Raw genomic sequence first — 115,343 nt, 5'->3', positions numbered from 1 at the left:
CGTCTGCTGCAGTTCACGCCGCGAAATCGTGTCCTGTGCAAGCGTGATCGGGCGGGGAGGTTGGAAATTCTTCATGCCTGTGCCCCCCGCACAGCCTGCATCGCTTTCAGTTCGACATAGTAGTGGCGCACCTCATTGTAGGCAGCGGCGATATTGGCTGCTTTTTGTTTGTCAGTCAGGGCGTCGATCGTGATCGACCCTTCGTGGGCGCGAAAACTTGCGAGAGGTTCTTTGACAAATCCCACCTTGGGATAGCGCAGCATGGACAACAGCGAGGCAAAGATGTCCGGACCCACACCATGGTATTCACTGTTCTGCAACGGAAGGCGCCCCTGATAGAGCGCATCAATCAGCACTTGACGCCGGAACAGCGCCGCGCCCGGCGAGATGAGAGAGCCGACAATGTTCTCCTCCGCTAGCCGGTTGTCGAAGATACCTGTCTCCGGCAGCCATTCCAAAAACTGCACCATCATCTGTTTGCCGGTTTTGTCGTCAATGACTTCCGCGCCGGTAAAGGCGAACCCAACATCATCCTTGAGGACAGACGCGCATTTTTCGATGAAGGTAGGCGCAATCCAATCATCATCATACTGCAGATGGACAAACTCTCCGGTCGCATGCAGTACGCCTTCCAGCCAGCAAAAATGCGGGCCAAAGTCTTTCTCCCGGCGGATGTAAGTGATTTTGGCACCATACTCTGCAGCGATCTGGGCAGTATGATCCGTCGACCCGTGGTCAGACACAATCACCTCGCATGGCATTGTCTGGTTAAGTGCGCTCTCGATAGCTTTGGGAAGCATATCCGCACGGTTAAATGTCGGGATGACGATAGAAATTGTCTTAGTCATAGCGTTCTCCAAGGATCGCACGTAGGCGTGTCACATCAGCCTCAAGCGTATCGTTTTGGCCCACGGGCCGAATATTCAGCGGAAAGGGAGCGATTGATTGTGCAAAGTCGGCCACAGTCATGGCGTGCCCAGAAGCGACATTGACCGGACCTTCGGCATTTGAGAGCGCAAGTTTAGTGATCAATCGTGCTGCATCGGATGCAGAAAGAAAATCACGACGGCTGCGAGCTCCGTACAACTCAAAAGGGGTCTCTGGCGCATGGGTAGCAAAGCGCTGCTCGAGAGTCGGTCGCAAGTAGCTTCCGGTTTGATCTGGATCGTGGATCGAAAACAATCGTGCGATGCAAAGTGAGCGACCGGTCACCGCGCAAATTTGCTGCGCAGCCTGCTCTGACATGAGCTTTGTTTGACCATAAAGTGACACCGGCTCTGTTGCGTCGGTCTCTCGAAGCGGAGTCTCCTTGCTTGCGTAGACGTGACTGGACGAACACAAAAGCATCCGTGCCGCGCTGCCATCAAGCGCCGCGAGAAGGTTAATCGTCCCTCCGGCATTCACTGCAAAAGCAGCACCCGGGTTGGCTTGAACAGACTTGACTGGCACCATTGCGGCGAGATGAACCACCAGATCGATTGGGCCAGCTTCCTCAATAGCCTGCGAAATTTCACCCGGATTGGTAAGATCGGCGGTATTGCGCAACACCTCGGCGTCAGGCGCAAGCGCCTCCAGTGCCCTCAGAGCGTGGCGGCCCACAATGCCCCCGCTTCCGGTTAAAAATACACGTCTTAACATGTTACTGCATTGACGCCATTTGTGGCGCGCACTGTGCCCCAAGACCCATGGCGCGGAATTGGGCGGCCAGCTTGTCACTGGCTTGTTCAATCCTGTTACGTGGTCCGGCTTCTGGAGCAACAGCTTCCGGATTCAGCCCCGGCCATTTTGAATAGTCTCCCGAGAGAACAAAATTCGCGAAGGAAATCAAACTGATACCATGCGCGCGCAGGTGATCGTTATCCTTATGAGGCCGAAATTCAGCTTGCGATCCCTCTTCTGAGTAGTACCGCCCAATGATCATAGGGATGCGAGTGAACTTGCAGTTTTTGTCGGCCAGCATTTGCCAAAAGATCGAGTCTCCGATCGATTTGATCGGTGATTGATTGCCGAAATAGCTTGGATACCACTGCCCCACCTGCTCCAAGTTCCAAAGTGTCGCCGGCCCATATGTTCCCCGCTCCGCCGTGCCGCTGCCGAGCCGTAGATTTGCCTGCTTTCTTGGTGGCCAGTCGGCGGAGAAACCCGTCTCCCAGAGATCCTCCACACCGAATTTCTGCTCCAAGTGACTCTCATCGAAATTGACCAGCCACTCACCACCAACCAGTGTTGAGTTGGTGGCGTCAGCCGTTGCAACCAAAGTTTGGACAGCATTGGTCGCCAGGCGATCATCCATATTGAGATTCATGATGTATCTTGTGTGCGAAAGCGCGGTTGCCGCCGACCAAGCCTCGTAGATCGTTAGAGGTTCATCGAAGCTATACCATGGGGCTTCCAGCCAGTCCGGTGCCTGGTCTCCATTGTCGAAAATATAGCATGGTTCTACCGGTATCGACTGAGCCTTTAGGTTGGCCCAATGGGAGCGCAATAGCTCCAATTTGTTCGGCTGCTTATGCCAGACAGCACAAAAAACCGTCACCAGGGGGCGATTAGGCGCATTTGGGTCAGGTGCATTAAATGAATGAAATTTCATGTGACCGGTTCTCCAGCAAGATACGCACGGTGTTGTGCACGTACATCTGCAAGAATAGGTCTAGAAGATATAAATTTGAGTTAAGTTGCCATCTCACTGGCAACTTTTTGTATGCTCAGTCGGGGGCCCGACCATAGGAACTGTCCACTGCTTGTTCAGATGCATCGAATGAGCTCCGCCGCAATGAAAGCAGATATGGATGCAATGCAGGCCAACCGCAGACGGAATCCAACGGCGAAGGCGTCATTTTGCCCTGACCAGCGCTCTGGACACCGGACATGCGACGAGTTCCAACCACTGCTCCAAGTAGGAAAGTTCGGCCGTTTGGCCTTCTGGAACGGCTGCGGTAAAAATTCTAAGAAACCAAACTCGCTTCGCCGCGTTATCCAATTATGATACTCATGTTTATCGGCTTAATCAGTCTCTTCTTGGTTTTTTCAGACTTTTTGCTGACTACGGTTGCAATTACGGATCGCAAGCTACCGTCCCGTTGGGTTGCCCAAGCGGCTTGGAACCTGATGAAACGCCTTCTGCCTATCAACGCTTTCAGTCGTATCGCGGTGGGGCCTATAGTTATGGCCTCTATTGCCGTGTTCTGGGTTATCGGTACTGCTCTGGCTTGGTTTCTCATATTTCAAGGTTCTGAGAGGTCGGTGGTCCTCTCAGATACCAGACAACCTGCGGGCCTATTACTGGATCTAGGATATGTCGGCGAAGCACTGTCCACACTTGGGGGAGGGAATACCAAGCCGGGATCAGCAGGTTGGGAACTGGTAACCGTTCTCGTGGGTGTAAATGGCATGATTGTGCTCACACTCTCTGTAAGTTTTGTCTTGAACACCACGCAAACAGTCGCAGCAGGGCGTGCATTTTTGACACATTTGGCCGCACGACAGGAGCTTGGGGGCGAGCTCACCACCGAGCTGAAACACCTCGCAGATCTAGTATCCAGCCTGAACAGTGTGCCACACGCATTATACTACTCCACCCCGGCCCCTCACCTACGCCTGCCCGAAGGGCTGTTGCGGTTCACCGCGGACTGGCTTGAGCACAAGAGAAATTTGAAGGGGGTACGTACCGTACTCAGGGATCTTCCGAACTTCACTGACCAGCCAACATCCAGTGATGACGTGTTCTTGAAAAGGCTTGCGGAATGGTCCTCTGGTTTTGAGTTCAAGCGGCCCAATTGACATCGATCCAATAGGTCACATGTGATAGCTGCCAGCGAGACATCCTAGGTAGATTCGACTTAGTCTGCCGCCATGGCCTAGTAGGTTTCCACACAGACCAAGGGCCAATAAGACGGCAGCCTACCTGCCGTGCGTGCAGCCATCCTGTCTAAGGCTTCTCCCATTCTGATAGGCAAAATCCGGCGATTGAAGCCGCGCTAGCCGCATCGATGCTTCCCGAAGCCTTCGACCTGAGCCGGAAAACATCTATCAAAACCACTCAAACAGCCTTCCTTATCCTGCACATTTTCAACCCAAGGCATATTTTTTTGGAACAAAAGCAGTCCTGAGATTGTTCGGTCATTGAAGCAAACAGAAAGGGAATGTCATATGCCTCGCCTCACCTCTTTTGCTCTTATTGCCGGTATGGTTGCAGCGCCTGCTGTTGCGGAAACAATGATGGATACTGATAATCTGATCCGCACACGCGATATCACTGGCGGAGATATCTACACTCTGAATGGCCCCATGGACGAAGATACTTGGGGTAATTGGGAGGCCGAAGGTGTCGGCCCAGACTGGAATGATATCGGTGAAATCGAAGATATTGTCTTGGACCGCGGTGGAAAGATGATTGGTGTCGTGGCTGAAGTTGGCGGCTTCCTAGATATCGGCGACAAACATGTGCTGATCCCTGTCGAAGACATTCGCCTGACACCAGTGGATGACAAGAACTATGCCATCGTGACGCGCAAGACCGAAGAGCAGCTCGAAGAGATGGAATCGGTTGATGAGGGCTGGTGGGATTAACCAGCTTCAGCAAACGTAAGCGTAGCGAAGGGGCTGTTGTAGCCCCTTCCATGCAGCAGGAAGAGCCAAGCTCCTCGATGGTTGCTACCCGGCGTGATCAGACGGCGAATCGATATGAACAACCAGACCAAATCATCAACATTCGAAGCCGAACCTACGCTGGTGATTGTGCTTGGGTGGTACTCCATAGTCGGCTGCCTAGTATTCGCTCTCTCCATCCTCGTGGCGGACTTTGTTGTCCCCAACCATGACTGGATTGCTGACACGATCAGCGATCTGGGTGCCGGCGAATTTGAGTACATCGTCGATATCGGCATCTATGCATTCTCAGGTTCGCTCATTTCCATAGCATTGTTGGCTGCACATATTCACATGGGTGGACAGGGCTGGAGCTTCGGAACAATCGGCCTAGCCCTTCTAGGACTGATCGTCTTTCTGGTTGGGGCTCGTAATGAATACGGCGACAGCGACAGTGATGGCGTGGTGATCCATATTTATCTCGTCTACGCGCTGGGATTGCTCATGGCGATCATTCCTTGGCTGATGTCCGACGGGGCAGCCTGTGCGGGTCGTCATTATGGTAAAGTTTTAGTCGGCATTTCGGTAGTGTGGGCGTTTTCTGCACCGGTCTTCTTTTTCCTCCCCGATGGAATTGATGGCGTTTACGAACGCTATCTCGGACTTATTGCCTTCGCTTTTGTGTTCGTGCTCGCGAGCTTATTCATCCGGTGCGGTGAAAGGCTCAATACCTAGGCTGAGAGCTGTCTGCCTGATGGGCTTCTAAATTTTCAGACCACGAGACAAGCGGCGGGCGGTCTTCTGCAAGCCAATATTGTAGCATCGGCTGATTGGAACAATTCAGTAGATTGAACGTTATTGGCGTAAATGGAGGTCAGGCCATTCTGGCGCTTCATCCTTAACCCTAAAAAGGTCATTTGTTATGCGCCCTATGTCTGTTGTACTTCGGCCGCTTGTGGAGATTAGACCGCATGAATTCGTGAACGCGGATCACTCTGCCAGTATTGCGCGGTCCATTCGAACTGACCAAGCGATCTGGCGACCCTTAATCATCGCGCGGCGCTGTCGGACATTGCTGGATGGCCATCACCGGTACACCGCACTGAATGCTCTGGGCGCTGACCTAGCCCCATGTGTCGAGGTCGACTACGACGATCCGGCAGAAGTCGAAGTGACGGCTTGGCGGCCGGATGAATTGGTTACACCTGAAATGGTGCGCTCGGCTGCGGCCCGAGGCGAGATGATGCCACCAAAAACTTCGAGACACCTACTCAAGTTCTCAATCCCCTCCATCCGTGTCCCGCTCAGTGATCTCCTGCGCGGCGCCTCCACCAGACCGGGCAGCACCGGTCGTCTTTGCGTATAGGTGATATCGTGAACATTGAGACAAATATTGCCCCTGCACACACTTCAGTCCCTCGTGTCGCCGACAATCTTCTGGATCTTATTGGCCAGACTCCATTGGTGCGTCTACATCATTATCTAGACAAGGCATCGGTCAACTTGTTTGCCAAGTTGGAGGCGTTGAACCCAGGTGGAAGTGCGAAGGACCGACCCGCCCGTCACATGATTGAGCGCGCCCTCGCCGATGGACGCCTCTCACCAGGTGATACGGTTGTGGAATCTTCTTCCGGGAATATGGGCATCGGCCTAGCGCAAGCCTGCGCTCTACACCACCTGAAGTTCATCTGCGTGGTAGACCCAAATGCACAGGCACAAAATATCGACATAATTCGCGCTTTGGGAGGACAGATCGAGCTGGTCGACCAAGCGCTAGACGGTGATTTTCTTGCTGCTCGCTTGGAGCGGGTGAGCGTGCTGCTCGAAGAGTCCGCTGACCGGTTCTGGCCAAATCAATATGCAAACCTCGACAACCCCGCTTCGCACGAAACCGGGACCGTAGCGGAAATTGATGCCGCATTTTCTGGGCAGGTCGATTACCTTTTTGTCGCCTGCTCCAGCACAGGCACAGCGCGGGGCTGCCGGGACTTTCTGCGCGCAAAGGGGCGCAGGACCAAAGTTGTCGCCGTTGACGCCGAAGGCAGCACATTGTTTGACGGCACGGCTGGACCGAGAAAAATATCCGGCATGGGCGCGGGGCGCCTGCCCGAGCTGGCACAAGGACAAAGTTTCGATGGCCTAGTTCGCGTATCCGACCTCACGTGCGTGGCTGGCTGCCGTCGAGCCGTTAAGCACGAGGGCATCCTGGTCGGCGGATCAGGGGGGGGCGTACTCGAAGCTGTGCGCAGCATGCAGGACGAACTATCCGGCAAGACCGCTGTGGCAATCCTTCATGATTCAGGCTCGCGGTACTTGAGTACTGTTTTCGACGACGATTGGGTCGCACGGGAGCTGGGCGCATCCGGGGACGAGGTTCGCGCCTTGGCTGGTCTGCAATGAACTTCCACATAGGTCAGGCGCATCGAGAAATCGCCATCGTCGGTTGCGGCCCCAAAGGGCTTTATGCATTGGACTCATTGTCCGAAGCAGCCCGTAAAACGCCATCGCACAGTTTCGATGTCCATGTTTTCGAAGAGTCTCCCCACCCGGGCGCGGGTCCAATTTACGATCCGGGGCAGCCGAATGTACTGCTGATGAATTTTCCGGCCGGTAAGATCGACGCCTGGACCGGCGGACGGGGGCCGGACTTGCAGGTATGGCTAATGAGCCAGGGCAAGAAGGTGGCTGCGGAGGAATACGTTCCGCGCGCGGTGGTTGGCCAATACCTCACATGGTGCTTTGGCCAAGTGGTCGCGAACGCACCGCCTAACCTCCAGATCTCGATACACCCCGTCAGGGTCCACGACGTACGACAGTTCCAGGCCCGGTGGATGATCTCACCCGGTAGCATCGTCGTTGACGAGCTGCTAATTTGCACTGGCCACCAGGATTGGTCCCGGACGCGTCGGCCCCATCTTAGCGAGGAGATTCCCTCTCCGTTTCCCGTAGATCTGGCGTTGACCAAGGCGCGCATACCGCCAGGCACCTCCGTAGCCTGTAAGGGGTTCGCCCTAACGTTCCTCGACACGATGCTGGCACTCACCGAAGGGCGCGGCGGTTCCTTCGCGCCCTCGGAGCAGGGCTACGTCTATCACTCGTCTGGCCTTGAGCCGCAGTTGATCGCACCGTTCAGCCGCACCGGACGCCCGATGCGGGCCAAGGTCGATGTTGATCGGTTCGCACGCCCCCAAGATGAGGCCTATTGGGAGACACAGCTAGACGCGTTCGAAGCACTTCTTTCGGAAAAACCTAGCGCTACTTTCACTAGTGATATTTGGCCCTCGATACGGCAGATGGCTGAGCGAACGATCAGTAGCGCGCCTGGCACTGCGGCGGCTGTCTTCACCCACTGGCAGGGGTCCGTATTCGACCCGGAACGGTGCCGAGATGAATTGCGCACGGGCTTCGAGATTGCGCTCGGTATCCGCCCACCGGACGTCTTGTGGGCCTTAGGCGAGACTTGGCGGCGATGCTATCCCCACCTCGTTGCGTGGATAAACCACCATGATCTACCGGAGACGGACGCAGCCCTATTCCGTACTGTCGCGACCGAGATGGAACGGCTGGCCTTCGGTCCGCCTGCCCAGAATATCGGCAAACTGATCTGCCTCGAACGAACCGGGTTGGTGAGCTTAAACCACCTCGATGGCGGTATGGCTGCGGATGTCACAGTTGACGCGACGATCCCGCCCGCTGGAAGTGCAGCCTTGTCGCAGCCCCTGAACGGCCTGATGCGCGACGGTCATTTGAGCGTGGGGGCATTGCAGGGCATTGTCGTAAATGGCCGAGCGCAGGCGCTGGTGAACGGTGCCGCAACACCGGGATTGTCGATCATCGGGCGCGCGACTGAAGGCAGTGTATTGGGCAACGACACCTTATCGCGCGCGCTGCACGATTTGCCGGAGCGGTGGGCAGCCAATGTCGTTCATGCAGCCCGTGCGGGCCGAGCGACAAGTCTGGAGCAAACGGCATGAACCCGCGGCAGTCCCTATTTGATCATTGCCGAGGTGTTGTCCCCCTCCGCCCGCGGCTGGAGGACTGGATGGTCGATTTGATTGCTGATCCACCCCGCTTGCACGCGCTAATTGAGGAATTTGGCGCACCGTTGAATATCCAGTCGGTTGAGCCTTTCAGTCGGCACATCGCAGCGCTGACCGGCTGTGTCGCTGATTTTGATCTGCCTTTCATGCCGATGTTCGCTCGTAAGGCCAACAAGTGCCTGACCTATGTCCAATCGGCTCGGGGTCAGGGCATCGGCATCGACACGGCAAGCCATGCAGAGGTTGAACAATGTCTTGCGCAAGGGGTTCCCGGTCACAGGATCGTTTGCACGGCGGCGGTAAAGGACCGGGCACTGATGGCGCTTTGTGTTGCTGGCGGCGTGACCATCGTGCTCGACAATTATGACGAGTTAGCATTGCTGGAAGAGGTTTCTCAGGGCGGCGACCGGACGATTTCGGTCGGGTTGCGGCTGAACGGATTTTCATGCGGTGGTAGGGCGATCTACTCGCGTTTCGGCTTCACGTTGAGCGAGATTCCTGGGATTGTGGCGCGGCTGGAACGGTCCGTCGCGCTCAGACTGGACGGGCTGCATTTCCACCTCAACGGATACAGTGCTGAGGAGCGTATCGCAGCAATATCACAGACACTGCCCATGGTGGCGGATATTCGGGGCGACTGTAGTCGCGATTTCTTCCTCGACATCGGGGGCGGCATCCCGATGAACTACCTCGCCGATCCCCGCCAATGGGACGTTTGGCTGGCTGAGCTGGACAAGGCACTAGCCGGAGAACGTGACCCGATTACGCAACACAATGACAACCTTGGGCGAAAACGGGGACCCGATGGCGCTCCCGGCACAGTGGACAGTTATCCGGTGGCTCAGTCTCTGGTTCAAACCGACTGGATGCGACAGATCCTGCAAGCCCCCGATGGGGACCGCACAATCGCTAGGCGGCTGCGCGATGCCCACGTAACCTTGCGGTGCGAGCCCGGCCGGTCTCTGCTGGACGGGTGCGGCATGACCGTGGCGCGAGTAGCCTTCCGAAAGACAGACAGTGCAGGTGAATCGGTTATTGGGGTGCAGATGAACCGCACCCAGTCGCGATCGGGCTTTTCCGAATTTGCACTCGACCCCTTGATGGTTCCCGGAAAGGGGCCGCGTGGCGATGCGGTCGCGGGCTATCTGGCTGGGACCTACTGCACGGAAAGCGAATGGCTGACCCGGCGCAAGATGGCATTCCCCCATGGTGTTGGGGTCGGTGACCTGATGGTTTTCCCTAACACCGCAGGCTACCTCATGCATTTTCTGGAAAGTCGTTCACACCAGTTTCCACTGGCCCGAAACATCTTCTTGCGATCGGACCCCGACGCGTCGGCCAGGCTCGACGGGATAGACTATGGCGGACACGATCACCCAACAGGCTGATAGCTGTGTCATTATAGGGAAGGAGACCAAGCATGAAAAAACTCAATTTGGATAAAGGTGGCGCACCGCATCAGGAAGCGGATGCACGCGAGGGAACCATCACGACGGCACAAGGCGCACCCGTCTCCGACGATCAGAATTCCCTAACAGCCGGACCGCGTGGACCGGTACTGCTGGAAGATCAGATCATGCGCGAAAAAATCTTCCACTTCGACCATGAACGGATTCCCGAACGTGTCGTCCATGCGCGCGGGTATGGCGTACACGGCCACTTCGAACTGACGAGGGCGATCCCGGAGTTCTCCTGTGCAGATATTTTTCAGCGCGAAGGAGAGAAGACACCTGTTTTCACCCGTTTTTCCACCGTTGCTGGCAGCAAGGGATCGCCGGACGTCGCACGCGATGTGCGCGGTTTTGCGGTGAAGTTCTACACCAACGAGGGCAACTGGGACTTGGTGGGCAACAACATGCCGGTCTTCTTCATCCAAGACGCGATGAAATTTCCGGACCTGGTTCATTCGGTTAAACCGGCGCCCGATCGCGCCTTCCCCCAAGCTCAAAGCGCGCATGACAATTTCTGGGACTTCATCTCACTATCGCCCGAGGCCGTCCATATGACCCTGTGGACGATGTCGGACCGCGCCATTCCTCGCTCCCTGCGGTTCATGGAAGGGTTCGGTGTACACACCTTCCGGCTGGTCAATAGCGAGGGCAAATCCCATTTCGTGAAATTTCACTGGAAACCAAAGCAAGGCCTGCAATCCGTGGTTTGGAACGAAGCATTGAAGATCAACGGCGCCGACCCGGATTTTCACCGCCGCGATATGTGGAATGCCATCGACGCAGGGGATTACCCGCAATGGGACTTGGGCATCCAGGTCTTCGATGATGAATTCGCGGATGAGTTCGAGTTCGATATTCTCGACGCCACCAAGCTCATACCTGAGGAGCAGGTGCCGGTGCAGATTATCGGCACCATGACGCTGGATAACAACGTCGATAATTTCTTTGCTGAAACCGAGCAGGTAGCATTCTGTACCCAAAACATCGTCCGCGGCATCGACTTCACCGATGATCCACTTCTTCAGGGGCGCAACTTCTCCTACCTTGATACGCAAACCAAGCGTCTGGGCGGGCCGAATTTCACCCATATACCGATCAACGCACCGAAATGTCCCGTTCACCATTTCCAGCAGGACGGCCACATGGCGATGCGCAATCCCAAGGGCCGGGCGAATTATGAGCCGAACAGCTGGGATGAGGATGGCGGGCCTCGCGAAAATCCCGAAATCGGGTTCGCCAGTTATTCTGAGCGGGTGCAGGGCGGCAAGCAACGCACGCGCTCCGAGACATTTGCCGACCACTACAGCCAAGCTCGGCAGTTCTGGATCAGCCAGACAGCCACTGAACAGAACCACATTGCTGCGGCCTATACCTTCGAGTTGTCGAAGTGCCAGCATGAAAGGATCAGGCTTCGAATGCTAAGCCATCTGATGAACGTGCACGATGATCTGGCAGAATCCGTGGCCAAGGGTCTGGGCGTCTCTGACCTGCCCGACGCGGCAAAACCAGCGCGCAAGCCTATCACCGATCTGCCCGCTTCGGACGCTCTGAGCATTCTCAAAAACGGCCCCGAGAGCTTCGCCGGCCGCAAACTGGGCCTATTTATCACGGACGGCGCCGATGCCGGTTTGGTCAATGAGATCGAGGCCGAATTCACCCGCGCGGGCGCGATGGTGGCCATCGTCGCACCGCAGATTTTCGGTGCAAAACTGTCCGACGGCACGACAAAGCCCGCAGACGAGAAAATCGATGGAGGCCCTTCAGTTCTGTTCGATGCGGTTGCGCTGGTGTTTTCAGAGGGAGCCGGCAGCGAAATGGCAAACAACAAACCATCACAGGATTTTCTCAGCGATGCGTTTGCACATGCAAAGTTCATCGCGTGGACCGATGCAGCCATGCCGTTGATCGAAACTGTGGGTCTCTCTGACAAGATCGATGACGGCATGATGAAGATCGATGGCGAAAATGTTGGTGATTTTCTGAGAGCCTGCGAAAAGCTGCGTTTCTGGGAAAGGAAGATGTTCTGACCGCAACATCATGATGCACTACTGGCTGAAGGGTGGCCGCATCCATGGGCGCGCGAGAGTGTATCGCGTGCCCATACTCTGAGCGCCACGGGCAGAACCCGTTGAACTCCAGTACCCTTCAGCACAATCGGCACCTTCACCGATTTCATCAGGCGGAGAACTTCGGCGGCCCGAGCAAGCCACCGTGGAAGACATAAAGCAGAAGCTGCACACCGGCCATGGTCTGTCCAGCTGCAAGTGCAGAGACTGGATCCTGTCTCGATAGGCTGCTGCTGAAACACATTCACAAAAACCATGGCGGCGTGTCGGATGGATACACTTGCGCTGCCGCAAAACGCTTGCAGATCCAAAAGCGGCCCTTCCGTTATGCTGGACCCAAGTTGCACACAGACTTATCCGCAATCAGGCAGCAATGAAGCGCTATCTTTGACATCCAGTGTTGAGCTGTCATAGCAAAGCCCCTGATCGGAAGAGATGAAAACTCCGGCCAACGGCATATCATCCGACATTGAATGCCGCGAAACCTATCCCGTCCCGTCGCACGCCCGCCGGATAGCCCGCTATCGCGGAGCAATTTGCTGCACGATATCCAGGCACTAGAGGCTTCGTGGGGATATGGCGTCCACGTCCCAGAGTTGCGAGAGAGTTCCCTCACTCAAAAGAGTGATTTTTGACCGTTTTGCTGACTAAAGCCAGAATGGCAGTCAGATCGTTTTTTTTGACACCACCAAAGGCCAAGCGCAACGCTTGCGGTACTGCCACCGTAGTTGCAAAGGGCTCCGCGCCCGACACCGATATGCCAGCATTCCTCAATCGACTAACTATCGGTTCGGCCCGCATGTTTTTCGCCAAGGGCAGCCATGCAAACCCTGCATTAGGATGCGCGATAATTGGCAAGTCTGTTAGAGCGGCGCGGCAAAGCTGCTGTCGTTCTGCGCCATCCTGTCTGCGGGTTTCTTCGGATGCTCCTAGGGTCCCGTCTTCAATCCAACCTGTGACTAACCCAGAGATGAGCGCCGGAGCGTTCCATGTGGTCGCTCGAATGGCTTCAACGAGGCGGCAGATTTTACCCGCTGGTGCGATCACATATCCCAAACGCAGCCCTGTTGCGATGCTTTTCGAAAAACCGCCGATGTAAACTGTTCGCTCAGGGGCTAGAGCCAGAAAGGTGGGCGGCGGGTCGTTCTCCAGAAACGCATATGCGGCGTCTTCTATGATAATGAGATCATGCTTTCTGGCGATCTGGATCAGAGCAAGGCGGGTGGCCTCTCCCATTACCGCCCCCAGTGGGTTGTGAACGGTTGGCATCAAATAGACTGCCCGAATTTGACCGCTACGGCACTTCCGATCGAGATCGTCCGGAACCATGGCACCCTCCACACCATCAACTGAAACAAGGTCCAGCCCCTGCAAAGCAGCGACAGATTTGAAGCCAGGATAAGTCAAAGTGTCCGTCGCAACAGCATCGCCGTGCCGCAACAATCCAAGTGCGGTAATCGCCAGCCCATGTTGACCACCGGAAGTGACCAATAGGCGTTCTGGATCAACAGAACCAAGTGATTGGTTTAGGTTGTTCGCGATAATTCGTCGCTCATGGCTGCGACCCCCATGGGGCTGATATCGCAACATCGCCTCAAGGTCGCCCGCCGTTGCCAATTTGCGAAGCCCGGCGCGCAGCACATCTGCATCCCCGGCATCACCTGGCATGTTGAACACGAGGTCGATCAAGCCATCGGTCGCGGTCTGGTGAACCCCCAACGCCATTGGCAACCCGTCATCCCGCACAAATGTCCCACGCCCTGCCTCACCGACGACAAGGCCCCGTCGCTCAAGCTCCCCATAAACACGAGTAGCCGTCGCAAGTGCAATCTCAAACTGATCGGCAAATGCACGGTGCGTCGGCAGCCTGGACCCAGGTGTTAATTTCCCGGACTGGATCGCGCGCGCAATTGTGTCAGCGAGTTGGATATATCGAGCTTTGGGCATCAGATTACCGCATCTATGACAATTTAAAAATTGTCATAATAATCACGTTTCTTCGTCAAGGGTTCAAGCTCATTTTTCAGGCGCCCTGATCACAGCCTAAGTCCCTGCTTCATTTTTTGCGTTTGGTCGTTTTTACTGTGGCCTTTGCTGTAAACTTGCAAGCTCCTCTCTACGGCGTCTACGCCACTGAAAGTGGCTTTGGAGCAGTGGCTGCGACAATCGCATTTTCGGCCTATGTTGGAGGACTTACGCCAACGCTTTGCTGTTGGGAGGTCTGTTTGACAGAAGCGGACGGCGGATCCCGATTGGGTTGGCGTTAGTGCACACTACGACGACGACAATTGTCTTTGTTTCGTGGAAACGAAAGACAGCGATCCCTGCAAGAATTTCCAACGTAAACGAGGGCCGACGGAGATATGACAGCAGGTGATGCTGGCCTCATCAAGAGGGCCACATTTGGCTGCCGAAACTATCGCAGTAAGCGGTTTCCCAGGGCGCAGCTGGATCTAAATAGGCGGTCTTGTCGTCGGCGGCTTTGATCCTCCGGACGGCTCGGCGATGCGCTCATGATCATTGTCAGACCGACTGTATGCTGGCACGCCGCGTAGAGTGGATCTGTCCATGGTCCTTTTGTCCAGTGCCGTGCAACCTCGCTTGCGGCAGTCAAAAAGAGAGACAGAGCGATGGAGAACGTCGCATTCTACACTTGGTGCAAAAGACCCGCCGATCCGCATGCCCATGTCCACACCATTGCAACCAGCCATCGCATCTCGTCGTCTAGCTTCTCAAGTTGTTGCTGAAAGAAGCAGATGTTTCAGCAGGAAGTGAAAACCTCTCTGAAACTCCGGCATTTCGGTCGTAGCAGACGTTGGCAATGGGCGAACTGATCTCAAGACCTTCTTTGGCCTCTGCAGAGTTAAAAACAGCCCAGACAGTACCGAAGATTCGGATGATGCTGAATTCAGTCAAACCAGGCTTGATAAGCGCATCACAAAAGGCGTTGGCGTCTGCTTTTGTGTAGTCAGATAACCGTTTGCCGCCGCATAGGCCGATCACATAGACCAAGGAACGATGCGCTGCCCTCTCAAACGTCTTTGGACGTCCGCGCCCCTTGAGGCGGACATATGTCAACACTCCCTCGGAAAGCGTTAGAACGTCAGGTGTGACTAATTTAAGAATCGGTGGAACCTAGACGCGATAGAACGTGGCATAGCCAATGCTCCCCAGGCAACTCAGCATCTTAAGATCTGAGGTGGTACCAATACACATCCAACTTCACAGATGCGCCGCTAGCCCTAACCAGTGCAACGGCACGTGATCGGGTTCTCAGAGAGCAGGAATAATGTGACCTGAGATCCTTAGGAACGCGCCGATTGAAATAAAAAGATACCCTCTTTGAGGGAGAGGTACTTAGCGGATATGTTCTCCAAAATGCTCTACGCTTCGCCTTGCCATATGCAAAAGCGGATATAAAATAAAAGGTTAGACCGGATAAATGGTGCCCGGGGGCGGAATCGAACCACCGACACGAGGATTTTCAATCCACTGCTCTACCCCTGAGCTACCCGGGCACGGGAAGGCTGTTCGCCTTGGGTGTGGGCCTTCTATGACGTGTGCATGACCGTGTCCAGAGGCTTTTTCAAAGAAATTCGCTAATGTTTCATTTCGCGGGAATTTGCGGCTTCTTCCAGAGCGTTTTCAATGTCTTCCGGGTCTGTGCTCGGGGTTGCGTAAGCGCCGTTCAGCCACTTCGCAAGATCAATGTCAGCACAGCGGCGCGAACAGAACGGGCGGTAGTCCTTTTGGGTTTCCTCAGCGCAAATCGGGCAGCTCACGCCAAGACCTCCTTCAGCGGGATGCGGCCACGTTTCCGCTGCAACTCAAAGTGGCCAAGCGTGGTCCACCCCACCAATACCGTGTCTTCGCTATCGCTGCGGAAGCTGGCCCGCAGAGCCGTTTCAAAGGCGCGGCGATCCTTCTTGGGCATGGGAGCGGGATCGATCACAATCTGCCCCCCTAGCCCGCGCAGGCGCAGGGCCCGGGCGAGGGATTTGGCGCAGGCCATGTTCGCCTTCACCCCAGCGGCCAGCGAGGTGTCCGCGCCAGTGTTCACATCCACTGCAACCAGGGCGCGGGTCTGTTCGATAAACAAAAACGCGCCGCCGCTGAGAGGTTCGCGAATACCCCGCACTGTCTCAAGAGCATCTAGCACGCCCAGACGTTCAAATCCGCCAGCCTCGCGCTCAATATCTGCCGGATCGGTCCAGTCACGCCACGCCAACAGGTGTGGTGTATCGCCCTCTGCCAGGACCTCTGGCCCGCTACCAGCATCCTCAAGCACTTGGGACGCCAGCGACACCATGGCGAGAATGTCTTCTTCGATATCGGTGCTGTCAGCGCCATCGCAAGCCGACCGCAGGATCAGGCCATAACCGCTGCCGCCTATCGCGTCATGAGCAATTTCCAACAAGCGATCGCGCTCCTCCTCGTCACGGATCGAGCGGGAGATATTGAGCCCGGGTGCCTCGGGTGTGACGATGGCGTAACGGCTTTTGAACAGCAACTTTTGAGAAACAGGCAGTGCTTTGCCCGCCTCTGCATAGCCCGTCAGCTGGACCAGCAACTCCTGTCCGGGCGCCAGACCTTTGACTTGGCGTAAAAAGGCAGGACCATCCGGCGTTGTCAGGAACATGCCTCCCTGCCCCTTGACGGGTCGATCAGCCCGGGCACGGTAGATCGTGCCGGGGGTCGGCGCATCGCTGTCGATCAGCAAATCCTCAAGCTGGCCATCCACCATGAGTGCGGCGGCTTCGCGGCCGTCGATGTGGTCGAGAATGATTGTACGGCCCTTCATGCGGCGGCCTCCTTGTTTGATGTCCAGCCCGCCCCGCGCAACAGGGCAGCAGTTTCGGCCAATGGCAAGCCGACAATTCCCGTAAAAGATCCATTGATCCAAGGGATAAGCGCCCCCGCAGGTCCCTGAATGGCATAGGCACCCGCCTTGCCCTGCCAGTCCCCGGTCGCGAGGTAGCCGTTCAGCTCTTCATCCGAGAGCCGCTTCATCTTCACAGCACTCACCACATCGCGGGACCAGATCCGATCCCCCCGTCGTACGGCGACAGATGTGATCACCTGATGACGGCGGCCGGACAGGGCCAACAGAAATTGGGCGGCCTCTGCAGCATCTTCCGGCTTTCCGAGGATCCGACGCCCAAGGGCGACAGTTGTGTCGGCACAAAGGATCACATCCTCTGCAGCGGCAGAAATAGCCTCAGCTTTCTGGCGGGCAATGCGAGCGCAATAAAGACGCGGCAATTCCCTCGGCTTTGGCGTTTCGTCGATGTCCGGCGGGCAGACCGCATCCGGGGTGATTCCCAATTGGGCCAGTAGCTCCAGCCTGCGCGGACTGCCCGATCCAAGAATGAATGCCATGTCTGGCCCTTTTGTCCTATGGCGCAGCGGGGCTGCACTTAATGTTGGCTTTGGCCCAGTCATATCCGGTTCATCAAGGCTGAAAAACCCCAACTGGTGATCGCAGTGGGTGCGTTCAAATGACACTTGGTCGATTGCAGGCGCCCCAAAACAAAAGCCCGGCTAAGGCCGGGCTTGTGTTACTTGATGGATACCAGCGCTTATTTGAAGCGATAGTTGATCCGTCCTTTGGTCAGATCGTATGGTGTCATCTCGACCTGTACCTTGTCGCCAGCCAGAACGCGGATGCGGTTTTTGCGCATCTTGCCTGCCGTATGTGCGATGATCTCATGGCCGTTTTCCAGCTCGACCCGAAACGTCGCATTGGGCAGGAGTTCCTTCACGACACCGGGAAATTCGAGCGTATCTTCCTTGGCCATGTTATCTCCATAATGATGGTTTCCCGCGAGTCTGCGGGACGTGCGCTTAAATGAGCGCTTTTTCCCTGATTTTCAAGGGCGCAATCACCGCAGCGGACATATTGTGACTGTTTTCCCCGGTTCGGACCTTTCATCCCAATGGGTTCGGTTGCGTACGACACCGTTGCGGCGCACCTCGGCGATTGCTTTGAGGTCGACATCAGCATAGGTCCAGCCCGGTTTGTTCAGCACCCCTTCGGCCAACACGCCGGTGGCCGGGAATCCTGTGTCAGGGGGGCCGAATATGCCGCCCATGCCAGTGTTCTGGTCCACTGCTTCGGACCAGTCAGCGGGGCCGACGATAGATGACATGACTGAAACACACTGGTTTTCAAGCGCGCGGGCCATGGCGCCAATGCGCACCCGCCAGTAGCCCGCCAGCGCCTCCGTGCAGGACGGCACCAGCAACAGATCCACATCTGCTAGCGCGCGGCCCAGCAGAGGAAACTCACTGTCGTAGCAAATCAGGATACCAATCTTTCCCAGTTCGGTGTCAAACACCCTGAGTGCATCTCCACCGGTCACATCCCAGGGGGCGCGTTCGAACATGGTCATGATCTGTTTGTCCTGAACTCCCTTGTGTCCATTCGGCGCATAAAGGGTCGCGCGGTTGACAGGACGTATGCCGCCATCAAAAACCGGCGCAGATGCACCAAGGATATGCACATTGAATTCAGCCGCGAGACGCAAGTGCAGTGCATCAACATCCGGTATGCGCCGGGAGACCGCATGTAAGGATCGCTCCAGATCGCCCGCCACCGCGGCGCCGTCCAAGGTAGCCAGTTCCATCGCGCCATACTCGGGAAATACCAGAAGATCTGCGCCCTCCTCTGCGGCCTCCTGCACCCATCGGGCGATCTTTGCCTCATAAGCGGACCAGTCATCAAACCAATCAAGGGGATAGGCAGCGGCAGAAATTTTCATCAAAGGGTCCTATTCATTGGTGTCAGGTCAAACGGCGAGACCAAAACTGAAGCGGTTTTCGGGTCTCGTCCACCTCTCCCACATCCAGCCAGGAGAAACCGGCGACCACGCCGGGCATGGGTTCATAACCGCGCTTGCGCCAGAAATCATCCAGAGCGCGATAGTTCTGCGGTTTGGCCGGATGGTCAGCCGGTCGCTGCACGCTGCAAAATGCCGAAACTGCATAGCCAAGCTCCCTGGCATGCGCCTCCCGCAGGTCAAAGAAACGGTGCCCTAAGCCCATTCCGCGATACTCCTGCAAAAGAACAGATTCGGCGCAATAAAAGACGTCCTTCAGCGCCAGACCGGTCCCTTCGAAAGCGGCTGCAAAATCCTCGGCATGATCAATGAGAGGCGCGCCGGTCGAGGCACCAATCAACCGCTCCCCGTCCCAAGCGCCGACCACCACAGACTGGTCACTGTCCAGATAGCTTTGAAGATAGCTGCGTTCATAAGCCAGATCCCCATCGTAGAGATAGGGCCAATCCCGGAATACAGCGATCCGCAGGCGGGCGACGTCGTCCATCGCCTGCGCCAGCGCTGCGCCGCGCAGGCTCTGCAGACGCAACCCCATCAGGCTGAGACCTGTGCCATCCAATCCGCAAGGTTATAGTAGGTCGTCACACGCGTGATCTTGCCATCTTCCAGATCAAAGAACGACCCGGCAGGCAGGCGATAGGTTTGCTGATGCGCCTCCGGTAGCCCTGCGTCTGTTTCAAGATAGGTGCCGTTCACGACATACTCAGCGGCCGCGCGTGTGCCATCTTCGTTGGCGAACACCACCATGTCGGTGAGGGATTCATCATAGCAGCGGCTCATGTGGTTGCAGAACTCCGCAAACAGCGCCTTGCCGATGCGGATCTTGCCCTCATTCACATGGTGGGCCACGTCGTCCGACAGGCACTCAAGCATGGCATCGGTGTCTTTTGCGTTGAAGGCCTCGAAATAGCGGGTGACGGTGCTGTTCATTTTATCTCCAACGGGTTGCCCCAGCGCTCTGTCAGGCGCTGGATAATCTGGGATCGGGTTTGCCTGTAACTGTCTAGCTTGGCATCCCGGGTTTCCCCCAGTCCAGTTGGGTCCATAATTGGCCAATATTCGACATCAAGGTGGAAAAACCGCGTCAGTTCCAGCGCCCGGCGCTGACTGGCGGGGGACAGCGCCACCACCAGGTCGAAGGAGGACAGGTCGTCCCCCCACTGTTCCATCTCGTCGAAGGACCGTGACCGATGGCGCGAAAGTTCCACACCAATCTCCTGACAGACCGCGATGCAGAAGCCGTCAATCTCCATGTCGTTCTTGACGCCGACTGACTGCACATAGGTGCCGGAGCCATAAAACTGTTTCATAATCCCCTCTGCCATCGGGGATCTGACCGCGTTGTGGTCACAGCAGAACAGGATCGACTGCGGCAACTCGCTCACGCTTCAGCCTCCAAAATGCAATACGCAAATCAGGGTGAAGAGACGGCGCGCCGTGTCGGTATCAATTTCCGCCTTGCCCTCCAGCCGCTCCTGCAAGACACGGCTGCCTTCGTTGTGAATACCCCGACGGGCCATGTCGATGGTTTCGATCTGACTGGGCGGCAAAGTTTTGACAGCCGTAAAGTAGCTCTCGCAGATCTGGTAGTAGTCTTTGACCACCTGACGGAACGGCGACAGGGACAGGTGGAATTCCGCCGCCTTTTCGCCAGCCTCGGAGGCAACATCAAAGACCAGCCGTTTGTCGCGGATGGCAAGCCCCAGATGGTAGGGCCCCTCAGGCGCTGCTCGCTCACCGCGCGCCGGTAGCGCAAAACTGTTGTCCTCGATCAGGTCGAAAATCGCGACCCGACGCTCCTGCTCAATTTCAGGCGTCGGCGGCGGCAGGTTGCGGTCATCAAGGTCGATTTGGCTGATGCGGCTCATGGGTCAGGTCTCTGTGCGCAGATTATGTAGATAACTGACTAGCCGATGGTCGGTGCCACGGCAATCCGCAGGGCACAGTTGTGCCGTAACGATGTGCCAGCGCCACCATCCATACGCACGGGCAGCCAGCAGCCTGCCTCCCCTCACTCCTGCTCCCTGTGCTCAGCGGTTCAGTCGATCCAGGCGCGCCCGGATTGACAGGCCATGCGCTTCCAGGCTTTCGCTTTTGGCCAGCGTTTCGGCTGCCGGGCCGATTGCGCGCAACGCTTCCGGCGTCATTTCGCTCAACGTGGTGCGCTTCAGGAAATCCATCACCGACAGGCCGGACGAGAACCGCGCCGATCGGGCAGTTGGAAGCACATGGTTCGGCCCGCCGATATAATCCCCGATCGCTTCGGGTGTGTACTGACCAAGGAAAATCGCGCCGGCGTGAATGGTTTTCTCACTGAGCGTACGAGCGTCCGCAACGCAGAGCTCCAGGTGTTCCGGGGCGATGCGATTGGACAGCTGTGCTGCCACATCCAGATCAGGCACAACGATCACCGCGCCGTAGTCCCGCCAGCTGGGGCCGGCGATGGCGGAGCGGTCCAGTGTCTGCAGACGCGCCTCTACCGCATCAGCCACAGACCGGCCAAATGCCTCGTCATCTGTAATCAGGATCGATTGCGCACTTTCATCGTGCTCTGCCTGGCTGAGAAGGTCGAGCGCAATCCAGTCGGGATCGTTGTCCTTGTCCGCAATGACCAGAATTTCCGACGGGCCAGCAATCATATCAATGCCGACCTTGCCAAAAACCCGCCGTTTCGCTGCCGCGACAAATGCATTGCCGGGGCCGGTGATCTTGTCGACTGGAGCGATAGTCTCAGTTCCATAGGCGAGGGCCGCTACTGCCTGCGCGCCGCCGACACGGTAGATTTCATCGACACCGGACAGGCGGGCCGCCAGCAATACCAGCGGGTTTATCTGTCCATCCGGCGTGGGAACCACCACTGCCAGTCGTTCGACACCCGCCACTTTCGCCGGAACTGCATTCATCAGGACCGACGACGGATAGCTTGCCAGACCACCCGGCACATAGAGACCAGCCGCCGACACTGCCGACCAGCGCCACCCGAGTGAAGCCCCGGCGTCGTCCTGCCATTCGGCGTTCTGAGGCATCTGCCGCACATGATAGGCGCGGATACGCTCCACCGCCAGCTCCAGCGCGGCGCGTTCCTCAACCGATACGTCCTCAATCGCGGCATCAATCTCAGCGTCCGAAATGCGCAGTTGATCCGCAGTCAACGGCAAACGGTCGAATTTCGCGGTCAGCTCAATCAGCGCCGCATCGCCACGGGTTCGCACATCCGCGATGATGTCGGCGACCACCGCATCCACATCGGGGCTGTCTTCGCGTTTTGCCCCCAGAAGGGTTGCAAACGCCTGATCAAAATCAGCATTGGACGCGTTCAGAAAAACGGGCATTATGGCTCTCCTTTGAGCCTGCAATATAGTCCCCTGCCCGCAGTCTCAAGATGGTTGCACATATTGACGTCAGTCAAGCGCTTGCCGCGCAAGCGACGGGATTGCATCTGCCGCCAGAGCATTATCCAACGGGCATAGCATCAGCACATCGTTTCTCGGCTGGCCCTCCACGACAACAGAGCGCGGGCGCAGGCCAAACGGACGGAACCCTGCGTCTTCATAAAGCCTCCGCGCCGCATGGTTTTCCTGATCCACGCATAACTCCACCTGCTTCAGCCCCCGCGCGCGGGCCTGATCCAGGACCCGTGTCAAAAGGGCTTTGGCCACCCCCCGACGCTGATAGGCCGCTGAGATGTAGAAGGGGCCAAGATCCGCTGTATGCGACAGGCGCGACAGTCCGCCCTGACGCAAAACCGCAAAGCCCACCAATTGATCGCCAAGGAACGCGCCCCAGTAAGCACCGCTCTCAAACCCGTTGATCAGGCTCGCATCCGGGGTGCCATCCGCCTCTTCTGCAGTCATCAAGAAAGAGGCCGGAAAGGCGGTCAGACCTTCGCGCCACAAGACACGAAGATCGGCAAGATCAGCGCCCACCAACTGGCGCAGCATCATGCCTCGTGCCGAGGAGCCTGCCCGGACGGCGCCTGATAGGGACGTGTTACATCGCGCAGGGTGACCTCAACCGCCTCCACGGCAAGCCGGATGGCCCCATCACCGGCAAGGGTCAGAACAATATGCCCGTCGCCATCAGATCCCGGCTCAAAACTCAGCGACAGCAACGACAGAATAAGGTCGCGCTCCTTCCGATCAACGCCCTGCGAGGCCACCGACAACACCTGATCGACGACCAGCACACTTTGCACCCGTTCATAAGGGCGACCACGCTTTTCGGCAGAATCTTTGTCTTCCCAGCGGAACCGGTTCAACAGCAACGCAAAGCGCCGCTCCGCAGGTCGCCAGCTGATCTCCGTCACCGGAAACACAGCATCCTGCGCGAGCGCGGCAATAATCTCCAAATCCTCAGCGCCAAGCGCGCCAAGGTTCAGCGGCGCCTCGCGCCCGTCATCGAAGGTTGCATCTGACATTACTGCTCCTGGATCCGTTCAATCTTGGCACCGACCGAGGACAGCTTGCGCACCACATGTTCGTACCCACGATCCAGATGATAGACACGGCTAACGGTTGTCTCACCTTCAGCCGCAAGACCTGCAAGAATCAAGGAGACCGAGGCCCGCAGATCGGTCGCCATCACCGGAGCACCTTTCAGTTTTTCGACGCCCGTTACCGTGGCATGACCACCCTGAACGTCAATCTGTGCGCCCATACGTATCAGTTCCGGTGCATGCATGAACCGGTTTTCAAAGATCTTTTCTTCCAGGACACTGGTCCCTTCAGCGGTACACATCAGCGCCATCATCTGTGCCTGCAAATCGGTCGGAAAACCGGGGAAGGGTTCAGTCACGACATCTACCGCTTTTACCCGGTTGTCACCGCGGCGTACCGTCAGGCTGTTCTCATCCTCGGTAATTTCAACCCCAGCCGCCTCCAGCTTGTCGCAGAAGGCTTCGATCAGGGATCGTTTGCCGCCCAGCAGCTCCACCTCGCCACCGCAAATGGCAGGCGCCAGCATATAGGTCCCCAATTCGATCCGGTCGGTGACAACCGGATGCGTGGCACCATGCAGGCGATCTACACCTTGGATCGTAATGGTGGATGTCCCCTCACCTTCGATCTGCGCGCCCATTTTACGCAGGCACTGTGCCAGGTCGACAATCTCCGGCTCACGCGCCGCGTTGTTGATAACAGTCGTTCCCTTGGCCAATGTCGCGGCCATCAGCGCATTCTCAGTGGCGCCGACGGAGACCAGCGGGAAGTCAATGACCCCGCCCTTCAATCCGCCCAGAGGCGCCTTGGCATGAACATAGCCATCCTTCAGATCCAACTGCGCCCCAAGCGCCTCAAGCGCCTTCAGATGCAGATCCACCGGTCGCGCACCGATGGCGCAGCCGCCGGGCAACGAGACAACAGCGTGACCATCACGCGCCAGCATCGGGCCCAGCACGAGGATCGACGCCCGCATCTTCCGCACGATATCGTAGTCGGCGGTGTGATTGTTGATGTCATGGCTCGACATGGCCAGCACTTGGCCATCCTGCAGTGTTGAAACCTCGGCCCCCAGTGACTGCAACAGCGTTGTCATGGTGCGAATGTCAGAAAGCCGCGGTGCGTTTGTCAGTGTCAGCGGCTCCTCGCTCAGCATTGTTGCCGGCATAAGCGTCAGGCAGGCGTTTTTTGCACCCGCGATAGGGATCTGCCCTTTCAGGGGGCCATTCCCCGTCACCAAAATCGAATCCATCTGCCTTTACTCCTTAGAACTGCCTGTTGTGGGGTCGTCTGCCGGACCGCCGGTTCCGTCATCTTTGACCGCACGCGCCTTTGCCTGGGCCTTGCGACGGCCCATATTCGCCTTCAATGCGGCCTTCAATCGATCTTCACGCGTGGGCGCCAACCCGCCATTTTTTGCTGTTTTCTTCTCTGCCATAGATCTTCTGTACCGGAGTGTGAAAAAACCGTCCAGAATGCTCTTGCGCCCCAGTTCGTTTATGCCTAAAAGCCCCCTCACCGGCGCTGCTGTAGCTCAGAGGTAGAGCACTCCCTTGGTAAGGGAGAGGTCGAGAGTTCAATTCTCTCCAGCAGCACCAGTCTCCCAATCAAAGATATTTCAGATACTTAGATGATGATGCATCTATTCTGAGTGCTGTTCGCCATGCGTGGTCATCTACTTGCGCCCGGCGTTTTCGACCTTGCCCATGAGGCGCAGTTGAGACCCTCGGGGCAAAGCGAAACCAACCTCTCACGCATAGATCCGAATCGAACTGACACTGCAGCGGCGCTTGATTCGGGCAGACTGTTGTTCACTCGGAAACAACGTCACAGCTTACTCACGACTGTCAGCGGTTAACCGCCATTGAATCAATTTGTCTGCAGTTTCTAGCGCGCGAATCGCATCGGTTAAGGCGGATTTTAATTTTCAACCTCCAGTCTGCCCCTGAAGGCTCACCCCATTGCAAGCTCGGGGCGGGTAAGCGGCCGCAATAGTCATTGGTGCAGGAGGGTTGAATGACAGATACAAAACAACATTGCCCGGCTGCGCCAAGACTGTGGTTATCGACAGTTTCGCTCGGTACCAAACGCCAAACTGACAAACTAGGTCATTCGAGTCACGCAAAAAAATGGGGGCCGCTGCAACGGTTTTCCAAGCACTATGCCACACGGCAGATCATACAGGCACATACTCGATGGCTCTGGCCACTCACTCATTTTGACACGGACAAAGGCGTCTGGCTGTCGAAGATTTGCGGCTCCGGCGACGCGGCGGAACTGGTCAGATCGCCGAGGTTCTCTCGGTTCAAATCATGCTGGAAACGACGATGGTGTTTCAGCGTGATTGCCGAGCGACAAAAAGATCAAGTGGCCTCCTGAAGCTGCTCCGCCTGAAATCCGCTTATTCATTGGAAGGATCCCGCCAATTCCAGTGGGCTCCCTTTGAGCGCGATGCAGCAGTTGATGTATTCGCATTGCTTCAGTCGTAAGGCGCTGAAGACCCGCCCCACCACAAGGGGCAGATCAACGCCTCGCGATCGAGATTCTGAAGGTTCGGTCCGCAAACCACCAAAAGACGCACATTCCCGCTGACAGGGCACAACCAAACCCGATCGCCACCAATGCGTGCCGACAACCAGTCGGTACGTCTGGCGATCACAAGAGACACTAGCGAGCAGCCTCATCCGGGCAGCCGCGAGAACCCGAGGCTGCCCTCGATAAGGAACATGTCATGTCGACGATGTGGAACTCCATTTTCAGAAAAACCGCCGTAGTCGCTGCTGCTCTGACCGTGATGAGCGTTTGCGCCGGTATGCTGCCCGCTCAAAGCATCAATAACAATATCAAGAGCCAACTGGACCAGTTTGTCCGCCGTGGTACCGAAGTCAGATTCGAGGGCTATCTGACGGGTTATAGTTATTGGGATAACACTCCCCCTGGCAGTGCTGCCATCGCGCGCCCGGTCCTGCGGCGTCAGGCCGGGGGAACCGGGACATATAATGACCCAGTCACCATCGCCGTGGGTCATGCCATCCGACGGGGACGCCAGACGTTGGATTTTCCGGCAGGCACGCGATTCTACATAGAACGCCTGCGCAAATACGCCATCGTGGAAGACGTCTGCGGTGACGGTCACCAACCCCAAAATGGCCCTTGCCATACCGGCAAGAATGGTCGCCCGTGGCTTGATATCTATATCGGGGGTAAGCGCAATTCCGTACGTGATACAGAAAGATGCATGAACCGGTTGACCGGGATGCAGCCGATCCGCCTCAACCCCCGACGCGGTTACCCGGTGGCACGTGGTGAGATTTCAGCCAGCGGATGTCAGGTTTTTGGCCCGGTGAGCTGACACTGCTCTAGCGGGTGCGGCGCTTCAGATGCGCCAGCGCCTGCAAGACGATCCCATTTGTGTTAAGATCGGCATGGTTTTTCATTTGGGTATATCCATCAAGGAACAATCCACTGCTCATGCCAAAACCATCAATCCGGGCTTGCTCTCGTGCCATATCCAGCATTTTACGGGTGTGCCTACAGGGTCTTACCGCGTACCAAAGATAAGCTGCCTTGGTCGAGAAAATTCCATAGGGGCTGCTGGCTACCGGCTCAAACACAACCTCGCGCCCCTTACGATAGCTGACGTTCCAACGCGTTTCATGACCCAAATCGAAGCCTTGGTAGACAAACCAGGGTGACGTGTCGATTGGCGTCTCAGATGGCGCGAGCAGCTGCCCGGTCTGGTCAAAGTGGTGCTTCATCGCACCCAGAAAGACATCCGTTAGAACGGCGCATTCCGCAGATGGCCCCAGCTCCACGTATTCGAGCAACAGCGGCTCAGTTGGCAAGATGCCAATTTGGTCGACTGCATAGAGCAGGCTAACCGTTCTGTCGGCAACGGTTTCACCAACAAACGCCTCCCGGTAGGGAGAGCGGGTGTCCGACTGGCCCAGAGCTGGCAAAACCCGGGTCTGATAGTGCGCACAATGTGACTGATAAGATGATTGGATACGTGTCTTAAGGATATTGTTAAGGACACCACCCTGCATCAAACCCGCAATCCGCCACTTGCTCATCAGCTGCGCACAAGCGTCCGCAAGCGCGGCATGCTGCGCCGCCCGGGTAACTGCGCTGGTAAGCCGTGCGAAATCACAAGCATCGAACCCTCGCCTCTCAATTGAAGCATCCCGGACATTGATCAACGTTGGCGGGTAGGCCACATCGGCATCCTGAATAACCGGCAGCGATGCCATGATTTTTCTGATCCGGCGATAAATCCTCTCAGCTGGCGCCAGCTTCAACTCCACTGCTGCCAACAAGCCGAGGATCAGGCTCCCGACATCCCACATTGTGATTTCGGAGTTGTTGAAGGACTTGCCGTTGATCTGCTTTCTAACTGTCAACGCCAATCCGGTGGCATTCATTTCTGCCTGCTCAATATAGCTATAGGCAAGCTCGGCATCAGCCATCATAGCGGCATCGAAAACAGGTGACTCCGGCGCCAGGCTGCTCTCACGTAGCGTGCTTCGCGCTTCGAGCAGCAACTCATGTGCGGGATCAACTATCCCTGTGGGATAGTTCAGGCAGATACCGTTTGCTGCTGGCACTTTGGCAGAGAGCCGACTGATCGTTTGCACCTTATGGACAAAGACCGTATCCGGGTGGCGCACATCGCCACGTTGTGGGGCGACATCATCTGCAAGAAAAATCGGACCTTCGATCGGCTCTCCATCAGGTCCCAGCCCTGGAGCCCCGAGCCGATGCTCCGCTCCATCACGGGTTTCGACCAGAAATGTACCATCGGCACGGCGTTCGCCACCGCGCACAAAGGTCACACAGTCGGTGCCTAGCCGCGTCCGCGCCTGATCCAGCAACCCGTTGTGTCCCTCCGCATCGCCCGGAAACTCCGGCAAAATAACATAGTGCCTGGAGTGGTTCGGCAAGAAGGCACAGCACCGTTTGTAAATTTCGCGCGGCAAAACAGACAGAAGATATCCTGATAGCCGCGCACGGTTAACGCTTGCGGCAATGCGCTGACCAACCTCATAGGCACGAGCCGGGTCAATCGGCAACTCGGCAACATCCACGGCAAGAACAGTGCCATCCCCCAACTGGGAAAACAGCTTTGATGTCATCCTCTCTTGCGCAGACCTCAGATCCAGGCGCGCCTTCAATGGCAGCATCAACACGGCAGCAGGGCCAAGCAGCGCCTCGCGTTCAGCTGCCTCGACCGCATCATAGATCACGGTCGTGCACCCCCCGGTCCGCAGGCCGTCCTGCCGCAACTCGCCCGCAAGCTCATTGGTCGACACCGTCGAAAAATGCGCTGGCTGAGCGGCGGCCGCCATGGCACCGGGCAGCTGCTGATCGATTTGCGAGCGCAGCCCCCAAAGGCTCCGCGCCTTAAAATATCCCGTCTTGCGCATCAGATTCCGCGATACAGGAACGATCTCGACAAATGTCCGATTTTGGGAGGCGGTGTCACTCAGCATCGCCAGAAGAGGATGGGTGCTATCCGGTGTGTGCTTGGCAAAGTCTTCGAATGCGACCTCAACGGATAGGGCGACCCCCTGTGACAGAAACGCAAAGATCAGAGAGCCAAGCGCATTCTCCGGCAGCGACGGATGTACACCCGTCAGCAAAATGGAAAATGCACGTATCCCCTCAGCCCTGTCAGTCTGTGCCAGGGCTGGCAAAGACGTGCTCAGCAGGCCACTTGTGGCCAAACCCAGAAAATCGCGGCGTTTCCACGGCATTACGTTGTCCAATTTTCTGGTTCCGGCGGTGTTTACCATAACGTGCAGGATACAGGATGCCCATCTTGAATTATAATTAGGACTTTGTTAAAAACTTAATTAGCGGACGCGGAATCAAAATGGTTCGCGCGAAAGTGATTCTGGCGAAAATCGCCTGCCCCCCAAACGAACGAATGGAAAAGTAACACGTTATTTGAACGGGTTGGCAAGCGATGCATACGACGACCAAAAATCGGACGGCACCAAGGGTAGGGAAACGCAGAGCAATGCCTTCTGAGTCTGCAGCTCGTGTGCACAAAACATTTCCGACCGAAATTCTACCGGCCGAGATGACCGTCTCGACCGACGCCCAGAGACAGATATTCAAAGCTGGTAATGCAACACGTCCGTTCCTGGCTGCCTTGTTTATTGCACTGGGGTTGGCACTGGCCGCGGCAATGATCATCGCGGTCACGCAGAGCGTCATCACTGAATTCAAACTCGCGCGTCCCTTGTTTCAGTCCAACCGACCGGCAGATACAATCGACCCAGACTGGCGCCGGTTCCTGCCGCAAAACGACAGTCTTGAAGGTGATGGTGGTTATGACCAGCTGGACAGCGATGATCCGAGCGTTGCAACGGCGACAAGAAACAGCTGCCAGACGCCCCCTCCCAAGGCCCGCAGCGCCAGTAATAACCCCTCAACACTATATGCTTTTGTGACGGCCGATCTGGAAGACGTATCCAATTCCGTTCAACGGACCTGCGACACAATCAATGTGTTTGTTCCGGAGTGGTTGATCATCAGTGACGAAGGGATCGACTGGCTGCAATCCGGCAATCAGGAATTTGGTACACCTTACGTCGTACGAACCAATCCGTTTGGCGATCATCCCATCCAGCCGTTGATGCATGTTCAGGCCAGCGCGCTTGAGGAAGACAGTAGCCGACACTGGTCAAAAACCGCTGAACTCGCAACTCGGCACGGTTGGTCCGGTCTATGTTTCGATATGCGCCGGTTGGAGGTGCAGAACCTACGAGAGGCGCTGACCCAATTGAATGGCGTGCAGGATGATTTCTCGGCCAGAAACCTTGAGTCCTGCGCCGTCATTGCTCCTGATCAGATTGAGGCCCTTTCCTACGGGGTCGCCTTACCTGACCGGGTCATTTTACCGGCGGTTCAGAACAGCTATCGGCTTGGAATATATGAAGAGTCACCCGCACCTTTGGACTGGTTCCAGACTGTGCTGGAACGCGCGCGCAGTACCATTCCCAAAGACAAGCTGGTGATCGGCATGGCGGCCGGCGGCGTCCATTGGACAACTGGCGCGCCCGCACCTGAATTCATCAGCTACGCAGATGCCATGTCTCAGGCGGATCAATACGGAGCCTTTGCAGGCTACGCGCCTGAAAAAGGCCATGGATTGATTTCCTACATGGATACACACGGCGAGCGGAACATGATCTGGTATCTCGATGCCGTCAGCCATTACAGCCAGCTTTTGAGCATTGCGGAGGCTGGCATCGACGGCGTCGCCATTTGGGGTTTGGGGCAGGAAGATCCCTCCATCTGGCCCCTGCTCGCCAAAGAAGACATTCTTTCGGACAGTGCTTTTAACACGCTACGCCACATTGATCTGAACAGCTTTGTCTCATATCGCGGCGTGGGGCCTTTTTTGCGATTCACTCAAAAAGAGGTCTTCGGACGTCGCCATGTGACACGGGATCCCGAAACCCTGATGGTGACCGATGCGGTCACTGATCCATTGCCGCTGCCAGTCATTGCTAACCGCTACGGTACCCTTCCAGACAAATCCATCCTTCTTACATTCGATGATGGACCCGCTCAGGACCACACGCAGGATATCCTCAATATCCTCAGCGATGCCAAGGTGCCCGCAACCTTCTTCATGGTGGGTAACCAGATGTTCGAGCAAAAGAACGTCGTTGATGCGTTGGCTCGGTCCGAGTTTGATTTTGGCCTCCATACCTTTTCTCATCCTCGGATTGACCGATCTTCTCCGGCGCGAGTTCAGGTGGAACTGGCGTTGCAGTCTCGGATTTTCTCCTGGTTGACAGGCCGCACACCCGTGGTGTTTCGCGCGCCCTACATGCGCGGTCCCGGACCGCTTGAGGGCGATCTAGCGCGCCGGCTGAAGACCATCATTGACCAGCGCTATCACCTTCTGGGTGCCGATATCGTGCCGCCCGATTGGCGCAGCCTCAGCCCCAAGCAACTGGTTGACTACACGCTGGACGCATTGGATGGCAGCGGTCAGGTCCTGCTGCTGCATGACGGCGGCGGCGCCCGCAGCAACACGATCAGCGCACTGCGCCTGCTGATCCCTGAGCTGAAGGCGCGCGGCTATCAGTTTCTGACACTGAAACAAGCCATGGCAGGGGTCGGCAGCCCCTATGAAACCCGTCAGGCTGCCAGTCTCGAACCGTTTGAGGCGCTTGCCTTCACCGGTTTTGGAAATAGCGCAACATGGGTGGCCTTCCTGGTGCCCTTCGCGGTGCTGCTCGGGGTCATTCGTGCACTTGTTTTGTTTGTAATGGCGATCCGGTCCCGCCGAGCCGACCGTGCCGACCTGCGCCATCGTACGGGTGATTTCTCCGCCCCGGTCACGGTTGTGATCCCCGCTTACAACGAAGAGAAGAGCATTCTGAAGACAATCTACAGTGTGCTTCAATCAGACTATCCAAATCTGTCGGTGCTGGTGGTGGATGACGGATCAACCGACGACACACATGGGCTGGTGAGCAAGACCTACAAAGACAATCCAAACGTCCAGATCCTGCGCCAACCCAATGGCGGCAAGTGGAAGGCCGCCAATCTTGCCTTCTCGCATGTGACAACGGACTATGTCGTCGCGATCGACGCCGATACTATCGTCGCACCGGATGCAATCCGCCGTCTGATGCAGCCCCTGCGCAACCCCAAGGTCGGCGCTGTCGCCGGCAAGATCATGGTGGGCAATTCGAACAACCTGCTGACCAAACTGGAAAAGCTGGAATACACCGTTGCTCAGAACATTGACCGTCGTGCCTATGAGACGATCAATGCGATCATGGTGGTCCCCGGCGCCTTTGGTGCCTGGCGCACTGAAGCAGTGCGCAAATGCGGCTATTACTCCAGCCAGACTTTGGCGGAAGACACCGATCTGACGATATCGCTTCTGGAGCAGGGCTATGAGGTCCGCGCGGCCGAGCGTGCCTATGCCTACACCGAAGCGCCAGCCTCTGTTGGCACCCTGATGAAACAGCGGATGCGCTGGTCCATTGGTATTCTGCAATCCGCCTGGAAGCATCGCAGCACCATCCGCAAGGGGCACGCCGTCGGCTTGGTCGGCCTCACCGATCTTGTGATCTTTGGGGTGATCATGCCCCTGCTTGGCCCGATCATCGACCTGTTGCTGGTGCTCATGCTGGTGCGGTTTGTTTCCAGTTTTGATGGAACCACCTTTGATGCCTTCACAATGCGCGATTGCGCCGTGCTTTCTATCTTCCTGGCATTGCCGCTGCTGGAAATGATCATGGCCGACTATGCCGTGCGGTCAGAGCCGACCATGCCGCGGTCCATGGTGTTGCTGCTGTTGCTGAACAGATTCATTTACCGCCAGCTTCTGATTATAAATGTCTACCGTTCGCTGTGGCGGATCCTAACAGGGCGGCTGACAGGTTGGCACAAGCTGCGCCGATTCGGGTCTGTCCAGGCGCCTGTCCGACCCACGGTTGCCGCCCGGGCGCGCCTCGGCTGACCCAGGCCCGCTGTTCCAGCAAGTAACCAAGGCATTGCACAAAGAAAAACCTGCCCAAGCATGAGGCCTGGGCAGGTTTGTTGTTGGCAATGACGACGTATCAGTTGTCGTCTGACGTGTTACTACCGGAGAGCGCATTTGGATCGAAGGCCCCTCCGAAGGCGGAGCTGCCGCCTGTCGCGGGCGCTGGAGCGCTGCTTTCGTCTTCGCCGTCGGATGTAGCTGCATCACCGCCCCCGAGCGCGTTGGGATCAAAGACCCCGCCGAAGCCAGAGTTGTTCCCACCGCTGGGCGCGGGCTCAGATGTTGTTGCCCCACCAGCATCAGACGCACCGTTTTCGGCCTCTTCCGCAGCCCGGCGGGCCGCTTCATCGGCGCGACGCTGGCGCAGTTCCTGAATACGCAACTCCGTTTCCAGGCGCTTCTGCTCTTTGACCTCCGCGATACATTGGGCCGGGCTATAAACAGTCGCAGTTCCGACAATCACGATGGTGAAACAGGCAACCCCAACCAACCCGAGAGCTGCCCAGTTGGAACTGAGAAACCCCGGAAGCCGCAGACGACCGCTCTCAAGCTCTTCTACCGTCGCATCCTTACGCGCAGCCGCCACGAGTTCCCGTCGACGAATTGTCGCCTCGTTGAACAGCGCGGCAAAAACTGTCAGCACAACAATAATGAATGCCAGGGCAGAGATTGCCGGTGTGATGCCATAGCGCACCTTCTGCGCGAGCTCGATGGTGAGCGTTGGATATTCTCCGAAGGTGAAGGTGGTGGTGTTGTAGTTCTCGAAGCTGGCGAGAAAGGCCAGGACCGCTGCTGATGCAATTGCAGGCTTCATGAACGGCAGCAGCACCTTGCGGAACGCCTGCGCATGGGTGGCCCCCAAATCAAGCGCTGCCTCGGTCAGCGCGATATCATAGCGCTGCAGACGGGCCACCAGCACCAGCATGCAGTAGCTGGCAATAAAGGTGGACTGACCAATGATGGTCAGAAACAGACCGTTCGACAGGAAACTATCTGCCCCCAGCCCGACCATGCGATTGATGCGATCCCAGAACACCAGTGTTGAGATACCAATCACCACACCGGGGATCAGGATTGGCGCGATGATTACCGTGTAATAGGTGGCACGCAGCTTTGGCCAGATCTGGGTCAGCATCAGCGCCCCCGCTAGGCCCATCGCAACCGACAACACGACGGTACCCGCCCCGACCAGGATCGAATTCTTGATCCCGTTCAGAATACGTTCGTCCTGGAACAGCGCCGAAAACCATTCGAATGTCAGACATTCCCATGGCGTCGCCTGCGGAAATCCAGGTGAGTTGAACGCCGTGACCGACATGATCACCAGCGGCCCCAGCAGGTAGGCGAAGAAAATCGCCAGATAGAACCAGACGCTCAGACGCAGAAAGGAGAGGTTTTTCATTTGCCGATATCTCCCATGTTCACCTTGAACAGGCGCATGACGGCCAGAACCAACAGGATACAGGTCACCAGAAGAACAACTGCATAGGCAGCACCCTGTGGCCAGTCGCTGTTGTCATTGAACTGCTGATAGATCAGCTGTGTGAACCACAGGGACGACGGCCCGCCAAGGATCTGCGGCGCAGCCAATGCGCCCGCCGACAACATGAAGACCATAGTGCAACCCGAGCTGATACCGGGCTTGGCATAGGGGATGACAACGCGCTGATGGATCTTGGTCCAACTGGCCCCCATATCGCGGGCAGCCTCAATCTGGTTGCGGTCCAGACTCTCGATCACATTGTAGATCGGGAAAATCATCAGCAGGATGTAGGCATACCCAAGCCCTGCATAAAGCGCGATATCGTTCCGGATGAAATCAAACGGGGTGTCAAACACTCCCATCCCGACCAGTGCGGTGTTCAAGACCCCGCTTTCGCCAAAGATGATACGCAGCGCAAAGGCCCGCAGGATTTCGTTGATCCAGTAGGGAATGATCAGCATCAACGCGAAGATGCGGATGTGATTGCCCTTGGTCTGCGCCAGATAATAGGCAATCGGATAGCACAGGATCAGATTGAACAGTGTTACACAGACTGCCGCGACCAGCGTGCGAAAGAACACGCGCAGATCCACCGCATTATAATCCTGACCGCCGCCCTCGGGGCCAAAAACCAGATATTTGTAGTTCTCCAGCGTATAGACATCTTTCGGCCCGCCGATTTCTGGCGGCGGCAGGTTTGGCCGGAATGAAAAGTCGAGCATCGACAGCTGTGGCAGGATGATAAGACCAATCGTCCAGAACAGGACGAGCCCCAACATCACAGAGCCCAGCCCATAGCCGTTGCGATTGAAAAATTCCCTCAGGAATCTTGGCATGGTCCGGGCCTCCTTATTCTGCGGCCAATTCACCCGCGGGTACGATGACAGCGTTCTGCGTCTCGTATTCCAGGGTGATTGTCTGGCCTGTGTGATCTTCAAAGGATTGGCCAAGGTTGGGGATTGAAACCTTCAACTCCTTGCCCCCGTCGCCCTCCATGAAGATATTGAAGGCATTGCCCTCAAATTCCTCGTGGTTGACCTTGGCGCTGACCACATGGTCGCCAGTGGCGCCCTGCGGTGCCAGGGCAAAGGCCTCCGGGCGAATGAACATCATCGCGTCATCCCCCTCTTTCATCTTGCCCTGATTGGCAGAGGAAATTCGTGCAACCAGATCACCCGACCGGTTGGTCGCGATGAGTGCCTCATTGCCCATCACCCGCTTGACCTTCCCCCGGAATACGTTGTTTTCGCCCACAAAAGACGCGGCAAAGGCTGTTGCGGGGTCGTTGTAGACCGCCTTGCCATTGCCGATCTGGTCGATCACCCCGGCGCGCATCACGGCGATATTGTCTGACATGGTCAGCGCCTCACCCTGGTCGTGGGTGATGTAGATGAACGTGATGCCGACACGTTGCTGAATCTCGCGCAGCTCCGTCCGCATGTGCTGACGCAGTTTCAGATCCAGCGCTGACAGCGGTTCGTCCAGCAACAGAACATCCGGTTCGGCGCATAGCGCGCGCGCGATAGCAACCCGTTGACGTTGGCCACCAGAAAGCTCCGAAGGCAGTTTGTCGCCCTGCCCCGGCAGCGCGATCATATCCAGCAGCTCATCTGCGCGCTTGCGACGCTCCTTGGCCGAAGCCCCCCTGATTTCCATCGAAAACGTGATGTTTTCCCAGACTTTCATCAGCGGAAACAACGCAAGATTTTGGAAAATCAGGGCGGTTGGACGCTTGTTCGGACCAATCCCGCGCATATTGTTACCACCGATCAGAACATTGCCTTCGCTTGGCTCCAGAAACCCGGACACCGCGCGCAAGATGGTCGTCTTGCCACAGCCAGACGGGCCCAGGAACGAAAAGAAATCGCCCCCATTGATTTTGACATTCGCGTCGCGCACAGCAACGAAATCTCCAAAGCGGATCCAGAGCTTCTCAAGATCTACGCCTACCCCAGCACTCATGTGGCCTCTCCCTCGGTGCAACCGTCCGTTCGGAGGCGAACCCCCGGCCGATGCAGATAGCATCCGGTTGATAATATGTTGAATTTACGCCCTCAGGCGTGTGGCTGGCCCCCGCATGAAACGGGAGCCAGATAGGGTCGCGCGATCAGGTAATCAGGCGCTCTTGAACTTGTTGACGAATTCGGTACGCACATCCGCATACCAGGGAGCCTCAGCAGGCCAAGGGTTCAGATTGGCCAGGCTGTTGCCCGGATAGGCCTCCGCGAAGTTTTTCTTATAGACATCGCCGGAGTAATCATCGGCCTTCAGCACCGGTGAGTTGTAGCCGTGGCTGTCGATGGCCTTGCCCGCAGGTTCCTGCTCGTAAGCATAATCGATGAACGCATAGACCTGCTCTTCGTTCTTGGCACCAACCGGCATCGACATCCCGTCGACCCAGGCCATCGCCCCTTCAACCGGCGCCTGATAGTGCACAGGTTCGCCTGCGGATTTCAGCGCCAGCGGCGGACCATCCCAAGTCTGGCCAACAACGACACCTTCGTTCAGCAGACCATTCTTCTGCGAATCCGCGTCGTTCCAGATCAGCTTGATGCGGTTTTTACGCGCCACGCACCAATCAGTGACCTGGCCCCAGACCTTGCGCATGGTCTCTTCGTCATCATAGGCCGCCCAGATTGAGCCCGGCTCCATTTCACCGGAGGCTTCCATATAGAGACCTGCGCCCAGCATCATCGAATGCGCGCGACCCATGGTTTTGCCTGCGTTTTCTTCGCTCCAGACATCGCCGTAAGACGGCGCATCCCCGGAAGGCAGCCATTTGTCTGTACGGTAGGCGATGCCCTCAGTGCCCCAGATATGCGGCAACCAATGCGCGCCATCATCGTCGAAGTTCCAGGCGTCGGTACCGATCTTGGCCATTGCCGGGTTCACCGCATCCATATTGACCTTGTTGAGATCGAATGGCTTCAGCAGCTCCAGCGGCCCCCACTGCAGGGACCGGTTGTTGGTCGGCGAAACGATATCGAACCCCTGACCCTTCGTCGCCTTCATCTTGTTGATGATTTCTTCGTTCGACCCGATACCGGTGTAATTCACCTTGATCCCGGTCTTGCCCTCAAACCCGGCGATGAACTCGGGCGGCAGGTAATCGGACCACATCAGAATGTTGATCTCACCGGAGGATGCCAGGGCGCTCTTGGAATAGAGTGGTGCTGCCAGCGCTGCCGCGCCTGCCCCTTTCAAAATGGAACGGCGGGTTACTTTGGACTTTGCAGTCATCTTGTTTTTCTCCCTATGGAACTGTTGGTCGTTTGTTTTTGCTTTTGGTGGTGAAACTCTGCGGAACGCACTCCTGTTGCTACAGTGACAGATTCAGAATTCGATAAGGCCAGACGATGTCGGGCAAAGACACTTATGGGGCCAGTTTTAGCGCTCCACCGTCAACGATCAGACCAAAGCGGTTACCCGCTTTTCGATGATGATGCCGACTCTCATATTGTTTCACACCGATCAGTCTGCGCCTCGAAGGCCCCTCACGTCAACGCTGCAACACTGTGGAAGCGTTCACAAAATCGCCGGACTGCTCAAACCGCCATGCCGATAAGCGCAACCCCGACCGCCATCAGGACAGCCGCCCCGAGGCGGCGCTTCCAATTGCCCTCTTTCAGGATCAGGAAACCAATCAGCGCGGCGAAGATGACCGATGTTTCGCGCAAGGCCGAGACCGCGCCCAGCGGCGCAAAGTTTTTAGCAAACAAGACCAACCCATACGCGCACATCGACACCAGACCGCCCGCAATTCCCAATGCCCAAACTTTAAGCGGCAATCCCGGCAAGGTCTCTCGCTTTCGCAGGATGACAAACACCGCGACAAAGATGTGCAAAAAGGCACCCCAAGCCCAGTAGCTGACGGTATTCTGTGACAGTCGCACCCCGACACCATCAACCAACGAATATACCGAAATGCAGAATCCGGTGCCCAGCGCGTACCATAGCGCACCCCGCCCAACACCGGATCGCAGCGCTTTCCAACTGCTGAGTTGGATTCCCACCGCAATAAGCGCAATCCCGAACCAAGCCTGTAAGGGCAGCATTTCTCCCACGAAAATCATCGCCCAGAGCGAAACCAATGCAGGCACAATTCCGCGCGCGATCGGGTAGACCACGCTCAGGTCGCCATGCTGATAGGCACGCCCCAGCATGTAGAAATACCCGAAATGCACGACGGTCGAGAGGCCGATATAGGGCAGGCTCGCCACCGCAGGTAATGGCAGCGACACCACCATGACCGCCCCGGGAAGAACATGACCCAGCGCGACCAACCCCAATGTCGTGGTCCGATCTGTTGCGGTTTTGACAATGGCATTCCAGATCGCATGCAGCAACGCAGCCGACAGGATAATGGCGATCACAAATGGAGTCATGTCAGGCTTTCAGATCTGGCAGGTCGCTGCGGGGAGGCATCAGTCCATTTCCTCGGCAGGCATGTCTTGTATCAAACGCGTTTCCAGCAACTGCCCGTTCCGATAGAGAATCGGATAGGCGATGGCAGCGATATGGCTGTTGAATTCCCGCAGTGCGCGCAGGGTCTCAAGATGGATATCAGAACTCTCGAAACTCTCCGCGGCCCCTCTCTGGAGTCTGCGCAGATGGCGTTTGCGGCTGTCGCGTTCCATACGCTTCACCTCGGTCTTCTCAAGGCTCAGCAGACGCGCGCTTTCCAGATCGTCCGAGATCAGCACGTTGGAGGCCAGCTGCATATTGGCGACAATGACCTCGTGCATACGGGTGATCTCCGCCCAGCCTTCTTTCGAAAACCGCACGCCCTTCTTGTGCATTGACGTGGCAAGGGTGGCGAGACGTTCATCCACTACATCCCCGGCGGTCTCGAGCCGGATGGCATATTCCACCAAGTCGCGGGCCACTTTGGCGTTTTCCTTGCCGAACCCCTCGCTCGGCATGCCCGCCACATAACTCCGGATACCTGACAGGCAATTGTTCACCTCCCGGTCCAACGCCTGCACCGCCCTGATCTGAGTGCGGTCACCATGCTGGTAGAGGTCTGGAACGGGTCGGAACATGGCGCTGACCAGATCCGACATTCGCAACAACTCCCGCTTGAGACTGCTGATCGCCTGATTGGGCTGCCGATAATCGTCGGTATTCAGCACACTCACAGGCATCCCATGCGCGGTATCCTGCGGCGTCGCCGGGTCTGGCACCAGACCTGTCAGCACACCGTGCAACATACCGCAGAAGGGCAGCGCCAAAATCAGTAGCGATGTGTTGAACAGCAAATGCGCATAGACCAGCGTCTGCCCGCCCTCAGGCGCGCCCAGAACACCGGCTCGCAACGCCATATTGACACCAAACAGACACAGCACGGCCCAAGTCCCGCGCAGCCCCAGATTGGCCAGCGGTATTCGTCGCCCTGGCGCTGGCATCCCGCGGCTCAGCCAGACGGGAATGAACGCAGAGCCGAAATTCGCACCCAACACCAAAGACAGGCCAGCCGCAAAGGGGATCGCATCAATCTGCACCAAGGTGACACACATCAAAATAGCCGCCACCGAGGAGTGCATGACAAAGGCGAGTGCAGCCCCGACAAGGAACGCGGTGATGTAGTCCCGCGCCAGGTATTCTGCAATCGCGGGCAAAAACGCGCTTTCCCGGATCGGGTCCATCGCCTCACGCAGGAAACGCAAAGAAATCAAGATGAACGCAATCCCCATCAGGATGCGCCCCATCTGACGGGCTTTTTTCGCCTCAACCTTGACGAACAGATAGCCACCAACCGCCAGCAGCACCGGCACCAACCAGTCCAGACGGAACGACAGAAGCTGAATGATCAACGCGGAGCCCAGATCCCCGCCCAGCACAATCGCCAACCCGGAGGCAAAGGACAGCAGCCCCCCAGCCGCGAACCCGGACGTCAGCAACGCAACCGCGGCCGAGCTTTGAAGAACGATGGCCATGCCAATACCCACGAAGCTGGCCTGCACAAGACTGCGCTGTTCAGTCAGGAGTCGCTGAAACGTGGCACCATAGCTGCGTTCAATGCCCGTGCGCACCATACGCACCGCAAAAAGCAGCAGCATGACAGCACCGGCGAGGCTGGTAAGAAAGCTCAATATGGCCATAGGCTCGTGTCTTTTCCTTCTGTCGGGCAGTCTCTAACGGCTGCCGATCTTTATTTTGGCGCTCAACGGAACTCCGTCTGCGCAACTGTTCGCGCGGCTCACTCCATTGAGGGGGCCCGTTTCTTTGCCTTCACCTCGCTCGCCGCGTCAGCGTCCCGCGTTGGCGCCAGTTCAAGGTCAATTCCCCAGGTCTCCAACGCACGGCGGTACTTTCGGCCCGGTAAGGCATCAGTCATCAGCAGGTCCAGCATCTCCGGTTGCGGCCCCCGGTGCGGCGCCATGTCATCGAATTTCGGATGGGCCAGTAACAACAGCGTCCGTTCGGCGGCCTGCGCAACCACCGCCGCAAGCTGGGCCTCTGTCGCACTGTGGTAGAGGGCGCCGTGTTTGGCAGAAAACGCATCAGCCGACAACACCGCCAGGTCCAATGCAAATGCGCGTACTTGCTGTTCGGCAACATAGCCAAACGTGCCACGTTCATTGCTTTGGATTTCTCCGCCGAGGAAATGAACTCTGTTGCCGTTGTGATTGGCCAGTGTCTGCGCGACGCCAATAGAATTGGTCACCACTGTCAGATTGGCGCGGCGACGCAGTTCCTTTGCGACAAACGCTGTGGTGGATCCCACATCGAGAAAGATCGCCATCCCGTCTGTGATCTGCGGCAGAACTCCGGCGGCGATACTCTGCTTTTCTTCGGTATATTTCGAGATCCGCCGATAAAAACTATCCGCCGTATCCGGCCCACTCAGATAGGCGCCACCATGGACGCGCTGTACCAACCCTTGCTTGGCCAGTGCCTTGATCGTGCGCCGCACGGTTTCTTCCGAAACGCCCAGCACCTTAGCCAGTTCGCCACTGCGCGCCGAACCGCCCAGACGGCGCAAGGCCTCTAGCAGTTCAAGCTCGCGATGGGACATTTTCTGGTCTGCTGGCACCCGGAAACCTCTGTACAGGACTGGTGAATCTGCCGGGCAGTGAACCACAGCTCAATCGAAAAAATCAAACAGGAAAACACAAAAACCCACATTATCGGTCAATTTCGACGGTGTTGAGCCCGGAAACCCTTTGCCACGAAGACACTTTCGGGCTTATCTGGCGTCAATTGCCGCGAGGAAGATCTCTATGAGCCGATGTTCAGACCAGCGCAGGAATGTCCTGTTCATCCTGATTGATCAGATGCGGGCCGACTGCCTGTTTGGTGCCTTAGCGGAGCATGTGGCGCTGCCCAATCTTCGCGCGCTAATGGGGGATGCCGTTACCTTTCAGAAGAACTACACAGTTGTGAACCCCTGCGGTCCGTCGCGTGCCTCTATCCTGACCGGCCAGTATGCGATGAACCACCGCTCCGTCCGCAATGGCACCCCCTTGCGGCATGACACACCGAACCTCGCCTCGGAGATGCGCAAGGCAGGCTATCTGCCAATGCTGTTTGGGTATACCGACACCTCGCACGATCCCCGCGTCCACCACCCAAGCGACCCGGCGATGCAAACATACGAATACCCGATGAGCGGGTTTCATGAGATGTTGGAGATGCGGATGGAAATGTCGCATCCATGGCGCGCGCATCTTCTGAACAAAGGTTACACATTCGACCGCTACTGGGACATCTACAAACCGGTATCGCCAACCGGGGATGCCCCGCGTCTTAACGATCCGGCTCCGTATCGGGCTGAGGACAGTGACACCGCATTTCTGACCGACCGATTTCTGGCAACGCTGCCCGGCTACCGCGACCAGAATTGGTTCGCGCATCTGACCTATATACGCCCGCATCCACCGCTTGTTGCGCCTGCCCCCTACAACCGGATGTATGATCCCGCGTCCCTGCCGCTCCCGCACCGTCTTGCCACTGTTGAGGACGAGCGCGCGGTTCATCCATTTTTTGATCCAGCCACCCGCGCCGCCTCCCCGGCGTCCTTTGTTGAAGGGTTCCCCGATCTGGAGCCCAGCGACGAAGTAATCCAGACGCTTCGCTCGATCTATCTGGGTCTTGCCAGCGAGGTCGACGCCCATATCGGTCGGGTTATGGAGTACCTCCGCGACAGCGGCCAGCTGGAGAACACGCTTGTGGTGCTCAGCGCAGATCATGGGGAAATGCTGGGCGATCGGCACAGCTGGGGGAAATTCTCGGTTTATGAGGCGGCCTATCACACGCCTCTGATCATTCGCCAACCGGGCAACGCAGCGCGCGCCGGCGCTGTGGTGCATGATATCACCGAATCCATCGACCTCGCACCGACCATTCTGGACTGCGTGGGCCAGCCTATTCCTAACGCAATGGACGGGCGCTCCCTGCTGCCGCTGCTTGCCGGAAACACTCCAGACAACTGGCGCAGTTACAGCTATTCGGAGTTGGATTTCGCAGAGCCTGAGCGCCCTAGCATCTGGCAGCAACATCTGGGCACGGATGCGAGCTGTTCCTGCCTTGCGATTCTGCGCGATGCGCGCTTCACACTGGTCGAGTTTGCAGCCGACCTGCCGCCCCTGCTGTTTGATCACGATGACCTGGGCGAAGCCGTTAACGTGGCGGAGCACCCCGACTATCAACGCGATCTGGCCCGGCTGACGCGACAGATGTTGCGCCATCGTATGCGTAACATGGATCATACGTTGTCGCTGGACACCATCACCCCACAGGGGCCGCGCAGGCAGCTGCGCCATAGGCCGACGTTCGCTGCAGGCCACCAGGATGGCTGATCTGCGCAGGACTGCCCGCGCCCTCTTTGCAGTGGCTGTTGCCCGTGCCAACCCCGCCATGGCACTGGCCGAGAGCCTGCGAAAACACCCACCGGCCCTACCGCAACCGGGGGGACGCCTGATCCTTGTCGCCCTTGGGAAAGCCGCGATTCCCATGATGCGTCAGGCGATAGAGATGCTGCCGCCCCCGGATCGTGCAATCGCTGTGACCAATCCAGAGAATGTTGCGGACCTACCTGATGTCGAGGTGTTGGCAGGCAGTCACCCTGTTCCGAACCACATGAGCCTGGCTGCGGGGGCCGCCCTACGCGCGGCACTCAGCAATCTGAACGCCAAGGACAGGGTCGTCGCGCTGATATCGGGCGGCGGCTCCGCTCTGGCGGTCGCGCCAGCGGGAGGTCTCACGCTGGCTGACAAAACCGCTGTGACGGATCTGCTGCTCGGGGCCGGTGTCGACATCACCCAGATGAATCTGATCCGCCAGCAACTGTCGGAGCTGAAGGGCGGCGGCCTGTTGCGCGCGGCGCAGCCCGCACAGGTGTTCAGCTATATTCTCTCGGATGTCATCGGCGATGATCTGAGAGCCATCGCCTCGGGCCCCACGGTGGCACCACTGGGCGCGCGGGCAATGGCGCGCGATTTTCTTCTGTCCCAGAACCTGTGGGAGGCGCTGCCTCACGCGGTTCAAACCCATCTGGCAACACCAGAAGACCCGCAGCAATCGCCCGCGAACTCCAGCGTGGCGTCAGCCCATCTAATCGGGTCGAACCGCCATAGCCTGATTGCCGTGCGCGATCAGGCAAAGCGCGATGGCTGGGCCGCACATATCATCAACGATGCGCTTACGGGAGATGTTGAAGCGGCGGCCACGACCATTCTCTCAGCAACCAAAGCACACGAATCCGGTCACCCTGCTGCGCTGATTTTTGGCGGAGAAACCACAGTGCAGCTGACTGGCAGCGGTCGTGGCGGGCGGAACCAAGAGCTGGCACTGCACGTTGCCCGCCTGGGGCCTCGTGCCCTCAAAGAGCATTGGACCTTCCTCTCCGCAGGCACCGATGGTCGTGACGGTCCGACAGATGCGGCGGGCGGTATTGTCGACAGCGGTACCTGGCAACGGATCAGTGACAACGGCGGCAATCCCGAGGCCCTCCTCAGAAACAACGACAGCAACGCTGCGTTGAAGCTGGCGGGCGATCTCCTGATAACAGGCGGAACCGGCACCAATGTAGCCGATGTCCAAATTATGCTGCTGTCACCGCAGTAGAATAGGCCCCTATTCGTCCAATTGATGCAGCTCGTTCAGCAAATCCAGCAACGCCTCATAGCGATCCTCCCCCATTTGGGCACGGGTACGCTGAATGACGGCAAGGCTTGCATCCAGATTATCGTCAATGACCTGTGTCCCCGCCGGTGTGATGCTCACAACCTGGCGGCGGCGATCTATCTGATCCTTCGTACGCTGGATCAGCCCCTTATCCTCAAGCTTCTGCAAGATGCGTGTCAGGCTTGGCAGAAGAAGACAGGCCCGTTCAGAAATCTGCGTAGGGTCGATCCCTCCGGTTTCCTGAACAACACGCAGCACGCGCCACTGCTGTTCCGTCAAACCGGCATCGCTCAGCAGCGCGCGGATAGGGCCCATCACACGCTCGCGGGCGCGCAGCAGGGCGATGGGCAAAGATCGGTCAGTGCTTGGTAACTGCTTGGTCATGGCCAATTATCGCCGCCCCGGCGCACAAAGGCAAATCTTCAATGCTGGCGCCAGCAAGAGAGTGCTTCTGAAAACGGAACGATCAGGGAGCCGTCCGCAAAGGCGAGCGAAATGACGCTCAAGCAATCGCATCTATTGATATAATTCCCCAAAGTAGACAGATTTTAATACACATGTTAATCATATGGTGTCTCATGGGTTTCCCCTCTCAGCGCAAAGGACGGCACAATGAACTGGTCTGATTTTTCCCATTGGGGTCGCAAGATTGCCGACTGGACCCAACACTACCATCAGACGGTTGGTGACAGGCCGGTGCGCGCCAGAACCGAACCCGGTGACGTTCTGAATGCGCTTCCCGCCACGCCGCCCGAAGCTGGCGAAGGCATGGAGACCATCTTTGCCGATTTTGAAACCGTTGTGATGCCCGGAATCACCCATTGGCAGCATCCACGGTTCTTTGCCTATTTCACCTCCAATGCCGCTGCCCCATCGGTGCTTGCGGAATTCCTCACCTCTGCCATCGCGCCGCAATGCATGCTCTGGCAGACCTCTCCTGCGGCGACGGAAATGGAAACCCGCATGATGGACTGGCTGCGCCAGGCGCTTGACCTGCCAGAAGAGTTTCAGGGCGTCATTCAGGACAGTGCCTCTTCCGCCACCCTGGCAGCCGTCCTCACGATGCGGGAAAAGGCGCTGAACTGGCAGGGCAATGAGCAGGGGCTATTTTCCCAGAAGACTTTGCGCATCTACTGCTCTTCGGAGGTGCACACCTCCGTCGATCGTGCCATCTGGGTTGCCGGTATCGGCCAGCAAAATCTTGTCCGTGTTCCGATCAAAGGGGACTGGCGCGGCATGGACCCGGACGCGCTGACCGCAGCAATTGAGGCCGACATCGCGGCCGGCCACCAGCCCGCCGGCGTCATCCTCTGTGTCGGAGGCACCGGAGTTGGCGCCACCGACCCGGTCGATCAGATACTCGATGTGGCTGAAAATTATGGTCTCTATACCCATGTGGATGCCGCCTGGGCCGGCTCCGCCATGATTTGCCCCGAATACCGCCATTACTGGCCCGGAATTGAGCGCGCAGACAGCATCGTTTTCAACCCGCACAAATGGCTGGGGGTGCAATTTGATTGTTCCGCCCATTTCCTGAAAAATCCCGACGATCTGGTCCGAACGCTGGCCATAAGCCCCGAATATCTCAAAACCCATGGCAAAGACGGCATCATCAACTACTCTGAATGGTCGGTGCCCCTGGGCCGCCGTTTCCGTGCGCTCAAAATCTGGTTCCTGATCCGGACCTACGGTCTGGAAGGGCTGCGCCAACGGTTGCGCAACCATGTGACATGGTCACAGCAATTGCATGATCGGCTCCAGTTAGAGCCTGATTTCGAGATCGTGACGCCGCCAATGTGGTCTCTCTGGTCCTTTCGGTATCAGCCCGATGGAGCCAAGGATCTGGACGATCTGAATCTGCGGTTGGTGAATGCGATCAACGACGATGGCCGCATTTACCTGACCCAGACCCGCGTCGATGGCGCTCTGGTGATCCGTTTTCAGGCAGGGCAATTTGAAACAACCGAAGCCGATGTCATGATGGCACATGATGTCATCACTGAAATCGCCCGAACGCTATAGCACCGACCAACCCGCTCCGCCGAGGCTGATGCGTGGCCGCTGGACAAGCCGCAGCGCGGGGCGATACCTTTTTCCTCAGTCGTGACCGCCCCGAACAAACACAAGCGATCGCGCCCAATCCAAACCGGAGAGTTCCCATGCCCGCACCCAAAAACACCTTCAAACAGGCGCTGGCCAACGGGGATCGTCAAATCGGCTGCTGGATGAGTTTTGGCGAAGCGGCCGTCGCCGAAATCATGGGGACCTGTGGCTTTGACTGGCTGGTGATCGACGGCGAACATGCCCCCAATGACATCCGCTCCATTCGGGATCAGTTGATGGCACTGGCAGCATCGGCCAGCCATCCGGTGGTGCGCGTGCCGGTGGGGGAGACATGGATCATCAAACAGGTGCTGGACGCCGGTGCGCAAACCGTTCTGGTCCCCATCGTGGAGGACGCAGATCAGGCCCGCGAACTCGTGCGCGCCTGCCAGTACCCGCCACATGGCACCCGTGGGGTCGGCGCGACAGCCGCACGGGCGACGCTGTTCGGAACGACCAGCGACTATCTTCAGACCGCCGATCAGCAGATCTGCCTACTGTTACAGGTCGAAAACCGTAAAGGCATCGAAAATCTCGACGAAATTCTGGCGGTGCCGGGTATTGATGGTATCTTCATCGGGCCCGCCGACCTCTCCACGGATATGGGACATCAGGGCAATTCCGCTCACCCGGAGGTGCGCGCCGTGATTGCCGACGCGCTGGCGCGGATCAAAGCCGCAGGCAAGGCGCCGGGCATATTGGGCACCTCACCCGAGGCCACACAGGCCTATTTCGACATGGGAGCGCAGTTTCTCGCCGTCGGGATTGACGTTATGCTGCTGGCGCAGAGCGCGCGCGCCCTCGCCACGAACTGGACATCGAAGTAGCCACCGGCACCCCAAGAGACAAAACCGCGTGAGAAAATACGTATTTTCGCGCAATTGACCGGTTTGACACCCCGCCGCTAGCCTGCCACGACAGGAGCGAGACCGCGCCAGATAACTTGGCGCGCCACGAGGGAGTTACAGGATGAAACGCACATTTGCTGCGGGGATGGTCTCCGCACTGACGCTGACGTCAGCTATAGCCACCGCCGCCTTTGCTGATATTAAAATCGCCCATGTCTATGGCAAAACCGGCCCGTTTGAAGCCTACGCCAAACAGTCACACGACGGTCTGATGCTGGGGCTGGAATACGCCACCGGCGGCACCATGGAGGTGAACGGCGAGAAGATCGTGGTGATCGAAAAAGACACGCAGCTGAAGCCCGAGAATGGCAAAGCCCTGCTCGAGGAAGCTTATGGCGATGATGAGGTCGATCTGGCCATTGGGCCAGTCAGCTCCGGCGTTGCGCTGGCGATGCTACCGGTCGCCGAGGAATACGAAAAATTGCTGATCGTAGAGCCCGCGGTTGCTGACTCCATTACCGGGTCGAACTGGAACCGCTATATTTTCCGGACCTCGCGCAACTCCTCTCAGGATGCCGTAGCCAGCGCCATCGCTCTGGCCGGGGACAACGTGCATATCGCAACGCTGGCACAGGACTACGCCTTTGGCCGCGACGGCATCGCCGCCTTCCGCGAAGCCCTTGCCGCGCAGGGTCACGAGATCGTCCACGAAGAATTCGCACCGACCGACACCACCGATTTTACGGCGGCCGGGGAACGGATCTTCAACGCGATGAAGGATCTCGAAGGCGAAAAGAAGCTCTTCATCATCTGGGCCGGTGGCGGCAACCCCTGGGCCAAAATCAACGCCATGGATCCCAGCCGTTTCGGGATTGAGTTTGCCGGCGTCGGCAACATCCTTGCCGCTCTGAAAGGGTTCAAGGATTTCGCTGGCATGGAAGGCGGCACCTACTACTACTATGAGCTGCCCGACAATCCTGTGAACGACTGGCTCGTCAAAACCCATTTTGAGCGGTTTGACAGCCCCCCGGATTTCTTCACCGCAGGCGGCATGGCCGCAGGTATCGCGGCTGTGGAAGCCATCAAGAAAGCCGGGTCTACCGACACCGAAGCCCTGATCACCGCAATGGAAGGCATGGAGTGGGAAACCCCGAAGGGCACCATGCAATTCCGGGCTGAAGATCATCAGGCGCTACAGCCGATGTATCACTTCAAACTACGCGTCGAAGATGATGTCGAATGGGCGATCCCCGAGCTGGTTCGCGAGTTGAGCATCGATGATCTGCCGATCCCGGTGCGCAACTGATCGTATCCTTCTCTCAGGTCCGGCGCATGTGGTGCCGGGCCTGATGCGAAGCGGATAACCGCGATTCAATCCCACTCCACACGGATCCGTTCATGACTGCCCCCCTTCTGACCACCGATGATCTGACTGTACGCTTTGGTGGGCACGTGGCTGTCGATGCCGTTACATGTGCCTTTCACGCCGGTGAACTGACCGCCATCGTCGGTCCCAACGGCGCTGGGAAGACCACCTATTTCAATCTGATTTCCGGGCAGATCCCGGCCAGCGCCGGACGCGTCGCGCTAAACGGTCAGGACATCAGCACCGCCTCCGTTTCAACCCGCACGAAGGCCGGTATCGGACGCGCTTTTCAGATGACCAACTTGTTTCCCGATCTGACCGTTCTGGAGAATGTCCGCCTGGTGGTTCAGGCCAAAGCCGGGCGCGGATTCAACCTTTGGTCCATGGTAACAGGCCACGCCGACCTGATAGATCAGGCCGAAGATATCCTAGCCCGTGTGCGCCTTCTGGAGGAGCGTAACCAGATCGTCTCAGAACTGTCCCACGGCAATCAGCGCAAGCTGGAAGTCGCTCTGCTGATTGCCCTCGACCCGCTGATCTACATGTTTGACGAACCAACCGCCGGGATGAGTGTCGATGAGGCCCCGGTTGTGCTGGACCTCATCGCGGACCTGAAAGCGCAGAGCGACCGCACTGTCCTATTGGTGGAGCACAAGATGGATGTGATCCGAACGCTCGCCGACCGCATTATCGTTCTGCACAATGGCGCGCTGGCGGCAGATGGTGCCCCGGCCGAGGTGATGGCCTCGGACATCGTGCAAGAGGCCTATATGGGGCGCGGACTTGAGGGGGTTTTGGATCATGTCTGATCTTGCTCAGACTGGGACCACCGGCGATCCGATCCTTCGGATTGAAGGGATCTACACGAATATTGCGCAGTACCATATTCTTCAGGGTGTCGATCTCCACGTGCCGCGCGGCGGCGTTACCATGCTGCTGGGGCGCAACGGCGTCGGTAAGACCACGACCCTGCGCAGTGTGATCGGGCACTGGCGGGCTCATCGCGGGCGTATCCTCTTTGACGGCGATGACATCACCCGGATACCCACCGCCAATATAGCGCGATCAGGCCTGGGATTCGTGCCCGAGGACATGGGGATCTTCGCCGATCTGACCGTGGAGGAGAACATGGTGCTGGCCGCTGTTTCCGGCCCCATTGATCCCGCGCGTCTGGACTGGATCTTTCAAGCATTTCCGCCGCTAAAGACATTCTGGACCTCCGAAGCCGGCAATCTCTCCGGTGGGCAGAAACAGATGCTATCGATTGCCCGCGCCATGATCGAAGAGCGCAAGCTCTACCTGATTGACGAACCAACCAAGGGGTTGGCCCCTGCGATCATTTCCACGATGGCCCGCGCGCTCAAGGATCTAAAGGATCAGGGGGCCTCAATCCTGATGGTCGAACAGAATTTCGCCGTCGCAAAGGCACTTGGCGATACCGCCAACGTGATGGACGACGGTCGCGTGATCTGGTCCGGGGAGATGGCCGAACTGGCCGGCGATCCCACCCTACAGGAACGGCTGATGGGCCTCAGCATGGAAGCGAAGTGAATGATGTCTGACGGTCGATACATATCCCGCAATGGCTGCATCGGACAGGAGATAGCCCGATGAGCACAGCCCCTGAACACAGCCCAACAATGGCTCGATCTTCGGTGGCCGACAGGCTGGCGCCTTATGCGCCGCTTATGCTGGTTCCGGTCTTGGCAATCGCCGGCCTGATCGCAGTGCAGAACCCGGCCAGCTGGCTGACCCTCACAGTGTCCGGTCTGGCCATGGGGATGATGATCTTCCTGATGGCGTCAGGGCTCACCTTGGTGTTCGGCCTGATGGACGTCATTAACTTCGGTCACGGCGCCTTTGTCTCGGTTGGAGCCTTCATCGGGATTTCCGTCCTGCTGACACTGGGTCACCTGACAAATGCCCCCTCGCTGGGGCTGAATCTGCTGGCAATCCTGGCTGCGGTTCTTGCCGCTATGGCCGCAACCGCCGTCATGGGCTGGGCTTTCGAACGGGTGATTGTCAAACCTGTCTACGGCAACCACCTCAGTCAGATCCTTGTTACCATGGGGGGGCTGATCATTGCAGAGCAGCTGATCATTGTCCTATGGGGGCCAGAGGAAATCTACTTCACACGCCCCGAAGCACTAAAAGGCGCGCTCACCTTCGGCGATGCCGCGATTGAGAAATACCGGTTGGTCACAGTCGGCGTTGGGTTGGCAGTCTTTGCCGCCATGCGGTTTGTCCTGCGCCGCACCAAGATCGGCCTGATCGTCCGGGCCGGTGTTCAAAACGGGGAGATGGTCGCGGCGCTGGGATACCGGTTGAGGCTGGTTTTTATCGGTGTTTTCATCGCCGGATCGGCATTGGCCGGCCTCGGGGGCGTTATGTGGGGCCTCTATCAGGAGGTGATCACCGCCCATATGGGCAATCAGGCGATGATCCTGATCTTCATTGTGGTGATCATCGGCGGGCTTGGGTCGGTTGAGGGCTGCTTCATCGGCGCGCTGCTGGTTGGGCTGCTACAGAATTACATCGCCTTCGTTGAGCCGAAACTGGCCCTAGTTTCCAATATCGCCTTGATGGTGGCCATCCTGATGTGGCGGCCGATGGGCATGATCCCGGTGGTAAAGGCAAAATGATCCGTACCCTTCTCTCTGGCGATCTGCCGCGCTCCCGCGTTCTGGCCCTGCTGCTTGCGGTTATCCTGACCTGTCTGGCCTTCGCACCCTTTTTGTTCCCAGGTGTTCGCACCGTCGATACAGCCGCGCGCATCTGCATTTTTATCGTGCTGGTGGCGAGCTACGATCTCTTGCTGGGGTACGGCGGTATCGTCAGCTTTGCGCATACGATGTTCTTCGGCATGGGCGCCTATGGGGTCGCTCTCACCTCAACCCATATGGGGCGTGGCTTTGACGCGCTGGCAATCGGGTCTATCACGGGGGCGGCGCTCGCTGCGGTTCTGGCGTTGCTGATCGGGTTGTTTTCCCTGCGGGTCCGAGCGATCTTCTTTGCCATGATCACGCTGGCTGTTGCCTCTGCCGTGGCGGTTCTGGTCAGCCAGCTCTCCGGGCTCACTGGCGGCGAAGATGGGCTGACCTTCAAGATCCCACGCGAATTGGGGCCTGCGTTCAAATTCGGCAAAGAGACGTTTGACGGCGCATTGTTCGGGGTCAAACTGAACGGAAAATTGCTGACCTACTACCTGATTTTCGGCGGCAGCGCGCTGCTGTTCCTGGCCTTGCTGCGGGTCGTTAATTCGCCGTTTGGCCGCGTACTGCAGGCGATCCGGGAGAATGACTTCAGAGCGGAGGCGATTGGCTACAAAGTGGTCTACTACCGCGTCACCGCCACCTGCCTCTCAGCTGCGATCGCCGCGTTGTCGGGATCTCTCTACGCGATCTGGCTGCGCTATGTGGGGCCGGATACCACCCTGTCGATGACAATTATGATCGACATTCTGCTGATGGTCGTCATTGGCGGCATGGGCACCATCTACGGCGCGGTCATCGGCGCAACTCTGTTCGTGCTGGCACAGAACTATCTGCAAAACCTGATGGGCGTTCTCTCCAGCATGACCGAAGGATTGCCTCTGCTGCCCGAATTGCTCAGCCCGGACAGGTGGCTCTTGTGGCTTGGGGTGCTGTTCATTCTCAGCGTCTATTTCTTCCCCAGTGGCGTGGTCGGCCGCCTGCGCGGCCAACGTTAGCGCGCAGATCAGCGCAGGATCTGGCCTTCGGGCCAGCTCAGCTCCGTCTCGATCTCGATCACTTCGGCCGCACCCGCCGCAATCTCCATATCCCAGGCCAGGATACCACGCTGTTTCTCGACGTTTTCCTCAGTCGGTGCAGGGCGAGCGTCCCAGGTAATCTCCAGCGCGTCTTGCTGGGAATAGGGGACACGGTCCAGCAGGCGCAGCGGCCAGGCACGGTTCGTGAGGTTCTCCACCTCAATCTCGACCCGGCGGACTTGTTCAGTGTTGCGCGAAATCAGCCCCTGCTCCCCCTCGCTCTGGTCAAGAATATCGCGACTTAGGGTCAGACCTTTGATTGCGCCAAAACCCAAATCCGCCTCCGCTCCCGGTGCCAGACCGGCAAAATCTGCGACAGCGATCAACTTTCCGTCGACGAAATGGGCGGCCTGCGTCGCAGCCAGAAGCTGTTCACCAAACTCATTGGTGAAGCGTACCATCCGATAAGCGGTCTCATTGCGCAGCGGCACTGCCTGGGCGGTGAGCGTCGCGGCGGTCTTCAGGCTATCCATCTCCAACCGCAGCGCCTCTGCCCCTGATGCGATGGAGACCGGCGTATCAAACCCATAGACCGCGGCGACGCCACTGCGGTCGACAGACCATTGCCGAAATATCTCCTCAACCACCACAGCCGCTTCGATAATAGGCTCGTTCGCAAGATCCAATTCCATATCAGATGACAGCCGCTGTTTCGAAGTTGGCTCGGGCATTGGCTTCTCGATCCGCCGCAGCTGTGGGAAAAGCCGTAAGGGCGCTGATTGCCCCAAAGGTTCCGCCGTCGACAGCGTCAGCGCAACGTCCTGCCAGTTTTCCCCCGTGTCCTGGGACAAGATCACGCTGCGGTTCAACGTCAGCTCAGGATCACCACCGGTTGCGAGATGCAACTCATAGCTCGGAGACCAGCCGATATTGCCAGCCCCTTCAGTCAGATACTGCATGCGGATTGAGGCCTCACCCGCAGTCGCTGCCTCAACCGTTACCTCAATATAGAGGCGGTCCTCGTCCTCTAGCGACAGAGCCGCAAGCGCGGTGCGCGCCTCGGTCAAACTTTCCTGCAAGGTGACGAGCGCTTGCTCCTTATTGCGGGCCTCAGCCTCGGCATCAACGATCTGGCGGTGATTTTCGGCTGCACGACGGCTGATCATCAGGGCGATATCGGCAAGCGCAGCGGCATCTGTACCCACAAGCCCGTCATTGCTGCCAAGCTGCTCCAAGAAATGAATAGAACTGCGCGCCGCTTGGGCCGCGGCCCGTGCGCGCGCCGCCTCATCTTCCACCGCAGCGATCTGTGCTTCGATCTCATCTATGCGCGCTTCGGCGGCCTCAATCTCCGGTGTCGACGCGTCACGCGGCGGAACGAACTCATCTCGCACCCGGGTACTGATCCTGCGGGCGCCGTCTATTTGAACCTGCAGGCTCGCGGTCTCCGCACTTTGCGGCACGCCTTGCAGGATCAGCTCGTGCTGCCCCGCAGGCAACACCACATCGGCGGTCCGGGTAATCTGCGCCAGCCCCGGATACAGCGTGACCGCTGAAATCTGGCTGTCGACTTGTATAACGTCCGAAACCGCAGCTGTGGCAACACATGTGGTCACGGCAAACGTCGCGCCAAAGGTCATATTTGAAAAAGCAGATCGCATAATTTCTCTCGACTGATGAACACTGCGGGGCAATGCCTCGCCTGTCACCGAACCTAGAGACGCATCGGCGCTGTGACCAGTTGCATCCGCGACTGCCTGCCTACCACCCCTTTGTATCTGGGGCCTCTCAGAGCTATTCAGGCAAAGGTTCGCCGAAACGCGTTTCCAGTTCTCCCCCTGGGAAGCCCAGAAACCGGCAGGTGCAGATTTCAACATGGCTATGGGCGTCCCGCAGGCGCATGCGCCCGTCTTTCCGCTCCAAGTAGAACCCCTTGATGCGCAGCGCGCGGATCAACTCTAGCCAGGTCTTTGCGGTGCGGAAACTCTCGCTCAGGACCATTCTCAGCTGTGCCGCCATCTCAGCGTCCAGCCGCGAACTATTGCGTGCGGTGGCCCAGGCGCTTTCCCCCGCGCTGATGTGCTCACCCTCTGCGATCTCTTGCGCTGATTGTTTTTCCACCATGGTCTAACCCCCTTTACCGTTGTCTAACCCCCATCAGACTAGTGGCATCAAGGCTGGCAAGAACAGCTGTACAAACGGTAAAGGGGCCGCCTCTTTCGAAGCAGCCCCACTATCTGAATGGATAGGTTTTTAGCCTTTTTTCAGAACTTCACGTCCAAGAAGCTCGGCGATCTGAACCGCATTCAGAGCAGCACCCTTGCGCAGGTTATCGCTGACACACCACAGGTTCAGACCGTTATCCAGGGTCGAATCCTGACGGATGCGGCTGATGAAGGTTGCGAAATCACCGACACATTCGACGGGCGTCACGTAGCCGCCGTCTTCGCGCTTATCGATCACCATGATACCTGGTGCTTCACGCAGGATGTCACGGGCCTCGTCTTCATCGAGGAAGTCTTCGAATTCGATGTTGATCGCTTCGGAGTGACCGACAAAAACCGGCACCCGCACGCAGGTCGCGGTGACCTTGATTGAGGGATCAACGATCTTCTTGGTCTCAGCGACCATCTTCCACTCTTCCTTGGTCGAGCCGTCGTCCAGGAAAACATCGATGTGCGGGATCACGTTGAAGGCAATCTGCTTGGTGTAGACGCTCGGCGGTACATCCTGTGTCGGGTTGTAGACCGCCTTGGTCTGATCCCACAGTTCGTCAATCGCATCTTTGCCGGAGCCGGACACAGACTGATAAGTCGACACCACGACGCGTTTGATCTTGGCACGATCATGCAGCGGCTTCAGCGCCACAACCATCTGCGCGGTGGAGCAGTTGGGGTTGGCGATGATGTTCTTCTTGGCATAGCCGTGCACCGCCTGCGGGTTCACCTCAGGCACGATCAGCGGCACGTCATGATCATAGCGGTACAGCGATGAGTTATCGATAACGACACAGCCAGCCGCAGCCGCTTTCGGCGCGTATTTCTTGGTGGCGTCGGAGCCAACGGCAAACAGCGCCATATCCCAACCGGCGAAGTCGAACGTGTCCAAGTCCTGGGTCGTCAGTGTCTTGTCGCCGAATGTAACTTCGGTGCCGAGGGATTTGCGGCTCGCCAGAACTGCAATCTCATCCACAGGAAACTGGCGTTCCGCCAGAATATTCAGCATTTCGCGACCCACGTTGCCCGTGGCGCCCGCGATAACGACGCGATAACCCATTTTGTTTCTCCAATTGTATCCGGCCTCGTGACCGGCTGCGGTGTCTTATCGGGAAAGCCCGCGCGAGGGAAGGCTAGATCAATCCAAGCTGTCGCGGCTGAGCAGATATATTGCGCACCCGGCCGCCAGAAACGCGAGGAGGAAACCAAAAATGACAAAATACGGTAAGGAAAGCTCCGCTCCGGTTGTTTCCGCATGCAGACGCCCACTGGCGAACTGCATGATTCCCACGCCGCCAATGCCAAAGAAGTTGAGCATGGTCACCCCCCGCCCCACCAGATGCGGCGGCACAAAGGCGCGTCCCTGCGCCAGAATGACCGGGAAGGCCGCACCAAAAAAACCAACAGCCGCCATCAGAGCCACCACCAATGGCACCGGCCCGTCGATGAATAGCATCAAGCCACCCAACGCCGCACAGGCCAGAAGATTGCCGCCAAGCACCACACCTTTGCGTGTTCCCAAAAGCCGATCCAGCGGCCCATAGGCAAAGGTGCCGAGAATCATCGCAACCCCCATCACCAGACTGGCGACCCCGATCGCCTCAGATCCAAGGCCAAAGACATCACTCATATACGGGCCGATCCACAAGCCACGGAGCGCAGCCGACGGAGCATAGGCCACAAACATCATGATGAATATCGGCCAAAGCACCGGCATGCGCAGAATATCCAGCACCGAGCCCTTCGGGCCATCGCTCATCTCAACCCGCGCCGGGTCCTTCACTGTCAGCGCAATACCAAGCGCTACCGCAGTCGAGATCCCCGCAAGCCCAAACAATGTGCCGCGCCATCCCAGGACCTCAACCGCAAGCGCGGTCGGATAGGACGCCACCAGGTTCCCAAGGGAACCAACACCCAGCATCAAGGCCGCCAGTGTCGCAAAGCGGCGCGGCGGATATTCGCGCGCGAATATGTAATAGGATGCCATGAGGACAGGCGAACATCCCACCCCGATCAGGACCATCGCAAGGCTGATGTGAACCGGCTGGCTGGCCAGCGCAAACACCAACGTACCGCCGCCCCCGCCAAGCAGCAACAACGCTGCGGCAGTACGGTTTGGCCCGATACGATCCAGCGCCCACCCCACCGGCAGCTGCATGACGGCGAAGGTCAGGAACCAAAGCCCGGAGGCAAAGGCAAGATCCTCCGGCGAAGCGCCCAGATCGGTTTGAAGGGCAGAACTGAGCACCGCCAGAAATGCGCGAAAGAACTGGCTGAGCACATAGCCCAGACATAAGATAATCAGCCCCACCTGCATGAAATCCCCCGACTAAGCTGCGCGACCCCGGCACATGACCCGGGCCGGAAATCTGATCGGTCCACAGTGGCGATTTCGCACCAATTCACAAGAGCGCGAAACCACTTAGCCGTGATTGGTCGTGCGTCACAGTCGCGCTAGGCTATGGTGTCTGCAGGATGAACGGATCGCATATGACACAGGATGGTTTCTACCAAAGCCTCTCGCCCAGCCGCGATTTCGCCGGCCTGACACGGGCGGGCGCTTTTACACCGCTGCCCAGAGACTGGATGGTGGGATGCTGCGATATCGTCAATTCCACCGATCTGATCGCATCCGGGCGCTACAAGACGGTGAATACCATCGGAGCCTCGGTGATCGCAGCCATGATAAACGCCTTGCAGGGTGTGCCTTTTCCCTATGTGTTTGGCGGTGACGGGGCCTCCTTTGCAGTTGGCCCTGAACATGCCGACACTGCCCGTGACACCTTGGCTCGGTTGCGCAGCTGGGCCAGCGCGGAGTTTGACATCGACTTGCGGGCGGCTCTGCTGCCGGTGTCCTGGATCCGGGCCGAGGGGCTGGATGTTGCTGTGGCCCGCTACGCTGTATCCGAAGCCGCTGACTATGCGATGTTCGCGGGTGGTGGCCTGAACTGGGCCGAACGGCAAATGAAGCTCGGCGGCTTTGAAGTGCCGCCCGCCCCCCTGCCCGATCCACCGGATCTGACCGGCCTGTCCTGCCGCTGGAACACAATACCGGCCCGCAACGGCCTGATCCTTTCGGTGGTGGTGCAACCCGAACCGACCGCCTCTGCCAAGGATTTTGCAAAAATTGCCGGTGATATTCTGGCCGTGGGGGACCAGCTACAGCGCAATGGCCATCCGGTACCGGAAGGGGGGCCAAGCTTTAGCTTCCCGCCGCCGGGCCTTACCCTTGAGGCCAAGATCTCACGCGGGAAGACTGCTCTGATCCTGCGCAAGGCTCAGCTGTTTATTCAGACAACATTGGCCGCGTATGCCCTTAGCCGAAAGCGCCCGCTAGGCAGTTTTGATGCGCAGCATTATCGCAGGATGCTGGTGGCCAATGCCGATTTTCGCAAATTCGACGATGGCCTTAAGCTGACGCTCGACTGCCCACCACAAGTGCGCGACGACATTACGCGGATCCTGGAGAAAGCCGCGACCGCCGGTCATGCCCGATACGGGCTCCACGAACAGGATGAGGCGCTGGTGACCTGCATTGTTCCATCGGTGATGCGCGACGATCATGTCCACTTCATCGATGGCGCCTCTGGCGGCTATACCCAGGCCGCACTGCGGATGGCGGCCTCAGACAGGACGACAGCCTGAGAGCCACCCCGACCCGCCGTCCAGCTGCGCGACTCAGACTTGCTGGAAATTTCCGCTTCGCGGTTCATAGCACTCCAGCCCGCCTTCGCCGATATCAGTCCACAGACCATGCAGGCTCAATGTGCCATCACGTACGGCGCTGTCGATGAACGGGAAGGTCATCAGGTTTTCAAGCGATGCCACAACCGCCTGACGCTCAAACTGACGCGCCTGGGTATCGGTATCCTCAATATCCTCAACCAGCGAAAATTTCGGTTTCAGGATATCCATCCAACGCCCGACGAAGCTCTCCTGGGCATCCAGGGCAGGCGCGTGGCCTTTGCACATATCGATACAGCCCTGCACGCCGCCGCATTGTGAATGACCCAATACGATCAGATGCGCCACTTTCAGAACGGTGACGGCGTATTCGACGGTCGCACTGGTCCCGTGATGGTCACCGTCCGGCTGATAGGGCGGCACCAGATTCGCGATATTGCGGTGGATGAAGAACTCGCCTTGATCGGCGCCGAAAATCGAGGTGACATGCACCCGGCTGTCACAGCAGGAGATAACCATCGCGCGCGGGCGCTGGCCCTCACTGGCAAGCCGCCGGTACCAGCCCTGATTGTCGCTATAGGTCGTGGCTTTCCACCCGTGATAGCGCGTCACCAGATAGCTCGGCAGGGGTTTGGCAAATTGCATCTGTTGTTCCTCGATTGACCTCTGGCAGGTCTGTTATCAAGGATTGTTAGCAAATTCGAGAGATTTGACCACCTGCTTGGAAACCTTTTGACAACTTCTGAGGCGCAAGTTTGGCCCGTGCCGTGGGGGCATGAATAAATGGGGTTTAATGTGGTGGCTCAAATACTCACTGTAATACACAAAGAAAACGTGCGCCTGGACTCCGACAAATTGTCGGATCTCTATGCGCAACTTGGCGAAGCAGGGGCCGAAGATGTGGTCTGTCGCGCGATTGAGGAACTGGCCGTACGCCTGTCTCATTGTGAACGGCTGTGGCGGCAAAACGATATGGCCAACCTGCGCAAAAGCGCGCGATCGCTGATCGCCATCGCTGATCAGATCGGGATGACAGCAATGGCCCAGGTCGCGCGTGATGTGACCGGGGCGATTGATATCGACGATTTCGCAGCGGTGTCTGCGACCCTGTTCCGATTGATGCGGATTGGAGAACGATCCCTAACCGCCGTCTGGGAGCAACAAGACCTTTCAGTCTGACGCGTGATCCTGGGGGGACACGTGCTCAGATACGTCTGACAGCGGATCTGCCGCCGACGGAGCCTGTCTCCACCTGTCAGACCCAGGGTAGACTGCGCACCACATATTGGTTTCGATGTGACGTAAGTTATGCGTCCGGGCTCTTTCCAGGGCCTTTGTCGGCGTTCTATCAACAAAAATTCACCAGCGGCACCCGCTGGAAACAGCGGGTCGCCCCGCCAACTGCAGGGCTTGCAGACAGCGCTGTGGCAGATACTGTGACGATCAAATCGCCCCCCCCGAGCCGGAGTATCCTGCTATGCCCTCTGCCAAGCATCCTGCCTTTGCCAAACCGGACACCGCAAGCATCGCTTTGCATGTGCTGGATCAGAACACCTGCGAGGGTTGGCTGGCCAAAGCACCGGCCGAGACTACGACCTGGGCGCACGCCAACGGGTTTAAGGGTGCCATTGGGCAGGTCCTTACCCTCCCGGACAAAGATGGTCAGCCAAAGCAAGCCTTGGTCGGATATGGTACGGAGAAAGACCGCGCGCGGCGCCGCTTTGTCCTGGCCGGTGCACTGTCCAAACTGCCCAAGGGCACATACCATCTCGCCGAAGGCATTGCCCAAGAGGACCGCCCGGCAGAGTGCCTGGGTTGGCTGCTCGCCCAGTACAGGTTTGACCGCTACAAACGAGGGCGAGACGCCGAGACACATCTGATTGCGCCCGAGGGTGTGGATAGCGCCCGGCTCGAAGCCCTCGCTGCGGGGGAATTCCTGACACGGGATCTGATCAACACACCTGCGGCAGACATGGGGCCGGCAGAGCTGCAGGAGGCAGCCCAGACACTTGCCGACCAACATGGCGCAAGCATCAATGTGATCGCAGATCAGGACCTTCTGGCGCAGAATTTCCCGATGATCCATACCGTCGGCCGCGCCTCTGACCGCCGCCCACGCTTGCTGGAGATGCGCTGGGGCAGCACCGGCCCCAAGCTGACACTTGTGGGCAAAGGCGTCTGTTTTGACACTGGCGGACTGAACCTCAAACCCGGCAGCAGTATGGGGTTGATGAAGAAAGATATGGGCGGCGCGGCCAATGTATTGGGACTGGCCCATATGATCATGGCGCTGCAGCTGCCCGTCGCGTTACGTGTGCTTATCCCGGCGGTCGAGAACAGTGTTTCTGCCAACGCGTTCCGCCCCGGCGATGTGCTGACCGCCCGCAACGGGTTGACCGTAGAGATCAACAATACCGATGCCGAAGGTCGGCTGGTACTGGCCGATGCGCTGGCCTATGCGGCGGAGGAGACGCCCGATCTATTGATTTCCATGGCAACACTGACCGGTGCGGCCCGCGTTGCCGTCGGTCCGGATCTCGCGCCGTTTTATACGGATGTTGACGCTGATGCGGATGCCATCAACGCGGCAGCAGCCAAGGTCGCCGACCCGGTCTGGCGCATGCCCTTCCACGCCCCTTATGAGGCAATGATCGAGCCGCAGATTGCCGATCTGGACAATGCGCCCAGCGGCGGTTTCGCCGGTTCAATCACCGCAGCCCTGTTCCTGCGCCGTTTTGCCGAAGAACACCGCTACATGCATTTCGATATCTATGGCTGGACCCCCAGCGCAGCCCCGGCGCGCCCCAAAGGTGGTGCATTGCAAGGCGCGCGCGCTGTGTTCGAGGCGCTCCCTCAGATGCTGAAACTCTGAAGGATAGGACGATGGATCCCCGCCGCACACCCGCAAACGACCGCGTAGTCGCCGCACATCTGGCTCTGGATCCCGATGGTAGGCAGATCGTTGAGGGCCAGCCTGCACAGGTTTGTCTACCGGTCGTAAATCTCCTGCGGCGCCCGGACGGACCAAGGGATCGGCAACTGCTCTTGGGGGCTGAGGTCACTATCTACGATGACCATGACGGCTGGGCCTTCGTGCAGGCCGTTGCGGATCGCTATGTCGGCTATATCCCGACCTCGGCGCTGGAACAGTCCCCCGAGCCCGTCACGCATCGGATCTGCACCCCGGCGACCCATGCCTATAGCACTGCAGATATGAAATCCGCAGATCTCTGCAGCCTCAGCCACGGCAGCAGGCTGCGCGTCTCCAGCCTCGGCGAGAAATTTGCTGAAACAAATCAGGGCTACGTCCCCCGGCATCATCTGCAGCCAATTTCGCAGACCGACAAGGATCCGGTCGCTGTCGCGCAGCTGTTCCTTGGGACCCCTTATCTTTGGGGCGGCAACAGCCGCTGGGGCATCGACTGTTCCGGTCTGGTTCAGGCGGCGATGCTGGCCTGCGGGGTGGCTTGCCCCGGTGACAGTGACCAGCAAGAGCATGAGTTGGGCGACGATATCCCGCTTGGCAACGCAGCTGTGCCCACCGATCTGCAATCGGGTGACCTGCTGTTCTGGAAGGGGCACGTGGCACTGGTGCAGGATCCCGAAACCATGATCCATGCAAACGCCTATCACATGGCCGTCGCCTTGGAGCCTGTCGCTGCAGCCGTGGAACGGATCATGTCAGAGGGTGATGGACCGGTCACCGGCCATCGGCGCGTCATCCTCTGAGGCGAAACCCGCTGCCGTGCAAACGCGTGTCAGGCCGTCAGGTCACCGATCTGATCAGCTTACGCTCAAGCACCCGCAGCACCATTCGCAGATCATGTCCACGTTTCAGGATCTGACCATCCATGCCGACAACCGCATATTGTCCTTGCCGGTTGCGCAGCTTGGGTCGCTTTTCGATCCGGTACAATGGGTGCTCAGCCGTGCGGCGAAACACCGAAAATACAGCCAGATCCCGCAGGGTGGAAATGCCGTAGTCCCGCCATTCCCCGGCGGCAACCATACGACCATAGAGCGACAGGATCACCGAAAGTTCGGTCCGATGAAAGGCAACCTGCTGCGGGTCAGAAAACGATGCGAAGGGCTGCACTTGGTCAAAGCTCATATCAACAGCGTCGCGCCAAACAGCCCGCAAATCAAGCATTATTGCTGATCGACCGTGCTGCGCCGCCCTCAGGACGGCGAAAGTTCGGGCACAACAGACCGCGTATCCAGGCCAATGATCTGCTCAAATGCCGCCCGACCGGGCGTCGTCAGCAACAAGCCCCGTTTAACGGACTGGCGCTTCACCCACCCCGCATCCAGCGCGTGGGACAGCAACTGACGCCCTAAAGCGCCTGAAATATGCAGACGCCGTTCGGTCCAGTCCATACAAGGGCGGGCAAATGGCTGCCGTCCCGGCTGGTCAGGCAGCACCACGCCAAACCTGTCCCATTCTGTCGCCGGGATCACCTCAAACCCTCCGTTGCGCTCAACCAGAAGGCCCAGCTCAATGAAACGCGCAGTCATCGCCACAGCCAGCGGGCCTGCAAAATGGTCGTAACAGCTACGGAGCGGTGCCAACTGACCCGCCTTGCGCTGCTGTGCGCGATGCAGATGATCCGACGGCGCAATCGCCGCCAACTGTTCGAGGGTATGGGCCACCTCCGCACTGGCCAATCGGTGAAACACACAGCGCCCGCGCTTTTCGGCCACCACCAGACCTGCGGACTGCAACATCTGCAAATGCGCGGTGGCAGTGGGCGGGGTGACACCTGCGGCTGAGGCCAGCTCCTTGTTGGTGTAGGACCGCCCATCCAGCAATTCGCACAACATACGGGTGCGGCTGGCATCGGCCAGGGCCTGGCCCAGAATATCAAATCGTGGCGTACTCATGCACAGAGACTAACCCAGCGCCCGGGATCAGGCCCAGTACAAACATTTCGCCCGCCGTCGAACAGTTCGCTGTTGGAAGTCCGTTTGCGCATTAACCGCGATCTAACCTGATCCGCATAATCTGGCGGCCTTGCGACACATCTGGTTAGGGAAACAGCAGGCGATGACACTCCACCTGACAAAGGACAGCACCCACCCGGCGCGGGTCGTCGCAGTGTCTCCGAACACCCGCCAACTTCTGATCCCTCTCTTTGCGGTGTTGAGTAGTCTGTTGCTGATGGCGGCATTGCTGTTGCTCGCGGGCAAGGTTGAGGCAGAAAGCCCCGCACCGAACAAATATGTTGCCGAGCGCATCGCCCTGATGAGCAGCCAGAAAAAGGCGCTTCAGGATCTCACCGCAATGACGCGGGATTATATCGCGTTTGATCGATCCGGTGCCCGTGCGGCGCGCCGCGCCCTGGTCCGGTCGACACGCCGCATTCCACGCCATTTCCGCCGCGACGTGACAGATCTCTCGTCACACGCGCGCGGTGGCATTTGGACGAACTGGGCTGATTTCAAACGCCATGCCGATGATGCTGAAAAAGCAGCGCGCGCGCTGAATACCCGCTCAGCCTCAGGACTAAGACGCAGTTTGCCAAGGCTGATCTCTGCCTGTCACAACTGCCACCAGATCTATCGCAACACGCCCAGGGAATTTACCACCCACTAAGGCCCCTCCGGTCCGTCGTCTAAAATTTAGGCAGACGCGCCATAACGAGCGAGGAATGTGGTGATCGCCGCATCGACCACCCGCTCCCGCTCCTGCAGTCCGATCTCAGCTTCGATATTGAACAGCAAGCGCAAGAACATATCCGCGCGGCACAATTCGGCAAACTGATCCGCAGCCAGATCCAGATCGTCGATCTTCAGTTCGCCACGTGATGTTGCCTCCGCCAGATACTCTCGCAGCTGGGTCCGAACGGTCGCAGGCCCGCTTTCATAGAACCGCCGCCCCAGGTCGGGAAACCTGTCCGCCTCGGCAACGCAGATGCGAAACATCTTCACACCAAATTCCGACAGGATCACTGAGAGGATATGATGACCCGCCTCGCGCAGCGCCATCTCTGGCTCGCAACAGCCCGACGCGATCGTTACCGCCCTATCCGCCTGACGGGCACACCCGTGGCGGGCAACCTCCATGAACAGCAGGCGCTTGTCCGGAAAATAGCTGTAGAGCGTCGCCTTAGAAACACCGGCTTTGCGGGCGATATCATCAACGCTGGCGCCTTCAAACCCATGGGCCATGAATACATCCCGCGCGCCCTGAAGCACCTGGTCATATTTTCGGCCCTTACGGGGAATGGCGGCTGGCTGGTTCATCCATACTCTCTGCTGTGGCGTCGGGTGCGACCGGATATGTCGCAGATCTCGGGTCCAATCTACACATTCGCAAATGAGGTCAAGCATTGCCTCACGCCCATTTGTAACACCTTGACACCCTGTGAGTTAGCGCGCCGCGCACGCAAGGGAAATAAACCTGCTCTCAGAACGTTGCGACACAGGCAACAGCTCTGCCACCAGCACGGCTGCGCGCCAGACCCATCGGCATTGCAGTGCCGATGGATAGGGCAGTCCGTGGAAACCCAAGTGCCGGGTTCGATACGGGACCAAATACTCGTTCCCGACGGAGACAGAACCCTCTTTCCGCGTTGGTCAATTCAGGTTACCAATTGCGGCGATGCTCGATATATTTCTGAGAACACTTCCGTTTTTTGCAATTATTGGCCTTGGATACTGGGCCGGGCGCAGCCGTTTCTTCTCCGAGGAGGCGACTGCGAGCCTGACTAAATTTGTCTTCTACTTTCCATTGTCGGCGATGATTTTTCGGTTTGCCGCCAATCTGTCCTTCTCCGAAATCTTCGACCCACGGCTGATCCTCGGTTACCTGCTGGGCACGATGGCGGTCTATGTCCTGACCACGCTGGTAGCGCTTCTGCGGCGTCTCGATATGCAGACCGCCGCGGTTGAGGCGCAATGTGCAGCCATCGGCAATGTTGGTTTTCTTGGCTTGCCGATGATGGTTCTGCTGTTCGGTCCTGCCTCAGTAGGACCAATGATGCTGATCCTCAGCGTCGATCTGGTGGTGTTTTCCTCCCTGATCGTGGTCCTGATAAACGTCGGGCGTGGCAGCGGGTTCGGCGGTGATACGCTTCGGCTGGTTGGACGGGGGCTGCTGCAGAACCCGATGATCCTGTCCATTTGCGCCGGGCTGATATGGTCGGCTCTGGCCCTGCCGATTCCGACGCCTGCCAATGCGTTTCTGGCGCTGCTTGGCGATGCGGCGACGCCGGGCGCGCTCTTTGCCATTGGGGCCTCTCTGGCGTCGAAATCCGCAGAACGGGTCCAGATCGCCAGCTGGCTCAGCTTTGCCAAACTGGTGTTGCATCCGGCCGCTGTGGCCCTCTGTCTACTGCTGCTTATCCCGGTCGATCCTTATGCCGCGGCGGTTGCAATTGCCGCCTCTGCGCTACCGGTTGCTGGCAATGTCTACATGCTGGCCCAGCACTATGGCGTCGCACCGCATCGGGCCTCCGCCGCAATTCTGCTCTCAACGACCCTCTCCATCCTGACATTGCCGATGGTGATCGCCTGGGTTTCAGTCCTGACGCTGCCCTAACACGTGCCAAGCGCCCTGATGGGCGGATCAGGCCAGCACTTCAGACCGCCAGAGACCGCAGTCTTCAGGTTTTTGCAATCATATGTCGCAAAAACAAGAGCCGCAGACGCGCAGTCACTGGACGCTATGGCTGACCACAGGTAGCGATAGACCAACAAGGAACAAAGGAGTCGCCCCATGGAAACCGTCTCGGAAAATGCCGCCTTCGGAGGCGTGCAAGGCGTCTATCGCCATGCCAGCAGCAGCACCAATTGCGACATGACCTTTGGGCTGTTCCTGCCGGAGGAAGTCGCCGACGGCCCGGTTCCGCTGCTGTGGTATCTCTCCGGGCTGACCTGCACCCATGAAAACGCGATGACCAAGGCCGGGGCGCAAGCCTGGTGCGCCGAACAGGGCATCGCCATGGTTTTCCCCGATACCTCCCCCCGTGGCGAAGGGGTCGCCGATGATGAGGCCTACGATCTGGGTCAGGGCGCTGGTTTCTACGTGAATGCCACACAGGCCCCCTGGGCTCCGCATTTCCAGATGTGGGACTATATCACCGAAGAACTGCCCGCTCTGCTCGGCGAACAGTTTGCGCTGGATATGGACCGCCAGTCGATCACCGGTCATTCCATGGGCGGACATGGCGCGCTGACCATGGCGATGAACCTGCCGGGCCGGTTCCGGTCGGTGTCGGCCTTCGCACCAATCTGCAACCCCTCCGCCAGTGACTGGGGTCGCAAACAGCTGTCTGCATACCTTGGCGCGGACGAGGCGGCCTGGGCTCGTCACGATGCCACCTTGATGATGCAGGATAGCGGCTTTGACGGGCCTATGCTGATCGACACCGGAACATCAGACCAGTTTCTCGATCTGCTGCAGCCCGAGGCACTGGCGCAGGCAGCCGCGGCGCGCCGCCAGCAGGCGGTTTTGCGGATGCAGCCCGGCTATGACCACAGCTATTTCTTTGTCTCCACCTTCATGGAGGATCATGTCTCCTTCCATGCCGAAGCGCTCTACCGGGGCTGAACCATGACAGACTACAACTATGATCTCATCATTATCGGCTCTGGCCCCTCTGGCCGGACCGCAGCCATTCAGGCCGGGAAGCTGCACCGCCGCGTGTTGGTGATCGACCGCAAGGATCGGCTCGGCGGTGTCTCGGTCCACACCGGCACCGTCCCGTCCAAAACCCTGCGTGAAACCGTACTGAACCTCTCCGGCTGGCGCGAGCGCAGTTTCTACGGACGTGCCTACCGGGTCAAAGATCAGATTCAGGCCGAGGATCTGAAGGCCCGCCTGCATATGACGCTCGATCATGAGGTCGACGTACTGGAACACCAGTTCAACCGCAACCATGTTGAGGTTCTGCCCGGCCTGGCCCGTTTTGTCGGCCCGAACGAGGTTGAAGTTGCAACCGAGGCAGGTGATACCACCCGTGTGACTGGCGAGAAATTCCTGATCGCCACCGGCACGCGGACCTATCGCCCGGACTACGTGCCCTTCAACGGAAAAACCGTGGTCGATGGCGATGAATTCCTTGAGATGGAGGAAATCCCCCGCTCGCTGGTCGTTGTTGGTGCGGGCGTAATCGGCGTTGAATATGCCACCATGTTCTCCGCCCTTGATGTGCGCGTGACCTTGATTGAGCCGCGCGACACCTTCCTTGACTTCATCGACAGCACGCTGATTCAGGATTTCACCCATCAGATCCGCGAAAACGGTGTCGATCTGCGGCTTGGCTCGGCCATCACCAAGATTGAGGATGAGGGCAGCCATATCGAGGTCAGCCTAGAGAACGGGCGCCATGTGCGCGGCGACATGCTGCTGTTTGCGGCGGGCCGCATGGGCAATACCGAGGCGCTGAACCTTGAAGCCGTCGGGCTGGAGACGGATCATCGCGGTCGCCTCAGCGTGGACCGCAAATCCTACCAAACCGCCGTGCCGCATATCTATGCCACCGGTGACGTGATCGGCCACCCCTCGCTGGCCTCGACCTCGCTGCAACAGGGCCGGGTCGCGGCCTGTCATGCGCTGGAGACCCCAACCCTGCCGGAAAGCCCCTGGTTCCCCTACGGGATCTATTCGGTGCCCGAAATGTCCACCTGCGGCATGTCGGAGGAGGAATTGCAGGAACGGGGCATCCCCTATGAAATCGGCATCGCCCGCTTCCGCGAAACCTCACGCGGGCACATCATGGGGCTTGAGCACGGCATGCTGAAAATGCTGTTCTCCCTCAAAACCCGCCGGGTTTTGGGCGTCCAGATCGTCGGCGAAGGCGCGACTGAGCTGATCCACATTGCGCAGGCGGTTCTGAACCTCAAGGGCACGGTGGACTATTTCGTTCAGAACACCTTCAACTATCCAACCCTGGCGGAGGCATACAAGATCGCCGGCCTTGATGCCTTCAACCGGATGCCCATCCCTGATGAATTCAAGGTGAAGAAATCAGACGCGGAGACATCCAAGCCCGCCGCCAAGGGTAAATCGACAGCCAAGGCGAAGTCGACCAAGGCTGCGGAGTAATGGCGCTCTATATCGACGCCGATGCCTGTCCGGTCAAAGCCGAGGCCGAGCGCGTGGCAACCCGCCATAAGGTCACCATGTACGTGGTTTCCAATGGCGGGCTGCGCCCGTCGCAGAACCCGCTGGTGGAAACGGTGATCGTATCAGAAGGCGCCGATGTGGCAGACATGTGGATCGCGGAACGCTGTGGCGCGGGCGATGTGGTGGTTACCGGAGACATCCCGCTGGCCGCCAAATGTATCGAGGCTGGCGCACGTGTGCTGCGCCATAATGGCGAGCGGTTCACGGAGGCCAACATCGGCCAGCAACTGGCGATGCGCGATCTGATGGCAGACCTCCGCGCCGCCAATCCACTGGGTGCGGGCGGCAGCGGCAAGGGGTTTACCAAGGCGGATCGCTCCCGATTTCTGGATGCGCTGGAGCGCGAAATCCGCGCCGCAGCCGCCAACTGACCCACGCCGGTTGCGCAGCCCTTGCCTCTGGCCTCTCTTTGCGCCACTGATCGCAGGGCAGACGACCAGAGGGGGCAGACGTGACGCAGCAACAGGCCAGCCTCTCGGTTCTTGGCGTCTTTGCCGCTATTGGCGCCGCGGTCTGCTTCTCCATCATTGATGTGATCTTCAAATTCCTGTCCGGGGACTATCCGCTCTATCAGGTGGTGATGCTGCGCTCCGTGGTGGCAATGGTTGTGTTGCTGGTGCTGATTATCCCGCTCGAAGGCGGCTACGGTATCCTGCGGACGCGTCAACCTCGCCTGCATTTGCTGCGCAGCCTTGCTGTGCTGTTTGCCAACCTCTGTTTCTTCACCGGTCTTGCAATCATGCCAATGGCTGAGGCGGTGGCCATCGCCTTTGCCACGCCACTGGTGGTGACCAGCCTGTCAGTTCTCTTCCTGAAGGAACGGGTCGGCCCCTGGCGCTGGACGGCAGTTGCGATTGGTTTTGCCGGGATCCTGATCATCATGCGCCCCGGTCCCGGCACCTTTCAACCGGCTGCGATCCTGCCGTTTCTGGGGGCCTGCGGCTACGCCACGCTGCATGTCCTGACCCGACGTGCGGGCGGCGCGGACAAGGCGGCAACGCTCTCCTTTTATCCCACGCTGGGCTTCTTGCTGGTGAGCACCCTCGTGGGGCTGACAACCGGCGATGGGCGCTTTGCCAGTTCTGACAACGCCGGGGTACAGTTCATTCTGCGAGCCTGGGTCTGGCCCGAGCCACAAGACTGGATCCTGTTCCTCATCGTCGGGCTGGCGGGCTCCATCGGGGGCTACCTTGTCAGCCAGGCCTACCGCCAATGCGAGGCCGGTCTGGTCGCCCCATTCGAATATATCGCCATGCCGATGGCTGTAATCTGGGGGGTTCTGGTGTTTGATGAATGGCCTGACGGGCCTGTTTGGATCGGATCCACCTTGATCATTGGCGCCGGGCTTGTTTCAGTCTGGCGCGAAACCCGCCGCAGTCGCCCGGTGCCACGCCCGCGACCGCGTTCGACCGGATAGGAGAGCTGAAGATGACCATCCAAGCCGTCGTTTTTGATATCGGCCGCGTGCTGATCGAATGGGAGCCCGAGCGCTTTTATGATGCCAAGATCGGCAAGACCCGGCGCGAAGCCCTGTTTCGCGAGGTCGATCTGCATGGCATGAACCTTGGCATAGACCGGGGGGATGACTTCAAAGACGCGGTTTACGCGCTTGCCGATCAGCACCCCGAATGGGCTGAGGAAATTCGCCATTGGCACGACAGCTGGCTCCAGATGGCCAGCCCTGAAATCCCACACTCCGTCCGCCTGATGCGCGCGCTGCGGGAGCGCGGCGTGCCAGTGTTTGCGCTGACCAATTTTGGCGTCGGCACCTTCGATCTGGCCAAGACCACCTACCCGTTCTTCAACGAATTCGATCAGGCCTTTGTGTCTGGCCATCTGCAGACCCTGAAACCGGAAGCGGAGATTTACGCCCATCTGGAGCGCGACACGGGCGTGGCACCAGAACGGCTGCTCTTCACGGATGACCGCCCCGAAAACATCGAAGCCGCCGCCGCACGTGGCTGGCAGACCCATCTCTTTACCCACCCTCAGGGTTGGGCCGATCGACTGATCTCCGAGGGCTTGCTAACAGCGGAGGGCGCCCGATGACCACGATCCTGCAGATCCCCTTTGATCAGGGGGAAGCCAATCTTGACTGGCTATCATTCTGCGACGCGCTTGCCGCCGGTCACCAGTTGCAGAAGGCCGAGGTCACCGACAGTTTCCTCTACCGGGGCAACGACACGCTGCTCAATCGCGCGGCCTGGATCGATGGTCTGGGTCTGGCGGTCAAAAGTGCCACAATTTTTCCCGGCAACCCGGATCAGGGCCAGCCAATGGTCAACGGCGCTGTCTGTCTATATGCGGATCAGTCCGGCATGCTGGAGGCTTTGGTCGATTTCCATCTGGTGACCAAATGGAAAACCGCAGGGGACAGTCTTTTAGGCGCTCTGCGATTGGCCAACCCTGACAGCCGAGAGATCCTGATTGTTGGGGCCGGGACCGTTGGCGCATCGCTGATCGAGGCCTTTGGCACCGCCTACCCCAAGGCACAGCTCCGCATCTGGAACCGCACCGCTGAGAAAGCCGAAGCGCTGGCCGACCGTTATCCAAACGCCAAAGTTGCAACCGATCTGGAAGCTGCCGTGCGGGCGGCTGATATCGTCGTGACCTGCACCATGTCCTCCAGCCCTGTCATCAAGGGCGCGTGGTTGCGACCTGGTCAGCACCTGAACCTGATCGGCGCCTACCGTCCAGATATGCGCGAAGCCGATGATGAGGCGTTGCAACGCGCGGACATCTATTGCGACAGCTTTGACACCACCTTAGATCACATCGGTGAATTCAAGATCCCTCTCGCACAGGGAGTGATCAGCCGCGATGACGTGCGGGCAGATTTCTACGATCTGACAGCCTTCCCCCGCTTCGATCCTGCCAAGATCACCCTGTTCAAAAACGGGGGCGGCGCCCATATGGACCTGATGACCAGCCGACACATTCTGGACCGCTGGCAAGGGGGAACATAGCCCCCCGCCGCACCACCGTCAGGCGGCGGCCAGCACAGTGCGCGGATGCTCACGGATCGGCAGGTGGACAATGGCGCTGAAAGCTCCGATCCCAACGCCGATCCACCAGACCAGCGTGTAGTCACCATAGATGTCATACATCCGTCCCCCCAGCCAGACGCCAAGGAAACTGCCCAGCTGGTGGCTGAAGAACACAATCCCATAAAGCGTGCCCATATAGCGCAGCCCGTAAAGATGCGCGACCAGACCGGAGGTCAGCGGCACCGTGGCCAGCCACAGGGACCCCATAACGATGGAAAACACGATCACAGTGACCGGCGTGATCGGCACAAGGATGAAGGCCGCCGCCGCAATCGTACGGCCGGTATAGATTGCCGCCAGCAGGTATTTCTTGGAGTACCGGTTGCCAAGCCAGCCCGCCAGCAATGTCCCGCCCACATTTGCCGCCCCTATCAGCGAAATCGCCACCGCCCCAAGCGCCGAGGTGGAGGTGATCCCGATGGAATACAGCGCACCGCCCGGCAGGATCGGTCCGCACATCTCTGTCACGAAGGCTGGGAAATGCGCGGTGACAAATGCCAGCTGATAGCCGCAGCTGAAGAAGCCAAGGAAAATCAGCGTGTAAGAAGGATCCTTGAACGCCTTCTTCAGGATCGCCCCCATGCTCTCTTCCAGCTCAGCCTTAGAGGCCGCCTCAGGTGCCCGCATCAGCGGCAATGTTGCAATCAGCGCCAGAACTACGCCCGCGAACACCAGAAATACGCTCTGCCAGCTGAGGAATGTCAGCAGCCACTCCGCGGTTGGAGCGCCAAAGATCTGCCCGGCAGACCCCGCCGCCGTCACAATGGCCAGTGACATCGACCGGTTCTCATCCGAGCTGGCACGACCAACCACGGCCAGCACAACACCAAACCCTGTACCCGCAATGCCGAACCCCACCAGCCATTCATAGGCCTGCATCTCAAACGGTGTGGTGGCCCAGGCGCTGAACACCAATCCGGCAGCATAGATAAGTGCTCCGATGATGATCGCCTTCCGGTCACCGATTTTCTCGGCAATCGCGCCAAAAATCGGCTGGCCGATCCCCCAGGCCAGGTTCTGAATGGCAATCGCCAGCGAGAATTCGGACCGGAGCCAGCCGAACTCCTCGGCAATGGGGATCTGAAATACCCCAAAAGAGGCCCGCACAGCAAAGCTGACCATGATGACGACACAGCCAACGATCAGAACGGGGGTGAACAGCGGGGCAGGTCGGGTCATGAGGAGGCTCCTTCGCCGGGATATGTCCGGCCAGACGACGGTACGGAAAAACCACATCCGGTCAAATCAGGATTTTTGCGAGAATGGGCAAGAATAATTGATGTATGAGCCACTCCGCTTTCCAAATGGCTCGCCCCCCGGTCACAGCGCTTGCCAAGCAAGCCCGTAGAGACCTGTCGGGACATCTCTTCCCATCCGCATCCCTGCGCGCTATCCCTTGCGGCATGACCCATCTGACCGCGCTCTATCAGCAGAAAATCGACGCAGGCCTGTTGAAACCGGATCCGGCACAGGAAGCTGTGCTCCCCCATTTCGACCGCATAGCCGAAGGTCTCAAAGCCCCCCCTGTCAAGCGGGGCCTGTTTCGCAAGGCCACCTACGAGACGGTGAAGGGGCTGTATCTCTGGGGCGGGGTCGGGCGGGGCAAATCGATGCTGATGGATCTGTTTGTCGACAGCCTCCAGGATGTTCCATCGCGCCGCGTGCATTTCCACGCCTTCATGCAGGAAATCCACGGCAAAATGCACGAGGCCCGCCAGCAGGGGGTCGAGGATGCCCTCGCACCGGTCGCGGCAGAGGTGGCCGGATCGGTCCGGCTCTTGGCCTTTGACGAGATGCAGATCACCGATATCACCGACGCAATGATTGTTGGGCGGTTGTTTGAGGCCCTGTTTGCCGCCGGTGTCACCGTGATCACCACCTCAAACCGGGTGCCGGATGACCTTTACAAGAATGGGCTGAACCGGCAGCTGTTCCTGCCATTCATTGATCTCATCAAGCAGCAGATGCAGGTCCATGAGATGGTCAGTCCGGTCGACTACCGTCAGGATCGGCTCACTGGGGCGCAGGTCTATTTCTCGCCGGTAAATGCCGAGGCAAACGCAAAGATCCGCGCGATCTGGGAAGATTTGTCGGGAGGCCCGGCAATGCCCCTGACGCTGGAGGTCAAAGGGCGCGAGGTCACTCTGCCCGCCTTTCGCAACGGGGTGGCACGAGCCGGGTTCTACGATCTGTGCGGCAAGATGCTGGGGCCTGGCGACTATCTGGCCATTGCGGAGGTTGTCAAAGTTTTGGTTCTGGAGGACATCCCCCGCCTGTCGCGCAACAACTTCAACGAGGCCAAGCGGTTCGTGACGCTGATTGATGCGCTGTATGAGGCAGGGGTGCGCCTGATCTGTTCCGCAGCGGCAGAGCCAGAAATGCTCTATGTCGAAGGCGAAGGCACGTTTGAATTTGAACGCACCGCCTCGCGTCTGCGGGAGATGCAGGACAAGGATTGGGGTCAGCAGAGCTGAACAAAGTGGTGGAAACGGGCGACGTTGCCGGGGGCGCTGCCCCCTCGAAAGCAGGGCTTTCTCACCCCCGGAGTATTTGGGGAAAGGTGACAGGTCGGCTGCGCTGCAAGCACCCCGGCTCTCAGCGTCAGCCGTTGTCGCGCAGGATGTGACCCGCCAGATAGAGCGAGCCGCAGATCAGCACCCGCGCCTGCGGGTCCTTGGCGGTGATCACCTGTAGCGCTGCCAGTGTGCTTTCTGCCGTGTCGGCCTTGATGCCGACAGACTTGGCTGCGGCTTCGGTCTCTTCGGCGCTGAGCGTATTCACCTCATCCGGGATTGAAATCGCCGTGAGGCTTTCAACATGCGGGGCCAGCGGAGCCATATAACCGCTCACGTCCTTGGAGTTCAGCATGCCGCAGATCAGATGCGTGGGCCGCGCGGGCAATGCCGCCAACACCTCCGCCAGCGCAAGGCCTGCCGCCGCGTTGTGGCCGCCGTCCAGCCACAGCTCAGCCGCGGGCGCCGCATCTACCAGTGGACCCGTTTTCAGCTTCTGCATGCGCGCAGGCCATTCGGCATTGGCCATGGCCGCCTCGCAGGCGGCCTCATCCGCGCCCAGGTGGCGCAGAACAGCCAGCGCTGCACCGGCGTTCTGAATCTGATGCGCCCCCAGCAGGGTCGGCAGCGGCAGATCCAGCAAGCCGTATTCGTCCTGAAACACCAGCCGCCCGCGTTCCTCCCAGACATGCCAGTGTTGGCCATAAGCGATCAATGGCGCACCGAGGCGGGTGGCAGTGGCCTCAATGACGTCCATCACTTCCTCTGGCTGGGGCCCAACCACAACCGGCACGCCGCGCTTGATGATGCCGGCCTTTTCGCCCGCGATCTTGGTCAGGGTGTTGCCCAGAAACTGTTCGTGATCGATGGAAACCGGAGTGATCACCGAGATCTCAGGCGTGATGACGTTGGTTGCATCCAGACGCCCACCAAGACCGACCTCCAACAGGGTGTAATCCGCAGGCGTGCGCGAAAACGCCAGGAGGCCCGCCACCGTGGTGATTTCGAAATAGGTGATGTTCTCGCCGCCATTCTTGGCGTAGCACTCATCCAGCACCTCACTTAGGTGCGGCTCCGAAATCAGCTCCCCCGCCAGCCGGATGCGTTCGTGAAACCGTGCCAGATGCGGCGAAGTATAGGCGTGGACGCTCTTGCCCATCCCCTCAAGCCCGGCGCGGATCATCGCCTGTGTGGAGCCCTTGCCGTTGGTGCCCGCCAAATGGACCACCGGCGGCAGCTTCTCCTGCGGATTATCCAGCGCCGCAAGCAACCGCCAGACCCGGTCCAGCGTCAGATCGATGATCTTGGGGTGCAGCGCCATCATGCGGGCAAGGATCGCGTCGGAGGTCTGGGTCATTTTGCGGCTCACTGATGTAGGCGATTTTACGAGGGCAATATAGAAACGGCCCGCGCGCAGGACGAGCGGGCCGTAATATCACAATTCTAGCAGGATCAGGTTCCTGATACCGGTGCGTCTGCGGCACCGTTGGCATCATTCGCGGCCTGCTCGCTTTCATCCGGTGCAGGCAGGTCGCCAACAATCTGCGGTGGCAGACCCAGAAGCATCCGGGTGATCTTGATCAACTCTTCCCGCATTTCGGTGCGCGGTGTCACGCGATCCAACATGCCGTGATCCAGCAGGTATTCGGCGCGCTGGAACCCTTCGGGCAGTTTTTCGCGAATGGTCTGCTCAATCACGCGCGGACCGGCAAAGCAGATCAATGCGTTGGGCTCAGAAATATGCACATCCCCCAGCATCGCATAGGAGGCGGTCACACCCCCGGTGGTCGGATGGGTCAGCACCACAATATAAGGCAGACCTGCCTCTTTCAGCATCTGCACCGCAACCGTGGTCCGGGGCATCTGCATCAGCGACAGGATCCCCTCCTGCATGCGCGCGCCACCGGCAGCGGAAAACAGCACCAGCGGGCGTTTCAGTTTCACCGCCTCTTCAGCAGCGGCAATGATCGCGTTGCCAACATACATGCCCATGGATCCCGCCATAAAGGAGAAGTCCTGCGCAGCGGCTATGATCGGGGTCCGGCCAATTTCACCGGCGGCCACCAGCATCGCCTCTTTCTCGGAGGTCGTCTTCTGCGCTGCTTTCATCCGGTCGGGGTAGCGTTTCTGATCCCGGAACTTCAGCGGATCCGCCAGTGGCTCAGGCACGGCAACCTCGGTGAAGATGCCACCATCAAACAACGCCAGAAAACGGTCGCGGGGCGTGATGTGCATGTGATGCCCGCAGTTGTTGCAGACATTTAGATTGTCGCTCAGCTCGCGGTGAAACAGCATGGTGCCGCATTCATCGCATTTGCGCCAAAGGTTCTCGGGAACTTCGCGGCGCGAGAAGATCGAATTGATCCGCGGCCGGACGTAGTTGGTGATCCAGTTCATAAGCCATGCCTTTGTAGGGGCGGTTTGGACCTTCAAATAAGGCCCCGCGCGTCTAAATGCAATCAGCGCCGGATGGCAAGCCGCGCAACCAGCCAGCAAAGCCCCACAACCGCGAAGTCGAGCCACAGCATCTGCCGCAATATGACAGGGTCAGACAGCTCAAACGGCACCAGAAAAAGGGCCAGACCAGACAGGCTGGTTGGAGAGCCAAACAGCAGGATCGCAATGATGTTATTGACAAAATGGACGGCCATTGCTGGCCCCAGCGTGCCCGCACGTGCGGTCAGATCGGCCATCAGCAGACCAAATCCGCCAGCCCAAAGCGCAATGAGAGGCGCATTCGCTCCTGCGTCCTCCGGCACATAGTGACCCACCGCAAAAATCGCAGATGGCACCAAAAGCCAGATCAGCGGGTGCAGACCCCGCGCAGCAAGTGTCTGCTGAAGGTAGCCGCGAAACAGGATCTCCTCCGCACTGATCTGTATAAAGATCGCAATCAACGCCAACGGCAGCAGGCGCAGCCACTGATGCAGCGCAAGATTCGGTGTCAGATCTGACATCACGCCAGCGTCAAGACCACCCGGCAGGATCAGCCAGAGCAGCGCCAGCGCTGCCATCAGAATGGCGAGGCGCAGACTGGTGCGACCAAACTGTTGCAGAGCCAGCGGCATGGGGCCGATCACACTGCGCAAACTGCGCCGATGCAACAGCCGCAGTGTACAGGCGACAGCGATGGTCACACAGAGAAAGCTACTCAGAAGCACCAGCATCGCGACCGGCGATCCACCGGCTGGCAAATCGCGGACCCACGTGCCCGGAAACGCTGCGATCAGCGTCTGTACCGCGACAGCGGTCAGCGCATAACTCAGCACGCCAATGAGAAGCAGACCCAGCAACAGGCGCCAGAATTGCGGCGCAGACCGCGCCGGATCGACCACCAGGTCATGGGCGGCATAGGCGGGTGTCGCGGGCTTAGTGGACATTGCCGGGCCGCTCCTCCGCGACGATCGCGGCAGCTGCCACCGCTGGTGTGTCACCGCCGGTGACATTCTGATCCGCGGCCCGTGCCACGCCTGCCACCTGCACCAGATGCCGCGAGACAGTCTCCAGCAGTTGCACGGCAACACCGGCATCAGCCTCGATCACAGCGCGATATTCTTCGGCACCAATCCTGAGAAAACGGCAATCCTCCACCGCGATCAGATCAAGTTGCCGTGTGTCGCGCAGGATCACGGCCAGATCCCCGATCAACCGCCCCGGTTCAATCTGCGAAATCGGTGTGCTCTCCGCAGTGCGGTCCGGCCAGAACAAGTCCGCCTTGCCGGACAGGCAGAGGAACACCGCGTCGCCGGCGTCTCCATATTGGAAGACGTAGTCGCCCTTGGCCACATCATGCCAGCGCGCCGAGAAGGCCAGCAGACGCTGGTTACGTGCATCCAGTTTCGCAAACAGCTCTGTGCTCTGGATCAGTTCCAGCCGTTTGCCCAGATCGTTCCGTGCAGCACTCTCCGCTGGGTCTGACAGGGTGCCCTCCACCCCGTCGATCCGGCCATTCTGGATTTTCACAAAAATATCATAGCGTTCCGGATGGTTGAACTGGTCCTCCAGAAACAACATCGTGGCATTTGGCATCAGCTTGGAGAGCCGCTCGCGGGATTTCAGCCTGCTGGCGCTGTCATGGCTGGCCAAGGCGCGGTCCAGAATCAGGATATCAGGCCGCTTGATCGCCGCCCGGGTAAAAGCCGCGCGCTCCTGAAACACAGGTTCCAACGCAGTTCCGCCCAGACCGGCCGGCAAATCATAGAGGATCAGCGCCAGACGCTTGCGCAGACCGTGTTCTTCCAACACTTCAGCGACCAGATCCTCGACCTGCTTGGCCTTGGCCCCCGCGCTGAGCGACAGCCGCCCGTAGAGCACGTTTTCCAACACGGTCAGCCGTGGCAAATAGGCGTCGGGCGTAATGGAGACGAAGAGATCGCCCAATTGTGCCTGCAGAGCCGGTGCCACATCACGTCGCATATCCAGGATGCGCTGCTTGAACCGCTCCGGAAACGCCGTGCCGATCTGCTCCTCCGAGATCAGAAACGGCACCGAGGCCAGCAGCACCCGCTCATCCTCGCGCAGCCCGGTCACCCCAAGCGTCGCCTGGCGGTCGGCAACCTCGGCGATGCGTTGATACAACCCCTCGTCCAGCCCCAGCCGTTTGAACAACGGGTGATTTGTGTCCTCCCGACCAAAGGTCTGCCGCAGGGTGTCCATCACCCCAAGCCCGAAGGTGATCACGTCTTGCTGCAGGCCATGATCCCGCAACGCGCTGATAATCGGCCCATCCTCCGCAATCAGCTCCTCCGGCGCGAGCGGGCGGGTGGGTGCCGCAAAAAGGATATTACCGCCGAGCGGAACCGCTGGATTGAACACCTCCGGCTCAAACCGATGCACCACATCGGCAAGACCCGCCCGCGCCAACCGCTCCGCGACAAGAGGGCGCAAGGCAATGATCTGCTGCACAAGGCCAAGATGCGGACCAATCTGAAACCGGGTGTGGAGGGTGCGGCGGAACAGCTGCTCGTCGATGCCCATCGCCTCGACCAGCTGAAACCACCAGTCACGCAGCTCGCTTTCGGATCCAAGCCCTGCCAGCGCCGGGTTGATCCAGTCGGCAGCCAGCGGATCCGGGCTGTTTCCGGCGCGGCAAGCTTCGGTCATCACACGGCTTTTGCCACGGGATTCGCTGCCTGCAGGCATATGCGGATGATCGCGCAGTGGCATCAGCACATTGTCGCCAAGTGAGCCATTGAACAGGTAGGGCCGCGAATAGGCATAGCCGACGCGCGCCGCGATCACCCCCTGATGTAGCTGATCCAGCCGATGCCCTGCAATCGTCACCGACCCGCGAAATGGCACAACCTCCCGCGTCAGCAGTGCTGCAAAGGCCGCGCGCTCGGCCTCGCTGCTGCTCTGGATCGCGACACGCCCACCGGCAGGGATGGTCAGCGACAGGTCCTCCAGCACCATATTTCCGTCGGCATCTTTCACCGACACATTGCGCAGTTCAATGGTGCCGCGCAGATGCGGGATATCCGTCGGCGTGCCCTCGATCAGCTCCTCCGGGATCATGCCCTTGGGCGCGAAACGGTCGGTCATGATCGACCAGCGCAGGCTCATATCCTGCACCTGATTGTAGTAGGTCAGCAGCTCCCGCCACGGGGCTGACAAATCCTTGTAAGCGGCTAAGGCGGCCACCAATGCGCCCACCGTGATGTCACCGCGGATCGCCAGCACACCGCCGGCGGAATAAAACACAAACGGCGTCAGGTGACCGATCATGTTGTTGAGAAACTTCATGAAGTATTTTTTGGTATAGATACGTCGGCGAATATCGAACAGCCGGCCCAGACGTGCCGATATCTGCGCCAGCCGATACCGGCGACCACCATTGATCCGCAGATCCCCGATCCCAGCGGCGGTTTCGCCAATCTCAGCTGAAAAAGCCCGCACCTCCTGGATACGATCCTTGTTCAGCAAGTTGATCTGACGTTGCAGCATCGGGATCAGCCAGGCCTGCAACGGGATCAGCGCCACCGAGGCCAGTCCGAACCACACGCTTTGCATGAAGAGAAACGCGACAATCGTCAGCATCTGCCCGGCCTGAAATACAGGCTGCGCCACGGCGTCACCCATCAGACCGCCCATCGGTTCTGATTCCGAGGTGATCATGGAGACCAGCTCACCCTGGCTTGTGGTCCTGAAATACGGCGCTGGAAAGCGCATCATCCGGTTGATCAGCGTGTACCGCAGGCGCCGCAGCAGACGTTCGGCGACAATGCCCTTCATGGTATTAAGACGCATCTTCAGCAGGCCACTGATCAGAACCGCCGCTAAAAACCCGACACAAAGCAAGAGCAGATAGTCGACCTGCCCGATCTGCTGCCCCAGAACCTCAACCTGATCCATCGGCGCACCGATAGCGTCGTTGATAATCCGCTTGGGCAATTCCAACGCCGCATAGAGGAAGGGGAACGTGACCATGGTCAACGCCAACAGACCTATCTGCTGGCGCCGCGAATAGGTCCAGATGAATGAAAACAGGGTGGATTGCATCCCCTGCTCCTTTTGCGTGTCGGAAGATCTTAGCGAGAAATCGCCTGCTGGCTGTGCAGCGGTCAGACCGTAATCATTGCCCCCTGACATTACAAGGCAACACCCGGTCGACTTTTGCGTGAGATGCTTGCTCCGACACGCCCCTCAGACTATGCCAAGGGTGAGCAGGACAACGACAGGCAGAGACCACTGTGACCATCGTAAGCAACGGAAAAAGCATACCTATTCAAGATGGAAAGCAGGCCGCGCAACAAGCGGAAAACGAGTGCACCTCTATCCCGACGGGCAAATCTAACTGTGGCTTTTCTACCGCCGTTGCACAGTGGTTTTGCGGTAGCGCACAGCGGATGTCATCAGCGATCAGGCGACGCCGGCTGGCACGAATGGCGCTGATGGTGGTCGCCCCTCTTGCGCTGGCGGGATGCACTGCTGGAACCGGCGCATCACTGGTCGCGGATACAGCTGATCCTCAACCCGGCGATATCACCCGTATGAGCTTTGCCAGCGACACCATTCACCTGGTTCCGCCAACCGGATTTTGCATCGATCCCCGCATGACCGGCCACCGGGCCGAAGGGGGCTTTGCCATCGTGGTCCCCTGCTCCAGCCTGCGCCCTGGCCCGTCAGGCCGCAACCGCGCCTTGATTACGGTCGCTGTTGGCCCCGCCGGGCCCGCGGATGGAGCCCTGACCAGCGCGGATCTGTTGAGAAATGCGCCCGGCGCGCGACTGCTGACAGAGCGGAACGACATGATGCTGCCATTGGTCAAACTGAACATGCCGGATCACCGCGCCCGAGGCGCCAGCCCGGTCCATTGGCGCGGTGCCTTCGTGCTGAACGATCAACTGGTGGCGGTTGCGCTTTATGCCCCCGGCGGCAGCCGCAACCTCGGTGGGCCCGGCGCCCGACTGCTGAATGAGTTGACCGCAAAAACGCTTGAAGCCTCCGTAACCGCAGATCTGCCCCCCAGCCCCGATGTCCCCGCGCAATAGTGACCAGTATACGGGCTGGAAACAGGTCGGCGCCCCCGCCAATACCATCGCCCGGCAAGATTACCGGCCCGGAGGTTTGTCAGCGCCCATCGCTTTGGCTAGGGTCAGAAAAAACAATGCGCATGTCGCCACGTGTCGCATCGCGCCAAAAATGACAGGGCGCAGGACAGGATATTGAGCCTATGGGCAGGACGATTGAAAAGCTGCTATTCAAACGCGTGCTGAAGCGATGGCGACGCCTTGCGCAACAGGCCCCCCAAGCCTCACTCAGCCGGTTGAGGGAGCAGCGCAATCGTGCCAGAACACTGCGCCTGCATCTGGATCGACTGATTCATGTTGCCGAAAGTCGGCTGGCGCTGCCGCAAATCGGATCCAATGCCTTTCCGCGCGCCCATGGCACCGACTGGGGATGGCGCCCGGAACTCTGGCGCGGCCCGCTGTCTGCTCCCGGTGCCTCCGCGGTCCCCAGCAAAACCCGGCTCGGCGATGAGGTGCAGCTTTTTCACGACTGTGCCGTCTCGGAACTCACCCTGCGCCAGCTGCGCAACAACCGTGAGGAAGACCTCGCCCCCTATGGCGTCCGCCTCGATGTGTTCCGCTTTGACGGCTCATTCCTGTCGCTGGTCATTGAGCTGCCGCAAGAGGTGACCCACGGGCTAAGCCGCGATCATCTGTTACGGGTGGATTGCACGGTGGAAACCGAAAACCCAATTGAAATTTTTGCCCGACTCAACATCAAGCATGGTCCGAACACCGAACAAATGGTTCGTGAAATGCCTATGGGCGACAAGCGAACCCATGTCGAATATGACCTCGCCTATGCCGACCTGAACGAAAAACGCGTCGAGCGGCTGTGGCTGGAGCTGATCTTTGAAGCTCCGGAAATGAACCAGGTGACCCTGCGCGATCTCACCCTATCCCGCAGCCGGCGCGCCAGTCTCTAATCCACCTTCGAAAGGCCCGATATGAGCCAGCTGACATTGACCAAAATTCGTTTTCGCGACGGCCTCTGGGAGGGACGGATCGCAGGCTCAGGAGCTGCAGGCGCCATGCCTGCGATTGAGGTGCGGCACCTGGACCGTCTGGTGCCAAATGTCACCCTTGAGGAAAGTGAAACCGCCAACGAATGGTCCCTCACCATTCCAATTCCAACCGAAGCGATTGCCGATGGTGTCCAGAGTTTTGTGATTTATGATCTGACGAGCGATGCAAAGCTCGGCGATTTCACCCTCATCTGCGGCGAGTTGACCGGTGATGATCTGCGGGTTGAGGTGGAACTGCTGCGCGCCGAGCTCGACATGCTGAAACGTGCCTTCCGCCGTCACTGCGTCGAAACACAATGACGGCTCGCACGAGAAGAATTAGGCTCTAACAAGGGCAGAATGCTGACGCGCCACCACGCCATCAGCTCCGCGATTTTGTCAGCGCCAGGAACACATCTTCCAGATCGGCCTCTTCGGTTTTTACGTCCCGGATCGAAATCCCGGCCTCACGTACCGCCGACAAAACCTCTTCTGCGCTCGTCTGATTGCCGTGGTAGCGCAGGATCACCGCACCATCGCTGCGCAGCTCCGATGCGATCCCATCGCCCACTGGCAGTGTCGTCACCGGATGCGCCGGGTGGACCACCATCGCCTTTGCATCCAGCCGTCCCAGCAGATTTGCCGTGGTGTCGCGCGCCACCAGCTCACCCTGATTGATGATCGCGATTTCATCACACATTTCCTCGGCCTCTTCGAGATAATGTGTGGTCAAAATGATGGTCATACCTTGCGCGTTCAGCTTGCGGATATTCTCCCAAAGCATTTGGCGCAATTCGATATCCACACCTGCCGTTGGCTCATCCAGCACCAGGATATTGGGGTGATGAACCAGCGCCTTGCCCAGCAGCAACCGCCGCTGCATTCCACCCGACAGGGTCCGGGCATAAGCATGCGCTTTGTCCTCCAACCCGACCATGCGCAGAATATCATCACTGCGGCGTTCGGATTTCGGCACCCCGTATAAGCCCGCCTGCACCTCCAGCGCTCCACGCGGGCTGAAGAACGGATCTAGGTTCAACTCCTGCGGCATCACCCCGATGGAGGCACGGGACTGGCGCGGGTTTTCGTCCTGATCGAAGCCCCAGATCGTCACCTTCCCTGCGGTTTTCAAAACCAGCCCGGCCAAGATGTTGATCATGGTGGATTTGCCGGCGCCATTGGGGCCGAGAAGACCAAAGACCGATCCGCGCGGAATGCTCAGATCCACGCCTTTCAGCGCCTGTTTGGCAGGTTGCCCCCTGCGGCCCTTGTAGGTTTTCTGCAAACCTTCGATACGGATTGCGTCCTCAGTCATTGCGGCCCTTGCCCCCGGTTTTCCCTTGGCTCATAAAAGCCACTAACTGATAACCAAGAGGACCGCCAGAGATGACCATCGAAGCGCCGGAAACCAAGATCGTGGACAGCTACCGCGTCGCCTGCGACGGCAGCGAAGGTGCGCTGGGACATCCGCGGGTCTACCTGCAAATCCCCGAAGCCGAAGGCTTCGTGGAATGCCCCTATTGCGATTGCAAGTTTGTCCACAAGGACACGAGGAGCAAGCTGCCTTAACGAGTTGGCAGATATAACTTATCACAAACGCCGCCCTCCGAGGCGGCGTTTTTTTGTTTGTGCGAATACACTTCGCCCCCGCCAAAAAAGAATCCGATTGTAACGAATTTGAGGAAACAAACCGACAAGGATCAGGACGTGGTAGCTGTTTCTTTACGATGATGATGCACTGGATGAAGAGTGTATCTACTACTACCGGAGATCGAGATGTACAGCGTCGTTCAATGCATTACGCAGGAACACAGCCTGGGCCTTGTGGCCGTGGCTGCGCTTGTCTGCGTCATCGGTTCCTGGCTATCGGTTCTGATGACCCAGCGTCTTGGTCGGACGGCTGCCACGGGCAGGCTCGTCCAACTAGGCCTCACCAGCCTGATTAGCGGTGGCACTGTCTGGACGACCCATTTCATCGCCATGCTCGCCTTTGATCCCGGCTACGCGCATGGGTATGATCCTCTGCTGACCGGTGTGTCGCTTGCGGCTGCGGTTGTGGGCATGCTCATGACGAACGGCGTCTATGCATTTGCACATTCGACTAACTACCGGATTGCGGCCAGCGGCGCGATGTTTGGTCTCAGCGTTTCAACTATGCACTACCTCGGCATGAGTGGTTATCTGCTACCCGGAGAAATCGTTTGGCAAACCACGCCATTGATTTCATCAATCCTGATTGCCGCTGCGCTGGGTGTGGCAACCTATGAATATCTGACACGCTTTGCGACTGGTCGACGATGGATTGTGGCCGTTGTTCTGATGACGCTGACGATTTGCACGATGCATTTTACCGGCATGTCGGCCATCACCGTGCAACTCAGCCCGCTGTATTCTGTCCCCCCAGAAGTGATTTCTGATGCCACTCTTGGACTGTTCGTACTGGGTACCATGGCGATCATTCTGATGATTGGGTTTGCTGCGCTCAGCATTGAAACCAATATGGAGAGTGAGGCACGCAACCAGCTGCAACATGCCGCAATGCATGACCCTTTGACGGGCCTGCCTAACCGGATGGCCCTGACCCGCAAGATTGCAAGCCTGACTGAACTCCTGGACCGCGATGAAACGGAACGCGTTGCGGTGCTGACACTGGATCTCAATCTCTTCAAAGAAATTAACGACCTTTATGGCCATGCCGCCGGGGACACCGTTCTGACCACCGTTGCGAACCGGCTCAACTCCGTGCTGGAAAAAGATGAATTTGTCGCCCGCATTGGGGGGGATGAGTTCGTTGCTCTGAAACAGGGATTCCGCCGGGTCGATCAAGTCTTGGCATTTGCTGAGCGCCTGCATGCTCTGATCGTAGAGCCGGTGGATTTTGATAATACATCCGCCATCATCGGTGTTGCGATCGGCGTCGCTACAAGCCTCGAAGACGGCCGGTCCATCCGTGATCTGCTGCACAAATCGGACGTGGCGATGTATCGCGCCAAAGCCGACGCCGATAGGCATATCTGCCTGTTCAATGCGCAGATGGAAAAGCACAACCGCGAGCGTCTGGAGCTGGTCAACGACCTTCGACAGGCCTGTGTCAGGGGCGATCAATTTGAGTTGGTGTATCAGCTCCAGAACGACCTCAGCTCCCTGGCGCCTGTCGGTTTCGAGGTCCTGCTCCGCTGGAACCACCCCAGCAAAGGCCGGGTATCACCTGATACCTTCATCCCCATTGCTGAAGAAACAGGCCTGATCCGTGAGGTCGGTCTCTGGGTTCTGCGCACCGCCTGTCATGAGGCAAAATGCTGGCCGGGGCATTTCAATATCGCTGTCAACGTGGCACCGCAGCAGTTGATACAGCCGTCCTTTGTCGAACATGTGTCAGACATTCTGCTCGAAACCGGACTGCCTGCCGAGCGGCTCGAACTGGAAATCACCGAGGCCAGCATCATCGATGATCAGGTCCATACGCTGAAGGTCATGCAGCAGCTCAAGACCATGGGGCTGCGCATTGCGATGGATGATTTTGGCACGGGTTATTCCTCGCTGGCGATGCTCCAGACGTTCCCCTTTGACAAAATCAAGATCGATCAGAGTTTCGTTCAGAACGTGCATATAGACGCGCAGCGGGCAGCAATCGTTCGCTCAACCCTGCTGCTCGGCGCGGCATTGAACATCCCCGTTCTGGCCGAGGGTGTCGAAGTCGAAGATGAACTGCAGTTTTTGCGGGTGGAAAAATGCGCCTCGGTTCAGGGGTTCTATTTCGGCAAGCCGATGACGCGCGACGAAGTGCGCGAAGTTGTGAAGGCAAATCAGCCCGGTAAAAAAACCGCCTAAGCCACAGTCCCGGGGTCGCGCCCCAAAATCCTCGTTTCGGCACAAATTGGCCTGCTGGACTTGGTCATGGGTTACACCGCTGCGGATCGAGCAGCAGGGGTGAGATCTCTAACAGCCCAAATCAGGCGGCTTCTTCTATGCGGCCTGCAAAGGGCGCGAAACGGCAATTGCTCTCACTCGCGCGATCACCGATAACGGGGACAACGCGAAACACCGGAGCATCAGCCATGACAACAACTCCCTTTGGCACCGGCTGCCACCTGCATCTGATCGACGGATCGGCCTTCATCTTTCGCGCCTATCACGCGTTGCCGCCTCTCACCCGCAAATCCGACGGGCTGCCCATCGGCGCTGTGGCGGGATTCTGCAACATGTTGCACCGCTATGTTGAGGGCAACACCGGCCCAGATGCCCCAACCCATGTTGCGGTTATTTTCGACAAGGGATCGCACACCTTCCGCAATGATCTTTATGATCAATACAAGGCCAACCGCGAAGCCATGCCCGAAGATCTGCGCCCGCAGATTCCCCTGACCCGCACCGCCACCGAGGCGTTCAATATCGCCTGCAAGGAACAGGAAGGATTCGAGGCCGACGATATTATCGCCACGCTTGCCTGCCAGGCCCGCGATGCAGGCGGCCGGGTGACGATTATCTCCTCTGACAAGGATCTGATGCAGCTGGTCGGCGGTGGGGTCGAAATGCTGGACGCGATGAAGAACAAACGCATCGACAGCGATGGTGTCTTCGAGAAATTTGGTGTCGGACCGGACCGTGTGGTGGATGTCCAGGCGCTTGCTGGCGATTCGGTCGACAACGTACCCGGCGCGCCGGGGATCGGGATTAAGACAGCCGCGCTGCTGATCAACGAATACGGTTCGCTAGAAAATCTGCTAGACCGCGCCGAAGAGATCAAACAACCCAAGCGTCGCCAGACCCTGATCGAGAACCGCGCGCAGATCGAACTGTCGAAGCAGCTCGTCCAGCTGGACAACAATATGGAGCTGGGTTTCACGCTGGATGATCTGGGCGTGCGCGACCCCAATGCAGACCAGCTGCTCAGCTTTCTTGCTGAGATGGAATTTCGCACTCTGTCCAAGCGTGTCGCCGATCAATTGGGTAAAGAGGCGCCAGCCATCGTCGACGCCCCCGCGCAAAGCGCTGACGCAGCCGAGGCGCCGACCGTGGCGGATATCCCCTTCGACAGCGGCAGTTATGAATGCGTCCGTGACGCCGAGGCGCTGAAAAAATGGGTGACCCAGATCCGCGAACGTGGCTGGGTGGCGGTGGACACGGAAACCACTGGTTTTGACGAGATGGTGGTGGATCTTGTGGGCATCTCGCTCTGCGTGGAACCGGGCCGCGCCTGTTACATTCCGCTCACCCATAAATCCGGCGGCAGTGATGATCTCTTCGGTTCGGACGATCTGGCGGACGGGCAGATGCCGCTGCAGGACGCACTTGATCTGCTGAAGCCCGTGCTTGAGGACGACAGTATCCTCAAGATTGGCCAGAATATGAAATATGACGCCAAGATTTTTGCCCGCCGGGGCATCGATGTGGCGCCAATCGATGACACGATGCTGATGTCCTATGCGATGCACGCAGGCCAGCACGGGCACGGCATGGACACGCTGTCGGAACGCTATCTGAACCACACGCCGATCCCGATCAAACCGCTGCTGGGCACCGGCAAATCCGCAATCACCTTTGACCGCGTGCCGATCGACGATGCCGTCGCCTATGCCGCTGAGGACGCCGATATCACCCTGCGTTTGTGGCAGCTGTTCAAACCACAGTTGCATCAGGCGGGCGTCACCACGGTCTACGAGACGCTGGAACGCCCGCTGGTGCCCGTGCTGGCCCGGATGGAGCGCGAGGGTATCAAGGTAGATCGCGATACGCTGTCGCGCATGTCCAACGCTTTTGCCCAGAAAATGGCTGGGCTGGAGGCCGAAATACATGAGCTGGCCGGCCAAAGCTTCAACGTCGGGTCCCCCAAACAGCTGGGCGAGATTCTGTTTGATAAGCTTGGCATGGAAGGGGGCAAGAAGGGCAAGACAGGGGCCTATGCCACCGGGGCGGATATTCTTGAGGATCTCGCCACCGAACACGCCCTGCCGGGTCTGGTCTTGGACTGGCGCCAGCTGAGCAAGCTGAAATCGACCTATACCGATGCGCTTCAGGATCATATCAACGCCGAAACTGGGCGCGTTCACACCTCCTATGTGCAGACCGGGGCCAACACCGGGCGTCTGGCCTCGACCGATCCCAACCTGCAGAATATCCCCATCCGCTCCGAGGAAGGGCGCCGCATCCGCGAGGCCTTTGTTCCGGAGGAGGGCAATGTGCTGCTGGCGCTGGACTACAGCCAGATTGAATTGCGTATCCTGGCCCATGTCGCCGGGATTGACACCCTCAAACAGGCCTTTGCCGAGGGGCAGGACATCCATGCGCTGACCGCATCAGAGATGTTCAACGTCCCGCTGGAGGAGATGACACCGGACATCCGCCGACAGGCCAAGGCGATCAACTTTGGCGTTATTTATGGCATCTCCGGCTTTGGTCTGGCGCGCAACCTGCGCATTCCACGGGCCGAGGCGCAGGGCTTCATCGACCGCTATTTCGAGCGGTTCCCCGGCATTCGCCGCTATATGGATGAGACGGTTGCCTTCGCCAAGGAGCACGGCCATGTGCAAACCCTGTTCGGGCGCAAGATCCACACGCCGGAGATCTCCGCCAAGGGACCGCGCGCCGGCTTTGCCAAACGCGCCGCAATCAATGCGCCAATCCAGGGCACCGCAGCCGATGTGATCCGCCGCGCGATGATCCGGATGCCTGCCGCCATCGCTCACTTGCCTGCACGGATGCTGCTGCAGGTGCACGACGAACTGCTGTTCGAGGTGCCAGAAGCCGCCGTGGAAGACACCATCGAAACCGCCCGTCGCGTGATGGAAACCGCGGCAGACCCGGCGGTTCATCTGGACGTGAAACTGGTGGTGGATGCCGGCAGGGGACAGAACTGGGCAGAGGCCCACTAGGCGGCCAGCCCCCTCGCACCGACATGGCTGGCTTCCGCTCTGTTTGATCGGGGCGGCAGCAGCGTGATCCAGGCCTGACCGGGCAAGGTCAGCCATCGGCCGGGGCCACAACGCGCCATGCCCCGGCATGGCGCTTGGCCCAACGGGAAGACCGGCATCTTTGATGCTGAGATGACAGGCGGGAGGAGCGCGCCCCTTGGCCTGCGGTGCTAGTCTTTTACGCTGGGAGGTCCTGCGGGGCTGGCTGTTTCCGCAGGCGGCTTCACCATCCAGGCCACCAATCGGCGCACCGCAGGTGCCACCCCCAGCACAACGACGAAGGCCACCGGCCAGCCGAAACTCCAGGCTGACATCCAGAGCCCCGGCGCCTCTACGCTCAGGCCAACGGCCTTCAGCGTGGCGACACCTGTGACAATGCAGGACATAACGCCAGACAGGATCAGTCCAAACAGGACAGGGGCGAATCGCGCAGGGACCATGGCGGCCTCCAAGAATGGGCAGATTGCAGCCTTATGCCCTGTGTTTATTCACATTTCAATTCGCGAATATGTTTTGATATGGCAGCCGGACCTTTGGCTGCAGCCATTCCATCCTGACAGTGACTGGCGTACCCCGATGCGACCTCTGTCAGCCCATCCAGGCCAGACTGTCTTCTGTCCGTTTGGTACTTGGGGTGTATTCGGCACTGACCCAGCCTTCATAGCCGCTTTCGTCTATCGCCGCGAAGAGCTGTTCGAAATCCACCGGTCCGGTTCCTGGCTCACATCGCCCGGGCGCGGCGCCGATCTGGACATGTGTCACGCGGTCGCCAAAGGCTTCCCAGACCTTGGCCGCATCCCCATGGATGAGCTGCGCGTGATAGGCATCATACTGCAGGCCAACGTTCTTGCGATCCACCGCCTCCAGCACCTCAACCGCGAGATTGTAGTCATCCAGAAAATACCCCGGCTGATCACCGCTGTTCAGCGGTTCAATGGTGAATTGCTGTCCCGGCGCGTAGTCGGCGGCCCATTGCAGATTGCGGATCAGCGTGTCTTTGGCCACATCGCCTTTGGCATAACCGGCCATGATGTGGATCATACCGGGTCGCAGCACCTCCGCATAGCGCAGCACCCGCCGGATATCGCGTTGAAACCGATCCGCTCCCATCGGCAACGCCGCATAGCCCGGCATCCCACCAGTATAGTTCGGGGGCGGTGCGTTGATCAGCAGCAGCTCCAGCCCATTGGCCAACAAGGCCCGCTGAGTTTCTTTCGCAGCCAACTCATAGGGAAACAGGATTTCCACCGCTTCAAACCCGGCCCGCGCGGCTGCAGGAAAACGGTCCAGATAGGGCAGTTCCGCAAACAGCAACGAAATATTGGCCGCAAATTTCGGCATTGGAAAACCTCCTTTGGAGCCACCCCCGATTGGCGGCCAAATTGACATGTGCCGGGCTATGCCACCGCAATAGACCAACCCAGCCCCCGCCGGGTTCACCATTGATCCGTCCAGGATCACACCGCCTCAATCTGCCTCAGATCTCCACCGATTTTGAGCAGGTTTTCACAAGAATTTTCGCTAATTTTACAATACACTCAACTGAATCAGCGGCTTCCCGCCGCATCACCTTACGACCGGCAGCGCTCTGCCGACGACGCCACGATGTAGGTCAGGGTCAGTCGTCCGGCAGCTCATCCGAAGGGATGATGCCGAAGAACGCACCACCCGACCACAGACCAAACCATCCGTCCCGGTGACACCCCAGCTCCACAAGCCGATAAAAGCTCTTGCGATCAATCAGCGCCTCAAGACCAGCCCGCACCATCACATAAGGTGCTGGCTCACCTGTCTCTTCGTCCCGCACCACGCGGATTTTATGCGCAGGCCCGGCCTCAACCCTGTCGCCAACATGGGTTTCAAACCGCAACACCTGCGCCTCATCGGTGCCGTCCACCTCGAAATCCACCGCGACAAAGGGGGCATCCTCCACCGTGATGCCAACCTTTTCGACGGGCGTAACAAGGAAATACTTGCCGTCTTCCAGCTTCAGAATGGAGGAAAACAGCTTCACCAGTTCAAACCGCCCGATTGGTGTGCCGAGGTAGAACCAGGTGCCATCACGGGCAATCCGCATGTCCAGATCCCCGCAGAACGGCGGATTCCACAGATGCACAGGCGGCAGACCGCCTTTGCTCGCCGTCTTGGCCGCAGCCGCCAGCCCCTCGGCGCTGGGGGGTTCTGATCCTGTTTCGGGGGTGTTGCTGCCGGAAGTCACGGGATTTTGTCCGCTCATTGCTTTTGCCATTTTCTGTCAACGCGATACAGTATCACTATATATTCGCCGTGAAGGGAAAGTCATGTCCGAACCCGACGATCTGCTGGCCGAGATTGAAGCGCTTGAAGACAAGCTGACACAGGCCAGGTCCTCTATCACCCGGCGCTTTATCGGTCAGGAGCGTGTGGTCGATCTGACACTGAGCACGCTGCTGTGCGGTGGCCACGGGCTGCTGATCGGTCTGCCCGGACTGGGCAAGACCCGGCTGGTGGAAACCCTGTCTACGGTCATGGGGCTTGCAGGAAACCGGGTGCAGTTCACCCCGGATCTGATGCCCGCCGATATTCTGGGCTCCGAGGTGCTGGACACCGCCAAGGACGGCAGCCGCGCCTTTCGCTTTGTGCCGGGGCCGGTCTTTTGCCAATTGCTGATGGCGGATGAAATCAACCGCGCCAGCCCCCGCACACAATCTGCGCTGCTGCAGGCAATGCAGGAACGGATGGTGACCGTGGCTGGTGCCGACCGTCCCCTTGGCACCCCCTTTCACGTGCTGGCCACGCAGAACCCGATTGAGCAGGAAGGCACCTATCCTCTGCCAGAGGCGCAGCTGGACCGCTTTCTGTTCCAGATTGATGTCCCCTATCCGACCCGCCAGACCGAACGCGACATTCTTCTGGCCACCACCGGGGTTGAAGAGGGCAGCGCGCATCAGGTCTTCACGGCCGATGATCTGATGGCGGCACAGACCCTGCTGCGCCGGATGCCCGTGGGGGACAGCGTTGTGGAGATGATTCTGGATCTCGTCCGCGCCTTCCGCCCGGAGGATCCCGCCGCCTCTGAACGGGTGCAGCAGACCGTCGCCTGGGGCCCGGGGCCGAGGGCGGCACAGGCGCTGATGCTGGCGGTGCGGGCCCGCGCGCTGCTGCAGGGGCGCCTCGCCCCTAATGCGGATGATGTGCTGGATATGGCGCAGCCCGTGCTCAGCCACCGGATGGCGCTGAACTTCGCCGCCCGCGCCCGCGGCGAAAGCCTGACTGATCTGATCGCCACCACAGCCGAGAGCATGGCACAACCCGGCGTCGCCGCGTGACACAGGCGCGCGCCCCTCAGTCAGACGGACCCGCTGGCAGCGGCCAAGGCCCCGCAGCGGATCTGCGCCACCGCGCAGAAAGCGCGGCCAGTCGCTTCCCGCCGCTTCTGATTCGGGCGCAGCAATTGGCCGGGTCCGTGCTTCTGGGCGAACATGGCCGCCGTCGTGCCGGCATGGGCGATGATTTCTGGCAATACCGCCCGGTGCAGGCCGGGGACAGCCGCCGCATGATTGATCACCGACGGTCCGCCAAGGGAGATCAGCAGTTCGTACGTGAACGGGAATGGCAGATCGCCCAGACGGTGCACCTCTGGGTCGATCAGGGCGCGTCCATGCGCTTTGCCTCCACCCCGGCGCTGCCGCAGAAAATTGACCGCGCCCGACTGCTCGGACTGGCCGCCTCCGTGATGATGCTAAGAGCGGGGGAACGTGTCGGTCTCACCGGTGGCCGCCTGCCGCCCCGACGCGGCAATGCCCAGATCCTGCGGCTGGCCGACGCACTCAGCCTAGATGACGACGGCGACTATACCCCACCCGAAGATCGCGCCATGCTGCCACATGCGCGGGTGCTGTTTCTCTCCAATTTTCTGGGCCCCTTCGCACCGCTGGAACAGGCGCTGGCCAAGGCCGCAGACCGTGGGGTTCACGGCGTGCTGATGCAGGTGCTTGACCCGGCGGAGGAGGAATTTCCCTTCGACGGGCGCACCATTTTCGAAAGCGTCGGCGGCGGGGTGCGCCATGAAACGCTGAAGGCTGGTGCCCTCAAACAGCGCTACCTTGATCGGCTTGCCGAACGACGCGACGCGCTGGATCACCTGTGCCGCGCGGCAGGCTGGCGTCTGGGCACGCATCACACAGGCGATAGCGCGCAAGCGGCCCTGATGTGGCTGTTTCACGCCATGGAAAGAAGCGGCTCATGACGACCATTGCCGGCATCGGCTTTACGGCCCCCTGGCTGATGCTGGCGCTTCTGGCGCTGCCGCTGTTGTGGCTGCTGTTGCGGGCGGTGCCCCCTGCCCCGCGCAAACGCCTGTTTCCGGCGGTCACCCTGCTTTTGGGGTTGCGCGATGACGACAGCCTGTCGGATCGCACCCCATGGTGGCTGTTGTTGCTGCGACTGCTGGCGGTGGCGGCCGCCATTGTCGGACTGGCCGGGCCGGTTCTCAACCCCACCACAACCCCGACCGGGCGCGGCCCGTTGCTGGCGGTGTTGGATGGCAGCTGGGCCGGTGCCCCGGACTGGGACCGCACCCGAGAGGAAATCGACCATCTTCTGGCTGAGGCCGGACGCGCGGATCGCCCCGTCGCCGTGCTGCGCCTGACCGCACCTCAGACGCCTCAGTTCCAAAGCGCGGCAAGCTGGCGTCGTCAGATCATCGGTGAGCCGCCGCAAGCCTGGCAGCCCACGCCAGAGCAACTGGCGCGCGCCCGGACCCAGATAGATGCCATTGAGGGTGGGTTTGACAGCCTCTGGTTCAGCGACGGACTGGAGTATGCCGGTCGCGACGATTTGCTGGCGGCGCTGCGCCAACGCGGCAGGCTGACCGTTTATGAACATGCCACCCCCCGGCTGGCGCTGCGCCCGGTTGTCTATGTGGATGGCGCAATGGAAATCACCGTCGCTCGCCGCGGCCCGCAGGCCACCTCAGGTGACGGGGCTGTAACAACATCCCTTGGCGCAGGTGCGGATCAAACCGTGACTGTTCTTGCCAAGGGGCCAGACCCGGGCGGCACCATGCGCACCCTCGGCTCGGTGACCGTGGATTTTGCCGACCCGGACAGCACCTCCGCCGACGGCAGCGAAGCCACCGCCCGCCTGTCTCTGCCCGCGGAGCTGCGCGCGCGCATCCGCCTGTTTGAGCTGCAGGGCCAAAGCAGCGCCGGGGCCGTATCGCTCGCCGATGATGGGCTGCGCCGCCGCGAAGTGGCACTGATCTCAGCTCAAAGCGGCAACGAAGGGCTCGCCCTCCTCTCGCCACTGCACTATCTGCGCCAGGCGCTGGCACCGACCGCTGACCTGCTGGAGGGCGGGCTAAGCGATCTTCTGCCCGCCAATCCCGACGTGATTGTCCTTGCCGACACCGCCCGTCTGCCCCCCGATCAGGAGGCGGCAGTGCTGGATTGGGCCTCTGACGGAGGGCTGCTGCTGCGGTTTGCCGGTCCGCGCCTGGCTGCAAGCGATACCGCCCGCACCGATGAGGAACCGCTGCTGCCCGTGCGCCTGCGGATTGGGGGCCGCAGCATCGGCGGCGCCATGAGTTGGGGAGAGCCAAAAACCCTCGCCCCCTTTGCCGAAGACTCTCCCTTTTTTGGACTGAACATTCCCCCTGACGTCACCGTCAGCTCGCAAGTGGTCGCCCAACCCGACCCCTCACTGGCAGAGCGGGTGATTGCGGAACTTTCCGACGGCACACCGCTGGTCACCCGCAAGCCGCTGGGCAATGGCCAGATCGTATTGTTTCACGTGACCGCCAATGCGGAATGGAGCAGCCTGCCGCTCTCCGGCCTGTTTGTGCAAATGATGGAGCGGCTGGCGATTTCCTCAGGCTCCAAACCGGCGGAGGCCGTCGATCTGGACGGCACCACATGGGCGCCGCTTCAGGTGCTGGACGGTTTCGGCGCGCTCTCCGATGCTGATGCGCTCCCCGGTGTGGCCGGGCCGGACCTGATCGCCGCCCCTGCCGGACCTGAGCTGCAACCGGGGCTCTATCAAAACGGCGATCGGCGGATCGCCCGCAACGTGATGCGCACTGAGGATCAGCTGACCCCGGCACAGTGGCCGCTCAGCGTCCCTGTCAACGGCTATGGCGCCTCCCCTGAACGCCCGCTGGGCGGCCTGCTGATCAGCCTCGCCCTCATCCTGCTGGCCCTTGATGTGATTGCGGCGCTGTTGCTCTCCGGGCTTCTGTCGCGCCAGACCCGAGCCTCAGCGAACACCATCCGCAACCTGACCTCGCTGCTGCTGTTTGCCACCTCTGTCTGGGTCATCACCCCTGGTCACGACATGCGCAGCCACGCCCAGGGCAACGCCACTGCGATTGAGGAGGTAACCCCCTCCCCCCCATCTGATCCCGCAGCCGATGCCGTGGCGGCAGAGCGGGCAGCCGAGCTGACATTGGCCCATGTACTGACCGGCAATCCGCAGGTCGATCAGCTGGCCCGCGACGGTCTGCAGGGGCTGTCAAACACGCTGCGCTTCCGCACCTCGGTCGAGCCCGCACCCCCCGCCGCTGTTGATCTGGAGCGCGACGAGCTGGCCTTCTACCCGTTGCTCTACTGGCCGGTGACCGCCAATCAGGCGATGCCCTCGGGTGCGGCCTATGACCGGCTCAACACCTATCTGCGCACCGGTGGGATGATCCTCTTTGACACCCGCGATGCCGATCTGACCCGCGCCGGCGCCAGCAGCCCCGCCGGGCGCCGCCTGCAACAGCTCGCCCTGCGGCTGGATGTACCACCGCTGGAGCCACTGCCCGCCGACCATGTGCTAACGCGCGCATTCTATCTGCTGCAGGATTTCCCCGGACGTCACAGCCGCGGCGCCGTCTGGGTCGAAGCCGCGCCCGCTGACGCCCAACAGGTCGAGGGCATCCCATTTCGCAACCTCAATGACGGTGTGACACCGGTTGTGATCGGCGGCAACGATTGGGCCGCCGCCTGGGCCGTGGACGACAATGGCCGCCCCTTGCTGCCGGTTGGGCGCGGCTACGCGGGCGAGCGTCAGCGCGAACTGGCCTACCGTTTTGGTGTCAATCTGGTGATGCATGTTCTGACCGGGAATTACAAATCCGACCAGGTGCATGTCCCGGCTCTGCTTGATCGGTTGGGGCAATGATATGAGGCTGGATATATGACGCAGACCATCCTCTTCGACCCGCTGGTCCCCTGGCCGGTGATCTGGCTGCTGGCAGCCCTTTCCACGGCAGTACTCAGTCTCGCGGTCTGGAAACGCTTGGCCGGATGGCCACTGCGTGCCCTTGCAGCCCTTGTCCTGATCGGCGCCCTCAGCGGTCCGGTTTATCAGATTGAGGACCGCGCCCCGCTCAATGATATCGTGCTGGTGCTGGAGGACAAAACCGCCAGCCAGTCCCTTTCTGACCGCCGCGAGCAGACTAGCACCGCCGTGACCGCGCTGGAAGCCGCCCTGGCCCAGCGGGCCAATACCGAGGTCCGTCGGATTCCGATCGACAACGTGCCCGCCCGCGAAGGGCGCAGCGACAACAGCGGCACCCTCGTGATGAGCGCGCTGGCAGAGGCGCTGGCCAATGTGCCACGTGGACGGGTCGCCGGGATCATTGCGCTCAGCGATGGTCAGATCCATGACCTTGCACAAACCCCGGCCCTGCCGGCCCCGTTGCATCTGCTGCTGACCGGCCGCCCCGGTGATTGGGACCGGCGGCTGATCGTGAAGAACGCCCCGAGTTTTGCCATCATCGGCGAACCGGTGACCCTGACCCTCAGGATCGAGGATCAGGGCGACGCCCCGCCAGCGGGCGAACTGGCCGAGCTGGCAATTTCCATAGGTGGTGCCGAGCCGCAGCGCTTCAACCTGCCTGTTGGTGTCGATTTCGACCTGCCGCTGACGCTGCCCCATGGGGGGCGCAACGTGATCCAATTCACCGTCCCCACCGCCGAGGGCGAGCTAACGGATCGCAACAATGCCGCGCTGGTCCAGATCAACGGCGTCCGCGACCGCCTGCGTGTGTTGCTGGTCTCGGGTGAGCCGCATCCCGGCGGGCGCACCTGGCGCAATCTGCTGAAATCCGACAGCGCCGTGGATCTTGTGCATTTCACCATTCTGCGCCCGCCGGAAAAACAGGATGGCGTGCCGGTGGATGAGCTGTCGCTGATCGCCTTCCCCACGCGGGAGCTGTTTCTGGAGAAAATCAACGACTTCGATCTGATTATCTTTGACCGTTACAAACGCCGTGGCATTCTGCCCGCGATCTATCTCGACAATGTGGCCGACTACGTGCAGCGCGGTGGCGCTGTTCTTGTCGCCGCCGGGCCGGATTTCGCCAGCGCCGACAGTATCTATCGCTCACCGCTCTCCAGTATTCTGCCCGCCAGCCCTTCGGCGCGCGTCTTGGAACGGGCCTACCGGCCCGAGATCACAGATCTCGGCCAGCGCCATCCTGTCACCGCTGATCTGACCGGCGCCGCTGATTGGGGCCGCTGGCTGCGCCAGATCGAAGTCGACGTGCCCGAAGGCCATGTTTTGATGAGCGGCGTCGACGCCCGCCCCCTGCTTGTGCTGAACCGTGTTGAGGAAGGGCGTGTGGCGCTCTTGGCCTCCGATCATGCCTGGCTCTGGAGCCGGGGATATGAGGGCGGCGGCCCGCAGCTGGAACTGCTGCGCCGTCTGGCCCATTGGATGATGAAAGAGCCAGAGCTGGAGGAGGATGTCCTCTCCGCCGAGGCCACCGGCCAGCGCATGCGTATCCAGCGCCGCAGTCTTGACGGGGATGTCGGCGAGGTCACCATCACCACTCCGGATGGCAGCACCGCCACGGTCGCGCTGGCACAGACCGCCCCCGGTCGGTGGGAAGGCCGCTATGAGGGGCCGGAACCCGGCCTCTACCGGCTGGAAGAGGGGGAGCAATCCACCGTGATCGGCCTCGGCCCTGCGGCCCCGCGCGAATTCGAACAAACCATCGCCACCGGAGAGGTCATGGCCGCCGCCGTAGCGCAGACACGCGGCGGTGTGCGGGCGTTGCACGACGGTATACCCAGCCTGCGCAATATACGTGCCGGACGTGTTGCAGCAGGGCGCGGCTGGATCGGCCTGACGCCACGTGACGCCTATCGCACCATTTCGGTCAGGCAGACGCCGCTGCTGCCCGCCTGGTTGGTTCTGCTGATGGCCAGCGCCGCGATCATCGCAGGATGGCTGCGCGAGGGGCGGCGCTGATCCCACATTCCGGAACCGGACAGCTCCCTGAAAATTACTCGTCGGGGCGGGTGATGCGCACCCGCACCTGATCCGACCGGCCGTTACGATCGACCACCACCAGCGTTGAAAACCCGCGGTCCAGTCCCGGCAAATCGATGCTGCGACGGCGGGCACCGGTCACCACAGGCGTCTGATTGGCCAGCACCAGAAACGGCGCCTCGCCGCCCTTGATCCGCAGGGTCATCTGCCCGCCCTCCGCCAGCAGCAGAGCCGCCCCATCCGGAGGAAAGGCCAGCTGCAGCCGCGCGCCGGGCGGGCCACCAACACCCCCCCTGTCAAAGCGCTGCAATGGCAGCGGCAACTCCGCCGTCGCAACGCGCAGGGTCGAGGCAGGTGCAGCTGGAAAAGGTGTAAACCCACGACCAATCCGCCCAAAGGCCTCAAATAGCAGGGGCGCCGCCAGTTCCGCACCAAAGGCTCCTGGCACCGGTGTGCCATCCGCCCGCCCCAGCCAGACACCCACCACGTAGCGTCCATCCCATCCGATCGCCCAGGTATCGCGGTGCCCGTAGGATGTGCCTGTTTTATAGGCCACCATACCCGCAGGCGCCCCGGCGGGAGGTGGCACGCCGCGCAGAATATCGCCGATCTGCCAGGCGGAGACCTTGCTCATCAGACGCGGCATCCGCTCGTAAGGGGCATCCAGACGCGCCCTTAGCCGGGGGCTTTGCCCACCAGCCGCCAGCCCCGCGTAAACCTGCACCAGATCCCGCAGCGACACGCCGACCCCACCGAGCGCCACCGCCAGCCCTGGCTTGCCACCGGGCAACCGGGGGTGCGCGCCGCCTCGCCGCAACGCCGCCATCAGCCGCGCCGGGCCCAATGCCTGCATCAGCTGTATCACCGGTGTGTTCAGCGACAGCTGCAGCGCCCGCCGGATTCGCAGATCCCCCCGAAAGCGGCCATCGAAATTCTGCGGTGCATAGCCATCAATATCAATCGGACCATCGTGGATCAGTGTCTCGGGATGGGCCAGCCCCTGATCGAAGGCAAGACCGTAGACCAGCGGTTTCAGCGTCGATCCGGGGGACCGTGGGGCGCGTGTCATATCAACAAACCCCTGCCGCAGATCATCGCGGTACCCGGACGATCCGACAGAAGCGAGGATCTCGCCGCTCCGGTGGTCCGCCACCAGCACCGCCGCCGAGAGCCTCGCATCCTGCAGCGCCACACTCTGCGTCAGCAGCTGCGCCAGACGCTGCTGCAGTCCCGCCTCAAGGGTCAGATCAATCCGCGCCTGCTCCGGTGTCTTTGCCACCAGATCATCCGCCAGATGTGGCGCCAGCTGTGGAAAACCCCGCATGCGCCGTGGCATCGCCGCCCGCGCTGCGGCCTCTGCTGCGTCAGCCGTTAGCACCCCGGCATCACGCATCCGCTGCAACACCCGGTCGCGGGCCAGCCGTGCCTTTTCCGGCGCGCGATCCGGGCGACGCGCCTCAGGTGCCTGCGGCAACGCCACCAGCAGCGCAGCCTCTGCCGGGGTCAACCGCGACGGCTCCTTGCCGAACCAGGCATAGCTCGCCGCCCGCACCCCTTCGAGATTGCCTCCAAACGGCGCGTGGATCAGATACAGCGCTAAAATCTGCGCCTTGCTGAGGCGGCGTTCCAACGCCAGCGCCAGCCGGATCTGCCGCAGCTTGCCCGCCCAGCGCCCGGTACTGCCATCCTCCAACAGCCGCGCCACCTGCATGCTCAGCGTTGACCCGCCGGAGACCACCCGCCGCCGCCACAGGGCCTGTGCCGCCGCCCGCAACAACGCCAGCGCATCGACACCGCTGTGGTCATAGAATCGCTTGTCCTCATATCGCAGCAACATCGCGCGATAGCCCGCATCGACCTGATCCACCGTCACAGCCATGCGCCAGATCCCATCCGCCACCGGATAGGCCCGCAGCAATTGCCCGTTGCGGTCGCGAACCTCTGTCGCGATCTCCGCCAGCGTCGCGGGCATCGGCGTCTTCTTGACCCAATCATCAAAGGCCACACCGCCGATCACCGCGACCGCACATAGGCCAATCAACGCTGCAGTGATCCAACGCCATCGCCGGAAACGACGCCAGGCCGGAGCCAACGGGCGGATCACCGGACCTGGACGCGGCCCGTCGCGGTGCGAGCGCGATAGGCAGGCCGATACATATCCTCAACCGAGGCCGCCGGATGATGGAACAGACCCGGCGTGACTGCGCGCGCCACATAGGCCAGCGTCACAGGCGAGCCCGCCTCTCCATCGCGCCCACGCCGCAGGTCGATCGCCGCCAGAAACCGATCCGCACGAAACTCGGCATGGCGGGCCTCGCTCAGCGTGAGCCAGTCGAGACCGCGCACATCACCGGAGCGCAGCAGGCTCGGGTTATCGATCTCCAGCCCCGCAGGCAGCGGATCATTGACCATCAATCTTGCGCCAACCGGCTCAAACGGAACCACCCGCAGCACCGTGACAAACCGGTCGCCAACGGTGAACTGATCCGGCGCCAGCGCCTCACCTTCCATCGAATAATATCTGCGTTCGATGCTGTAGCCGGTTCCGCCCGCAGGGGCCGCAACCAGCGGCACACCCAGCGTGGTCAGCGTGATGTCCACATCCCTACCGGAGGCAGCGGTCAACGCCAGCGGGTCCTGATCTTGGCTACCGTCCAGCACCTCAACCATGGGGCCATCTGCGGCTTGCCCATTGACCAGCAACCCGGATCCGCCATCCCCACCAATCAGCGCATGGGCCGCCATCAGCGTCCAGGCGCTTTCCTGTGTGGAGAGCCCCCGACCCTCCGCGACCAACCCCGCACTCAGGGCGCGACGATCCACCGCGTCGGACCCGGCCTCACTGGCCAGGGCCAGAACCCCGGCCTGATCGCGGCGCAGGCTGCCATAGTCGGTGCGCCACAGGGTTGGATCGGGATCAGCGCCTTGCAGCATCGCAGCGGCACGGGCGAACATCTGATCTGCGCGACGCTGATCGCCATAGGTCGCCAGAGCCGCCCCCACCTGCGCCACCGCCAGCGGCGTGGCGAAATCGCCCGCTTTCACATCCGCATAGTAGCGCAGATCCCCCATTGCCGCCTCGCCCTCGCGGGCCAGAACCAACAGAGCATAGGCGATATCTTCACCGCCCGTGTCAAAATCGGGCGCGTAGTTGACCCGGTTGCGCAGATTGTCCAGCGCCTGACGGAACCGGGTGTCGGCCACCTGATAGCCCTGCGCCCGTGCTCGGCTCAGAAAATCGCTGGCATAGGCATCCAGCCAGAAATCACCACTTTCGGCGCGCCACAGGCCAAAGCCACCGTTGCTGGCCTGCCGCGCCAGCACCTGCCGAATGGCGCCGTCGATCTTTGCGGTGACCTCAGGCGCATTCCCCAGTCCCGCGGCCTCTGCCACCGATGACAGATACAGCAACGGCAATGCGCGCGAGGTCACCTGCTCGGTGCAACCATAGGGGTAGAGATCCAACCCGTTGAGCAGCCCCGGCACATCAAATCGCGCCAGTGGCCCCGCAGACATCACCGCGCGCGCGCCCTCTGGTCGCAATCCGGTAAAGACGTCAGAGGAGAATAGGAAACTGTTCCCCGCCGCCAACTGGAAACGGCGGGTGGTCGCAACCGCTGGATCATTGGCCCGCACCGGCAGGCGCAGCGTTTGGATCAGGGTTTCGCCCTCAGCCGTGGTCAGCGTCAGCTCTATCTCCGGGTCGCCAACGGACAGCGCCGCAATGGGCAGGATCACGGTCTCGCTGCCGCCCGGCGCCAGGTCAAGCGTTTGGGGCAGCGCCCCGATCTCCAGCCCCGCTCCAAGGGTGCGGGCCGCAAGCTCCAGCCGACCAGCAGGGCCGTCCGCATGGGTGACCTCGATCTGCACCCGACTGCTATCGCCCGGCGCCAGAAACCGCGGTGCCGATGCACTGACCACAATCGGATCCCGAACCAGCATGTCTTCGGCGGCCTGACCCACCGCACCCTGCGACCAGGCCACAGCCATCACCCGTACCGTTCCGTTAAAGGGCGGCAGCGCGATCGGCACCTCGGCGTGCCCCTCCGCGTCAAGCTTCACCGGGCCGGAAAACACGGCCATCAGATCCTGCGTCGGTGGTGGCGACTGCAACCGCATTCCCGCGCCCGCATCCCCGCCCGAACGCACCCGGCCAAGCGCCCCGGTGCTAGTCTCAATCAACCGTCCGTATAAATCGCGCAGCTCCATCCCCAGCCGTCGCTGGCCATAGTAATGTGCCGATGGATCCGGGCTCTGAAATCCGGTCAGATTGAGGATCCCCAGATCAACCGCCGCCAGTGTCAGCCAGACCTCTTCACCGGGGGCGGTGCCGCGCACCTCAACCTTGGCAAGCTCGGTCCTGCGTGGCCGGGCCACCTCGGGCAGGTCTAGCGCCACCTGCAGTTCCTGTCCGGGGCGGATGACCGTTGCATGCGCCAGCCCCAGCGCCCGGGTCGGGCTTTGATCCGCCTTGCCCTCCAGCGGCTGTACCACCATGGCAGAGACATAGGCGCCACTGCCCCAATCAGCGGTAACATTCAGCGGGACCACGGTTTCCCCCGCAGGTACCTCGACCATCTGGCGGCTGATCAACCGGTTCGACATCACCGACACCAGTGCGGTTCCGGCCGCGCGGCTCACCACGCGCAGGCGTGCAGTATCCCCCGGCTCATAGCTGTCACGATCCAAGGACACCTCCAGCTGGTCGGGCGTATCCGCCCCTTCGTCCGGGAAGTACCAGCCTGCATAGAAATCACTGGACGCCGCGACATGAGGCACGCCCTGATGCTCCACCACCAACTCATACCTGCCCCAATCAACAGGCTGCTCCAGCACCAGTGGCGTGGTGGCATTCACCTGTGCCGCGCCGGTTGCAACACGGCTGCGACGGGTCGTCGGCTCCCAGTTCCAGTTGCCATAAAGCTGGTACCACTGGTAGCGCGTTTCCACCCGGTTCAGCGTCCACGTGACCGACATATCCTGCGGGTTGCCATCCGGAGCCAGCGCGACAATGGAAAACCGCGCCGCATCGCCCTCTGCGACAACATCCTCAAACAGCGGTTTGATGCCAATCACCGGGCCGGACGGCTGCAGGGCCACGCTCAGCTGCCGTTCAACCGGACGGGCGCTGCCATCACTCAGACGAGTGGTCACCTCCGCGACAAGCGGCTGCCCCAGCGCCTCAATCTCGGGCAGTGCCACCGAAAGCGTCCCGATCCCCTCCGCATCCGTCCGCGCGCCGCCGAAATGGCGGCTTTGTGGGGATACTACATCGTCGTAGCGGCCAAAGCGGTAGCCGTCCCAGCCCGCCACCTGATCCGCCGGGCGCAGCGTGACCTCGCCGTCGATACTGAGATCCCGGCCCGGCGCACCAAACAGATACCGCGCCTCAATCCGCAAGGGGCTGCTGGTACCGGGGCGCAACGCCTGCCCAGTCGCGGCTGTCAGAGTCTGGGTGAAATCAATGCGTTCAGGCAGAAAATCCTCAACCAGAATCTGTCGGCTAGCCAGTGCCGGTGCTTTGGGATCAGACAGGATCGACAACCGCCAGGTGCCACGTGGCGCGGTCTCTCCCACCGGCAGCGCAAAGACATGCCCGCCAGCCACCCCCTGATCCGAAATCAGCCGGGCATATTCGACCCCATCGGGGCGGGTCAGAACCGCGATCAACGGCAGGCCCGCGATCGCCTGCGCCGTCGCATCACGGGCAAGGGCTGTGGCATGGATCACCTCTCCGGCACGATAGGCGCCGCGATCCGTGGTCAAAAACACATCAACCGGCCCTGGCGCCACGCGCCCCTCAACGCCCCGATCCGACAGGTCAAAGGCGGCATCCCGCAGCGAAAGAAAGGCAAAATCAGCGGCAGCCTCACCTGCCGCGCCCGTTTGCGCCATCAGGACAGCCGGAGCAGACGCGCCCTGTCCACGGGTCAGACCCGCATCAAATTGCGCATAGCCCTCGGCATCACTCACCGAAGTTCCCAAGACGGCGTTGGCGTTGGAGATCAGCTCTACCCGCACACCAGCACGCGGCGCAGCATCGGAAAGCCCCTGCACCTGCACATGCAACCCGTCACTGCCCAGCATCGTACTCAGCCCCAGATCGGTCAGCACAAACCACTGGGTCGCGGCCGGGCTCTCATAAGGGTCGGCGCCGGGCAGCTGCGCACTCAGTGCGTAGATCCCCACCGGTTGATCCGCCAGCGCCTGATCCAGCGGCAGTCGTGTGGTCACCGCTTGGTTCAATGTCTGCGAGACCTCGGCGGTGCCGCTCCAGATCTCCTCGGCGATATCGCTGGCGAACTGTTCCTCCTGCCATTGCGACAGCGGTCGGGCAAAGTAGTCCTCCTGCAGACTGCGCAGCAGATTGCGGTCACTGACACGGCGCAGGCGCAGCTCCAGCGTGGTGGCATTCACCGTCTCCACCGGCACCGCCACCTGATCGCCCTTGGGCAATACGTAAGACCGACCGGAGAATCGGACACTCGGCCCGCGATCCCGCACGTAATGGGTCAGCGTCACATCCTTGGCCAATGTCTCACCGCTGCCGGCAGGCAGCCCCCGGCGCAGCGTCAGCCGGTAGCGGGTGCCGTGATCGACCCCATCCACGCAAAGCTCCCGCCCCGCCGACTCAGCCACCAGACGCGGATCCGCCAGCTTGATGAAATCATCGTAGACGACCCCGCTTGGTGCCAAATCTTCGGAAAATTCGACACATATACGGGGCGATGCGCTGTCGCTTTCTACCCGGCTTCCGGTGACCCGAAATCCAAATTTGGCAATTGCGTCGTCCAGACGGGCCGCCAGTTTCGGGCTGTTGTCCCGCTCAGCCGCCAGCCGCAGAACTGCCAGCGCAGCACGCCCGCGCCCCAGCTGTTCCAATGCCCTGGCCGCAGTGGCCAGAGCCTGCGCCTCAGCGGCATCATCCGGGCCACGCAGATAACTGTTGAGCGCCGCCGAAAGGGCCGCCTCATGGGCGCGCCGCTGCGCCGATCCTTGCACCTCCTGCCGCAACAGCCGCCGGGCATAGTCCAGCCACAGATCGCTCCGGTCACTCAGCACCACCGCTTCCGCAATCCAACGCAAGCCTGTCGCGGGCGACGCGCTCTGCGCCGCCGCAACCAGTTCATCAACGCTGCCTCCCCCTATGGGAAAGCGCAACCCAAGGTTTTGAGCCTGTTTTGCCGCCTGCGCTAGGTCATTTTTCTGCACCCCCTTCAGTGCAGCGGCCCGCACCTCCGCCGCCTGCCTCTGGGCGCGGCTACCGGTTAGCTTATGCGCCGAAAACGCGCCTTCATAGGACGATGGCTGATCCATCGCGGATTTCGGGAAACAGGCGTTCGATCGGCTGTTGAAAGCGAACCCGACGCAATCCACCTGTGCCGAACAGGCCCGTGCACAGCTACGCAAATCAGTGTCAAATAGCGCCCCCAAGTCAGCGCCAAAATGATCGGTGTCACGTCGTACGACGTATCTGGTTTCAGGAAAAAATGAATCAGCATATGCAACTAAAGGTTGAACTATCAAACCGCACAAAACTACAATAAACGGAACAAGAACGCGTACCATGGAACCCTCCAAACCTGTCTCAAGGCTGGCATGGGGTTAACGCCATGGCAAGATATCGCAGCGTAACAGATGGGCTAATCTCAATTTAATCTCTGCCCCCCAGACTAGGGCGGACAAGTCGTGTTGGTTTTATGTGGAGTTCGCAGGGATGAACCTTGCTGACAGATTGACGGAAGAACGACGCGCGCGTCTCGCGGCGGAACGCCTGCTTGAGCTAAAGCAGGCGGAGCTTTCGGCAGCCAACCGCAAACTGGGGCGCCATGCCCTGGCCCTGACCCGGCAAATTGGTGTCACGCAAGCGGAAGTGGCCACTGTCCGCGACGAAAATGCCAAGGTGAAATCGGATCTCTCGACTGCCAATGAGAAAGTTGAGCGCGCCGAGCGTCGTCTCTGGCATTCGATCCAAGCCTTTCAGGATGGGTTTGCCTTTTTTGATTCAGACAGCAAACTGATTGGCGCCAATACCGCCTATCTCGATCTGTTCGACGGTCTGGAGGAGGTGACGCCGGGCGTCTCCTACGTGCGGATCCTGCAGATCCTCACCGATGAGGGGCTGGTCAACACCGGCGAACAGGACCCGGATCACTGGCGCGCGCAGATGTCGGAACGCTGGTTGTCCCCCTCCCCGGAACCGGTGGTCGTGCGGATGTGGGATGATCGCTACCTGCGGCTCTTGGATCAACGTGGCCACGGTGGTGATATGGTCAGCCTTGCGCTCGATATCACCTCTACCGTTCAATATGAGGAAGAGTTGCAGGCCGCCCGTGAACGGGCTGAGGCTGCAAACCGAGCAAAATCCGCTTTCCTTGCCAATATGTCCCACGAGATTCGCACCCCGATGAATGGGGTTGTCGGCATGGCGGAGCTGCTCAGCGACACCAATTTGAGCGAGGAACAGCAGCTCTACGCCAACACGATCAAGAATTCCGGAGAGGCGCTGCTGGTCATCATCAATGACGTGCTCGATTATTCCAAAATCGAAGCGCAGAAACTGCAGCTGCACCCCGAACCCTTTGATCTGGAACGTAGCGTCCATGAGGTGCTGATGCTGTTGCAGCCCACCGCGCGGGACAAGGGGCTGACACTGCTGCTGGATTATGACCTGTTCCTGCCAACCAGCTTTGTCGGGGACCCCGGACGCATTCGTCAGGTTCTTACCAATCTCGTGGGCAACGCGGTAAAATTCACCTCCGAGGGGCATGTCGCGCTGCAAATCACCGGCATCTCCAATGCGGATGACAAAGTCTCCTCAATCCACGTCACGATCGAAGACACCGGCATCGGCATCCCAGAGGAGAAGGTTCAGGACATCTTTGGCGAGTTCAATCAGGTCGAGGATGAGCGCAATCGCCAGTTTGAGGGCACCGGCCTTGGCCTTGCGATCTCCAAACGCCTGATTGAATTGATGGACGGTGAGATCTGGGTCGAAAGCCAGGAGGGCAAGGGATCCTGCTTTGGCTTCCGCATGGAACTGCCGCTGGCGGAAGGCGCCTCCACCAGTATCCCCACCCTGCCCAAGGGGTTGTGCCAGATCGCCGTCATCGATTCGCAATCGGTGATGCGCGATGTGCTCAGCAAACAATTGGCCATGCTGGGGTTGGAAGTCACGGTATTTGACAACGGCGCCGCTGCGATTGCCGGCATGCCAGACGATGTTGATCTGGTGGTCTGCGACGAACAATTGCCAGATCAGAATGGTATCGAACTGGCACAGAAACTGCGCTCTGGACCTTTTGCGCAGGTGCCGATTCTGATGCTCAGCAGCGATCCCACTGCATCCAGCAATTCAGATGTACAATCGGTGACGGACAGCGTGCTTCTGAAACCGATCCAGCGGGATGAGCTGTTCCAGAGGCTGGTCGAACTGCCCGGCCGCGGATCAGCGACCGGCCCCTCTGCCGCTCCCGAAACCGTGGTGACACCACCAGAGCTGAGCAGCGTCGCAACAGATCCCGATCCACCCCAGCCTACTCCGGCCGCGCCCCCTCCTCTCGCCGCCGTCAGCACGCGCCCGACGCAGCGGCTTATGCGGGTGCTGGCTGCAGAGGACAATCGCACCAACCAGCTTGTCTTCCGCAAGATGGTGAAGGATCTGAACATAGACCTGCAATTTGTCAGCAACGGGATAGAGGCGCTGGAGGCATATCAGTCATTTCAGCCGGATCTGATCTTCATGGACATTTCCATGCCCGTCATGGATGGCAAGGAAGCAACCCAGAAAATTCGCGCGCTGGAACACGGCACGGGCACCTACGTCCCGATCATCGCGCTGACCGCCCATGCCATGGCCGGTGATTCCGATGGCATTCTCGCTGCAGGGCTGGATCATTACCTGACCAAACCCCTGCGCAAGGCGCTGATCCATGAACGCATTCACGCCTATCTCCCGGCGGAGGCAGCGCCGCTCACCCACGAGACGATCACCCAGACTGGTGCCGCCTGACCCGGCAGTCCCCTGCTCCTCTTGCGATCAGCCCGCGCGCAGAAACACCGGCTGATCCGGCTGCGACATCTCCGGCATGTAGCGATAGCCGCCGCTGTCAAAATCCAGCAATGCCGCGGGATCGGTAAGCCGGTTCTGAATGATGTACCGCGCCATCGCGCCCCGCGCCCGCTTGGCGTAGAAGCTGACAACCTTGGGCGTCCCGTTCTTGTCTTCCATGAATACCGGCGTCACCACGCGCAGCTTCAGCGCATCACGATCCACGGCCCCGAAATATTCCTGGCTGGCACAGTTCACCAGCACATCGCCGTCCACGGCCTCCCCCTGCGCATTCAGCGCATCAGAGATCGCACGCCCCCAATAGTCATAAAGGGTCTTGCCCTGCTCGGTTTTCAGACGCGATCCCATCTCCAGCCGGTAGGCCTGCATCGCGTCCAGCGGCCGCAACAGACCGTATAGGCCCGACAGAATGCGAAAGTGATCCTGCGCCCACCCCATCTCCTCAGCCTCCAGCGACACCGCCTCCAGCCCTTGATAGGTATCGCCCGCAAAGGCCAGCGCCGCCGGGCGAATGTCATCCGCGCCAGGATCAACCGCAAACCTCTGGAACCGCTCATAGTTCAGCTTTGCCAGATCCTCGCTGATATGCATCAGCTTCATCAGATCGGCGACCGACAGATCGCGCGCCACCGACGCCAGCTCCACCGCCGCGTCATGCATGGCGGGCCACGTCATATCTGCGTCGCGTTCGCTCCAGTCCAGCTTTTTCGCCGGAGAAGTCACTACCAGCATTTTCTGCCCCCGTTTGTTCTGGACAAGACCTAGCCCGCGCCGCGCAGGACGTCCAGAAACGCCGCCGCAAAACGTTCGGCGCGGCGCTCCCCTAACAGCCTTGTGATCGCCATTTCGTCCTGTGGACGCATCTGCGCCAGTTTCGCCAGTTGCGCTGCGGAACAGCTGAGCGGTTTGTCGGTGCCGTCATCGCCCCGCGCCAGACGGGTCTGCGTCTCCATCAGCGCATCATAAAGCGACCCGGCATCGCGCCCGGCCAACTTGCGCCGCATCGGATGCAGCGCCTCACTCTCGCCAGTGATCACCGCCAGGAATGCACTGCCATAGCGCTCGAGCTTCTTGGCGCCGACACCGCCAATCCGCGCCATCTTGTCCAGCGTATCGGGACGTGTTTCGGCCATCTCGATCAGGGTTCGATCCGGGAAAATGACATAGGCCGGCACTTTTTGTGCCTCCGCCAGCGCGCGGCGTTTGGCTTTCAGCGCCGACAGCAGCGGCGCGTCCTCATCAGACACCAGCGCCTTAACCGCAGGGCTGCGCTTGGCCGAACTGATGGTGTCGCGGCGCAGCGCAATGTCCTGCTCTCCGCGCAGCACCGGCAGCGCCGCCTCGGTCATCCGCAAGGCACCATGGCGTTCGGGATCCGGGCGCACCAGATCATGCCCCATCATCTGCCGGAACACCGCCTGCCACTGTCGTTTGCCGTATTCCTTGCCGCAGGCAAAAACCGACAGATCATCATGCCGCTTGTCGCGCACTCGGTCGGTGATATTGCCCACCAGAATGTCGATCAGATGCCCCGAGCCATAGGTCTCATTGGTCCGCAGGATCGCCGACAGCGCCTTGCGCACCGCCGTGGTGCCGTCGAACACATCCACGGGCTGGTCACAGAGATCACAATTGCCGCAGGGTTCAGCCGCCTCGCCGAAATAGGCCAGCAGGGTTTGCCGCCGACATTTCAGCGCCTCCGCCAGCCCCAGCAAGGCATTGAGCCGCGCGTGGTCTGCCCCGCGCCGCTCCGCAGGCGCCAGCCCTTCGTCAATCTGGCTGCGGCGCAGGCGAATATCCTCCGGCCCGAACAGGGTCAGCGTCTCAGCAGGCGCGCCATCCCGGCCACCACGGCCGATTTCCTGATAATAGGCCTCGATGGATTTGGGCAGATCCGCATGGGCAACCCAGCGAATGTCTGGCTTGTCGATCCCCATGCCAAAGGCAACGGTTGCCACCACAATCAACCCATCCTCGCGGGCAAAGCGGGTCTCCACGCCGCGCCGATCCTCCGCGTCCATACCGCCATGATAGTAGCAGGCCGCGTGGCCCGCCTCGCGCAGCCCCGCCGCCAGTGCTTCGGTCTTGGCGCGGGTGCCACAATACACGATACCGGACTGGCCTTTTCGCGCGGCCGCAAACTCCAGGATCTGTCGGCGCGGGCTGTCTTTGGTGGCAAAGGCGAGATGAATATTGGGCCGATCAAACCCCCGCAGGAAACTGCGCGGCGCCTCACCATCAAACAGCTTCTCGACAATCTCCTCGCGGGTTTCCTGATCTGCCGTCGCGGTAAAAGCTGCCAAAGGCACATCCAAGGCTCGTCGCAATTCCCCGATACGCAGGTAATCCGGGCGGAAATCATGCCCCCACTGGCTGACGCAATGCGCCTCATCCACCGCGATCAGACTGACACCGATGCGCCGCAACATGCCCATCGCCGCCCCCGAGGCCAGACGCTCCGGCGCCATATACAGAAGCTTCAGCCGCCCCTCCTCAATGGACTGCCAGACCGCTTCGGTTTCTTCGTCGGTATTGCCGGAAGTCAGCGCCCCGGCGGTCACGCCCACCTCCTGCAGTGCCCGCACCTGATCCCGCATCAGCGCTATCAATGGCGAGATCACCACCGTAATCCCCTCGCGCAGCAGTGCGGGCAGTTGGAAACACAGGGATTTGCCGCCGCCGGTTGGCATAATCGCCAGAACATTCTCGCCAGCCGTCACCGCATCAACGATCTCTTCCTGACCGGGGCGAAACCCGTCAAAGCCGAAGATCTCGCGCAACAGCGGTGTTGCATCGGTTGCGGACACGGCAGGTGACGTCGCACCACTGGGGGCGGTCATTTCCGGCGAAACTGCGGACATGGGGGCGGTGGGCCTCGTTTTTGGTGATCTGCTCGTCTTACCGTCACAATCCCACAACCAGATTCAGGCGGCAAGGGCCGGACCCCCTATGCAGAATGCCGCACAGACAGAAAAGACCGCCAGCGGCCCATGCCGTGGCGGTCCAATTGTAGATCGAAACGCGCATGATCTCTCTGACCAGCGGCGCTGCGGCTTGTCGGCCTAGTAGAACATCGCGATATTGTTGGTCAGAATGATCCGCAGCGCGTAAACCGCGATCAACACCACCAGCGGCGCCAGATCCAGCCCCTGCATATTCGGCAGGATACGGCGAACGGGGGCATATAGCGGCTCTAACAAGCGGTTCAGACCATACCAGACCTGCGCCACAAATTGCTGATTGAGGTTTAGAACCTGAAAATTGATCAGCCAGCTCATGATCACATGGGCAATGATGAAGAACCAGACGATGTCCAGGATCAGCATCAGAATTTGAAACAGCGACAGCATCTCTTTAATTTCCCTTTTTGGAGCCTGTTCACAGGTAAGCGTGCCCGCGCAAAATCGCAAGACTGCCGCGAGGTTGCGGTTGACGTGCTGTAAACACATGGCAACACGGGTACATTATACAGGAGATCGTTCCCATGTTTCCCATCGTCCGCCTGATCAAGGATCTGCTGGTTGCCCGGCGGATGCCGCCGCTGGATCTGACTGAGACCCATGTCTCGCGCCACATTTGCTGGCCTTGGGATCTGGACATCTGGATGGAGCTGAACAACGGTCGTGCGATGACGCTCTATGATCTGGGCCGCACCATGCTGGCGCAGCGTGTCGGCCTGATCGGGGCTTTGCGCAGCCGTCGCTGGGGCATGACGGTTGCGGGCACCACCGTCCGGTTCCGCCGCCGCATTCGCGGGTTTGAACGGTTTGAGATGCGCAGCCGCGCGGTCGCCTGGGACGATCGCTTCATCTATCTGGAACAATCCATGTGGAAATCCAATGGTGACTGCGCCAGCCACGTGATGCTGCGCACCGCGATCACCGACGCCAAGGGGATCGTCTCGCCGCAGGAGGTGCTGAAAACCATCGGTCGCACCGACCGTGCCGCGCCGGAGATGCCCGATTGGATCAAGGCTTGGTGCGAGGCGGACGCAGGTCGCCCCTGGCCACCCATGATGCCGACACAAACCGTGGCTTCTGGCGTGTCGGCTGCTGAGGACACGCTTGCCTAACCCCACACCGGCCTGTCATACCAAAAGGTAAAGACAAAAGACCACGACAGGCATCGGGCGAGGGAAGACGAGGCATGACGCAGATTTCCATGCGCAAGCGCATCTGGGGCTGGTGGGCCTTTGACTGGGCCAGCCAGCCCTATCACACGCTGCTGGTAACCTTTGTCTTTGCGCCCTTCTTTGCTGCGGTGGCCGCCGATCATTACCTCACCCAAGGGCTGGCGGAGGAGGCCGCAAAGGCGCAGGCGCAAACCGTCTGGTCGATGTGCCTCACCATCACCGGGCTGCTGATTGGTCTTGGCGGGCCGTTCCTTGGCGCCCTTGCCGATATTTCCGGGCGTAAACTGCCGTGGATCATGGTCTTTTCGCTGATGTATATCATCGGCGCCTGGGGGCTGTGGTTCATGGATCCCGGCGGCGCGAACCTGTGGTGGATGCTCATCAGTTTTGGGGTTGGCTTCATCGGTGCGGAATTTGCGCTGATCTTCGTCAATGCGCAGCTGCCGTCACTTGGCAGCAAGGAGGATGTGGGCACCATCTCCGGTACCGGTTTTGCCATCGGATATCTTGGCGGGGTGATCGCGCTGTTTCTGATGCTGACGCTGTTTGTCGAGCAAGCCGACGGCAAGACCCTGATCGGCATCGACCCCATTCTGGGACTGGATGCAGCACTTCGCGAAGGCACCCGCGCCGCCGGTCCGCTGACAGCGATCTGGTTCGCGGTCTTCATCATCCCCTATTTCCGCTGGGTGCATGATGATGCCATCACCGGCACACGAGGCCGGTTTCGCGATGCCATCCGCTCCGTCGGACGCGCCATCGCCAATCTGCGCCACCGCGCCAGCCTGACCGGCTATCTGATTTCGTCGATGCTCTACCGTGATGCGCTGAACGGGCTTTATGCCTTCGGCGGGATCTATGCGCGGTTGGTGCTGGGCTGGGAAATCACCCTCATTGGTATCTTCGGTATCATCGCGGTGATCTCCTCGGCGCTGTTCAGCTGGCTGGGCGGTCTCGCAGATCGCCGGTTTGGCCCGAAACCCGTTATCACCCTGTCGATCCTGATCCTGACGGCGGTGTGTTTTCTGGTCGTGAACATGTCGCGCGACCAGTTCTTTGGCGTCACCCTCGCTGCAGGCTCCGGCCTGCCTGACACTGTGTTCTTCGCCTGCGGCGTGCTGATCGGCGGCTTTGGTGGCATTCTGCAAGCCGCCAGCCGCAGTCTTATGGTGCGCCACACCACCCCGGAAAACGCCACGGAGGCCTTTGGCCTCTATGGTCTTTCGGGTCGCGCAACTGCCTTTCTTGCACCTGCATTGATCGGCATCGCCACCACCCTGACCGGCAGCGCCCGCCTTGGGATTGCACCGGTCATTTTCCTGTTCATCATCGGGCTCATCGTTCTGCGCTGGGTCAATGCAGAAGGAGACCAGAGTTGAAGTTCAGTCGATACATCACCCTCACCGCCCTCCTGTTAACCGCCTGCGGCCCCGCCGGAGACAGCCGCTCGCCCACCGTAAACCCGGTGGTCAGCCGCTCTGCCGACACCGGCGTGCCCGCAAAACAGCTGTTCGGGGCCAAGCGTAGCGGCTCAGCCCAGAAACCTGCGCCGCATGGCTCCTACGCCAAGGGCTGCGTCGCAGGCGCGGAACAGCTGCCCCAGACCGGTCCCACCTGGCAGGCCATGCGCCTGTCCCGAAATCGCAACTGGGGCCATCCCGAAACCATCGACTTCATCAAGGATCTGAGCCGTGTCGCCGCCCGCCAGAGCGGCTGGAACGGGCTTTATGTCGGCGACATCAGCCAGCCACGCGGCGGGCCGATGCTGTCGGGCCACCGCAGCCATCAGATGGGCATGGATGCCGATATCTGGATGCTGCCGGCGAAGCGCCTCGATCTGTCCGTGGCCGAACGCGAGAAGATCTCCTCGATCTCTCTGCGCCGGGCGAAGGGCGCCTATACCAATTCCAACTGGACCCCCCAGCATCACGCCATCCTGCGCGCCGCCGCCAAGGATGATCGCGTCGCCCGGATCTTCGTCTTTCCGGGCGCCAAGGTGCAGATGTGCAACGACGAGAAAGGCAACCGGGATTGGCTGCGTAAAATCCGGCCCTGGTATGGCCACCACTACCACTTCCATGTGCGCCTGAAATGCCCGCCCGGTGCCCGCGGCTGCGTCAATCAGGATCCACCGCCCCGCGGTGATGGCTGCGATGATGCCCGCCAATGGGTGAAGGACATCCTGAGCCCACCACCCCCAAAACCCCGCGACCCCAATGCGCCCAAGCCCAAGCCCCGGCGTGACTACACCCTATCGGATCTGCCACAGCAATGCGCCGTCGTTCTGCAATCA

At 59.6% G+C, this 115,343-nt stretch carries 99 protein-coding genes and 2 tRNA genes (3 of these 101 running past the window's edge); 48 read left to right on the top strand and 53 right to left on the bottom strand.

What is annotated here, in order from left to right:
* The 4 genes in view from phaeop14_RS00750 to phaeop14_RS00735 are tightly spaced (at most 1 nt apart) and all read right to left on the bottom strand, a layout consistent with a single transcriptional unit that may run on beyond the window.
* On the bottom strand, positions 1-75 hold the 5' portion of the coding sequence (locus phaeop14_RS00750) for a DegT/DnrJ/EryC1/StrS family aminotransferase (protein ID WP_096788459.1). It extends 1,122 nt beyond the left edge of the window; 75 of the gene's 1,197 nt are visible here — the first part of the coding sequence; its start codon is at positions 73-75; its stop codon lies off the left edge, out of view.
* Positions 72-860 (bottom strand): glycosyltransferase family 2 protein, encoded by a 789-nt coding sequence (locus phaeop14_RS00745; RefSeq protein WP_241770562.1) that lies wholly within the window; start codon positions 858-860, stop codon positions 72-74. The genes phaeop14_RS00750 and phaeop14_RS00745 overlap by 4 nt, the downstream gene beginning before the upstream one ends.
* A complete protein-coding gene (locus phaeop14_RS00740; RefSeq protein ID WP_096788458.1) occupies positions 841-1,638 on the bottom strand; it encodes an NAD-dependent epimerase/dehydratase family protein in 798 nt (265 codons plus the stop codon). The genes phaeop14_RS00745 and phaeop14_RS00740 overlap by 20 nt, the downstream gene beginning before the upstream one ends.
* Before the next feature lies 1 nt (position 1,639).
* Entirely contained in the window at positions 1,640-2,590 is a 951-nt protein-coding gene (locus phaeop14_RS00735; RefSeq protein ID WP_040171506.1) for a glycosyltransferase family A protein, read from the bottom strand.
* Between the two features lie 401 nt (positions 2,591-2,991).
* On the opposite strand from phaeop14_RS00735, the gene phaeop14_RS00730 reads away from it, so the two are divergent.
* From phaeop14_RS00730 to phaeop14_RS00700, 7 genes are all read left to right on the top strand, one after another.
* Positions 2,992-3,780, top strand: coding sequence for a hypothetical protein (locus phaeop14_RS00730; protein ID WP_145957385.1), 789 nt, complete (start codon positions 2,992-2,994; stop codon positions 3,778-3,780).
* 369 nt (positions 3,781-4,149) lie between these two features.
* On the top strand, positions 4,150-4,569 hold the full coding sequence (locus phaeop14_RS00725; RefSeq protein WP_096788456.1) for a PRC-barrel domain-containing protein: 420 nt from the start codon (positions 4,150-4,152) through the stop codon (positions 4,567-4,569).
* A gap of 114 nt (positions 4,570-4,683) precedes the next feature.
* Positions 4,684-5,322 carry a DUF998 domain-containing protein gene (locus phaeop14_RS00720; RefSeq protein WP_096788455.1) on the top strand — a complete coding sequence of 213 codons (639 nt, stop codon included), beginning with the start codon at positions 4,684-4,686 and terminating at the stop codon, positions 5,320-5,322.
* 639 nt (positions 5,323-5,961) lie between these two features.
* Positions 5,962-6,987 carry a 2,3-diaminopropionate biosynthesis protein SbnA gene (gene sbnA / locus phaeop14_RS00715; RefSeq protein WP_040178146.1) on the top strand — a complete coding sequence of 342 codons (1,026 nt, stop codon included), beginning with the start codon at positions 5,962-5,964 and terminating at the stop codon, positions 6,985-6,987.
* The gene (locus tag phaeop14_RS00710) at positions 6,984-8,561 is read left to right on the top strand and encodes an FAD/NAD(P)-binding protein (RefSeq protein ID WP_096788454.1); all 1,578 of its coding nucleotides are present in this window, start codon (positions 6,984-6,986) and stop codon (positions 8,559-8,561) included. The genes sbnA and phaeop14_RS00710 overlap by 4 nt, the downstream gene beginning before the upstream one ends.
* 68 nt (positions 8,562-8,629) lie before the next feature.
* Positions 8,630-10,015, top strand: a complete 1,386-nt coding sequence (locus phaeop14_RS00705; RefSeq protein WP_244905794.1) for a Y4yA family PLP-dependent enzyme — start codon at positions 8,630-8,632, stop codon at positions 10,013-10,015.
* 32 nt (positions 10,016-10,047) lie between these two features.
* On the top strand, positions 10,048-12,105 hold the full coding sequence (locus phaeop14_RS00700; protein ID WP_096788452.1) for a catalase: 2,058 nt from the start codon (positions 10,048-10,050) through the stop codon (positions 12,103-12,105).
* 651 nt (positions 12,106-12,756) lie between these two features.
* Here the strand turns inward: phaeop14_RS00700 and phaeop14_RS00695 are convergent.
* The 18 genes from phaeop14_RS00695 to phaeop14_RS19835 all read right to left on the bottom strand — a co-directional run bounded on the left by phaeop14_RS00695 (position 12,757) and on the right by phaeop14_RS19835 (position 24,857).
* Entirely contained in the window at positions 12,757-14,091 is a 1,335-nt protein-coding gene (locus tag phaeop14_RS00695; RefSeq protein ID WP_096788451.1) for an aminotransferase-like domain-containing protein, read from the bottom strand.
* 777 nt (positions 14,092-14,868) lie between these two features.
* Positions 14,869-15,222, bottom strand: a complete 354-nt coding sequence (locus tag phaeop14_RS19610) for a hypothetical protein (RefSeq protein WP_145957384.1) — start codon at positions 15,220-15,222, stop codon at positions 14,869-14,871.
* A gap of 109 nt (positions 15,223-15,331) precedes the next feature.
* The gene (locus tag phaeop14_RS20040; RefSeq protein ID WP_420874968.1) at positions 15,332-15,421 is read right to left on the bottom strand and encodes a hypothetical protein; all 90 of its coding nucleotides are present in this window, start codon (positions 15,419-15,421) and stop codon (positions 15,332-15,334) included.
* A 166-nt stretch (positions 15,422-15,587) separates the two neighbouring features.
* A tRNA-Phe gene (locus phaeop14_RS00685) sits at positions 15,588-15,662 on the bottom strand.
* An 81-nt stretch (positions 15,663-15,743) separates the two neighbouring features.
* Positions 15,744-15,926, bottom strand: a complete 183-nt coding sequence (locus tag phaeop14_RS00680) for a DNA gyrase inhibitor YacG (protein WP_040178049.1) — start codon at positions 15,924-15,926, stop codon at positions 15,744-15,746.
* Positions 15,923-16,945, bottom strand: a complete 1,023-nt coding sequence (locus phaeop14_RS00675) for a ribonuclease E/G (RefSeq protein WP_040178050.1) — start codon at positions 16,943-16,945, stop codon at positions 15,923-15,925. Before phaeop14_RS00675 ends, phaeop14_RS00680 begins: the two co-directional genes overlap by 4 nt.
* A complete protein-coding gene (locus phaeop14_RS00670; protein WP_096788450.1) occupies positions 16,942-17,523 on the bottom strand; it encodes a Maf family protein in 582 nt (193 codons plus the stop codon). The genes phaeop14_RS00675 and phaeop14_RS00670 overlap by 4 nt, the downstream gene beginning before the upstream one ends.
* A gap of 200 nt (positions 17,524-17,723) precedes the next feature.
* The gene (infA, locus tag phaeop14_RS00665; protein WP_005978431.1) at positions 17,724-17,942 is read right to left on the bottom strand and encodes a translation initiation factor IF-1; all 219 of its coding nucleotides are present in this window, start codon (positions 17,940-17,942) and stop codon (positions 17,724-17,726) included.
* An 84-nt stretch (positions 17,943-18,026) separates the two neighbouring features.
* Positions 18,027-18,905, bottom strand: a complete 879-nt coding sequence (locus phaeop14_RS00660; RefSeq protein WP_096788449.1) for a carbon-nitrogen hydrolase family protein — start codon at positions 18,903-18,905, stop codon at positions 18,027-18,029.
* A 22-nt stretch (positions 18,906-18,927) separates the two neighbouring features.
* The gene (locus phaeop14_RS00655) at positions 18,928-19,518 is read right to left on the bottom strand and encodes a GNAT family N-acetyltransferase (RefSeq protein ID WP_096788448.1); all 591 of its coding nucleotides are present in this window, start codon (positions 19,516-19,518) and stop codon (positions 18,928-18,930) included.
* On the bottom strand, positions 19,518-19,913 hold the full coding sequence (locus tag phaeop14_RS00650; protein WP_096788447.1) for a ketosteroid isomerase-related protein: 396 nt from the start codon (positions 19,911-19,913) through the stop codon (positions 19,518-19,520). The genes phaeop14_RS00655 and phaeop14_RS00650 overlap by 1 nt, the downstream gene beginning before the upstream one ends.
* Complete coding sequence (locus phaeop14_RS00645) at positions 19,910-20,368, bottom strand: arsenate-mycothiol transferase ArsC (RefSeq protein WP_014873302.1); 459 nt, start codon at positions 20,366-20,368, stop codon at positions 19,910-19,912. Before phaeop14_RS00645 ends, phaeop14_RS00650 begins: the two co-directional genes overlap by 4 nt.
* Positions 20,369-20,371: 3 nt before the next feature.
* Positions 20,372-20,851: a UPF0262 family protein gene (locus phaeop14_RS00640; RefSeq protein ID WP_024095680.1), complete on the bottom strand. Its 480-nt coding sequence runs from the start codon at positions 20,849-20,851 to the stop codon at positions 20,372-20,374.
* A gap of 162 nt (positions 20,852-21,013) precedes the next feature.
* On the bottom strand, positions 21,014-22,315 hold the full coding sequence (hisD, locus tag phaeop14_RS00635; RefSeq protein ID WP_096788446.1) for a histidinol dehydrogenase: 1,302 nt from the start codon (positions 22,313-22,315) through the stop codon (positions 21,014-21,016).
* Between the two features lie 69 nt (positions 22,316-22,384).
* The gene (locus phaeop14_RS00630; RefSeq protein WP_244905793.1) at positions 22,385-22,924 is read right to left on the bottom strand and encodes a GNAT family N-acetyltransferase; all 540 of its coding nucleotides are present in this window, start codon (positions 22,922-22,924) and stop codon (positions 22,385-22,387) included.
* Entirely contained in the window at positions 22,924-23,400 is a 477-nt protein-coding gene (locus phaeop14_RS00625; RefSeq protein WP_096788444.1) for a DUF2948 family protein, read from the bottom strand. Before phaeop14_RS00625 ends, phaeop14_RS00630 begins: the two co-directional genes overlap by 1 nt.
* Positions 23,400-24,671, bottom strand: a complete 1,272-nt coding sequence (murA, locus tag phaeop14_RS00620; RefSeq protein WP_096788443.1) for a UDP-N-acetylglucosamine 1-carboxyvinyltransferase — start codon at positions 24,669-24,671, stop codon at positions 23,400-23,402. The genes phaeop14_RS00625 and murA overlap by 1 nt, the downstream gene beginning before the upstream one ends.
* Positions 24,672-24,677: 6 nt before the next feature.
* Positions 24,678-24,857 carry a hypothetical protein gene (locus tag phaeop14_RS19835; RefSeq protein ID WP_096788442.1) on the bottom strand — a complete coding sequence of 60 codons (180 nt, stop codon included), beginning with the start codon at positions 24,855-24,857 and terminating at the stop codon, positions 24,678-24,680.
* Positions 24,858-24,942: 85 nt separating this feature from the next.
* Between phaeop14_RS19835 and phaeop14_RS00610 the strand changes: the two genes are divergently transcribed.
* From phaeop14_RS00610 to phaeop14_RS00605, 3 genes are all read left to right on the top strand, one after another.
* Positions 24,943-25,017: transfer RNA gene (locus phaeop14_RS00610), tRNA-Thr, on the top strand.
* Positions 25,018-25,435: 418 nt separating this feature from the next.
* Positions 25,436-25,798, top strand: a complete 363-nt coding sequence (locus phaeop14_RS19605; RefSeq protein WP_145957383.1) for a hypothetical protein — start codon at positions 25,436-25,438, stop codon at positions 25,796-25,798.
* Between the two features lie 352 nt (positions 25,799-26,150).
* Positions 26,151-26,771 (top strand): hypothetical protein, encoded by a 621-nt coding sequence (locus tag phaeop14_RS00605; RefSeq protein ID WP_040171582.1) that lies wholly within the window; start codon positions 26,151-26,153, stop codon positions 26,769-26,771.
* 7 nt (positions 26,772-26,778) lie between these two features.
* On the opposite strand, the gene phaeop14_RS00600 is transcribed toward phaeop14_RS00605, so the two are convergent.
* The gene (locus tag phaeop14_RS00600; RefSeq protein ID WP_244905792.1) at positions 26,779-28,662 is read right to left on the bottom strand and encodes a DUF3131 domain-containing protein; all 1,884 of its coding nucleotides are present in this window, start codon (positions 28,660-28,662) and stop codon (positions 26,779-26,781) included.
* 800 nt (positions 28,663-29,462) lie between these two features.
* On the opposite strand from phaeop14_RS00600, the gene phaeop14_RS00595 reads away from it, so the two are divergent.
* A complete protein-coding gene (locus phaeop14_RS00595) occupies positions 29,463-32,912 on the top strand; it encodes a trifunctional glycoside hydrolase family 18/polysaccharide deacetylase/glycosyltransferase family 2 protein (protein ID WP_244905791.1) in 3,450 nt (1,149 codons plus the stop codon).
* Between the two features lie 100 nt (positions 32,913-33,012).
* Here phaeop14_RS00595 and phaeop14_RS00590 read toward each other — a convergent pair whose 3' ends face one another.
* The 7 genes from phaeop14_RS00590 to phaeop14_RS00560 form a co-directional block, all read right to left on the bottom strand.
* Positions 33,013-34,338, bottom strand: a complete 1,326-nt coding sequence (locus phaeop14_RS00590; protein WP_096788439.1) for an ABC transporter permease — start codon at positions 34,336-34,338, stop codon at positions 33,013-33,015.
* Positions 34,335-35,255, bottom strand: a complete 921-nt coding sequence (locus phaeop14_RS00585; RefSeq protein WP_040178065.1) for an ABC transporter permease — start codon at positions 35,253-35,255, stop codon at positions 34,335-34,337. Before phaeop14_RS00585 ends, phaeop14_RS00590 begins: the two co-directional genes overlap by 4 nt.
* Positions 35,256-35,268: 13 nt before the next feature.
* Positions 35,269-36,381, bottom strand: coding sequence for an ABC transporter ATP-binding protein (locus phaeop14_RS00580; protein WP_040171590.1), 1,113 nt, complete (start codon positions 36,379-36,381; stop codon positions 35,269-35,271).
* A gap of 153 nt (positions 36,382-36,534) precedes the next feature.
* Positions 36,535-37,659 (bottom strand): ABC transporter substrate-binding protein, encoded by a 1,125-nt coding sequence (locus tag phaeop14_RS00575; protein ID WP_040171592.1) that lies wholly within the window; start codon positions 37,657-37,659, stop codon positions 36,535-36,537.
* Between the two features lie 305 nt (positions 37,660-37,964).
* Positions 37,965-38,804, bottom strand: a complete 840-nt coding sequence (locus phaeop14_RS00570) for a DMT family transporter (protein ID WP_040171594.1) — start codon at positions 38,802-38,804, stop codon at positions 37,965-37,967.
* Between the two features lie 39 nt (positions 38,805-38,843).
* Complete coding sequence (locus phaeop14_RS00565; RefSeq protein ID WP_040178068.1) at positions 38,844-40,520, bottom strand: Na/Pi cotransporter family protein; 1,677 nt, start codon at positions 40,518-40,520, stop codon at positions 38,844-38,846.
* A 98-nt stretch (positions 40,521-40,618) separates the two neighbouring features.
* Positions 40,619-41,437 carry a DeoR/GlpR family DNA-binding transcription regulator gene (locus phaeop14_RS00560; RefSeq protein WP_416010700.1) on the bottom strand — a complete coding sequence of 273 codons (819 nt, stop codon included), beginning with the start codon at positions 41,435-41,437 and terminating at the stop codon, positions 40,619-40,621.
* A gap of 205 nt (positions 41,438-41,642) precedes the next feature.
* Between phaeop14_RS00560 and phaeop14_RS00555 the strand changes: the two genes are divergently transcribed.
* Together phaeop14_RS00555 and phaeop14_RS00550 are read left to right on the top strand one after the other, a co-directional pair.
* Positions 41,643-43,220: a sulfatase-like hydrolase/transferase gene (locus tag phaeop14_RS00555; RefSeq protein ID WP_096788437.1), complete on the top strand. Its 1,578-nt coding sequence runs from the start codon at positions 41,643-41,645 to the stop codon at positions 43,218-43,220.
* The gene (locus phaeop14_RS00550; RefSeq protein ID WP_096788436.1) at positions 43,213-44,487 is read left to right on the top strand and encodes a glycerate kinase type-2 family protein; all 1,275 of its coding nucleotides are present in this window, start codon (positions 43,213-43,215) and stop codon (positions 44,485-44,487) included. The genes phaeop14_RS00555 and phaeop14_RS00550 overlap by 8 nt, the downstream gene beginning before the upstream one ends.
* Before the next feature lie 9 nt (positions 44,488-44,496).
* On the opposite strand, the gene hpaR is transcribed toward phaeop14_RS00550, so the two are convergent.
* Complete coding sequence (gene hpaR / locus phaeop14_RS00545) at positions 44,497-44,931, bottom strand: homoprotocatechuate degradation operon regulator HpaR (RefSeq protein WP_096788435.1); 435 nt, start codon at positions 44,929-44,931, stop codon at positions 44,497-44,499.
* 228 nt (positions 44,932-45,159) lie between these two features.
* On the opposite strand from hpaR, the gene phaeop14_RS00540 reads away from it, so the two are divergent.
* The 7 genes from phaeop14_RS00540 to phaeop14_RS00510 all read left to right on the top strand — a co-directional run bounded on the left by phaeop14_RS00540 (position 45,160) and on the right by phaeop14_RS00510 (position 52,573).
* Positions 45,160-46,569 carry a pyridoxal phosphate-dependent decarboxylase family protein gene (locus phaeop14_RS00540; RefSeq protein WP_096788434.1) on the top strand — a complete coding sequence of 470 codons (1,410 nt, stop codon included), beginning with the start codon at positions 45,160-45,162 and terminating at the stop codon, positions 46,567-46,569.
* 137 nt (positions 46,570-46,706) lie between these two features.
* Positions 46,707-47,477 carry an HpcH/HpaI aldolase family protein gene (locus phaeop14_RS00535; protein ID WP_096788433.1) on the top strand — a complete coding sequence of 257 codons (771 nt, stop codon included), beginning with the start codon at positions 46,707-46,709 and terminating at the stop codon, positions 47,475-47,477.
* Between the two features lie 142 nt (positions 47,478-47,619).
* The gene (locus phaeop14_RS00530; protein WP_096788432.1) at positions 47,620-48,804 is read left to right on the top strand and encodes a substrate-binding domain-containing protein; all 1,185 of its coding nucleotides are present in this window, start codon (positions 47,620-47,622) and stop codon (positions 48,802-48,804) included.
* Positions 48,805-48,896: 92 nt separating this feature from the next.
* The gene (locus phaeop14_RS00525) at positions 48,897-49,673 is read left to right on the top strand and encodes an ABC transporter ATP-binding protein (protein ID WP_040178073.1); all 777 of its coding nucleotides are present in this window, start codon (positions 48,897-48,899) and stop codon (positions 49,671-49,673) included.
* Entirely contained in the window at positions 49,666-50,415 is a 750-nt protein-coding gene (locus tag phaeop14_RS00520; protein ID WP_096788431.1) for an ABC transporter ATP-binding protein, read from the top strand. Before phaeop14_RS00525 ends, phaeop14_RS00520 begins: the two co-directional genes overlap by 8 nt.
* A gap of 59 nt (positions 50,416-50,474) precedes the next feature.
* Positions 50,475-51,506: a branched-chain amino acid ABC transporter permease gene (locus tag phaeop14_RS00515; protein WP_040171613.1), complete on the top strand. Its 1,032-nt coding sequence runs from the start codon at positions 50,475-50,477 to the stop codon at positions 51,504-51,506.
* Complete coding sequence (locus tag phaeop14_RS00510; protein WP_040178076.1) at positions 51,503-52,573, top strand: branched-chain amino acid ABC transporter permease; 1,071 nt, start codon at positions 51,503-51,505, stop codon at positions 52,571-52,573. The genes phaeop14_RS00515 and phaeop14_RS00510 overlap by 4 nt, the downstream gene beginning before the upstream one ends.
* A gap of 8 nt (positions 52,574-52,581) precedes the next feature.
* On the opposite strand, the gene phaeop14_RS00505 is transcribed toward phaeop14_RS00510, so the two are convergent.
* The 4 genes from phaeop14_RS00505 to phaeop14_RS00490 form a co-directional block, all read right to left on the bottom strand.
* Complete coding sequence (locus phaeop14_RS00505) at positions 52,582-54,255, bottom strand: DUF4139 domain-containing protein (protein ID WP_244905790.1); 1,674 nt, start codon at positions 54,253-54,255, stop codon at positions 52,582-52,584.
* Positions 54,256-54,388: 133 nt separating this feature from the next.
* Positions 54,389-54,718, bottom strand: a complete 330-nt coding sequence (locus phaeop14_RS00500; RefSeq protein ID WP_096788429.1) for a hypothetical protein — start codon at positions 54,716-54,718, stop codon at positions 54,389-54,391.
* A 129-nt stretch (positions 54,719-54,847) separates the two neighbouring features.
* Positions 54,848-55,870, bottom strand: a complete 1,023-nt coding sequence (locus phaeop14_RS00495) for an aspartate-semialdehyde dehydrogenase (protein WP_024095654.1) — start codon at positions 55,868-55,870, stop codon at positions 54,848-54,850.
* Positions 55,871-55,948: 78 nt separating this feature from the next.
* Positions 55,949-57,127: an MFS transporter gene (locus tag phaeop14_RS00490; RefSeq protein WP_096788428.1), complete on the bottom strand. Its 1,179-nt coding sequence runs from the start codon at positions 57,125-57,127 to the stop codon at positions 55,949-55,951.
* Positions 57,128-57,300: 173 nt separating this feature from the next.
* Here phaeop14_RS00490 and phaeop14_RS00485 point away from each other — a divergent pair, with 173 nt between their 5' ends.
* A complete protein-coding gene (locus tag phaeop14_RS00485; protein WP_096788427.1) occupies positions 57,301-58,455 on the top strand; it encodes a DUF3095 domain-containing protein in 1,155 nt (384 codons plus the stop codon).
* A 33-nt stretch (positions 58,456-58,488) separates the two neighbouring features.
* Here phaeop14_RS00485 and phaeop14_RS00480 read toward each other — a convergent pair whose 3' ends face one another.
* A complete protein-coding gene (locus tag phaeop14_RS00480) occupies positions 58,489-59,139 on the bottom strand; it encodes a carbonic anhydrase (protein ID WP_096788426.1) in 651 nt (216 codons plus the stop codon).
* 138 nt (positions 59,140-59,277) lie between these two features.
* On the opposite strand from phaeop14_RS00480, the gene phaeop14_RS00475 reads away from it, so the two are divergent.
* The 3 genes from phaeop14_RS00475 (at position 59,278) to phaeop14_RS00465 (ending at position 62,223) form a co-directional block, all read left to right on the top strand.
* The gene (locus phaeop14_RS00475) at positions 59,278-59,673 is read left to right on the top strand and encodes a hypothetical protein (RefSeq protein ID WP_175304789.1); all 396 of its coding nucleotides are present in this window, start codon (positions 59,278-59,280) and stop codon (positions 59,671-59,673) included.
* Positions 59,674-59,971: 298 nt separating this feature from the next.
* Complete coding sequence (locus tag phaeop14_RS00470; protein WP_096788425.1) at positions 59,972-61,366, top strand: leucyl aminopeptidase family protein; 1,395 nt, start codon at positions 59,972-59,974, stop codon at positions 61,364-61,366.
* An 11-nt stretch (positions 61,367-61,377) separates the two neighbouring features.
* Entirely contained in the window at positions 61,378-62,223 is an 846-nt protein-coding gene (locus phaeop14_RS00465; protein WP_096788424.1) for a C40 family peptidase, read from the top strand.
* 37 nt (positions 62,224-62,260) lie between these two features.
* Here phaeop14_RS00465 and phaeop14_RS00460 read toward each other — a convergent pair whose 3' ends face one another.
* Together phaeop14_RS00460 and phaeop14_RS00455 are read right to left on the bottom strand one after the other, a co-directional pair.
* Entirely contained in the window at positions 62,261-62,605 is a 345-nt protein-coding gene (locus phaeop14_RS00460; protein WP_173674603.1) for a DUF2794 domain-containing protein, read from the bottom strand.
* Between the two features lie 68 nt (positions 62,606-62,673).
* A complete protein-coding gene (locus phaeop14_RS00455; RefSeq protein ID WP_193438254.1) occupies positions 62,674-63,375 on the bottom strand; it encodes an ArsR/SmtB family transcription factor in 702 nt (233 codons plus the stop codon).
* 163 nt (positions 63,376-63,538) lie between these two features.
* Between phaeop14_RS00455 and phaeop14_RS00450 the strand changes: the two genes are divergently transcribed.
* Positions 63,539-64,087: a c-type cytochrome gene (locus phaeop14_RS00450; RefSeq protein WP_096788421.1), complete on the top strand. Its 549-nt coding sequence runs from the start codon at positions 63,539-63,541 to the stop codon at positions 64,085-64,087.
* Between the two features lie 26 nt (positions 64,088-64,113).
* Here the strand turns inward: phaeop14_RS00450 and phaeop14_RS00445 are convergent, their stop codons facing one another.
* Positions 64,114-64,737: a TetR/AcrR family transcriptional regulator gene (locus tag phaeop14_RS00445; RefSeq protein WP_096788420.1), complete on the bottom strand. Its 624-nt coding sequence runs from the start codon at positions 64,735-64,737 to the stop codon at positions 64,114-64,116.
* Between the two features lie 358 nt (positions 64,738-65,095).
* Here phaeop14_RS00445 and phaeop14_RS00440 point away from each other — a divergent pair, with 358 nt between their 5' ends.
* From phaeop14_RS00440 to phaeop14_RS00410, 7 genes are all read left to right on the top strand, one after another.
* Positions 65,096-66,034 (top strand): AEC family transporter, encoded by a 939-nt coding sequence (locus phaeop14_RS00440; protein ID WP_096788419.1) that lies wholly within the window; start codon positions 65,096-65,098, stop codon positions 66,032-66,034.
* A 177-nt stretch (positions 66,035-66,211) separates the two neighbouring features.
* On the top strand, positions 66,212-67,045 hold the full coding sequence (fghA, locus tag phaeop14_RS00435; RefSeq protein WP_040178089.1) for an S-formylglutathione hydrolase: 834 nt from the start codon (positions 66,212-66,214) through the stop codon (positions 67,043-67,045).
* A 3-nt stretch (positions 67,046-67,048) separates the two neighbouring features.
* Positions 67,049-68,542 carry a Si-specific NAD(P)(+) transhydrogenase gene (gene sthA / locus phaeop14_RS00430; RefSeq protein ID WP_040171639.1) on the top strand — a complete coding sequence of 498 codons (1,494 nt, stop codon included), beginning with the start codon at positions 67,049-67,051 and terminating at the stop codon, positions 68,540-68,542.
* Positions 68,542-68,994 (top strand): YaiI/YqxD family protein, encoded by a 453-nt coding sequence (locus tag phaeop14_RS00425; RefSeq protein ID WP_096788418.1) that lies wholly within the window; start codon positions 68,542-68,544, stop codon positions 68,992-68,994. Before sthA ends, phaeop14_RS00425 begins: the two co-directional genes overlap by 1 nt.
* A gap of 80 nt (positions 68,995-69,074) precedes the next feature.
* Positions 69,075-70,040: a DMT family transporter gene (locus phaeop14_RS00420; protein ID WP_040171642.1), complete on the top strand. Its 966-nt coding sequence runs from the start codon at positions 69,075-69,077 to the stop codon at positions 70,038-70,040.
* 11 nt (positions 70,041-70,051) lie between these two features.
* Positions 70,052-70,672 carry an HAD family hydrolase gene (locus phaeop14_RS00415; RefSeq protein WP_040171645.1) on the top strand — a complete coding sequence of 207 codons (621 nt, stop codon included), beginning with the start codon at positions 70,052-70,054 and terminating at the stop codon, positions 70,670-70,672.
* Positions 70,669-71,589: an ornithine cyclodeaminase family protein gene (locus phaeop14_RS00410; protein ID WP_096788417.1), complete on the top strand. Its 921-nt coding sequence runs from the start codon at positions 70,669-70,671 to the stop codon at positions 71,587-71,589. Before phaeop14_RS00415 ends, phaeop14_RS00410 begins: the two co-directional genes overlap by 4 nt.
* A gap of 18 nt (positions 71,590-71,607) precedes the next feature.
* Here phaeop14_RS00410 and phaeop14_RS00405 read toward each other — a convergent pair whose 3' ends face one another.
* On the bottom strand, positions 71,608-72,849 hold the full coding sequence (locus tag phaeop14_RS00405) for an MFS transporter (protein ID WP_040171647.1): 1,242 nt from the start codon (positions 72,847-72,849) through the stop codon (positions 71,608-71,610).
* A gap of 224 nt (positions 72,850-73,073) precedes the next feature.
* Between phaeop14_RS00405 and zapE the strand changes: the two genes are divergently transcribed.
* The gene (gene zapE / locus phaeop14_RS00400) at positions 73,074-74,144 is read left to right on the top strand and encodes a cell division protein ZapE (protein ID WP_096788416.1); all 1,071 of its coding nucleotides are present in this window, start codon (positions 73,074-73,076) and stop codon (positions 74,142-74,144) included.
* Positions 74,145-74,271: 127 nt separating this feature from the next.
* Here zapE and phaeop14_RS00395 read toward each other — a convergent pair whose 3' ends face one another.
* The 4 genes from phaeop14_RS00395 to phaeop14_RS00380 form a co-directional block, all read right to left on the bottom strand.
* Positions 74,272-75,540, bottom strand: coding sequence for a bifunctional folylpolyglutamate synthase/dihydrofolate synthase (locus phaeop14_RS00395; protein WP_096788415.1), 1,269 nt, complete (start codon positions 75,538-75,540; stop codon positions 74,272-74,274).
* A 95-nt stretch (positions 75,541-75,635) separates the two neighbouring features.
* Positions 75,636-76,580, bottom strand: a complete 945-nt coding sequence (gene accD, locus phaeop14_RS00390) for an acetyl-CoA carboxylase, carboxyltransferase subunit beta (protein WP_040171652.1) — start codon at positions 76,578-76,580, stop codon at positions 75,636-75,638.
* Between the two features lie 62 nt (positions 76,581-76,642).
* A complete protein-coding gene (locus phaeop14_RS00385) occupies positions 76,643-77,563 on the bottom strand; it encodes a CPBP family intramembrane glutamic endopeptidase (protein ID WP_096788414.1) in 921 nt (306 codons plus the stop codon).
* Complete coding sequence (locus phaeop14_RS00380) at positions 77,553-80,681, bottom strand: ABC transporter transmembrane domain-containing protein (RefSeq protein ID WP_244905789.1); 3,129 nt, start codon at positions 80,679-80,681, stop codon at positions 77,553-77,555. Before phaeop14_RS00380 ends, phaeop14_RS00385 begins: the two co-directional genes overlap by 11 nt.
* Before the next feature lie 383 nt (positions 80,682-81,064).
* On the opposite strand from phaeop14_RS00380, the gene phaeop14_RS00375 reads away from it, so the two are divergent.
* From phaeop14_RS00375 to phaeop14_RS00365, 3 genes are all read left to right on the top strand, one after another.
* Positions 81,065-81,673, top strand: coding sequence for a hypothetical protein (locus tag phaeop14_RS00375; protein WP_244905788.1), 609 nt, complete (start codon positions 81,065-81,067; stop codon positions 81,671-81,673).
* Between the two features lie 182 nt (positions 81,674-81,855).
* On the top strand, positions 81,856-82,617 hold the full coding sequence (locus tag phaeop14_RS00370; RefSeq protein WP_040178101.1) for a DUF6478 family protein: 762 nt from the start codon (positions 81,856-81,858) through the stop codon (positions 82,615-82,617).
* Between the two features lie 21 nt (positions 82,618-82,638).
* Positions 82,639-83,016, top strand: a complete 378-nt coding sequence (locus tag phaeop14_RS00365) for a hypothetical protein (RefSeq protein ID WP_040171658.1) — start codon at positions 82,639-82,641, stop codon at positions 83,014-83,016.
* A 61-nt stretch (positions 83,017-83,077) separates the two neighbouring features.
* Here phaeop14_RS00365 and phaeop14_RS00360 read toward each other — a convergent pair whose 3' ends face one another.
* Positions 83,078-84,010: an ABC transporter ATP-binding protein gene (locus phaeop14_RS00360; protein ID WP_040178103.1), complete on the bottom strand. Its 933-nt coding sequence runs from the start codon at positions 84,008-84,010 to the stop codon at positions 83,078-83,080.
* A gap of 71 nt (positions 84,011-84,081) precedes the next feature.
* Here phaeop14_RS00360 and phaeop14_RS00355 point away from each other — a divergent pair, with 71 nt between their 5' ends.
* From phaeop14_RS00355 to polA, 3 genes are all read left to right on the top strand, one after another.
* Positions 84,082-84,264 (top strand): zinc-finger domain-containing protein, encoded by a 183-nt coding sequence (locus phaeop14_RS00355; RefSeq protein WP_040171662.1) that lies wholly within the window; start codon positions 84,082-84,084, stop codon positions 84,262-84,264.
* A 207-nt stretch (positions 84,265-84,471) separates the two neighbouring features.
* Positions 84,472-86,526, top strand: coding sequence for a putative bifunctional diguanylate cyclase/phosphodiesterase (locus tag phaeop14_RS00350; protein ID WP_096788412.1), 2,055 nt, complete (start codon positions 84,472-84,474; stop codon positions 86,524-86,526).
* Between the two features lie 227 nt (positions 86,527-86,753).
* Positions 86,754-89,567: a DNA polymerase I gene (gene polA, locus phaeop14_RS00345; protein ID WP_096788411.1), complete on the top strand. Its 2,814-nt coding sequence runs from the start codon at positions 86,754-86,756 to the stop codon at positions 89,565-89,567.
* Positions 89,568-89,776: 209 nt separating this feature from the next.
* Here polA and phaeop14_RS00340 read toward each other — a convergent pair whose 3' ends face one another.
* From phaeop14_RS00340 to phaeop14_RS00330, 3 genes are all read right to left on the bottom strand, one after another.
* A complete protein-coding gene (locus tag phaeop14_RS00340) occupies positions 89,777-90,046 on the bottom strand; it encodes a DUF2798 domain-containing protein (RefSeq protein ID WP_096788410.1) in 270 nt (89 codons plus the stop codon).
* 148 nt (positions 90,047-90,194) lie between these two features.
* Positions 90,195-90,947, bottom strand: a complete 753-nt coding sequence (locus phaeop14_RS00335; RefSeq protein WP_040171668.1) for a hydroxypyruvate isomerase family protein — start codon at positions 90,945-90,947, stop codon at positions 90,195-90,197.
* A 277-nt stretch (positions 90,948-91,224) separates the two neighbouring features.
* The gene (locus phaeop14_RS00330) at positions 91,225-91,842 is read right to left on the bottom strand and encodes a DUF1285 domain-containing protein (protein WP_175304791.1); all 618 of its coding nucleotides are present in this window, start codon (positions 91,840-91,842) and stop codon (positions 91,225-91,227) included.
* A gap of 64 nt (positions 91,843-91,906) precedes the next feature.
* On the opposite strand from phaeop14_RS00330, the gene phaeop14_RS00325 reads away from it, so the two are divergent.
* The 4 genes from phaeop14_RS00325 to phaeop14_RS00310 are packed head-to-tail and all read left to right on the top strand — an operon-like array spanning position 91,907 to position 98,825.
* Positions 91,907-92,914, top strand: a complete 1,008-nt coding sequence (locus tag phaeop14_RS00325) for an AAA family ATPase (protein WP_040171669.1) — start codon at positions 91,907-91,909, stop codon at positions 92,912-92,914.
* Positions 92,911-93,834, top strand: coding sequence for a DUF58 domain-containing protein (locus phaeop14_RS00320; RefSeq protein ID WP_096788409.1), 924 nt, complete (start codon positions 92,911-92,913; stop codon positions 93,832-93,834). The genes phaeop14_RS00325 and phaeop14_RS00320 overlap by 4 nt, the downstream gene beginning before the upstream one ends.
* A complete protein-coding gene (locus phaeop14_RS00315; RefSeq protein ID WP_096788408.1) occupies positions 93,831-96,749 on the top strand; it encodes a DUF4159 domain-containing protein in 2,919 nt (972 codons plus the stop codon). The genes phaeop14_RS00320 and phaeop14_RS00315 overlap by 4 nt, the downstream gene beginning before the upstream one ends.
* Positions 96,750-96,764: 15 nt before the next feature.
* Positions 96,765-98,825, top strand: coding sequence for a hypothetical protein (locus tag phaeop14_RS00310; protein ID WP_096788407.1), 2,061 nt, complete (start codon positions 96,765-96,767; stop codon positions 98,823-98,825).
* A gap of 34 nt (positions 98,826-98,859) precedes the next feature.
* Here the strand turns inward: phaeop14_RS00310 and pbpC are convergent, their stop codons facing one another.
* Both pbpC and phaeop14_RS00300 read right to left on the bottom strand, forming a co-directional pair.
* Complete coding sequence (pbpC, locus tag phaeop14_RS00305; protein ID WP_096788406.1) at positions 98,860-100,887, bottom strand: penicillin-binding protein 1C; 2,028 nt, start codon at positions 100,885-100,887, stop codon at positions 98,860-98,862.
* A gap of 59 nt (positions 100,888-100,946) precedes the next feature.
* A complete protein-coding gene (locus tag phaeop14_RS00300; protein ID WP_420874965.1) occupies positions 100,947-106,415 on the bottom strand; it encodes an alpha-2-macroglobulin family protein in 5,469 nt (1,822 codons plus the stop codon).
* Between the two features lie 148 nt (positions 106,416-106,563).
* Here phaeop14_RS00300 and phaeop14_RS00295 point away from each other — a divergent pair, with 148 nt between their 5' ends.
* Positions 106,564-108,858 (top strand): response regulator, encoded by a 2,295-nt coding sequence (locus phaeop14_RS00295; protein ID WP_040171677.1) that lies wholly within the window; start codon positions 106,564-106,566, stop codon positions 108,856-108,858.
* Positions 108,859-108,885: 27 nt separating this feature from the next.
* Here phaeop14_RS00295 and yaaA read toward each other — a convergent pair whose 3' ends face one another.
* The 3 genes from yaaA to phaeop14_RS00280 all read right to left on the bottom strand — a co-directional run bounded on the left by yaaA (position 108,886) and on the right by phaeop14_RS00280 (position 112,268).
* On the bottom strand, positions 108,886-109,650 hold the full coding sequence (yaaA, locus tag phaeop14_RS00290) for a peroxide stress protein YaaA (RefSeq protein ID WP_096788405.1): 765 nt from the start codon (positions 109,648-109,650) through the stop codon (positions 108,886-108,888).
* Between the two features lie 29 nt (positions 109,651-109,679).
* Positions 109,680-111,758: a DNA helicase RecQ gene (gene recQ, locus phaeop14_RS00285; RefSeq protein ID WP_193438263.1), complete on the bottom strand. Its 2,079-nt coding sequence runs from the start codon at positions 111,756-111,758 to the stop codon at positions 109,680-109,682.
* Positions 111,759-111,980: 222 nt separating this feature from the next.
* Entirely contained in the window at positions 111,981-112,268 is a 288-nt protein-coding gene (locus phaeop14_RS00280; RefSeq protein WP_014873231.1) for a YggT family protein, read from the bottom strand.
* Between the two features lie 134 nt (positions 112,269-112,402).
* Between phaeop14_RS00280 and phaeop14_RS00275 the strand changes: the two genes are divergently transcribed.
* The gene (locus phaeop14_RS00275; protein WP_040171682.1) at positions 112,403-112,990 is read left to right on the top strand and encodes an acyl-CoA thioesterase; all 588 of its coding nucleotides are present in this window, start codon (positions 112,403-112,405) and stop codon (positions 112,988-112,990) included.
* 74 nt (positions 112,991-113,064) lie between these two features.
* Positions 113,065-114,429, top strand: coding sequence for an MFS transporter (locus tag phaeop14_RS00270; RefSeq protein ID WP_096788403.1), 1,365 nt, complete (start codon positions 113,065-113,067; stop codon positions 114,427-114,429).
* Positions 114,426-115,343 carry the 5' portion of a penicillin-insensitive murein endopeptidase gene (gene mepA / locus phaeop14_RS00265; protein WP_096788402.1) on the top strand. Its footprint extends 6 nt past the window's final position, so 918 of the gene's 924 nt are visible here — the first part of the coding sequence; the start codon lies at positions 114,426-114,428; the stop codon falls past the right edge of the window. Before phaeop14_RS00270 ends, mepA begins: the two co-directional genes overlap by 4 nt.
* Positions 115,322-115,343, top strand: partial view of an esterase-like activity of phytase family protein gene (locus phaeop14_RS00260; RefSeq protein ID WP_096788401.1) — the start only. It continues 908 nt past the right edge of the window; 22 of the gene's 930 nt are visible here — the first part of the coding sequence; the start codon lies at positions 115,322-115,324; the stop codon falls past the right edge of the window. Before mepA ends, phaeop14_RS00260 begins: the two co-directional genes overlap by 28 nt.

Origin of the sequence: Phaeobacter piscinae (assembly GCF_002407245.1) — a bacterium.
In the GTDB taxonomy this organism is placed as follows: Bacteria; Pseudomonadota; Alphaproteobacteria; order Rhodobacterales; family Rhodobacteraceae; genus Phaeobacter; species Phaeobacter piscinae.
Note: the sequence above shows the minus strand (reverse complement) of the source record. Positions and strands in the feature narration are given on the sequence as shown.

What these genes read in the sequence shown, in the direction of transcription:
- phaeop14_RS00440 (WP_096788419.1), top strand. Translation starts at nt 65,096, where the DNA reads ATGCTCGATATATTTCTGAGAACACTTCCGTTTTTTGCAATTATTGGC.
- phaeop14_RS00365 (WP_040171658.1), top strand. Translation starts at nt 82,639, where the DNA reads ATGAGCCAGCTGACATTGACCAAAATTCGTTTTCGCGACGGCCTCTGG.
- phaeop14_RS00740 (WP_096788458.1), bottom strand. Translation starts at nt 1,638, where the DNA reads ATGTTAAGACGTGTATTTTTAACCGGAAGCGGGGGCATTGTGGGCCGC.
- phaeop14_RS00565 (WP_040178068.1), bottom strand. Translation starts at nt 40,520, where the DNA reads ATGGCCATATTGAGCTTTCTTACCAGCCTCGCCGGTGCTGTCATGCTG.
- phaeop14_RS00415 (WP_040171645.1), top strand. Translation starts at nt 70,052, where the DNA reads ATGACCATCCAAGCCGTCGTTTTTGATATCGGCCGCGTGCTGATCGAA.
- phaeop14_RS00295 (WP_040171677.1), top strand. Translation starts at nt 106,564, where the DNA reads ATGAACCTTGCTGACAGATTGACGGAAGAACGACGCGCGCGTCTCGCG.
- phaeop14_RS00465 (WP_096788424.1), top strand. Translation starts at nt 61,378, where the DNA reads ATGGATCCCCGCCGCACACCCGCAAACGACCGCGTAGTCGCCGCACAT.
- phaeop14_RS00480 (WP_096788426.1), bottom strand. Translation starts at nt 59,139, where the DNA reads ATGCAATTTGCCAAACCCCTGCCGAGCTATCTGGTGACGCGCTATCAC.
- phaeop14_RS00725 (WP_096788456.1), top strand. Translation starts at nt 4,150, where the DNA reads ATGCCTCGCCTCACCTCTTTTGCTCTTATTGCCGGTATGGTTGCAGCG.
- phaeop14_RS00460 (WP_173674603.1), bottom strand. Translation starts at nt 62,605, where the DNA reads ATGAGCTTTGACCAAGTGCAGCCCTTCGCATCGTTTTCTGACCCGCAG.
- phaeop14_RS00575 (WP_040171592.1), bottom strand. Translation starts at nt 37,659, where the DNA reads ATGACTGCAAAGTCCAAAGTAACCCGCCGTTCCATTTTGAAAGGGGCA.
- phaeop14_RS00650 (WP_096788447.1), bottom strand. Translation starts at nt 19,913, where the DNA reads ATGAACAGCACCGTCACCCGCTATTTCGAGGCCTTCAACGCAAAAGAC.
- phaeop14_RS19835 (WP_096788442.1), bottom strand. Translation starts at nt 24,857, where the DNA reads ATGGCAGAGAAGAAAACAGCAAAAAATGGCGGGTTGGCGCCCACGCGT.
- phaeop14_RS00530 (WP_096788432.1), top strand. Translation starts at nt 47,620, where the DNA reads ATGAAACGCACATTTGCTGCGGGGATGGTCTCCGCACTGACGCTGACG.
- phaeop14_RS00735 (WP_040171506.1), bottom strand. Translation starts at nt 2,590, where the DNA reads ATGAAATTTCATTCATTTAATGCACCTGACCCAAATGCGCCTAATCGC.
- polA (WP_096788411.1), top strand. Translation starts at nt 86,754, where the DNA reads ATGACAACAACTCCCTTTGGCACCGGCTGCCACCTGCATCTGATCGAC.
- phaeop14_RS00495 (WP_024095654.1), bottom strand. Translation starts at nt 55,870, where the DNA reads ATGGGTTATCGCGTCGTTATCGCGGGCGCCACGGGCAACGTGGGTCGC.
- sthA (WP_040171639.1), top strand. Translation starts at nt 67,049, where the DNA reads ATGACAGACTACAACTATGATCTCATCATTATCGGCTCTGGCCCCTCT.
- phaeop14_RS19605 (WP_145957383.1), top strand. Translation starts at nt 25,436, where the DNA reads ATGACAGATACAAAACAACATTGCCCGGCTGCGCCAAGACTGTGGTTA.
- phaeop14_RS00355 (WP_040171662.1), top strand. Translation starts at nt 84,082, where the DNA reads ATGACCATCGAAGCGCCGGAAACCAAGATCGTGGACAGCTACCGCGTC.
- phaeop14_RS00380 (WP_244905789.1), bottom strand. Translation starts at nt 80,681, where the DNA reads ATGCAATCCACCCTGTTTTCATTCATCTGGACCTATTCGCGGCGCCAG.
- phaeop14_RS00525 (WP_040178073.1), top strand. Translation starts at nt 48,897, where the DNA reads ATGACTGCCCCCCTTCTGACCACCGATGATCTGACTGTACGCTTTGGT.
- phaeop14_RS00540 (WP_096788434.1), top strand. Translation starts at nt 45,160, where the DNA reads ATGAACTGGTCTGATTTTTCCCATTGGGGTCGCAAGATTGCCGACTGG.
- recQ (WP_193438263.1), bottom strand. Translation starts at nt 111,758, where the DNA reads ATGACCGCCCCCAGTGGTGCGACGTCACCTGCCGTGTCCGCAACCGAT.
- phaeop14_RS00500 (WP_096788429.1), bottom strand. Translation starts at nt 54,718, where the DNA reads ATGGTGGAAAAACAATCAGCGCAAGAGATCGCAGAGGGTGAGCACATC.
- phaeop14_RS00280 (WP_014873231.1), bottom strand. Translation starts at nt 112,268, where the DNA reads ATGCTGTCGCTGTTTCAAATTCTGATGCTGATCCTGGACATCGTCTGG.
- phaeop14_RS00705 (WP_244905794.1), top strand. Translation starts at nt 8,630, where the DNA reads ATGGTCGATTTGATTGCTGATCCACCCCGCTTGCACGCGCTAATTGAG.
- phaeop14_RS00270 (WP_096788403.1), top strand. Translation starts at nt 113,065, where the DNA reads ATGACGCAGATTTCCATGCGCAAGCGCATCTGGGGCTGGTGGGCCTTT.
- phaeop14_RS00375 (WP_244905788.1), top strand. Translation starts at nt 81,065, where the DNA reads ATGGCGCTGATGGTGGTCGCCCCTCTTGCGCTGGCGGGATGCACTGCT.
- phaeop14_RS00730 (WP_145957385.1), top strand. Translation starts at nt 2,992, where the DNA reads ATGTTTATCGGCTTAATCAGTCTCTTCTTGGTTTTTTCAGACTTTTTG.
- phaeop14_RS00325 (WP_040171669.1), top strand. Translation starts at nt 91,907, where the DNA reads ATGTCCGAACCCGACGATCTGCTGGCCGAGATTGAAGCGCTTGAAGAC.
- hisD (WP_096788446.1), bottom strand. Translation starts at nt 22,315, where the DNA reads ATGCCCGTTTTTCTGAACGCGTCCAATGCTGATTTTGATCAGGCGTTT.
- phaeop14_RS00520 (WP_096788431.1), top strand. Translation starts at nt 49,666, where the DNA reads ATGTCTGATCTTGCTCAGACTGGGACCACCGGCGATCCGATCCTTCGG.
- phaeop14_RS00720 (WP_096788455.1), top strand. Translation starts at nt 4,684, where the DNA reads ATGAACAACCAGACCAAATCATCAACATTCGAAGCCGAACCTACGCTG.
- hpaR (WP_096788435.1), bottom strand. Translation starts at nt 44,931, where the DNA reads ATGACCAAGCAGTTACCAAGCACTGACCGATCTTTGCCCATCGCCCTG.
- phaeop14_RS00450 (WP_096788421.1), top strand. Translation starts at nt 63,539, where the DNA reads ATGACACTCCACCTGACAAAGGACAGCACCCACCCGGCGCGGGTCGTC.
- fghA (WP_040178089.1), top strand. Translation starts at nt 66,212, where the DNA reads ATGGAAACCGTCTCGGAAAATGCCGCCTTCGGAGGCGTGCAAGGCGTC.
- phaeop14_RS00670 (WP_096788450.1), bottom strand. Translation starts at nt 17,523, where the DNA reads ATGGCATTCATTCTTGGATCGGGCAGTCCGCGCAGGCTGGAGCTACTG.
- phaeop14_RS00445 (WP_096788420.1), bottom strand. Translation starts at nt 64,737, where the DNA reads ATGAACCAGCCAGCCGCCATTCCCCGTAAGGGCCGAAAATATGACCAG.
- phaeop14_RS00340 (WP_096788410.1), bottom strand. Translation starts at nt 90,046, where the DNA reads ATGGTCCCTGCGCGATTCGCCCCTGTCCTGTTTGGACTGATCCTGTCT.
- phaeop14_RS00655 (WP_096788448.1), bottom strand. Translation starts at nt 19,518, where the DNA reads ATGGGGTTGCGTCTGCAGAGCCTGCGCGGCGCAGCGCTGGCGCAGGCG.
- phaeop14_RS00675 (WP_040178050.1), bottom strand. Translation starts at nt 16,945, where the DNA reads ATGAAGGGCCGTACAATCATTCTCGACCACATCGACGGCCGCGAAGCC.
- phaeop14_RS00560 (WP_416010700.1), bottom strand. Translation starts at nt 41,437, where the DNA reads ATGTCCCATCGCGAGCTTGAACTGCTAGAGGCCTTGCGCCGTCTGGGC.
- phaeop14_RS00470 (WP_096788425.1), top strand. Translation starts at nt 59,972, where the DNA reads ATGCCCTCTGCCAAGCATCCTGCCTTTGCCAAACCGGACACCGCAAGC.
- phaeop14_RS00535 (WP_096788433.1), top strand. Translation starts at nt 46,707, where the DNA reads ATGCCCGCACCCAAAAACACCTTCAAACAGGCGCTGGCCAACGGGGAT.
- phaeop14_RS00550 (WP_096788436.1), top strand. Translation starts at nt 43,213, where the DNA reads ATGGCTGATCTGCGCAGGACTGCCCGCGCCCTCTTTGCAGTGGCTGTT.
- phaeop14_RS00395 (WP_096788415.1), bottom strand. Translation starts at nt 75,540, where the DNA reads ATGACCCAGACCTCCGACGCGATCCTTGCCCGCATGATGGCGCTGCAC.
- phaeop14_RS00330 (WP_175304791.1), bottom strand. Translation starts at nt 91,842, where the DNA reads ATGAGCGGACAAAATCCCGTGACTTCCGGCAGCAACACCCCCGAAACA.
- phaeop14_RS00625 (WP_096788444.1), bottom strand. Translation starts at nt 23,400, where the DNA reads ATGTCAGATGCAACCTTCGATGACGGGCGCGAGGCGCCGCTGAACCTT.
- phaeop14_RS00275 (WP_040171682.1), top strand. Translation starts at nt 112,403, where the DNA reads ATGTTTCCCATCGTCCGCCTGATCAAGGATCTGCTGGTTGCCCGGCGG.
- phaeop14_RS00590 (WP_096788439.1), bottom strand. Translation starts at nt 34,338, where the DNA reads ATGAAAAACCTCTCCTTTCTGCGTCTGAGCGTCTGGTTCTATCTGGCG.
- murA (WP_096788443.1), bottom strand. Translation starts at nt 24,671, where the DNA reads ATGGATTCGATTTTGGTGACGGGGAATGGCCCCCTGAAAGGGCAGATC.
- phaeop14_RS00700 (WP_096788452.1), top strand. Translation starts at nt 10,048, where the DNA reads ATGAAAAAACTCAATTTGGATAAAGGTGGCGCACCGCATCAGGAAGCG.
- phaeop14_RS00695 (WP_096788451.1), bottom strand. Translation starts at nt 14,091, where the DNA reads ATGCCCAAAGCTCGATATATCCAACTCGCTGACACAATTGCGCGCGCG.
- phaeop14_RS00385 (WP_096788414.1), bottom strand. Translation starts at nt 77,563, where the DNA reads ATGTCCACTAAGCCCGCGACACCCGCCTATGCCGCCCATGACCTGGTG.
- phaeop14_RS00405 (WP_040171647.1), bottom strand. Translation starts at nt 72,849, where the DNA reads ATGACCCGACCTGCCCCGCTGTTCACCCCCGTTCTGATCGTTGGCTGT.
- phaeop14_RS00425 (WP_096788418.1), top strand. Translation starts at nt 68,542, where the DNA reads ATGGCGCTCTATATCGACGCCGATGCCTGTCCGGTCAAAGCCGAGGCC.
- zapE (WP_096788416.1), top strand. Translation starts at nt 73,074, where the DNA reads ATGACCCATCTGACCGCGCTCTATCAGCAGAAAATCGACGCAGGCCTG.
- phaeop14_RS00475 (WP_175304789.1), top strand. Translation starts at nt 59,278, where the DNA reads ATGGGGTTTAATGTGGTGGCTCAAATACTCACTGTAATACACAAAGAA.
- phaeop14_RS00410 (WP_096788417.1), top strand. Translation starts at nt 70,669, where the DNA reads ATGACCACGATCCTGCAGATCCCCTTTGATCAGGGGGAAGCCAATCTT.
- phaeop14_RS00335 (WP_040171668.1), bottom strand. Translation starts at nt 90,947, where the DNA reads ATGCCGAAATTTGCGGCCAATATTTCGTTGCTGTTTGCGGAACTGCCC.
- accD (WP_040171652.1), bottom strand. Translation starts at nt 76,580, where the DNA reads ATGAACTGGATCACCAACTACGTCCGGCCGCGGATCAATTCGATCTTC.
- phaeop14_RS00580 (WP_040171590.1), bottom strand. Translation starts at nt 36,381, where the DNA reads ATGAGTGCTGGGGTAGGCGTAGATCTTGAGAAGCTCTGGATCCGCTTT.
- phaeop14_RS00515 (WP_040171613.1), top strand. Translation starts at nt 50,475, where the DNA reads ATGAGCACAGCCCCTGAACACAGCCCAACAATGGCTCGATCTTCGGTG.
- phaeop14_RS00660 (WP_096788449.1), bottom strand. Translation starts at nt 18,905, where the DNA reads ATGAAAATTTCTGCCGCTGCCTATCCCCTTGATTGGTTTGATGACTGG.
- phaeop14_RS00315 (WP_096788408.1), top strand. Translation starts at nt 93,831, where the DNA reads ATGACGACCATTGCCGGCATCGGCTTTACGGCCCCCTGGCTGATGCTG.
- phaeop14_RS00640 (WP_024095680.1), bottom strand. Translation starts at nt 20,851, where the DNA reads ATGAGCCGCATCAGCCAAATCGACCTTGATGACCGCAACCTGCCGCCG.
- phaeop14_RS00360 (WP_040178103.1), bottom strand. Translation starts at nt 84,010, where the DNA reads ATGACTGAGGACGCAATCCGTATCGAAGGTTTGCAGAAAACCTACAAG.
- phaeop14_RS00300 (WP_420874965.1), bottom strand. Translation starts at nt 106,415, where the DNA reads ATGGTACGCGTTCTTGTTCCGTTTATTGTAGTTTTGTGCGGTTTGATA.
- phaeop14_RS00710 (WP_096788454.1), top strand. Translation starts at nt 6,984, where the DNA reads ATGAACTTCCACATAGGTCAGGCGCATCGAGAAATCGCCATCGTCGGT.
- phaeop14_RS00555 (WP_096788437.1), top strand. Translation starts at nt 41,643, where the DNA reads ATGAGCCGATGTTCAGACCAGCGCAGGAATGTCCTGTTCATCCTGATT.
- phaeop14_RS00310 (WP_096788407.1), top strand. Translation starts at nt 96,765, where the DNA reads ATGACGCAGACCATCCTCTTCGACCCGCTGGTCCCCTGGCCGGTGATC.
- phaeop14_RS00630 (WP_244905793.1), bottom strand. Translation starts at nt 22,924, where the DNA reads ATGCTGCGCCAGTTGGTGGGCGCTGATCTTGCCGATCTTCGTGTCTTG.
- phaeop14_RS00455 (WP_193438254.1), bottom strand. Translation starts at nt 63,375, where the DNA reads ATGAGTACGCCACGATTTGATATTCTGGGCCAGGCCCTGGCCGATGCC.
- phaeop14_RS00505 (WP_244905790.1), bottom strand. Translation starts at nt 54,255, where the DNA reads ATGCGATCTGCTTTTTCAAATATGACCTTTGGCGCGACGTTTGCCGTG.
- phaeop14_RS00370 (WP_040178101.1), top strand. Translation starts at nt 81,856, where the DNA reads ATGGGCAGGACGATTGAAAAGCTGCTATTCAAACGCGTGCTGAAGCGA.
- phaeop14_RS00570 (WP_040171594.1), bottom strand. Translation starts at nt 38,804, where the DNA reads ATGACTCCATTTGTGATCGCCATTATCCTGTCGGCTGCGTTGCTGCAT.
- phaeop14_RS00605 (WP_040171582.1), top strand. Translation starts at nt 26,151, where the DNA reads ATGTCGACGATGTGGAACTCCATTTTCAGAAAAACCGCCGTAGTCGCT.
- phaeop14_RS00585 (WP_040178065.1), bottom strand. Translation starts at nt 35,255, where the DNA reads ATGCCAAGATTCCTGAGGGAATTTTTCAATCGCAACGGCTATGGGCTG.
- phaeop14_RS00350 (WP_096788412.1), top strand. Translation starts at nt 84,472, where the DNA reads ATGTACAGCGTCGTTCAATGCATTACGCAGGAACACAGCCTGGGCCTT.
- yaaA (WP_096788405.1), bottom strand. Translation starts at nt 109,650, where the DNA reads ATGCTGGTAGTGACTTCTCCGGCGAAAAAGCTGGACTGGAGCGAACGC.
- infA (WP_005978431.1), bottom strand. Translation starts at nt 17,942, where the DNA reads ATGGCCAAGGAAGATACGCTCGAATTTCCCGGTGTCGTGAAGGAACTC.
- phaeop14_RS00510 (WP_040178076.1), top strand. Translation starts at nt 51,503, where the DNA reads ATGATCCGTACCCTTCTCTCTGGCGATCTGCCGCGCTCCCGCGTTCTG.
- phaeop14_RS00490 (WP_096788428.1), bottom strand. Translation starts at nt 57,127, where the DNA reads ATGCAGGTGGGGCTGATTATCTTATGTCTGGGCTATGTGCTCAGCCAG.
- phaeop14_RS00485 (WP_096788427.1), top strand. Translation starts at nt 57,301, where the DNA reads ATGACACAGGATGGTTTCTACCAAAGCCTCTCGCCCAGCCGCGATTTC.